Source organism: Polynucleobacter finlandensis, from assembly GCF_018881755.1.
Taxonomy (GTDB): domain Bacteria; phylum Pseudomonadota; class Gammaproteobacteria; order Burkholderiales; family Burkholderiaceae; genus Polynucleobacter; species Polynucleobacter finlandensis.
The window spans coordinates 54,762-160,539 of sequence record NZ_JACVPS010000005.1 but is presented as its reverse complement, the minus strand read 5'-3'; the positions used below and the strand labels follow the sequence as shown (position 1 = coordinate 160,539).

97 protein-coding genes (1 of these 97 running past the window's edge) are annotated in these 105,778 nt (G+C 45.8%); 72 read left to right on the top strand and 25 right to left on the bottom strand.

The genetic code is table 11. From position 1 onward, the window contains the following. From ICN49_RS05305 to ICN49_RS05265, 9 genes are all read left to right on the top strand, one after another. Window positions 1-949: HD-GYP domain-containing protein (locus ICN49_RS05305; RefSeq protein ID WP_216166495.1), on the top strand; the 949-nt coding region annotated here is incomplete at its 5' end. Window positions 950-1,297: 348 nt separating this feature from the next. Further along, complete coding sequence (locus ICN49_RS05300; protein ID WP_216166493.1) at window positions 1,298-2,164, top strand: hypothetical protein; 867 nt, start codon at window positions 1,298-1,300, stop codon at window positions 2,162-2,164. 47 nt (window positions 2,165-2,211) lie between these two features. Then, the gene (locus ICN49_RS05295; protein WP_216166491.1) at window positions 2,212-4,005 is read left to right on the top strand and encodes an amidohydrolase; all 1,794 of its coding nucleotides are present in this window, start codon (window positions 2,212-2,214) and stop codon (window positions 4,003-4,005) included. A 13-nt stretch (window positions 4,006-4,018) separates the two neighbouring features. Continuing rightward, window positions 4,019-4,753 carry a hypothetical protein gene (locus ICN49_RS05290; protein WP_216166489.1) on the top strand — a complete coding sequence of 245 codons (735 nt, stop codon included), beginning with the start codon at window positions 4,019-4,021 and terminating at the stop codon, window positions 4,751-4,753. 22 nt (window positions 4,754-4,775) lie between these two features. Continuing rightward, complete coding sequence (locus tag ICN49_RS05285; protein WP_216166487.1) at window positions 4,776-5,903, top strand: linear amide C-N hydrolase; 1,128 nt, start codon at window positions 4,776-4,778, stop codon at window positions 5,901-5,903. 178 nt (window positions 5,904-6,081) lie between these two features. Beyond that, a complete protein-coding gene (locus tag ICN49_RS05280) occupies window positions 6,082-6,879 on the top strand; it encodes a hypothetical protein (protein WP_216166485.1) in 798 nt (265 codons plus the stop codon). 857 nt (window positions 6,880-7,736) lie between these two features. Next, window positions 7,737-8,060, top strand: a complete 324-nt coding sequence (locus ICN49_RS05275) for an SH3-like domain-containing protein (RefSeq protein ID WP_112294594.1) — start codon at window positions 7,737-7,739, stop codon at window positions 8,058-8,060. An 11-nt stretch (window positions 8,061-8,071) separates the two neighbouring features. Next, window positions 8,072-8,758 carry a nitrile hydratase subunit alpha gene (nthA, locus tag ICN49_RS05270; protein WP_216166483.1) on the top strand — a complete coding sequence of 229 codons (687 nt, stop codon included), beginning with the start codon at window positions 8,072-8,074 and terminating at the stop codon, window positions 8,756-8,758. Further along, window positions 8,755-9,075 carry an SH3-like domain-containing protein gene (locus ICN49_RS05265; RefSeq protein ID WP_112294596.1) on the top strand — a complete coding sequence of 107 codons (321 nt, stop codon included), beginning with the start codon at window positions 8,755-8,757 and terminating at the stop codon, window positions 9,073-9,075. The genes nthA and ICN49_RS05265 overlap by 4 nt, the downstream gene beginning before the upstream one ends. A 21-nt stretch (window positions 9,076-9,096) precedes the next feature. On the opposite strand, the gene ICN49_RS05260 is transcribed toward ICN49_RS05265, so the two are convergent. Beyond that, window positions 9,097-10,023, bottom strand: coding sequence for a hypothetical protein (locus tag ICN49_RS05260; RefSeq protein ID WP_216166481.1), 927 nt, complete (start codon window positions 10,021-10,023; stop codon window positions 9,097-9,099). A gap of 416 nt (window positions 10,024-10,439) precedes the next feature. Here ICN49_RS05260 and ICN49_RS05255 point away from each other — a divergent pair, with 416 nt between their 5' ends. The 3 genes from ICN49_RS05255 (at window position 10,440) to ICN49_RS05245 (ending at window position 13,809) form a co-directional block, all read left to right on the top strand. Then, window positions 10,440-10,736: a hypothetical protein gene (locus tag ICN49_RS05255; protein ID WP_216166479.1), complete on the top strand. Its 297-nt coding sequence runs from the start codon at window positions 10,440-10,442 to the stop codon at window positions 10,734-10,736. Between the two features lie 235 nt (window positions 10,737-10,971). Beyond that, window positions 10,972-11,331, top strand: a complete 360-nt coding sequence (locus ICN49_RS05250) for a DMT family protein (RefSeq protein WP_216166477.1) — start codon at window positions 10,972-10,974, stop codon at window positions 11,329-11,331. Between the two features lie 357 nt (window positions 11,332-11,688). After that, on the top strand, window positions 11,689-13,809 hold the full coding sequence (locus tag ICN49_RS05245; RefSeq protein WP_216166474.1) for a GGDEF domain-containing phosphodiesterase: 2,121 nt from the start codon (window positions 11,689-11,691) through the stop codon (window positions 13,807-13,809). 142 nt (window positions 13,810-13,951) lie between these two features. Here the strand turns inward: ICN49_RS05245 and tal are convergent, their stop codons facing one another. Further along, window positions 13,952-14,917, bottom strand: coding sequence for a transaldolase (tal, locus tag ICN49_RS05240; RefSeq protein ID WP_216166472.1), 966 nt, complete (start codon window positions 14,915-14,917; stop codon window positions 13,952-13,954). Window positions 14,918-15,016: 99 nt separating this feature from the next. On the opposite strand from tal, the gene rpiA reads away from it, so the two are divergent. After that, a complete protein-coding gene (gene rpiA / locus ICN49_RS05235; protein WP_216166471.1) occupies window positions 15,017-15,703 on the top strand; it encodes a ribose-5-phosphate isomerase RpiA in 687 nt (228 codons plus the stop codon). 271 nt (window positions 15,704-15,974) lie between these two features. Here rpiA and ICN49_RS05230 read toward each other — a convergent pair whose 3' ends face one another. Together ICN49_RS05230 and argA are read right to left on the bottom strand one after the other, a co-directional pair. Beyond that, window positions 15,975-16,247 carry an oxidative damage protection protein gene (locus ICN49_RS05230; protein WP_216166469.1) on the bottom strand — a complete coding sequence of 91 codons (273 nt, stop codon included), beginning with the start codon at window positions 16,245-16,247 and terminating at the stop codon, window positions 15,975-15,977. A gap of 62 nt (window positions 16,248-16,309) precedes the next feature. Continuing rightward, window positions 16,310-17,677 (bottom strand): amino-acid N-acetyltransferase, encoded by a 1,368-nt coding sequence (gene argA, locus ICN49_RS05225; protein ID WP_216166467.1) that lies wholly within the window; start codon window positions 17,675-17,677, stop codon window positions 16,310-16,312. 17 nt (window positions 17,678-17,694) lie between these two features. Between argA and hrpA the strand changes: the two genes are divergently transcribed. The 13 genes from hrpA to ICN49_RS05160 all read left to right on the top strand — a co-directional run bounded on the left by hrpA (window position 17,695) and on the right by ICN49_RS05160 (window position 36,165). Further along, window positions 17,695-21,750 (top strand): ATP-dependent RNA helicase HrpA, encoded by a 4,056-nt coding sequence (hrpA, locus tag ICN49_RS05220; RefSeq protein ID WP_439650848.1) that lies wholly within the window; start codon window positions 17,695-17,697, stop codon window positions 21,748-21,750. A 45-nt stretch (window positions 21,751-21,795) separates the two neighbouring features. Then, a complete protein-coding gene (locus ICN49_RS05215; RefSeq protein ID WP_216166466.1) occupies window positions 21,796-22,833 on the top strand; it encodes a YVTN family beta-propeller repeat protein in 1,038 nt (345 codons plus the stop codon). Further along, on the top strand, window positions 22,834-23,577 hold the full coding sequence (locus ICN49_RS05210; RefSeq protein ID WP_216166464.1) for a polysaccharide deacetylase family protein: 744 nt from the start codon (window positions 22,834-22,836) through the stop codon (window positions 23,575-23,577). Window positions 23,578-23,599: 22 nt separating this feature from the next. Then, complete coding sequence (locus ICN49_RS05205; protein WP_216166462.1) at window positions 23,600-24,580, top strand: sterol desaturase family protein; 981 nt, start codon at window positions 23,600-23,602, stop codon at window positions 24,578-24,580. Window positions 24,581-24,607: 27 nt separating this feature from the next. Further along, window positions 24,608-25,477: an EI24 domain-containing protein gene (locus tag ICN49_RS05200; protein WP_216166460.1), complete on the top strand. Its 870-nt coding sequence runs from the start codon at window positions 24,608-24,610 to the stop codon at window positions 25,475-25,477. Next, window positions 25,470-26,324, top strand: coding sequence for a competence/damage-inducible protein A (locus ICN49_RS05195; protein WP_216166458.1), 855 nt, complete (start codon window positions 25,470-25,472; stop codon window positions 26,322-26,324). Before ICN49_RS05200 ends, ICN49_RS05195 begins: the two co-directional genes overlap by 8 nt. A gap of 206 nt (window positions 26,325-26,530) precedes the next feature. After that, complete coding sequence (glnA, locus tag ICN49_RS05190; protein ID WP_216166456.1) at window positions 26,531-27,949, top strand: type I glutamate--ammonia ligase; 1,419 nt, start codon at window positions 26,531-26,533, stop codon at window positions 27,947-27,949. A gap of 26 nt (window positions 27,950-27,975) precedes the next feature. Next, window positions 27,976-29,091 (top strand): nitrogen regulation protein NR(II), encoded by a 1,116-nt coding sequence (glnL, locus tag ICN49_RS05185; RefSeq protein WP_439650850.1) that lies wholly within the window; start codon window positions 27,976-27,978, stop codon window positions 29,089-29,091. A gap of 2 nt (window positions 29,092-29,093) precedes the next feature. Continuing rightward, entirely contained in the window at window positions 29,094-30,545 is a 1,452-nt protein-coding gene (gene ntrC / locus ICN49_RS05180; protein ID WP_216166453.1) for a nitrogen regulation protein NR(I), read from the top strand. After that, window positions 30,538-31,386, top strand: a complete 849-nt coding sequence (gene xth, locus ICN49_RS05175) for an exodeoxyribonuclease III (RefSeq protein ID WP_216166451.1) — start codon at window positions 30,538-30,540, stop codon at window positions 31,384-31,386. The genes ntrC and xth overlap by 8 nt, the downstream gene beginning before the upstream one ends. 275 nt (window positions 31,387-31,661) lie before the next feature. Continuing rightward, window positions 31,662-33,656 (top strand): TIGR03768 family metallophosphoesterase, encoded by a 1,995-nt coding sequence (locus ICN49_RS05170; protein WP_216166449.1) that lies wholly within the window; start codon window positions 31,662-31,664, stop codon window positions 33,654-33,656. Next, on the top strand, window positions 33,653-34,618 hold the full coding sequence (locus tag ICN49_RS05165; RefSeq protein ID WP_216166447.1) for a tyrosine-protein phosphatase: 966 nt from the start codon (window positions 33,653-33,655) through the stop codon (window positions 34,616-34,618). Before ICN49_RS05170 ends, ICN49_RS05165 begins: the two co-directional genes overlap by 4 nt. A gap of 224 nt (window positions 34,619-34,842) precedes the next feature. Further along, the gene (locus ICN49_RS05160) at window positions 34,843-36,165 is read left to right on the top strand and encodes an HD-GYP domain-containing protein (protein ID WP_216166446.1); all 1,323 of its coding nucleotides are present in this window, start codon (window positions 34,843-34,845) and stop codon (window positions 36,163-36,165) included. A 41-nt stretch (window positions 36,166-36,206) separates the two neighbouring features. Here ICN49_RS05160 and ICN49_RS05155 read toward each other — a convergent pair whose 3' ends face one another. The 4 genes from ICN49_RS05155 to ICN49_RS05140 are packed head-to-tail and all read right to left on the bottom strand — an operon-like array spanning window position 36,207 to window position 42,432. After that, window positions 36,207-38,303 carry a M3 family metallopeptidase gene (locus ICN49_RS05155; RefSeq protein WP_216166444.1) on the bottom strand — a complete coding sequence of 699 codons (2,097 nt, stop codon included), beginning with the start codon at window positions 38,301-38,303 and terminating at the stop codon, window positions 36,207-36,209. A 54-nt stretch (window positions 38,304-38,357) separates the two neighbouring features. Next, window positions 38,358-39,212 carry a bifunctional methylenetetrahydrofolate dehydrogenase/methenyltetrahydrofolate cyclohydrolase FolD gene (gene folD, locus ICN49_RS05150; protein WP_216166442.1) on the bottom strand — a complete coding sequence of 285 codons (855 nt, stop codon included), beginning with the start codon at window positions 39,210-39,212 and terminating at the stop codon, window positions 38,358-38,360. A gap of 16 nt (window positions 39,213-39,228) precedes the next feature. Then, window positions 39,229-39,876 (bottom strand): response regulator transcription factor, encoded by a 648-nt coding sequence (locus ICN49_RS05145; RefSeq protein ID WP_216166440.1) that lies wholly within the window; start codon window positions 39,874-39,876, stop codon window positions 39,229-39,231. 33 nt (window positions 39,877-39,909) lie between these two features. Continuing rightward, window positions 39,910-42,432 (bottom strand): PAS domain-containing sensor histidine kinase, encoded by a 2,523-nt coding sequence (locus ICN49_RS05140; protein ID WP_216166438.1) that lies wholly within the window; start codon window positions 42,430-42,432, stop codon window positions 39,910-39,912. A 193-nt stretch (window positions 42,433-42,625) separates the two neighbouring features. On the opposite strand from ICN49_RS05140, the gene aceE reads away from it, so the two are divergent. From aceE to ICN49_RS05050, 18 genes are all read left to right on the top strand, one after another. Next, window positions 42,626-45,322, top strand: a complete 2,697-nt coding sequence (aceE, locus tag ICN49_RS05135; protein WP_216166436.1) for a pyruvate dehydrogenase (acetyl-transferring), homodimeric type — start codon at window positions 42,626-42,628, stop codon at window positions 45,320-45,322. Window positions 45,323-45,335: 13 nt separating this feature from the next. Then, window positions 45,336-46,637 (top strand): dihydrolipoyllysine-residue acetyltransferase, encoded by a 1,302-nt coding sequence (aceF, locus tag ICN49_RS05130; protein WP_216166434.1) that lies wholly within the window; start codon window positions 45,336-45,338, stop codon window positions 46,635-46,637. 9 nt (window positions 46,638-46,646) lie between these two features. After that, a complete protein-coding gene (lpdA, locus tag ICN49_RS05125; RefSeq protein WP_216166432.1) occupies window positions 46,647-48,440 on the top strand; it encodes a dihydrolipoyl dehydrogenase in 1,794 nt (597 codons plus the stop codon). A 112-nt stretch (window positions 48,441-48,552) separates the two neighbouring features. Then, a complete protein-coding gene (locus tag ICN49_RS05120) occupies window positions 48,553-49,413 on the top strand; it encodes a helix-turn-helix domain-containing protein (protein WP_216166430.1) in 861 nt (286 codons plus the stop codon). A gap of 126 nt (window positions 49,414-49,539) precedes the next feature. Next, a complete protein-coding gene (locus tag ICN49_RS05115; RefSeq protein WP_216166428.1) occupies window positions 49,540-52,524 on the top strand; it encodes a xanthine dehydrogenase family protein molybdopterin-binding subunit in 2,985 nt (994 codons plus the stop codon). Further along, window positions 52,521-53,351, top strand: a complete 831-nt coding sequence (locus ICN49_RS05110; RefSeq protein ID WP_216166426.1) for an FAD binding domain-containing protein — start codon at window positions 52,521-52,523, stop codon at window positions 53,349-53,351. Before ICN49_RS05115 ends, ICN49_RS05110 begins: the two co-directional genes overlap by 4 nt. A 5-nt stretch (window positions 53,352-53,356) precedes the next feature. Beyond that, window positions 53,357-53,851: a (2Fe-2S)-binding protein gene (locus tag ICN49_RS05105; RefSeq protein WP_216166424.1), complete on the top strand. Its 495-nt coding sequence runs from the start codon at window positions 53,357-53,359 to the stop codon at window positions 53,849-53,851. Continuing rightward, complete coding sequence (locus tag ICN49_RS05100) at window positions 53,844-55,379, top strand: AMP-binding protein (RefSeq protein ID WP_216166422.1); 1,536 nt, start codon at window positions 53,844-53,846, stop codon at window positions 55,377-55,379. Before ICN49_RS05105 ends, ICN49_RS05100 begins: the two co-directional genes overlap by 8 nt. Before the next feature lie 19 nt (window positions 55,380-55,398). Further along, window positions 55,399-56,208 carry an enoyl-CoA hydratase/isomerase family protein gene (locus ICN49_RS05095; RefSeq protein WP_216166420.1) on the top strand — a complete coding sequence of 270 codons (810 nt, stop codon included), beginning with the start codon at window positions 55,399-55,401 and terminating at the stop codon, window positions 56,206-56,208. Between the two features lie 21 nt (window positions 56,209-56,229). Further along, on the top strand, window positions 56,230-57,411 hold the full coding sequence (locus ICN49_RS05090; RefSeq protein ID WP_216166418.1) for an ABC transporter substrate-binding protein: 1,182 nt from the start codon (window positions 56,230-56,232) through the stop codon (window positions 57,409-57,411). Window positions 57,412-57,496: 85 nt separating this feature from the next. Next, window positions 57,497-58,381 (top strand): branched-chain amino acid ABC transporter permease, encoded by an 885-nt coding sequence (locus ICN49_RS05085; protein WP_216166416.1) that lies wholly within the window; start codon window positions 57,497-57,499, stop codon window positions 58,379-58,381. Window positions 58,382-58,436: 55 nt separating this feature from the next. Continuing rightward, window positions 58,437-59,357, top strand: a complete 921-nt coding sequence (locus ICN49_RS05080) for a branched-chain amino acid ABC transporter permease (protein ID WP_369411505.1) — start codon at window positions 58,437-58,439, stop codon at window positions 59,355-59,357. Next, on the top strand, window positions 59,357-60,112 hold the full coding sequence (locus ICN49_RS05075; RefSeq protein WP_216166412.1) for an ABC transporter ATP-binding protein: 756 nt from the start codon (window positions 59,357-59,359) through the stop codon (window positions 60,110-60,112). Before ICN49_RS05080 ends, ICN49_RS05075 begins: the two co-directional genes overlap by 1 nt. Next, window positions 60,109-60,819 carry an ABC transporter ATP-binding protein gene (locus ICN49_RS05070; RefSeq protein ID WP_216166410.1) on the top strand — a complete coding sequence of 237 codons (711 nt, stop codon included), beginning with the start codon at window positions 60,109-60,111 and terminating at the stop codon, window positions 60,817-60,819. The genes ICN49_RS05075 and ICN49_RS05070 overlap by 4 nt, the downstream gene beginning before the upstream one ends. Before the next feature lie 18 nt (window positions 60,820-60,837). Continuing rightward, the gene (locus ICN49_RS05065; RefSeq protein ID WP_216166408.1) at window positions 60,838-61,824 is read left to right on the top strand and encodes a tripartite tricarboxylate transporter substrate binding protein; all 987 of its coding nucleotides are present in this window, start codon (window positions 60,838-60,840) and stop codon (window positions 61,822-61,824) included. A 31-nt stretch (window positions 61,825-61,855) separates the two neighbouring features. Further along, window positions 61,856-63,280, top strand: coding sequence for a UbiD family decarboxylase (locus ICN49_RS05060; protein WP_216166406.1), 1,425 nt, complete (start codon window positions 61,856-61,858; stop codon window positions 63,278-63,280). A gap of 9 nt (window positions 63,281-63,289) precedes the next feature. After that, complete coding sequence (locus ICN49_RS05055) at window positions 63,290-63,868, top strand: UbiX family flavin prenyltransferase (RefSeq protein ID WP_216166514.1); 579 nt, start codon at window positions 63,290-63,292, stop codon at window positions 63,866-63,868. Continuing rightward, window positions 63,865-64,143: a DUF4936 family protein gene (locus ICN49_RS05050; RefSeq protein ID WP_216166404.1), complete on the top strand. Its 279-nt coding sequence runs from the start codon at window positions 63,865-63,867 to the stop codon at window positions 64,141-64,143. Before ICN49_RS05055 ends, ICN49_RS05050 begins: the two co-directional genes overlap by 4 nt. A gap of 52 nt (window positions 64,144-64,195) precedes the next feature. Here the strand turns inward: ICN49_RS05050 and ICN49_RS05045 are convergent, their stop codons facing one another. Beyond that, window positions 64,196-64,729: a phasin family protein gene (locus ICN49_RS05045; RefSeq protein ID WP_216166402.1), complete on the bottom strand. Its 534-nt coding sequence runs from the start codon at window positions 64,727-64,729 to the stop codon at window positions 64,196-64,198. A 124-nt stretch (window positions 64,730-64,853) separates the two neighbouring features. Between ICN49_RS05045 and ICN49_RS05040 the strand changes: the two genes are divergently transcribed. Together ICN49_RS05040 and ICN49_RS05035 are read left to right on the top strand one after the other, a co-directional pair. Next, entirely contained in the window at window positions 64,854-65,741 is an 888-nt protein-coding gene (locus ICN49_RS05040; protein ID WP_216166400.1) for a DMT family transporter, read from the top strand. Between the two features lie 77 nt (window positions 65,742-65,818). After that, window positions 65,819-66,856: a serine hydrolase gene (locus tag ICN49_RS05035; protein ID WP_255535408.1), complete on the top strand. Its 1,038-nt coding sequence runs from the start codon at window positions 65,819-65,821 to the stop codon at window positions 66,854-66,856. 28 nt (window positions 66,857-66,884) lie between these two features. Here the strand turns inward: ICN49_RS05035 and ICN49_RS05030 are convergent, their stop codons facing one another. The 13 genes from ICN49_RS05030 to ICN49_RS04970 form a co-directional block, all read right to left on the bottom strand. Further along, the gene (locus tag ICN49_RS05030; RefSeq protein ID WP_216166398.1) at window positions 66,885-67,712 is read right to left on the bottom strand and encodes an IclR family transcriptional regulator; all 828 of its coding nucleotides are present in this window, start codon (window positions 67,710-67,712) and stop codon (window positions 66,885-66,887) included. A gap of 85 nt (window positions 67,713-67,797) precedes the next feature. Then, window positions 67,798-68,829: a quinone-dependent dihydroorotate dehydrogenase gene (locus ICN49_RS05025; RefSeq protein WP_216166397.1), complete on the bottom strand. Its 1,032-nt coding sequence runs from the start codon at window positions 68,827-68,829 to the stop codon at window positions 67,798-67,800. 9 nt (window positions 68,830-68,838) lie between these two features. Then, a complete protein-coding gene (locus ICN49_RS05020; RefSeq protein ID WP_216166395.1) occupies window positions 68,839-69,585 on the bottom strand; it encodes an arginyltransferase in 747 nt (248 codons plus the stop codon). Continuing rightward, the gene (aat, locus tag ICN49_RS05015; RefSeq protein WP_216166393.1) at window positions 69,582-70,319 is read right to left on the bottom strand and encodes a leucyl/phenylalanyl-tRNA--protein transferase; all 738 of its coding nucleotides are present in this window, start codon (window positions 70,317-70,319) and stop codon (window positions 69,582-69,584) included. Before aat ends, ICN49_RS05020 begins: the two co-directional genes overlap by 4 nt. Before the next feature lie 12 nt (window positions 70,320-70,331). Continuing rightward, window positions 70,332-70,892 carry an NUDIX hydrolase gene (locus ICN49_RS05010; RefSeq protein ID WP_216166391.1) on the bottom strand — a complete coding sequence of 187 codons (561 nt, stop codon included), beginning with the start codon at window positions 70,890-70,892 and terminating at the stop codon, window positions 70,332-70,334. Window positions 70,893-70,901: 9 nt separating this feature from the next. Then, entirely contained in the window at window positions 70,902-72,722 is a 1,821-nt protein-coding gene (locus ICN49_RS05005) for a chorismate-binding protein (protein WP_216166389.1), read from the bottom strand. A gap of 31 nt (window positions 72,723-72,753) precedes the next feature. After that, window positions 72,754-73,314, bottom strand: a complete 561-nt coding sequence (locus tag ICN49_RS05000; RefSeq protein WP_216166387.1) for a peptidylprolyl isomerase — start codon at window positions 73,312-73,314, stop codon at window positions 72,754-72,756. 21 nt (window positions 73,315-73,335) lie between these two features. Further along, window positions 73,336-73,959, bottom strand: coding sequence for a 2-hydroxychromene-2-carboxylate isomerase (locus ICN49_RS04995; protein WP_216166385.1), 624 nt, complete (start codon window positions 73,957-73,959; stop codon window positions 73,336-73,338). Then, the gene (locus tag ICN49_RS04990; protein ID WP_216166383.1) at window positions 73,956-75,269 is read right to left on the bottom strand and encodes a replication-associated recombination protein A; all 1,314 of its coding nucleotides are present in this window, start codon (window positions 75,267-75,269) and stop codon (window positions 73,956-73,958) included. The genes ICN49_RS04995 and ICN49_RS04990 overlap by 4 nt, the downstream gene beginning before the upstream one ends. Window positions 75,270-75,281: 12 nt before the next feature. Next, the gene (locus ICN49_RS04985) at window positions 75,282-75,761 is read right to left on the bottom strand and encodes a DUF3429 domain-containing protein (protein WP_369411504.1); all 480 of its coding nucleotides are present in this window, start codon (window positions 75,759-75,761) and stop codon (window positions 75,282-75,284) included. 32 nt (window positions 75,762-75,793) lie between these two features. Then, entirely contained in the window at window positions 75,794-76,648 is an 855-nt protein-coding gene (locus tag ICN49_RS04980) for a 3-hydroxybutyryl-CoA dehydrogenase (RefSeq protein ID WP_216166381.1), read from the bottom strand. A gap of 1 nt (window position 76,649) precedes the next feature. Then, window positions 76,650-77,378 (bottom strand): glutathione binding-like protein, encoded by a 729-nt coding sequence (locus ICN49_RS04975; protein ID WP_216166379.1) that lies wholly within the window; start codon window positions 77,376-77,378, stop codon window positions 76,650-76,652. 18 nt (window positions 77,379-77,396) lie between these two features. After that, complete coding sequence (locus ICN49_RS04970) at window positions 77,397-78,599, bottom strand: pyridoxal phosphate-dependent aminotransferase (protein ID WP_216166370.1); 1,203 nt, start codon at window positions 78,597-78,599, stop codon at window positions 77,397-77,399. Between the two features lie 67 nt (window positions 78,600-78,666). Between ICN49_RS04970 and yaaA the strand changes: the two genes are divergently transcribed. Further along, window positions 78,667-79,443, top strand: coding sequence for a peroxide stress protein YaaA (gene yaaA / locus ICN49_RS04965; protein ID WP_216166368.1), 777 nt, complete (start codon window positions 78,667-78,669; stop codon window positions 79,441-79,443). Window positions 79,444-79,445: 2 nt separating this feature from the next. Next, window positions 79,446-80,657, top strand: a complete 1,212-nt coding sequence (locus ICN49_RS04960) for a DUF2863 family protein (protein ID WP_216166366.1) — start codon at window positions 79,446-79,448, stop codon at window positions 80,655-80,657. Window positions 80,658-80,736: 79 nt separating this feature from the next. On the opposite strand, the gene ICN49_RS04955 is transcribed toward ICN49_RS04960, so the two are convergent. Next, complete coding sequence (locus tag ICN49_RS04955) at window positions 80,737-81,102, bottom strand: hypothetical protein (RefSeq protein WP_216166364.1); 366 nt, start codon at window positions 81,100-81,102, stop codon at window positions 80,737-80,739. 16 nt (window positions 81,103-81,118) lie between these two features. Beyond that, entirely contained in the window at window positions 81,119-82,108 is a 990-nt protein-coding gene (locus ICN49_RS04950; RefSeq protein ID WP_216166363.1) for a malate dehydrogenase, read from the bottom strand. A gap of 150 nt (window positions 82,109-82,258) precedes the next feature. Between ICN49_RS04950 and ICN49_RS04945 the strand changes: the two genes are divergently transcribed. The 24 genes from ICN49_RS04945 to ICN49_RS04830 all read left to right on the top strand — a co-directional run bounded on the left by ICN49_RS04945 (window position 82,259) and on the right by ICN49_RS04830 (window position 104,747). Continuing rightward, window positions 82,259-82,996, top strand: a complete 738-nt coding sequence (locus ICN49_RS04945) for a GntR family transcriptional regulator (protein WP_216166362.1) — start codon at window positions 82,259-82,261, stop codon at window positions 82,994-82,996. 133 nt (window positions 82,997-83,129) lie between these two features. Then, on the top strand, window positions 83,130-83,549 hold the full coding sequence (gene sdhC / locus ICN49_RS04940) for a succinate dehydrogenase, cytochrome b556 subunit (protein WP_216166361.1): 420 nt from the start codon (window positions 83,130-83,132) through the stop codon (window positions 83,547-83,549). 24 nt (window positions 83,550-83,573) lie between these two features. After that, entirely contained in the window at window positions 83,574-83,939 is a 366-nt protein-coding gene (gene sdhD, locus ICN49_RS04935; RefSeq protein WP_216166360.1) for a succinate dehydrogenase, hydrophobic membrane anchor protein, read from the top strand. A gap of 4 nt (window positions 83,940-83,943) precedes the next feature. Next, window positions 83,944-85,722: a succinate dehydrogenase flavoprotein subunit gene (sdhA, locus tag ICN49_RS04930; protein ID WP_216166359.1), complete on the top strand. Its 1,779-nt coding sequence runs from the start codon at window positions 83,944-83,946 to the stop codon at window positions 85,720-85,722. A gap of 17 nt (window positions 85,723-85,739) precedes the next feature. Next, window positions 85,740-86,444 (top strand): succinate dehydrogenase iron-sulfur subunit, encoded by a 705-nt coding sequence (locus tag ICN49_RS04925; RefSeq protein WP_216166358.1) that lies wholly within the window; start codon window positions 85,740-85,742, stop codon window positions 86,442-86,444. Continuing rightward, on the top strand, window positions 86,441-86,710 hold the full coding sequence (locus tag ICN49_RS04920) for an FAD assembly factor SdhE (protein ID WP_216166357.1): 270 nt from the start codon (window positions 86,441-86,443) through the stop codon (window positions 86,708-86,710). The genes ICN49_RS04925 and ICN49_RS04920 overlap by 4 nt, the downstream gene beginning before the upstream one ends. Window positions 86,711-86,793: 83 nt before the next feature. Further along, entirely contained in the window at window positions 86,794-88,107 is a 1,314-nt protein-coding gene (gene gltA, locus ICN49_RS04915) for a citrate synthase (RefSeq protein WP_216166356.1), read from the top strand. A gap of 17 nt (window positions 88,108-88,124) precedes the next feature. Continuing rightward, on the top strand, window positions 88,125-89,534 hold the full coding sequence (gene leuC, locus ICN49_RS04910; protein WP_216166355.1) for a 3-isopropylmalate dehydratase large subunit: 1,410 nt from the start codon (window positions 88,125-88,127) through the stop codon (window positions 89,532-89,534). Between the two features lie 12 nt (window positions 89,535-89,546). Continuing rightward, window positions 89,547-89,753 (top strand): hypothetical protein, encoded by a 207-nt coding sequence (locus ICN49_RS04905; protein ID WP_216166508.1) that lies wholly within the window; start codon window positions 89,547-89,549, stop codon window positions 89,751-89,753. A 29-nt stretch (window positions 89,754-89,782) separates the two neighbouring features. After that, window positions 89,783-90,430, top strand: a complete 648-nt coding sequence (gene leuD / locus ICN49_RS04900) for a 3-isopropylmalate dehydratase small subunit (RefSeq protein ID WP_216166354.1) — start codon at window positions 89,783-89,785, stop codon at window positions 90,428-90,430. A gap of 23 nt (window positions 90,431-90,453) precedes the next feature. Beyond that, entirely contained in the window at window positions 90,454-91,524 is a 1,071-nt protein-coding gene (leuB, locus tag ICN49_RS04895) for a 3-isopropylmalate dehydrogenase (RefSeq protein WP_216166353.1), read from the top strand. Between the two features lie 39 nt (window positions 91,525-91,563). Further along, window positions 91,564-92,721, top strand: coding sequence for an aspartate-semialdehyde dehydrogenase (gene asd / locus ICN49_RS04890; RefSeq protein WP_216166352.1), 1,158 nt, complete (start codon window positions 91,564-91,566; stop codon window positions 92,719-92,721). Continuing rightward, a complete protein-coding gene (locus ICN49_RS04885; RefSeq protein WP_216166351.1) occupies window positions 92,721-94,118 on the top strand; it encodes a FimV/HubP family polar landmark protein in 1,398 nt (465 codons plus the stop codon). The genes asd and ICN49_RS04885 overlap by 1 nt, the downstream gene beginning before the upstream one ends. 9 nt (window positions 94,119-94,127) lie before the next feature. Next, window positions 94,128-94,958 (top strand): tRNA pseudouridine(38-40) synthase TruA, encoded by an 831-nt coding sequence (truA, locus tag ICN49_RS04880; protein ID WP_216166350.1) that lies wholly within the window; start codon window positions 94,128-94,130, stop codon window positions 94,956-94,958. Between the two features lie 25 nt (window positions 94,959-94,983). Further along, window positions 94,984-95,658, top strand: coding sequence for a phosphoribosylanthranilate isomerase (locus ICN49_RS04875; RefSeq protein WP_216166348.1), 675 nt, complete (start codon window positions 94,984-94,986; stop codon window positions 95,656-95,658). A 33-nt stretch (window positions 95,659-95,691) separates the two neighbouring features. Beyond that, a complete protein-coding gene (trpB, locus tag ICN49_RS04870) occupies window positions 95,692-96,885 on the top strand; it encodes a tryptophan synthase subunit beta (protein ID WP_216166346.1) in 1,194 nt (397 codons plus the stop codon). Window positions 96,886-96,888: 3 nt separating this feature from the next. Then, window positions 96,889-97,686 (top strand): tryptophan synthase subunit alpha, encoded by a 798-nt coding sequence (gene trpA, locus ICN49_RS04865; RefSeq protein ID WP_216166344.1) that lies wholly within the window; start codon window positions 96,889-96,891, stop codon window positions 97,684-97,686. A gap of 5 nt (window positions 97,687-97,691) precedes the next feature. Beyond that, window positions 97,692-98,579, top strand: a complete 888-nt coding sequence (gene accD / locus ICN49_RS04860; RefSeq protein WP_216166342.1) for an acetyl-CoA carboxylase, carboxyltransferase subunit beta — start codon at window positions 97,692-97,694, stop codon at window positions 98,577-98,579. A 5-nt stretch (window positions 98,580-98,584) separates the two neighbouring features. Beyond that, window positions 98,585-99,910 (top strand): bifunctional tetrahydrofolate synthase/dihydrofolate synthase, encoded by a 1,326-nt coding sequence (gene folC, locus ICN49_RS04855; RefSeq protein WP_216861136.1) that lies wholly within the window; start codon window positions 98,585-98,587, stop codon window positions 99,908-99,910. A gap of 3 nt (window positions 99,911-99,913) precedes the next feature. After that, on the top strand, window positions 99,914-100,732 hold the full coding sequence (locus tag ICN49_RS04850; RefSeq protein WP_216166340.1) for an SPOR domain-containing protein: 819 nt from the start codon (window positions 99,914-99,916) through the stop codon (window positions 100,730-100,732). After that, window positions 100,732-101,298 carry a CvpA family protein gene (locus tag ICN49_RS04845; protein WP_216166338.1) on the top strand — a complete coding sequence of 189 codons (567 nt, stop codon included), beginning with the start codon at window positions 100,732-100,734 and terminating at the stop codon, window positions 101,296-101,298. The genes ICN49_RS04850 and ICN49_RS04845 overlap by 1 nt, the downstream gene beginning before the upstream one ends. Window positions 101,299-101,302: 4 nt before the next feature. Continuing rightward, window positions 101,303-102,841: an amidophosphoribosyltransferase gene (gene purF, locus ICN49_RS04840; protein ID WP_216166336.1), complete on the top strand. Its 1,539-nt coding sequence runs from the start codon at window positions 101,303-101,305 to the stop codon at window positions 102,839-102,841. 60 nt (window positions 102,842-102,901) lie between these two features. Continuing rightward, complete coding sequence (locus ICN49_RS04835) at window positions 102,902-104,110, top strand: O-succinylhomoserine sulfhydrylase (protein ID WP_216166335.1); 1,209 nt, start codon at window positions 102,902-102,904, stop codon at window positions 104,108-104,110. A gap of 13 nt (window positions 104,111-104,123) precedes the next feature. After that, entirely contained in the window at window positions 104,124-104,747 is a 624-nt protein-coding gene (locus ICN49_RS04830; RefSeq protein WP_216166332.1) for a class I SAM-dependent methyltransferase, read from the top strand. Between the two features lie 28 nt (window positions 104,748-104,775). Here ICN49_RS04830 and ICN49_RS04825 read toward each other — a convergent pair whose 3' ends face one another. Beyond that, window positions 104,776-105,778, bottom strand: partial view of an ABC transporter ATP-binding protein gene (locus ICN49_RS04825; RefSeq protein WP_216166330.1) — the 3' portion only. The gene runs 104 nt beyond the window's last position; 1,003 of the gene's 1,107 nt are visible here — the last part of the coding sequence; its start codon lies beyond the right edge, outside the window — the gene reads right to left on this strand; it ends in the stop codon at window positions 104,776-104,778.

Genomic DNA, 105,778 nt, shown 5'->3' with positions numbered 1-105,778 from the left:
GCGTGCTGCAGAGCTAGTTATTGCTAACGTAGAACTCAGTTTCCAAAATAAAGAAAAGGCAAAGCGGGTTGATGAGCTAGCCATTGCTAACGTTGAAAAAGCTGATCGTGCTGCAGAACTAATTATTGCTAATGATGAAAAAGCTGATCGTGCAGCAGAGCTAGTTATTGCTAACGTAGAACTAAGCTTCCAAAATAAAGAAAAGGCAAAGCGGGTTGATGAGCTAGCCATTGCTAACGTTGAAAAAGCTGATCGTGCAGCAGAACTGGAGGCCGCACTGTTGGGAAGGAAATCGGCCAATAAGAAAGTTTATCAAACTGAGTCGAAATTCTTGGCATGCCTTAATGCTCTTGCCATGGCTCGAGATAATGAAACGGGAAACCATATTCTTCGCACGCAGCACTACGTTAAAAAACTCGCATTGAGACTAAAAGAGATGGGAGGCTATAAAATAAAGTTGAGTGATGAAATGATTAAACTTTTATTTAAGGCTGCGCCATTACACGATATTGGAAAGGTGGGAATTCCCGATAGCATCCTACATAAGCCGGGACGATTAAATGATGAAGAGTGGCAGGTTATGAAGACGCACGCTACTATTGGCAGAGCTATTCTTGCTTCTGCTGAGCTCGAAACTCAAGGTGGCAGCGGGGTAATAACAGTAGCGATTCAGATTGCCGGCGACCATCACGAGAAATGGGATGGCTCTGGATACCCAAGTGGTTTAAAAGGCGAAGAAATATCGTTACCCGCACGCATCATGGCGCTTGCAGATGTTTATGATGCCTTGATGAGTAAGCGTATTTACAAGGCTGAATGGAGCCATGAGGATGTTGTGAGCGAAATAGCATCCCAGCGTGGCAAGCACTTTGACCCTCTAGTAGTGGACGCTTTTATGATGGAAAAGGCTGGATTTCTAGCTATCCATTCTAAATATACAGACGACTAACTGATTTAGGTCGTACTCTGCCTATTGAACATTACCAGAGTGATTGACTGCACCACCGTCCATCATTCCATGAAGAATAATTCCAACTGACGGCCATGCTTAGAGCTGGAAATCTGCTTTACATTCCATTCAATAACGAGCTATTTTAGGAATCCCAATGAAAGAAAGCGGGTATTTGACGCTAGCTAAATACCAGTTAACCGTTTGATGCTTCGGGGCCGACTTTGAGTACGCAACTATTTAGAACCATTGACTGCTAAGTTTTCGAGCTTTATACCCCCTGATATTAGGCATGGTTATAAAAAAGCCCCCATGGGAGACTCATTGGATTAAATAATGGGTATTCCAATGAAGATTTCTATTAAGGTCATGGCATTTCTATTGCTAGGCTCCAGCATTTCTAGTCTAGTTTTAGCTGATGAGGCTGTTGTTCCGAGGGTGCTCCCTTCAGTGGCTATTGAGCCAATTAAGCCAACGATCAATGCAGAGGATATTGCTAAAAAACTAGCAAATCCAATTGCCAATATGATCTCCGTACCACTTCAGTATCAATTCAGCCGTGGCATAGGCAAAAACCAAGGTGGCTCTGAGCAAACATTGCTATTTCAACCGGTAATTCCTTTTAATTTGGGCGGTGGCGATACTTTTGTTGTCCGTCCTATCGTGACTGGAGTGAGAGAAACTAGCATTCAAGGCCCCAATGGTCAGTCTGCATCAGGCTATGGGATTGCCGGTGTTACTGTGGAATCCTTTTATGCACCCAATACGAATTCATCTTGGATTTGGGGCATTGGTCCGTATGCCCAGTCTCCTTCAGGCAACAGCGGCCATTATGGCTCTCAGCAAACCGGTGCCGGTGTCACTGCGGTAGCCCTTAATCGTGATGGTCCTTGGACTTATGGCCTACTGGGATTTCAATCTTGGAGTGTAGGCGGCAACCCAACGTTTGGGACGCAAAATAATTTGTTTGGCGAACCTTTTATTGCATACACCACCAAATCTGCATTTACTTTTGTAAGTAATATGCAAGCGCAGTACAACTACGATTCACGTCGCACATCAAATCCGCTATATGTCGGTGTATCTAAAGTAGAAGTGATTGATGGAGTCCCAATTTCATTGGCTGCTGGCCCAATTTATTACCTCAGCAATACACCTGGAGGTCCATCGGGATGGGGCGGTCGGGCTACTGTCACCTTAGTAATTGCCAAGTAAGGGAATTTAACTCCTACTCTTCATTCAATATATAAAGGTATTTGGACATGACCACCATACTTAACCGGTTATTACTGGTTTCAGCTTCAGCTTTCTTTAGTGGGAACGTCTTAGCGACTGAATTTATCGACCCTCCTATTGTTGCTAAACCCACGATGATCACGGTCTATCTTGCTAAGAAGATTGTTACGATGGATCCAGCTTTGCCAGAAGCAAAAGCAGTAGCAGTTTCTGATGGAAAGATTATCTCTGTTGGCTCTTTAGCTGATTTAAAGCCATGGTTAGATCAATATCCTCACCAGATTAATCGCCAGTTTGAAAATAAAGTGTTGTATCCAGGGTTTATCGATCCCCATAACCATCCCATGTTGGCAGGATTGATTCAAACTGCTTTCCCCTTGACTTATTTGCCTTTACCAAGCCCATGGGGTAAAGCATTCCCAGGAGTGCCTAATCTCAAGGCGGCTATTGCTAAGTTGAAGGAATATTCAGCCTCTATTGCGGATCCCAATGAGTTATTGCTGGCATGGGGTTATGACATTCCCGCAATGAAACAAGTGCCCAACAAACAACTACTCGATGAGGTATCAACAACCAGACCGGTATTGGTTTGGGATGCTTCAGAACATACTATTTTTCTAAATTCTGCTGCACTCGCTAAATACTTAACTAATCCTGAGGAAGTAAAGAAAATACCGGGTGTTGAGATTAATCCTGATGGGTCTTTGACGGGTGCTTTTTTAAGCTCGCAAGCTACCCAATATGTCATTAAGCACACTGGTACGGATTTTATGAATCCAGAACGGCTCAATAAGGGCATGCTGTATGCCAATGACCAAGCACAACAGGGCGGCATTACCACCACCTCCGAAATGACTTTTGGGATTCTAGATATTGACTCCGAGAAGGTGATGATGAAAAAGTTCACCAGTTCAGACGTCACCTCCTTGCGTATTTCCCCTGTAGCTATGGCCGATAACTTTATTGGGAAATATGGAGATCAAGCCGTTGAGCAAGTGAAAGAATTGCAAAAACTCAATAACGATCGCCTGCTCTATAAAGGCGTGAAGTTTATGGGTGATGATGCTTATCTTTCACAAACGATGATGCTTGAAAACCCTGGATATACCGATGGACATCACGGAACTATTTTTTATCCAACGCCAGAAGCCTTCAAACAGGCGATGCAACCTTGGTGGAACGCTGGTTTTCAGATACACGTACATACCAACGGTAATGGCGGAAATAAAAATGTCTTAAATGCTTTGCAATTGTTGCAAGATGAAAAACCCCGTTTTGATCACCGTTTTACCTTTGAGCATTTTGGCGTGACATCTTCAATGATGATTCGCAAGGTCAAGGCCTTAGGCGCTGTCGCGAGCGTCAATCCAGCTTACTTTTATACCCGCGCTGGTATTCAGGCATCTTCCATTGGCACAGACCGAATTTCTTATGCAACCCGCGTAGGTGATTTGGTGCGAGAGGGGGTAATAGTAGGACTGCATTCTGATAATCCAGTAGCCCCACCATTGCCATTAACTGAGGTCTGGGCAGTCGTGAACCGTCAGAACCTCTATACCGGCAATAAAAAATGGGCGCCTGCTGAGGCTGTAACTGTGCAACAGGCTATGCGTATGGTAACGATCGATGCGGCCTATGTCATGGGGCTGGAGAACAAGATCGGCAGTATTGAGCCAGGAAAATATGCTGACTTCGTAGTGCTATCTGACGATCCGATGACAGTGCCTAAAGAGAAAATTAAAGATGTGCCAGTAATAGGAACAGTGATGGGCGGTAGATACATTCCGGTAACTGAAACCAATCATTCACGACCTTACTAATTTAATAGATCAAATGGCTCGAATTTCCAAAATACTCTGCTTCAGTTTGGCCTTACTCGGTCCGTTCTTGGCTCAAGCTGAAGAGTCCCTCTCCCCAATCCCTCAGGTCTTGCAAGAGTGGCGGTTTGATGTAACTCCTTACCTATGGTCTCCTGGCATTAATTCCTCATTATTTATTAATGGAGAATCCCGGGGTACGTCCAAGTTCTCTTCAAGCGATGTATTGAGTAATCTGAAATCAGGAGGCATGATTTCAGCAGAGGCGCATTACGGTCGCTGGGGGGTGATGGGAGATTTGGTTTCCGCAACCTTGCAAGAAACTGGCAATGTCAAAACTACTTTGCAACAGAACATTTTGACTGGGGCTGCTACTTACACCATCCTTAACAACAAAGATGCCTATGTAGATGGTTTATTAGGAGTTCGCAGTATTGCGGCCACGGCTACCATCACTGGTACTTCGGGCGGCTCCGGCTCTGTCTCTACGATCGATCCTATCGCCGGATTCAAAGGCCGTTATCGAATTGCCGATTCAACTTGGTATGTCCCTTTCTATGCGGATATTGGCGGCGGGGGCGGCAAAACCAATGTCACTTGGCAGACGATCTTGGGTGTTGGCAAAACCATTGAAAAGTGGGTCGATGTTTCGCTTTCGTATCGTTATTTGTATTACGACATGGAAGGTAGCGGCCTTTTGCAAAAGACTACCTTCAAAGGCCCACAGTTAGCCGCAACCTTTAACTTCTAATGAATTTAGCCAGAAAGAGTCTATGAAATCTCTAGCCAATTATCTTGTTGCCTCATCACTGCTATTTTCCTCTATTGGAAATACGATTGCCTGTACCGCAATCGTAGTAACCGATCTCAAAGGCAATGCCTACCATGCACGAACAATGGAGTTTAGTTTTCAACTGCCAAGCTCACTGACTTACTTTCCGGTCGGGACGCGAATTGAATCAGCAACCCCATCAGGCAATCAAGGACTCACCTTCAATACAAAATACGCCATTTTAGGTATGACCATTCCTGCAGTCACTACTGCTAAACAAGTATTGGTAATCGAAGGTGCTAATGATCAGGGGCTCAGTATTTCTGGGAATGAATTAAACAACTCCAGCGCGCCTCCTGTAGGTGCTAATCCATCAATTATCTTGTCAGGAGCGGATTTTGGAGCATGGATTTTAGGTAACTTTAAGACAGTTGCTGAAGTAAAGTCGGCCATGCAAGATGGCAAAGTTGAGTTTTGGCTGCCTAAGATCCCAATGGTAGACAACATGGTTTTGCCACTTCATTACGCCATTACCGATAAAGTTGGAAATGGTTTAGTCGTTGAATTTCAGAACGGCAAAAAACAAGTGTATGACAACCCAGTCAATGTATTAACTAACGGTCCTGAGTTCTCTTGGCATTTGACTAACTTGAATAACTATACCCAAAACAATATCAATCAAAATACAGGTCAGCTCGGTAAGCTAAAGCTGGCTACAGAAGATTCGGGTATTGCCTTATCAGCTCTGCCATCGTCCCAAACAGCGGCGGGTAGATTTGTAAAAGCAGCTTTTTATGCAAACTATGTCCGTAAAGCAAAGACACCAGACGAGGCAATCCTCACTTTGGGCCACATTATTAATAACTTTGATAGACCATATGACTTAACGGTTGATGGTCCTGGTGGAGTGGGGGATGGTCCAAGGACTAGTGGAAAGTCTACCGAAGTAACAGACTGGTCAGTGATGAATGACCTATCGAGAAACCTTCTGTATGTCAGAACCATTGAACAGCTCAATTGGACGGTGATTGATATGGCTAAGTTAAAAGATGTAGCAAAAATAAAAACTGTTTCAACCTATGCTGTGGGACGGGCTGGTGCTGAAGCATTTAATTTGTTCTATCAATAGAATTTTTAAGAACGATTATGGGTGGTAGATATATTCCGGTAACGGAATCGAATCATTCACGACCTAATGTAAAGCCAATCTATATCCAGTACTTCTAAAGCCATTAGAGCTCCACAATGTTACCTATTTCTAAATAGTTTTATTGGGATTGAGTTCATTTATCTAATAATTGAAAATTATGCATCCATTTTTAGAATCAAATTTAGAGTTAATTAAGTATGCTCCAGCTTTCTTTGCAGTTTCAATCTGCTTGTTTATGGGGTTGGGATGGCTTTTTGGGTCGTATCGAACGGGGAAACACGGAATAAAAAATATCGTTGTGAGAGACTCTTTGGCTGCTGCCATTTATGGTATGTCTGCCTTGGTGTTGAGTTTTACTTTTTCAAATGCATCAAATCATTACGATATCCGCAACGAAGCAGTTCGATCTCAGGCTAATGCAATTAAGGAAGTTTATCTATCCACAAGCTATTTACAGCCTGCCGATCAGAAGTCAATCACAAAATCTTTACGGGACTTGTTGGATTTAAGATTGTCCGCATATCAAGATAACAAAACTATCCATGAGGTTAACCTTGGCACCGAGAAAATATCTACACTGGTGAGGCAAATTAATGAGGATGTTGCAAAAGCTTCCTTAAGCGCACCTGTATCTAAAAAATATCTGGTTGGAGAAATTTTAGCACCGCAAATGCGTAATCTTGTAACAGTATTTGATGTCGGAGCAATTAAATTCAAATCTCATCCACCGCAGCTAGTAATTCATTTTCTATATCTTTTGCTGTGCATAGGCGGCGTGTTAAGTGGCTATACCATGGCGGTAAAAAATGAAACCGACTGGTTTATGGCTGTTATATACCTTTTGATGATGGGTATTGGCTTCCAGGTGATTTTGTCACTTGAAAATCCAACCTTATTAATGCCATACGTAGAATTTAATAAAGACCTATTGCATCTAAAAGAATCTTTATCCTAGATTTTATTGGGCCTGAAAAAATATTTAATTAATTCATAAGCCGTTTAAATGAAAAGATGCTGACTTGTCAATATGCGAATTGATCGACCCATCAGCGCAACATTTCGGACAGTTCACGACCCGTTTTAAGGCATCTATGATCTGGCGGTCAGTAAATTTTTAACGCTTCATGTAGAACTCCTCTTTATTCGAGAAAATTCTACCTCTTAGGCAAGTTAACCCGCGGGGAGATCACCGGATGAATCATCTTTGATTAATCGATGTAATTGATTCCCCCGCCCACATATTTAACTATAAAGTTGAAATATTAAGAAATCAGCGAACTTCATCACAATCTGACTGCCTTTTGTTGATTGCCATCATGAGTTTATTGTTGTCCATATATTGTCTACGGACTAGAAAGTAAAAAAGCCTTCGGAGCTATTAACTCTGAAGGCTTTTACTTATTTGGCTCCTCGACCTGGGCTCGAACCAGAGACCTACGGATTAACAGAGTATGTGAGACACGGTTTAACGCTGACGAGCTCAATCTAACACTTAATTAGGCGAGCAACATTTGCTATATATCTATCGGTTATTGTCTGCTATGAAACCCATATCAGCCACTCAAAACGGGACTTTTTGAGGCTTCTGACGGGCAGAGAACGGCCAACAGCAGTCCTTCGCCAATACTTAAATTCAAGTCCCAATAAGAGTGCAGGGGGGTAACCCTAGGTTTTGATGAAATAGCCTCTAAAGCATTTGACCTATATCAATGAGGTAGGTAATCTACTAGCAACAGACCTTCGAGCTGCCTTAGCGTCCTGCTAAGCCTGCCGCCTTAGATTTCGGATATAGTAAAACTTTTGGGGCGAAATATGAATGTTGAAGAATTAGGCTTAGATCTAGCCAAAGCTTCAAGCCCTGCTTTTTTGGTCAATGATTTAGTCAAAATCAAAAATAAAACTCCGGTTGGACACTACCGTACACCATTTTATGTACGTGGAAAAACGGGTCGTATTGAGCGTGTTTTAGATGAGTTCATCAATCCAGAAGAAGAAGCCTACGGCAAGAATGTAGGTAGCAAAGTTTGGCTTTATCGAGTTTCTTTTGCTCAACAAGAACTATGGCCAGAATATCAAGGTGCTTCGATAGATCAACTCCAGATTGAGATTTCTGAACATTGGCTTGAACCTGCTTAAGCGGAGAAAATATGACAGTTCCAGATCATCACGACCATGACCATAAGCACGATCACGATCATGACCACACCCATCCAGGTGTCACAAAAGACGAAGAGCCCTATGGCTACTATGCGACTCTTGAGCTAGCAGTACGTGAACTATTAATTGAAGCGGGGTTGATTACTGCTGATGAGCATCGTCGTCAGATTGAAATCTTAGATTCACGCTCTCCTGTACTTGGGGCCAAAATAGTTGCTCGTGCATGGACAGACCCCGAGTTTAAAAAACGCTTATTAGCGGATGGTTCTGCTGCATGTGAAGAACTGGGGATCACCATGTATGACGGCGCCCATCTCATTGTTCATGAAAATACTCCTCAAGTTCACAACATGGTGGTTTGTACGCTCTGTTCATGCTATCCACGTCCCGTGCTGGGCTTGCCACCAGACTGGTATAAGAACAAACAGTATCGAGCTCGAGCAGTCAAAGAGCCTCGTGCGGTCTTAAAAGAATTTGGCACTACCATCCCAGATCAAGTGAGTATCCATGTACACGATTCAAATGCAAACATGCGCTACTTAATTCTGCCTTTACGTCCAGCTGGAACTGAGCATTTGACTGAAGAAGAGTTAGCTAGTCTGGTAACCCGGGATGCGATGATTGGGGTTACTATTGTCAAATCATCATTAGTACAGACGAATAGGGGTCAAGCATGAGTTCAACAAAAGGCCTGATTTCACACTTACCAAATGATATCGGCGGGAAAGATGCTGACGCCATCAACATGGAAGAGCATCCGATGCTTCCTTGGGAAAAACGCTGTCATGCACTTTTGGACGTACTTGCTACCCATCAAATTGTTAACACTGAAGAAAAGCGTCGCGGCGTTGAGAATCTGGGATCTGAAATCATCGGTAATCTTACGTATTACGAGCGCTGGATTGTTTCAGCAGTCAATATATTATTTGAAAAGCGTATTTTGACCCCCGATCAAATTGCTAATAAAACTAAAGAGATTTCAGAGCGGAAGTAATGCAAATGAGAATGCTTATGCTTATTTAGGTGGAATATTCCATCTTTTGCGTAGCTCCTCTAATGGCTCGCGAGCATAATCAAAATAATTGATCCCAAGAACTAAATCAATATTGACCTCTTTACCTCTTTTTAGGGCGGTAGAAATGCGCTCGAGTCCATTAATTACTTCCATGTCATGTCCTAAGTGAGGAGCTCCAGCAACAATCGTTTTCAGTAAGCCACCTTGGAAAATACTAAGTACTCCCAAGAAATTCATTACTGCACTTTGTGATTCTGTAGCCATGGTGCTAAAAGCAGCTACTTCTATTTCTCCAATACCATCAGAATCATAATCTGCTAGAACATGAATCCAATCATGATGCGCTACCGCTTCATTGATACCACCAAGTACGCCAGGAAAAGTAAAGTTCTTTTTTTTGTAAAAATCCCAAAGACCTCTGCCTAAGCTACCAGCAGGGTATTGCTGCAGATTTTCATAGCGCGTGGCTATCTCATCTGATACTTCGAGAGTCATCATGGTTGCGCTCAGACCATACTTTTGATCTAGATCAGCAAAGTTAGGTGAGGTAAGATCTTTATCGTAAAAATAATTTGAGCGGTAGAAGTCTTGCTGGGCTTGAATGGTTAATTTCTTAGAAAGGTCTCGAACTAATGCTAGACCATTATTTTCAATGCCTAGTTTTTGAGCCCACAAATTAATAGCATTAGAAATTTCTGGTGAGATCGATGAACATAATAATTCAGTTGCGAGCATTAAATCGAGGACTTCATTGCGCTTTTGAGGTTCTGGCATTGCTAAAGAAAATTCCTCAATACTGAGGGGCTCCAGTGTATGGAAATCACAGTCATAGGACATGAGCTTATGAAAGATAGTCTTTAGGAATCGTGGTTGTATCTCATCGAACCAACCATTTTGGCGGCAGGTACTGACAACAGCTTGCGCCATCAGTGGCGCATCAGCAGGGGTTGTGTGCTTGAAGAACATATTTTCTATTTAACTTTGCTTGGTAAGTGAATAGGGTTTATCAAGATTTGCTTGCATCTCATGCGCTTATTCCCAAAGTATCAATAGATAAGTGCCAGAAAGTAAAGTGCATTATTGGAGGCATTCTAATTACTTTTATTTCTGGCACGGCTATTGCCCATCTATCAAGTGCCACTTCACTAGTGGCATACCCTCGGTATCGCAATTCTATCCATTCTAATTAGACTTATTTTTAATATAAGTAACTTAATAGTCTTATTTAGATCAAAAGGGGGTTAGAGTTTATCTAACAGAACTTCGAGCTGCCTTAGCGTCCTGCTAAGCCTATCGCCCCAGATTTCGGAGTTTCTACACTTCACTGCGAAAGAGAGTTCAAAATGGCTTATGGAATTATTCACTTTTATCCAAATGGGACTAAATCTCAATATGATGCTGAAATTGCAGTAGTTCATCCTCATGGTGGGGCAGGCCTTCCAGCGGGTCAGCTATATCATGCAGCTGGACCTTCCCCTGGTGGCTGGTCAGTAGTTGCTATTCATGACTCTAAAGAAACTTGGCAGAAATTTTTAGATGGTGTTTTATTACCCACAATCCAATCGCAAATTAAAGATGGGTTTAAATCTGAACCTCAGGCAACCTATTTCGAGGTTGACCACTTACAAGAATCCCAATAACTCATTTTGAAATAAGCAGACCACATAAAAAATGATTAGATGCCTGCAATAAGACCTGCTTCGGCAGGTTTTTTTGTTGTCTGGTCAATGACTGCTTTGGGTCGAGTAGAGTCTCCGAGGCTTAAGTAGAGCGATTGTCTGCTTCATAACTTAAAACAGTCTTAAGTGAAAATTGAATTTTACTAGCAGGGGGGGCTTAGCCAACCCGCTTTAAGGTTAACGGGTAGTATTGCGCATGGTTAATTTATCTAGCTTTTTTGGCCCACTTTCCTTTATCGGGCTTCTTGCGCTTTCCAATGTCTTTATGACCTTTGCGTGGTATGCCCACCTAAAGAATTTATCTTCAAAGCCTTGGTGGATGGCGGTATTCGCAAGCTGGGCAATTGCTTTGTTCGAATATGCTTTTCAGGTTCCAGCAAACCGTATTGGATTTCAATACTTCTCACTTGGGCAACTTAAGATTACTCAAGAAGTAATAACTTTGGCCGTGTTTGTGCCGTTCGCTATTTTTTATATGGATGAGCCGTTTAAGACTGATTACATTTGGGCTGGACTATGCCTATTGGGCGCTGTCTATTTTATGTTTAGAAGCTAAGGTATTTATAGGAGCTCTTTGATCTTCAGTCAAGAGGAGCTTAGGCCGCCAAAGAATGCTATATCTAGTTCTTTGCTAACTGACCATAGTCCCTTATGGGTCGGTAGTTGCCCAACGCTAGAAACTTACCCAAAGTCTCAAACCGGCCATGAGGAGTCTTTCGCTGGCGTCTAAAAAAATCCCAATAAGAGTACGGGGTGATAACCCTCGGTTTTCATTCAATAGCGCCTAAATCATTTGACCTATATCACTATGATGGGCATTCTACTGGCAACAGACCTTTGAGCTGACTTGGCATTCTGCCAAACCTACCGCCCCAGATTTCGAATATCGTTCTATCCTCGGGGGGGTCTTGCTTTGCCTATTACACTGTTTAATCTCAATTCTGAAGATACCCTCAAGCTTGCTCTTAGGGTGATTGATTCTGCTAGTGACATTATTCTCATTGCCGAAGCTGAGCCTATTGAAGAACCTGGACCCCGTATTGTTTATGTTAATAAGGCCTTTGTTAACGAAACGGGCTTTTCTGCATCAGAAGTGATTGGGAAAACCCCTCGAATTTTACAAGGGCCCAAGACGGATAAAGTCACGATCGGGCGAATTAGTGCTGCTTTGAAAAAGTGGCAACCCATTCGTGAAGAGGTACTTAATTACAAAAAGAATGGCGAAGAATTTTGGCAAGAACTGAATATTTTTCCTGTCACTGATCAAAGCGGGCGATATACCCATTGGGTTTCAATTCAACGCAATATCAGCGCACGCAAGACATCTGAAAAAATTCATTTAGAAACAAAATATTTTTTGGAGCAATCACAACAACGTTTAATACTGGCGACTGATGCTGGAGGTATCGGTATCTGGGATTGGAATATTCTGACTGGCGAAGTCAAGCACAATCAATGCTGGATAGAATTACTAGGGGAAGATCCAGGGCAGACCTATTTCTCTGTTGAGGATTTTAAAAACCGCATTCATCCTGAGGATTTAAGTGTAATTCTCGATCGCTTAAACGTATCGCTTGCTACGGGCAAGGAGTACCAGGCTAAGTACAAAATGGTACGAGGTGATGGTCGTGTAGTTTGGGTGGAAGATAAAGGGGCGATTGTAGAGCGATCTGAGTCGGGAGAACCGCTGCGAATGGTGAGCACCATTAAAGATATAAGTGAGCAAGTGGCCGCTCAAGAAAAGATACAAGAACTCATCTTTTTTGATTCCTTAACTAATCTCCCTAATCGCCAGTACATTCAAGACCGAATTCATCGGACCATTAGTGAATCGGCTCGCAATAAAACCTATTCTGGATTGATGTTTTTGGACCTGGATAACTTTAAAAATGTAAATGACACCTATGGTCATAATATTGGAGATGTGCTTCTTAAAGAATTTGGCGCCCGAATACAGAAGGCCATACGGCCTAAAGATATCGTTGCTCGCATTGGTGGGGATGAGTTTTTAATCCTGTTTGAAGAGATTGGCACTACTCTTGCAGATGCCAAAAAAATACTGGAAGAAGCGATTGAGCGTATTTTAGAGGGGTTCACTGAGCATCATGATCTGGGTGATGGGGTTTATGTTCAGGCTAAGGCAAGCATTGGCATCGTTATATTTGGCGATCAAGAGAGTCAATTTGATGATATTTTTAAGTATGCCGATTTAGCCATGTATGCAGCCAAGAGTGATCCACATCTCAGCCATCGCTTCTTTGATATTGGTTTAATGGAGCAATTTAAGCAAAAAAGTAATTATTTTGCTCGCTTAAAGAATGCCTGCGCATTAAAACAAATATCGACCGTGTATCAACCAGTAGTCGATCGCAACCAAGACGTAGTGGCCTATGAGGCTTTAGCGCGTTGGAACGATCCTGAATTCGGAATAGTCATGCCGGATGACTTTATTCCATTTGCCGAAAAAAATGGTTTGATTATTGAAGTAGGTAATACCATTATTGAAAATATTTTCAGCAATCAAGATCTTTGGAATTCCCCAGAAAATGATCAGCAGCCTGATGTCATGATCAACATTAGCGCCCATCAGTTGATGAACTTGGGTTTTGCTAAGAAATTTATTGCTAGTTGTGAGCAATTTCATATTCCAATGAATCGGATTCATCTTGAAATCACTGAGAGTATTAATATTGGGAATGTAGATGCAGCGATTGAAGTCATGTTGTTTCTTAATAAGCAAGGTGTGAAATTTGCTCTTGATGATTTTGGTACGGGCTTCTCTTCGCTGACCTATTTGCAAAAACTCCCTATTCAATATTTGAAGATTGATAAGTCCTTTGTTGCGGGCTTAGGCGTTAGCTCTGATGATGAAGCTATCGCTACTAATATCCTGATATTGGCTCGAGGGCTTGGGATAAAAGTGATTGCTGAAGGGGTCGAGACCCAAGCACAGTTTGAGTGGCTCCTCTCAAAAGGCTGCGATTATTTCCAGGGCTGGTATTTTGGTCACCCTGTTGATAGTCTTAAATTTTGATGATTTTCTGTGGATAGTAAATGTCCGTTGTGGGTCGGTAGCGGTCATTACGGAGACGATGCACACAAAAGATCATTGCTTTCGAAAGAAGATTCTGCATGCAGAGTGCTAGGCACTCAATAAGTACTAGCCTCAATCTCCATTATTTAGCGAGTAGTACTTCTAGCTTTTCTGTGTCGATGCAGAAATTACGGATGCCTTCAGCAAGCTTCTCTGTTGCCATGGCGTCATTATTCAGTTGCAGGCGAAAGTTTGATTCATCAAGCTTAAGCTCAGTAATATTTTCATCAGCCAAGGCCTTGGCAGCATTGCTGGGGTCAAGCTTTTGATTGACCGCTTTGTTGCTAGTCTGCAGTTCGGCAAGTAGCTCTGGGCTGATCGTGAGCAAGTCGCAACCAGCCAATTCCAGAATCTGGCTAGTGTTTCTAAAGCTGGCACCCATAATTTCAGTCTTGATGCCAAAGTGCTTGTAGTAATGAAAGATGCGCTTGACAGATGTCACGCCGGGATCATTGGCGCCACCGTGATCGACATCACTCCAGTTGCTCGCGAGTTTGGCTTTATACCAATCGGTAATGCGTCCGACAAATGGTGAAATCAGTTTTGCATTAGCGGCTCCACAAGCTGCAGCTTGAACTAAAGAGAAGAGCAAAGTCATATTGCAATGAATGCCTTCAGCCTCAAGCTCTTTTGCTGCAGCAATGCCTTCCCAGGTACCTGCTAATTTAATCAACACGCGTTTGCGATGAATTCCATGGGATTCATATAACTGAATCAGGTGCTTAGCTTTTGTAACGGTGGCTTTGGTATTAAATGACAGGCGAGCATCAACTTCTGTCGATACGCGGCCAGGGACAATCTTGAGAATCTCCAATCCAAAAGCGACCAAGATGTAATCCACCAGATCGGTAGGCTGCATGCCCGGATGGGCTTGCTTGACTGAGGCAACGAGGGCTTGATAGTTGCTCTGTTGGGCCGCTTTGAGGATGAGAGATGGGTTGGTAGTGGCGTCTTGCGGCTGAAATTCCTGCATACGCTCAAAATCACCCGTATCCGCTACTACGGTGGTCAAAGTCTTAAGTTGGCTCAGTGTTGAAGTGCTGGTCATAGGGAAACGGAACGCTCTTTATTAGGATTGCCTCTGAATATCATATGATAGATGGAATAATGCATTTGCTCCACAATCTACAAGGGTATTGGCTACATCATGAATCAGGATCAGTTAAAACAAATGGTGGGAGAGGCAGCTCGCGATGAGGTGCTTAAGCTCGCCCCCGGGCAAGTTCTGGGTGTTGGGACAGGCTCTACGGCCAACTGCTTTATTGATGCCTTAGCGCCCCACAAAGATCATTTTGCAGGCACGGTTTCTAGCTCTAACGCGACGACTGAACGTTTACTAAAGCATGGATTTAAGGTTCTCAATCCCAATGATGTCACTGGCTTACCTGCCTATGTAGATGGCGCAGATGAAATTGATCCAGCCGGCCACATGATTAAAGGTGGTGGCGGTGCCTTGACCCGCGAAAAGATCATCGCCTCCATGGCTAAGCAATTTATTTGTATTTGCGATTCCTCCAAGCAAGTACCTGTTTTGGGCAACTTTGCCTTGCCCGTTGAAATTATCCCTTTGGCTCAAGGTGTTGTTACCAGAGAGCTTGAAAAGTTGGGTGGCAAGGTTTCATTGAGATTGGTAAAAGGGGCGCAGGAGCCTTTTGTCACAGATAACAGTGGCTGGATTTTGGATGTTGCCGGCTTGAAGATTGCAGACCCGAAAAGCATGGAGTCTCAAATCAACCAGATTGCTGGCGTGATTACTGTTGGCTTGTTTGCTAAAGAGAAGGCCAACATTCTGCTGGTGAGTAATGCTGCCGGCGTTGCGCGGATCATCCTCTAATTAAAAAACCCGACGGGGGAATGAATCTCCCATCGGGTCTGTTTGCCATGATGATCATGGCGCAGACAATCGGAAGGTAATTTGTTCCGATGCCCATGAGTGCATAGATGCGCTCATTTAAAGTGGCTTTCGCCAATGCGAATCAACACTATAACTGTCAACCCACGATTCAATCCTATGCTTCCAAATTCCTGAAGTCAACACGTCTTGAAAATATATTTTCAGAATGTGTTGCAAGTGTTGCGCCAAATCAATTGTTGGGATGCAGCACTCAGTCTGCGGGCGGAACGTAACCTTGAGCAGTGTCAGCGCCACCTTCGAAGAAATGTTTTTCAACTTGCTTTAGTAGGTACTGGCGTGCACGTGGGTCAGCCATATTCAGGCGATTCTCATTGATCAACATCGTTTGCTGTTTGAGCCAAGCTGCCCAAGCTTCTTTGGAGACTTGATTCCAAATCTTTTTACCCAAATCACCTGGAAGTGGAGCGAAATCTAAACCTTCAGCCTCTTTATTGAGTTTGATGCATTGAACCATGCGTGCCATCTGTAATGCCTTTCTAAATACTAATTATCTATTGGTGAGGCTAATAAATTGTGAATGTGATCTTATAGGTCTTTGGTTAAGACCATGGATTTGCGATCCCAGTTGTAGATTTGCTTTCTTTCTTCAGGCAAATCATCAACGCTAGCTCTTTTGAATCCGCGCTTTAAGAACCAGTGCTCGGTTCTTGTGGTTAGAACAAACAAACGCTTGATGCCTTCTTGTTTGGCACGCATTTCGACGCGTTTTAATAAGCGCTCACCATCACCTGATCCCTGTACATCTGGATCAACGGCTAAGCAGGCAAGCTCCCCAACGCCGTTAGGGAATGGGAAGAGGGCGGCGCAACCGAACAATACGCGGTCATGCTCAATTACTGAAAAGCGTTGAATATCGCGCTCAATCACATCCTGTCCGCGAGCAGCCAAGATGCCTTCTTCTTCAAGAGGCATAGTGAGTTGCAAAATACCGCCGACATCATCTTGGTTGGCTTCACGTAAGTTCTCAATATCTGAAGACGCCAACATCATGCCAATACCATCGTGGGTAAATAATTCTTCCAATAAGGCGCCATCTTGATTGCATGGGAGGAAGTGAACACGGCTTACACCAGCACGAATCGCCCTGCCAGAGATGTTGAGTAAACTCTTCATACCCAAGTCGAGCTCTTGATGATGTTGGCCTACATATTCTTGAAGTTGTGGCATGGAAAGTTCGGTGATGTAATCACCTTCTTCATCTTTCAATCCAGCATGTGGGCTTAAGAAAATCAATTTATCGGCTTTTAGTGCGGCAGCGGTGGAAGCTGCAACATCTTCGAATGCCAAGTTAAATGCCTGTCCTGTTGGAGAAAATCCGAGCGGGGAAAGCAAGACGATCTTGTTGCTATCAAGAGATAACTTGATCGAGGTCGAATCTACTTTACGTACGAGGCCAGTATGAATGTAATCAATCCCTTCAACCACGCCTACTGGCATTGCCGTAATAAAGTTTCCCGAGATTACAGAGATGCGTGATCCTGCCATCGGGGTATTTGGTAAGCCACGACTAAATGCTGCTTCAATATCGAGACGCAATTCACCGGCAGCTTCTTTAACGCACTCAAGTGCAGCGGCGTCAGTAATTCGATAGGCATGTATGCTGCTCTTACCAAACTTGCTTTTAATCTTTCTGAGCATGAGTTGTTCTTCAATTTGGGGACGTATGCCGTGTACAAGGACAATTCTCATGCCCATTGCGTGGAGCATAGCGATATCTTCGATCAGGTTCTCAAGACCAATTTCTTGAACCAGTTCTCCAGCAAAGGCAATAACAAAGGTCTTTTCGCGAAAGCTATGAATGTACGGCGCAACGTCGCGTAGCCAGCCTACGAAAGGAAAGTTTGAGCTGGATTCTTCGCTGCTTTGAGCGGGGTTTGGTGCATTTGTTGGCATAGTGAGAAAATTATAGGGTGCAAGAGCCCATAAACCAACAAAAACCCCCAGAGAGTGCCAAGCCTGTGCCTGCTTCCAACACCTCGCGCAAGCTAGAGATCCGCTTTCCGGAAGAGTTGCCAGTCTCTGGACAGCGTCAAATCATCAAGGATGCCTTGCAGTCGCACCAGGTGGTGATTGTTTGCGGCGAGACGGGATCAGGTAAGACCACTCAGTTACCGAAGATCTGCCTGGATATGGGCAGAGGAACCATGAACGGTGGCAAGCTCATAGGTCATACCCAGCCACGTCGTATTGCAGCGACCGCTACCGCCAAGCGCATTGCCCAAGAGCTGGGAACACCTATGGGACAGGATGTGGGCTACCAAGTGCGCTTCTCCGATAAGACGGGCCCGAATGCCTCCATCAAATTAATGACTGACGGCATCTTGTTGGCCGAGACCCAGAGAGACCCTCAGTTGCGCGCCTATGACACGCTGATCATTGATGAGGCACACGAACGCAGTCTGAATATCGACTTTCTCTTGGGTTATCTCAGGCGTCTGCTGCCAAAGCGCCCCGATCTCAAGCTCATCATCACCTCAGCCACGATCGATGCACAGCGCTTTGCGGAGCACTTTACGATCAATGGCAAGATTGCGCCGGTCATTGAGGTCAGCGGCAGGTTATTCCCTGTTGAGCAGCGCTATGTGCCTTTAGAGCCTGATGTCAAACCTGACGGCAAAAAAGAATCCAAAGAAGCAAAAGAAATACCCGATGCAGTAGCTGAGGCGATTGCCAACGTATGGCGTGAGGGCGCTACCGGTGCTGGCGATGTACTGGTTTTCTTACCTGGTGAGCGAGAGATACGAGATTGCGCCGAAGTATTACGCAAAGACCATGTTCTGGCCCAACGCTTTCATCCGGAAGTCTTCAGTTTATTTGCACGCCAATCGATTGCTGAGCAGGAGAGGGTTTTTAGTCCTGGCAATGGTCGCCGCATTATTTTGACGACGAACGTAGCTGAGACCTCTTTAACTGTGCCGAATATTCGTTATGTGATTGATAGTGGCTTAGCTAGGGTCAAGCGTTACTCCTATCGCAATAAGGTTGAGCAACTGCAAGTTGAGCCGATATCGCAAGCTGCCGCCAATCAACGGGCGGGTCGTTGCGGACGTGTTTCAGATGGTATTTGTATACGTCTATATAGCGAGCTAGATTATCTTGCCCGACCTAAATTTACTGATCCAGAAATCTTACGCAGTTCATTAGCCGCAGTCTTGCTGCGCATGAGCGCATTGCACCTACCGAAGATTGCAGAGTTTCCCTTTATTGATAAACCATTGGGTAGAGCAATTGCAGATGGTGTTCAGCTATTAGATGAGTTGGGCGCCATTGAATATGATGAAGCGCAAGATGCCGATGGAAAAGACCTTAACAATAACTTCAGGCTTACTGCAATCGGTAAGCAGCTCGCTGATCTACCCTTAGATCCTCGAATTGGCAGAATATTGTTGGCAGCAAAAGATCAAAATGCATTGCGTGAAGTCACCATCATTGCATCAGCGCTTGCTACTCAGGATCCACGCGAAAGGCCACTTGAGCAAGCCGCAGCCGCTGACCAAGCGCATCTGCAGTTTGCCGATGAGCGTTCTGAGTTTCTCAGTTTTGTAAAACTCTGGGATTGGTATCAAGATGCCTTGCAACATAAACATAGCAATCGCCAATTAGAAACCCTCTGTAGAAGTAAATTCCTGTCACCGCGTCGCTTACGAGAGTGGCGCGACGTGTATGGTCAATTGCATACGATGTTGGGTGAGAAGGGTTGGAAAGAAAACGGCCTAGCCGCAACGTATGAACAAATTCACTTATCGCTACTAACCGGCTTGCTAGGTTATGTGGCCAAAAAAGAAGAAGACGAAAAATCACAAGAGCGCGGTAGTAAGACTGGCGGCTATATCGGCGCTAGAGGGATACGGCCATTTATTTGGCCTGGCTCAACCATTGGCAAGAAAGCGGGTGCGTGGATTTTGGCAGGTGAGCTGCAAGAGACCAATCGGATGTACGCTCGCACGATTGCCAAGATCGAACCGCAGTGGGTTGAGCGTGTAGCAGCGCATCGCCTCATTAAGTCCTTAAGCGACCCATTTTGGGATAACCGCCAAGGCGAAGTCATGGCCTTTGAACGGGGCACTTTGTATGGCTTGCCGATTTATCACGGTAGGCGAGTGCGCTATGAGCCCCATGACCCCGTGATGGCGCGCGAACTATTTATACGCCAAGCATTGGTTCAAGAAGAAATGTTTGGTCGGATGGATTCTCCAGGGCTTGAGCGTGAGACCGAGACCGATGCTAAGAAAAAATATCCAGACTGTTTTGGATTTTTTTGGCACAACCGCAGACTTATCAAAGACATTGAGGCTCTAGAGCATCGTTCACGTAGGCCTGACGTCTTGGTCGATGATGAATTGCTCTTTGCTTTTTATGACTCGCGCATACCAAACAGTGTTTCCAGTAGAGAAGGCATGAAGATCTGGTTGAAAAAGCCAGATTCAAGCGGTGAAAAACCTGATACTCAGCTGCGCCTAGCAAAAGCGGATTTGATGCGCCATGAAGCAGCGGGCATTACGGTGGATCGTTACCCCAAAAAGATGACGGTAGGCGGTACAGAGTTGGGGATGACCTACCACTTTGAGCCTGGCAGCCCCAAGGATGGTGTAACGCTGGTAGTGCCACTCACGCTGTTAAATCAGGTGGATGGCCGTCGCTGTGAATGGCTAGTACCTGGTATGTGTGAAGAAAAGACTTTGTTATTACTCAAGTCCTTGCCGCAGAAACTGCGGCGCCACTGCGTACCGTTGCCAGAGTATGCCAAGTCCTTTTTGGAGCGCATGCTCGAAGAAAAGCACTTTGGTGTGGGAGATTATTTAGATAGCTTGATTGCCGATATTCGCAAAGAAAAAGGTTTGGAGATCAAGCGCACAGACTTTAGGCCAGAAGCGTTGCCAGCCCATTCATCCATGAACTATCGCCTGATTGATGAGCATGGTCGTCAATTAGATGTGGAGCGTAACTTATCTCGTTTGCGCGCCGAATATGGTGAGACTGCTAGAAGCGCCTTTCAGGCGATTGCTCAAGAGGCTGCTCAGGTCGAGTTTGGCGTTGAGGCTAAGCCAGCAACAGTATTAGGAAAAGCATCCCCAGGAGACGCTGCTCGTAAAGTCGAGCAGGGTGGCTATAAGTCTTGGGAGTTTGGTGAGCTGCCAGAAACCTTGGAGATTCAAAAAGGAAATCGAACCTTATTTGGATATCCTGCGCTCGTAGACCGTATCGATGCATGTGACTTAGAAGTGTTTGATGACTTGGTAGAAGCCAGAAAGCAGCACTGGCAAGGATTGCGTCGCCTCTTCTCCATATCGAATAAAGAAACCCTGAAGGCTTTGCAAAAGCAATTACCAGGCATTCGTGAATTAGGTCTTTTATTTATAAATGTGGGGTCTGTCGATAACTTGATAGAGCAGATTCTGAATTTGGCGGTTGAGCGAGCCTTTTTAATGGACCCGTTACCAACTAGTGCAAGCCTGTTCGAGTCGCGCCTCCAAGAAGGTAAGCCGCGTTTAGCGTTGATTGCCCAGGAGATTTCTCGGCATGCCCTCAATGCATTGCAGGCATACGCAGACTTGCAGAAAAAACTCCCCCAAGCAAAGGCAGCTTCTGCTGCAGCCCATGCGGATATTCAGACGCAGATTCAAGGTTTGGTGTTCCCAAAATTTGTATCTGATATCCCCTACATGCAACTAGTGCATCTGCCGCGCTATTTAAAAGGGGTGGCGATGAGGATCGATAAGTTGCGCGCTAACCCAAGTCGTGATGCTCAGTGCCAAAAGGACTGGGAGTCCGTTCAGCGTCCTTGGCAAAAATTACTTCAAGGCAGCAAGGGTTCAGCCTCTTATGCCATGGTGGAAGATCAAGCCTTGCAAGACTTTCGCTGGCAGCTGGAAGAGCTCAGGGTGGCCCTATATGCACAGGAACTAAAAACCCCAACGCCAATGTCATTAAAGCGTCTCGAAAAGGTTCTAACGAGCTTACGTTAGGCCAAATCTGGGTTTTAGGTCCCCTTGGATTGCTTACAATAGGGTATGTATACATTTCATCAGAATCATCGCTTTCACAGTCTGGCAACCGGTATTTTCCTAGCCCTCATTGCCAGCGCCTCGCTGACCTTCGCTCAAACAATTCCAGCTTCAGCTCCAGCGCCCACTCCGGCCGAACCTAAACTCGCCATCGTGTTGAATTCAGCTGAGGCAAGTGTGAGCTTGATTGATATGTCGACCAGAAAAGTCATCAAGACAGTTCCAGTTGGCAAAGAACCGCATCACCTGATGCTCACCCCAGATCAGAAGACGCTTCTGATTGCCAATGCAGCGGGTAACGATGTTCAGTTAATGAATCCAGTCAATGGAGAATTGACTGGAAAAATCCCGGAGATTATTGATCCTTACCAAATCGGCTATTCACCAAACCATAAATGGTTTATTGCTAACGGCAATCGTTTAGATCGCGTTGATATTTATGCGGCTGATGGCGCCAATTTAAAACTTGCCAAAACGATTAAGTTGGCGAAGACACCAAGTCACATTGCCTATACATCCGATAGCAAGATTGCTTTCATCACATTACAAGACTCGAGCGAACTGGCTGCGATTGATTTAGCGACACAGACACTGCTTTGGAAAATGCCAACAGGTAACACACCTGCGGGCTTGTGGATGACGCCAGGTGATCAGTATTTATTGGTTGGCATTACTGGTGAAGATAATGTGCAAGTGATCGATTGGAAAAATCGCAAAGAAGTCAAACGCATCTTGAGTGGTAAAGGGGCGCATAACTTCCGTCCTTTAGGCGATAAGAAGCAAGTCTTCGTGAGTAATCGCATTGCTTCTACGATTAGCTTGATCAATATGCAGACTCTTGAAAAAGTAGGTGACATCACAGGCCTACCTTCTGGCCCAGACGATATGGAAATCACGCCCGATGGAAAAACAATGTGGGTGACATTTCGTTTTGCAAAAAAAGTGGGTGTGATTGATATTCCTTCCATGAAGCTCATTGCCACGATTCCTGTTGGAAAATCTCCTCATGGCGTTTTCTTCACACCGCGGGCTGCTTGGGAATAAATGTTGCGCCTTTTTGCCTTCTTCGTTTCGCTAGCTTGTTCTTTCTCAGTTCTGGCTCAGGGTGCTACTTGCAATAAGACTGTTTACCTTAGCTTTGATACGGGCAATATGTCAGTTGCGCAACTGGTATCTGATGTGCTCAATCGTCAACACGTTAAAGCCACCTTTTTTCTTGCCAATGAAAAAACCAGTCGTGGCGATTTTGCTTTAGACGATTCTTGGAAGTCATTCTGGCAAGATCGTTTGCGAGAAGGGCATCACTTTGGAAGTCATACCTATGATCATGTGTACTTTTTGAAAGATGCACCCAATAAGGATGTGTTTGAAAGGCCGCAATTTGGTCCCAAAGCTGGTGAAACGATTCTGTATAACGAAGCCAGTTTTTGTAGAGAGATTCGCAGGGTGGACGACCGCTTTAAGGAGTTGACGGGCTCATCGATTCAAAAAATTTGGCGTGCACCTGGGGGAAAGACTTCCCCACGTCTAATCAATATGGGTAATCAGTGTGGTTACCAGCATATTGGCTGGAACCATGCTGGATTTTTGGGGGATGAGCTTGATTCCAAAGTACACCCCAATTCAGTCTTATTAGAAAAGGCGAGCCGCAATCTTCAGGATGGCGACATCGCTATGGCACATCTAGGGATTTGGTCTAGAAAAGACCCTTGGGCCCCAGCAGTTCTCGAGCAATTGATTATCAATCTGAAGAATCGCGGTTTTTGTTTTGCTACCCTGCCAAAGTAAGGCAATTAGTCCACAATAAGCCATGGATTTGAGCTTCATCACCACGCCGATATCAGCAGGATATGCTGCCGTACAAGAGTACTTGTTCGACAATATCCTTGCCCCCATTTTATACCATTTCAACCTCATGGGTTGGGCGGAAGATGCGTTTGATGGATTAGATTGGTTTTTGTTTGGTTGCATCCAGATCTTGTTAATCATCGTAGTTCTAAGAGTCTGGGAGCGCATTGCACCAGCAGAAACCCAAGAGCGTTTCGCTACGGCTACAAAGGCCGACGTGATGTACACCTTATTTCATCGCCTTGGTATTTTTCATGGTCTGATATTCATTGCTTTATCAGGATTCTTTTTTGAGATGGACTCGATCTTGCACGACTTTCGCTTTGAGCGTCTCAATGTTGAATCTTGGTGGGAACCCATCACATCCATACCACTCATCAGCTTTTTAATTTATCTGATCTTGCTTGATCTGGTTGAGTATCTATACCACCGCGCTTCGCACACCTTTAACTGGTGGTGGAAACTCCATTCTTTGCACCACAGCCAGACTGTCATGACGGCATGGTCCGATAATCGTAACCACATCCTCGACGACGTTTTACGAGCAGTGGTATTTGCATTCTTTGCCTTGCTGTTTGGAGTGTCGCCAGGCCAATTCATCGCTTTAGTGGTGGTGAGTCAATTTATTCAAAGTTGGCAACATGCCAATATCAAAGTAAGCCTGGGTAGATTTCAGCATCTCTTAATATCCCCGATGTTTCATCGCATGCACCACGCTGTTGGCTATGGTCATGAAGTGATAGGTAAGCCCGGAGTCTTAGGTGGATGCAATTTTGGAATTCTGTTTCCTTGGTGGGATGTCTTATTTAAAACGGCCATCTTCCCCAAGGAGATCTATCCAACCGGAGTGAGAGACTTATCCGTTTCTAATAATCTTTTAATTCAGCAATGGCAATGCTTTGTGCTCTCGCTTCGAGAGATTAAAAAATCGCTGCGCAAGTAGTATCAATACTTGGCATATAGGAGTTTTATGGAAGATTTGCAGCAAGTGATCAAATCCTTTGGCTTAGCGCTTGTGGGTACGATGCATCCGCGCATGATGTGGTTGAGTTTGCGCCCCTTTCTGATTGTGTCAGTGTTATGGGGTTGCACGATCTGGCTCACTTGGACTCCCGCCCTAGAAATGCTCAGCACCTTTCTCACAACATCGATGTTTACCAGTTGGATTCAGGATGGCTTAATCTGGGCTGGCTTTGAAAATGCCAGAGCATGGATTGCCCCTTTATTTTTCGTGATGCTGCTAATTCCGCTCATCTGCATCAGCTTGTTAGTGCTCATCGCCTTTACAACCGTTCCTGCTATTGTGAAGACGGTTGCACGGCAATCGGCCTATAAGGATTTGGAATGCAAACGTGGCGGCGGTTTACTGGGAAGTCTTTTTTACACCTTGTGGTCCGCATTGATTTGTTTAGCGTTAGTCATGCTGACATTGCCGGTGTGGTGGATGCCACCCTTGGTGGCTGTGCTGCCGCCATTGCTCTGGGGCTGGTTAACCATGCGTTTAATGTCGTATGACGTATTGGCAAAACATGCCAGCGTTGAGGAGCGCGATCTTTTGCTTGAAAAATATCGCTGGTCTTTGCTGTCGATGGGAATCGTTTCTGGTTTGTTTGGTGCTGTGCCGACATTCTTCTGGGCAACATCTGCCCTAGCGCTCGTGTTATTTCCTGTGGTGAGTTTTATCGCTGTTTGGATCTACTCTTTGATCTTCGTCTTTGCCGCACTGTGGTTTAGCCATTTCTTATTGGCGGCGCTAAAAGAATTACGACGTGAGGAGTTGGATAAAGCGCTCACCGTCGAAACACGCGTTATTGAATCGGAGCTTCCTTATCATGGTTGATGCAGTTAAAACAGTTTCTATTGATGTTCCTGCAAGCGCAGCACGGCGCTTTGGTTTGATTGTGATTGGTGATGAGATCCTATCCGGTCGTCGCCAAGATAAGCACCTCAGTAAATTGATTGAGCTCTTAACGGAGAGAGGCTTAAGTCTTTCTTGGGCAAGATATGTGGCCGATGATCCCGAGCAAATTACCGCGATACTCAAAGATAGTTTTGCGAGTGGTGATGTGGTTTTTAGCACTGGTGGTATTGGTGCCACACCAGATGATCACACTCGTCAATGCGCTGCTTTAGCTTTAGGTACTAAAACAGAATTACATCCCACCGCTAGAGAGCTGATTGCGGGCCGGATTCAGTCGACGGCAGAGGGCGATCCCATTAAAGCGGACTTGAACACGCCAGAGAATCAACACCGCTTCAAAATGGGTGAATTTCCGCTCGGTAGCGACATCATCCCCAATCCTTATAACCAGATTCCAGGCTTTAGGATTAAAGAGCATCACTTTGTCCCAGGATTTCCAGTGATGGCGGCACCCATGATGGCCTGGTGTTTAGATACCTATTACAAAGATCTTTTTCATCAAGAAAACTGGGCTGAGCAGAGCTTTATCGTTCCCAAGGGGGTGGAGTCCACTTTAACCCCACTGATGGAGCGTATCGAGGCCAATTTCCCTGGGGTGAAGGTCTTTAGTCTGCCGTCTGTAGGTGACCCCTCAAAGGGCGGTGTGTTTGCAGAGCGGCATATCGAATTGGGCATTAAGGGCAACGCCAATCTACTGGATAGCGCTTGGAATGCCCTTCGAACGGGCACGCAAGAACTGGGTTATGAAATTCATGATCTTAGCTAGCGGTAGATAGCACTAAACTGGTGCATTAAGCCATTTTTCTGCCGTACAAGGGGTATTTGAGCACTTAAATAGTGCAATAATGAGACATCCCACTTGTTTGCTTCAGTAAATTACATACATCCATTAGGCATGTTTGATGCCTGGAATGAACAAGGGTGAATGCCTTAAGTTTTGAATTCCAAATTTAGTTAATAGAGGAGAGTTGCATGACAACCAAGACCGTCGCTGATGTGATGAAGTTAGTTAAAGAGAAAGAATGTACTTTCGTTGATTTCCGCTTTGTAGATACAAAGGGCAAAGAACAACACACAACAGTACCTATCTCCCATTTTGACGAAGACAAATTTGAGAGCGGTCATGCATTTGACGGTTCTTCTATCGCTGGTTGGAAGGGTATTGAAGCTTCTGATATGTTGTTGATGCCTGATCCAACAGCTTGCTACATTGACCCATTCTATGAAGAGTCAACATTGGTCATCACATGTGACGTGATCGAGCCATCCGATGGCAAAGGTTACGATCGTGACCCACGTTCTATCGCTAAACGTGCCGAAGCTTATTTGAAGAGCACCGGTCTAGGTGATGCAGCTTACTTTGGTCCAGAGCCAGAATTCTTTATTTTTGATGGCGTCCGTTGGGGTGCTGATATGCAAGGTTGCTTCGTGAAGATTGATTCCGAAGAAGCGCCATGGTCTTCTGCTGCAGAAATCGAAGGCGGTAACACAGGCCACCGTCCAGGTAAAAAAGGTGGTTATTTTCCAGTTGCTCCTGTAGATACATTCCACGACATGCGTTCTGAAATGTGTTTGATTCTTGAATCCCTGGGCATTCCTGTCGAAGTACATCACCATGAAGTTGCTGGTCAAGGCCAAAACGAATTGGGTACGAAGTTCAGCACATTGACACAGCGCGCTGACTGGACTATCTGGCAAAAGTACGTCATTCAAAACGTTGCTCATGCTTATGGCAAAACAGCAACCTTCATGCCTAAGCCAGTAGTTGGCGATAACGGTTCTGGTATGCACGTTCACCAATCCGTTTGGAAGAATGGCGAGAACTTGTTTGCCGGTAATGGTTATGCTGGTTTGTCAGAGTTTGCTCTCTACTACATCGGCGGCATTATCAAGCACGCTAAAGCATTGAACGCGATTACCAATCCAGGTACAAACTCATACAAGCGTTTGGTTCCAGGCTTTGAGGCGCCAGTGAAGTTGGCTTACTCTGCACGTAACCGTTCTGCTTCGATTCGTATTCCACACGTTTCCAGTCCTAAGGGTCGTCGTATTGAGACTCGTTTCCCTGATCCATTGGCTAACCCATACTTGGCATTCTCTGCCTTGTTGATGGCTGGCTTGGATGGTGTTCAGAACAAGATTCACCCAGGTGAAGCCGCTGACAAGAACTTGTATGACTTGCCACCAGAAGAAGATGCAAAGATCCCAACCGTTTGCGCAAGCTTGGAAGAGGCTTTGGAAGCTTTGAAGAAAGATCATGAGTTCTTAACTCGTGGTGGTGTATTTACTGAATCCATGATCGATGCGTATATCAATTTGAAGATGGAAGATGTCACACGTTTCCGTATGACTACTCATCCTATCGAATTTGATATGTACTACTCCCTGTAAGCGAAGGAGAGAACTTGAGCGCAGGACTGTTGCGCAATTCGTTCAAGGGAGCAGCTTCGGCTGCTCCTTTTTTTCCGACATTGCTTGATCAGATGCCTAATGCCATCTTGGTATTTGAGGCGGAGAACCAACAATTGGTTTATGTCAATCCGGCTGCTGAAGCAGCGCTGGATCTGTCGCGTAAATCACTTGAGGGGCAGTCCGTGCACGATTTGTTTGGGGATAACGCGCCTTTAAACTCCATGATTGAGGAAGTGCGGAGCGGTCAAGTCATAGCGCAACGTCAAGAAATGGTTTTGCATTCTATGCCGGGTAGCATTCATCACGAATCAACACCTGCGCACGTAGTCATCGCGATGTTTGACGATCCGGATCTGCTGATGATGGAATGGTTTCCGATCGATCAGCAACTTCGCAGTGAGCGTGACGAGCGTGTTACACAACAAGTGGAAGCAAATAAGGAACTCATGCGGAACTTAGCGCATGAAATCAAAAACCCTTTGGGTGGCATTCGTGGGGCGGCACAGCTTCTAGAGTTTGAACTCCCAGAAAAAGGCTTGAGGGAATATACCCAAGTCATCATTAAAGAATCCGATCGGCTACAAACATTAGTAGATCGTCTTCTGGCACCACACCGTAAAGCACACGTCATTGAAGCGTTTAACGTCCATGAGGCCTTAGAGCGCGTTCGTAGTTTGGTATTGGCGGAGTTCCCTAAAGGGCTTCGGATCATTCGCAACTACGACACGAGTCTTCCCGATCTCCTTGGGGATCGTGAGCAACTCATTCAGGCGGTACTCAATATTGCGCATAACGCAGCCCAAGCACTTTCAGATGAAATTGCCGCCGGGACTGCCCAGATAGAGTTAAAGACTCGGGTTGCCCGTTCAGTCACGATTGCTAAACAGCGTTATAAGTTGGCGATGGATTTACAGGTCATTGATAACGGGCCTGGCATTCCAGAAGATATTCGAGAGCGCATCTTTTTTCCTTTGGTTTCAGGAAGAGAAGGCGGCAGTGGACTTGGCCTTACCTTGGCACAAACTTTTGTTCAGCAGCATCAGGGCTCTATTTCTTGTGATAGCCGTCCTGGGCGTACAGATTTTCATATTCAGATTCCATATCGTAAGCGGGAGAAATAATCATGAAACCAATTTGGATCGTCGATGATGATCAGTCTATTCGTTGGGTGTTAGAGAAGGCTCTCACACGTGAAAATATTCCCCATAAGAGTTTTTCAAACCCAAATGATGTCCTCAATGCCCTTGAGAAAGAGTCACCTCAAGTATTGATCTCCGACATCCGGATGCCGCGCGGCAATGGCTTGGAGCTATTGCAGCACGTCAAACAGAGCCATCCACAATTGCCGGTCATCATCATGACCGCCTATTCAGATTTGGATTCTGCCGTATCCTCTTTTCAAGGCGGCGCTTTTGAATACCTCACTAAACCATTTGATTTAGAAAAGGCGATTGAACTGATTCATCGTGCTATTGAACAAAGTGATCGTAATCAATCTGGCACTAAAGATTTAAGTGCTTTTGTTCAAGACGCTAGCGAAATCATTGGTCAGGCTCCAGCGATGCAAGAAGTGTTTCGCGCCATTGGCCGCTTAGCGCAGTCACATGCCACTGTATTGATTACCGGCGAATCTGGTACTGGTAAAGAGTTAGTCGGTTTGGCGCTCCACAAGCATAGCCCGCGTGCTAGAGGCCCATTTGTGTCGCTTAGCACAGCAGCCGTTCCAAAAGATCTATTGGAATCTGAATTGTTTGGTCACGAACGTGGTGCATTTCCAGGGGCACAAACGCTGCGTCGTGGACGCTTTGAGCAGGCTGATGGAGGCACCTTATTCCTAGATGAAATCGGTGATTTGCCATTTGACTTGCAGACTCGCTTATTGCGAGCCCTAACGGATGGCCATTTCTATCGAGTTGGCGGTCAAGACCCCATTAAGGTGAATGTCAGAATCATTGCGTCCACCCATCAAAATTTAGAGTCACGCGTTGCTGCTGGATTCTTCAGAGAAGATTTATTGCACCGTCTCAATCTGATTCGTTTGCGCATGCCGCCATTACGTGAGCGTGCCGAAGATATTCCCTTACTCGCTCGTCACTTTATGCTCAGCTGTGCCAAATCTCTGGGTGTTGAACCTAAGAAGCTTTCTGATGAGGTTCTGAAAGATATCGGACAGATGTCTTTCCCTGGTAACGTGCGTCAATTAGAGAACCTGTGCCATTGGCTTACAGTGATGACGCCTTCCAATGTAATTGGTGTCAGCGATCTGCCGGGTGATTTCTTGGCCGAGGTCAATGATCAACCGATGACTCCTCAGGGAGACGCTTCTCAAGCGGGAGTAGCTGTGTCACGAGGTGGAGCGGTGGATTGGGAGGCTGGCTTAAGTCGACTCGCTGCCAAGATGTTGCAAGACGGTGACAAGAATGTCTATGACGCTCTGTGCGCTAAATTTGAAAAAGCGGTTTTGCAAGCCGCTTTAGAAGTGACGCGTGGCAGAAGAGTTGAAGCAGCACAACGTCTTGGTATTGGCCGCAATACGATTACTCGTAAATTGCAAGAATTGGGTATAGATGACTGATTCAGTCCGGATAGCGGCGTGGAATGTGAACTCTTTAAAAGTTCGCTTGCCACACGTTCTCCGTTGGTTGAGTGATCAAGAAAAGGCTAAGAAACCGATTGATGCTTTGTGCTTGCAAGAACTCAAGCTCACCGATGATAAGTATCCCCACAAGGAACTAGAAGAGGCTGGCTATCTGAGTCTTGCTGCTGGCCAAAAGACATACAATGGCGTCGCCATTATTGTGAGGCGTGCTGCCTTAGCGCCTATTGCAACCGATCTAGAGACCACTTTTCTAAAACCTATTAGAAATATTCCTGATCATGCTGATGAGCAGCAGCGCATCTTAGCTGCCACAGTGTGTTTCAAGGAAACGCAACCGATAAGATTGGTATCTGCGTATTTTCCAAACGGACAGTCACCTGAAAGCGAGAAGTTTGCTTACAAACTCAACTGGCTAAACGCGTTACAGTCTTGGCTAACAAAAGAACTACAGCAGAATCAGCGTTTAGTGCTCTTAGGTGATTTCAATATCGCCCCGCAAGATGCTGATGTGCATGACCCTAAAGCGTGGGAAGGGCAGAATCTTGTTTCGCCACAAGAGAGAACAGCTTTTCAGGATTTGCTGAAACTAGGATTTGAAGACTCCTTCCGGATGTTCGAGCAAGCCCCTAAAGCGTTTAGCTGGTGGGATTACCGGATGATGGGTTTCAGACGTAATGCAGGGATGAGGATCGACCACATCCTGCTGAGCGAAGCACTCAAAGAAAAATGCAGTGCCAGTATCATTGACAAAGAGCCACGTACCTGGGAACAGCCTTCTGATCACGCCCCAGTGATTGCAGAAATCAAAAAGACCTAAGCTAATGAGGAGTGGTTTTCAGCCACTGCTACCATCCCCGTTTGGTCCTATGGCCTCCATTGGGCCGAACGTAGCTATTCACGCGCTCTTGTGCGCTAGCTAACCACGATTCCACAACATCAAAAATGAATCGACCTCCATATATCCACAAGTGATTTGATTTAGATCAAGCCTAAGGAAAATTGGAGGAATAGGATTTGTATATAGGTGCGAACAATATTCAAGATTACATCGTTGTTTATAAGCAAAGCTAATACAAAACACATAAGGGCATCATGAAAGTTCAATTGGATGCGCCTCAAGAAGGCAAGCCCCAAGAGGGGATAGCGCATCATTTTTCACGTCGCCTATTCATGCAGTACTCCATCGGAAGTGTTGTGATGTCTTACTCCGGATGGTGTTTGGGTGAGAAAAATGAGACATTTACTACCTACAAAATTGATAGCGAGGTCAAAACAACAGTAGAGCGCATGCTTTCTTTTTCAATTCCAGAGTTAGTCAAATCTCCAGCCTCGGGCAAAGGACTTGCCCCTACTGAATTGCATTGTGTAAGCCAATATAAAAAATATCAATATGGCAACTATGCCTATGGCCCTGGTCTGCCAATCGAGCGACGCTTTGACTTAATGCCGGTGGGCTACAAAACTACAGGTATCGAGAGACTACATCGCTTGAGTTCATTCTTTACGATCAGCGATATACATTTAACAGACAAGCAGGCAGGCAATCAATTGATTGCAATTCAACAATTGGATGCTGAATTTGGCGCACCCATGACCTCAATCTATTCGCCGACGATGTTAACTACTACCCAGGTTCTTGATGCCTCGATTCAAACTGCAAATGCGCTGCATTCAACTCACGCATTTGATTTTGGGTTGTCCTTGGGGGATACCTGTAACTCTACCCAATATAACGAGACTCGGTGGTATCTGGATATTTTGGATGGCAAAGTCATTTACCCCAATACCAGTGGGGATGCCACTCAAGATACCATCTCGTATCAGCGGCCTTTTAAGTCTGCTGGGTTATTGCCCGAAATTCCTTGGTACCAAGTTAATGGCAATCACGATCTTTTTATGATCGGGAGCGTATCTGTTGATGCGGATCCAAGCCTAAGGCTTAGAGACTCCTATGTAAGTGATCAGATCTGGGCTATAGATGACGTGCTCAAGCCTATAAAAGATTTTCCATTTTTCCCATGTCTTTTTGATACTACAGTGAGCTTAAAGTCGCCAGTCTATTACATGGGTACGATCAACGGTGCATCTGAATCTGGAGAAATCATTGATGCTGGACCAGTCAGTACTTTTTTAAAGCAGCCCACCATTTCTTCAAACCTGAATCGCCGCTCGCTTACAAAGAAAGAGTGGATTGCTGAATTTTTTAACACGAGTTCTTTACCTCGCGGCCATGGATTTCATTTAGTAGATCCCAATTATGAAAAGGAGGAGTCTGGATTTTCTTGCTACAGTTTTTTGCCAAAAGCCGATATACCGTTACGAATGATTGTTTTGGATAATGTTCAGGATCCCAAAGATGGCAGTCATGATATTCATGGGCACGGTTATTTAAGCGCCACCCGGGTTAAATGGTTACGCTCACAATTAAATCTTGCAAAGAAAAGACATGAGCTGGTGATCATTGCATCGCACGTTCCACTTGCAGTAGCACCCATTGGAAGTGAGATGGAGTGGTGGGAGTCAACCCGTGACCCTCATGCAAAGTTAAAAAATGCTATCGCTCTTGCTGAATTGGTTTCTGAAATTCAGGCCAATGGCCAGGTTTTATGTTGGCTAGCGGGTCACCGCCATGTCAATACGGTCAAGGCATTCAAGGCGCCTCTAGGTGCTCCCGCAGAGCATGGATTTTGGCAAATAGAAACCAGTTCTTTGCACGACTTCCCACAACAGTTTCGTACACTACAGGTCTATCTTAATAGGGATTACAGCATCTCTATTGTGACTGTGAATGTTGATCCTGCAGTACGTGAGGGAACGCCTGCTGAAAGTGGAAGGCGTATGGCAATTGCAGCTCAGCAAATCTTACAAAATGATATGCGACCAAATACGCCTAATGTAGAGCGTGCATTCGGAGTTATACCTGTTAGCTCAATGGATCCAACGCGGCCGCAGAATGGAGCGTCTGATGCATCCATTCGATATGGAGATATTGGGGGAGTGCCATATTCAGCCTCTTACAACGCTGAATTATTCAAGCCCTTGAGCCCCACCATGGTTAAGGTACTTAAAAATCGATTTCCTACATGAACAACTTCATCATTTCAACACCTAGGACTCGAGACGTTTTTAGACGTCACTTTGCAAAATATGTATTTGTCCTTGCTAGCTGTTGCATGGGACCGCTTGCTCTGGCGCAAGCACCCTCAACAATCTTGGCTCCGGGGCAAAGTCTAGGGATCTTTCTGGATATTGGCCCTGTGCCTAATCTGCGCGATCTTGGCGGGTATGTAACTAGCGGTGGGGATGTTGTAGCGAGGGGAAAAGTCTATCGCTCCAATGAGTTCTACACTATGGATTCGGTAAATTTAATTAAACTCCAGGCGCTCAAATTAAAGACTGATTACGACTTACGCACACCAGCTGAGATTAGCGCGCAGCCCGATAAGATTCCCCCAGAGATGAAGTATGTTCGACTTAACGTCATGGCGGATGAGGACTTAATCGTAACCCCCGATCAAATAGGTGAGCTTTTCCAAAACCCCAAATTAGCTAGTCAAAAATTAGGTGGAGCAAAAGGGGTTGAGGCTAGTTTTGTTAGGCTTTACCGGGATTTTGTCTCGCTTCCGAGTGCACAACAGTCGTATCGAATTCTCTTTCTATCATTGTCGGATGCTGCTAATTTGCCTGGAGTCTTTCACTGTACAAATGGTAAGGATAGGACGGGGTGGGGGGCTGCAGCCTTGTTAACCTTCCTTGGTGTGCCTAAAGATGAGGTGTTAGCTGATTACTTACGTAGTAACAACTATTTATTACCAATGCACCAAAAAGAGATCGATGCATTTATTGCGGGGGGTGGCGATCCAGGCATTCCATCAGCGCTCTTTGGCGTGAAGCAAAAGTACTTAGAAGCCTCTTTTGATGAAATGTATAGCCGGTACGGAACAGTTGAGCGATATTTCTCAGAGGGCTTAAAAATCAACTCTACCCAGCAAAAGCATCTTCGTGAGATGTATCTAATACACAGTCTTAAAGTTCTTGCGCATTTTTAGGATTAAAGGTCTGATGACCGCTTAGGGTCGAGAAGCGCCCAATTAACTGATTTGACCCAAATGGCTCCAATCGGCCATTAAGCGACTTCTGCAGGGTTTAAGTATTTATAGTAGCTTTCTGTCATTGGTTCAAAAGCACAACATTGGTGCATACATCTGCTTGACTTATAGGATTTGAGTCCGTAAGTTAATGATTATGCTTATGCAAAGTTATACATAAAGCCATGCAAACACTGAGCCTTTACTTCCATTTCTTTTTTGCTTTTGCGGCATTTTTAGTAATGTTTGGCGCTAAAAAAGCAAGTCAATTAGATAAAGTAAACCACAATCCTGTTTACTGGTTAATTGGCATTAGCATGATGTGTATCGGGTTTATTTTATTTGGACTAACTCCTTATTACCCGGATTTATTCGTCACAATAAGTACTGTCACTTTTATTTTCTCGAACATTGCAATTGCTTTATTGCTACATTCTTGGAGAGGGCGGCTTAGCAAAGTTAGCCTGTATGTTTTTTGGATTTCATACATCATCTCTCTTTTGCTCTACGAAGCATTTCGTAAAGACTTTGATTTAAATGCCCGCATATATTTTGTCAGTAGCGTCCTTGCCATAATATGCCTTTGGTCCTTAATAGAGATCATTAAATATACCTATAAGCATAATTTTCGGTCGCTCAACCTGTTTGCTTTGAGCTTCATTTTCGGCATTCAGACCTGTGCATATTTGTATAGAATTTATATTTCGATTGAGGTTTCGACAGGCCCTATTGTTATTGGAGCTTTGTATCAGGAGCCTTTGTATGGGGCAATAACTCGATTATTGGCTGTCGGCCTTTGTTTAATTGTTTATATTCTGATTGCAAATATTTTTCTAGAGCGTTTATGGATATACGAGCAAATTAATTCCAAAACTGCAGAAAGCACAATGCTTCAAAGTCTAAATGCTCTTGCCATGGCTCGTGACAACGAAACAGGTAACCATCTTGTCCGCACCCAAAACTATGTCAAAAAACTCGCCTTAAGATTAAGGGGAATGGGGCATTACACAAATGAACTAAGCGATGAGGCCATTGAGATTTTATTTAAGGCCGCACCACTTCATGATATTGGTAAGGTGGGTATTCCCGATAATATCTTGCATAAGCTGGGTCACTTAAATGATGAAGAGTGGCAAGTAATGCAGTCTCATGCCGCTATTGGTGAGGCGGTTCTATCATCTCCCGATATTGAAGTTGGTGGTGATCAGGGTCTATTGAAAAAGGCCATTCAAATAGCTGGCGGACATCATGAAAAATGGGATGGAACAGGGTATCCACGGGGATTAAAAGGGGAGGAAATTCCACTACCTGCACGCATTATGGCGATTGCCGATGTTTACGATGCCTTAGTAAGTGAACGGGTTTATAAGTCTGGGTGGAGTCATGAAGATGCCGTTAAAGAGATCGTATCAAAGAAGGGCATCCATTTTGATCCGTTGGTTGTAGATGCTCTTATCGCAGAACAGTCCAATTTCCAAGAAATAGCCAATAAATATCGAGACAACTAGACGTCCGCTTTGGGTCGTTAGCCGCCTCTTATATTCAATGATTAAGCTAAGCCACCATGACGCAATAGCGCATCAATACTAGGTTCGCGCCCCCGAAATGCCTTGAATGATTCAGCAGCAGGGCGGCTACCACCAACTTCTAGAATTTCTTGGCGATAGCGTTTGCCAGTTTGCTGGTCTAGTACGCTACCGTTCAGTTTCGCTGCTTCTTCAAATGCTGAATAAGCATCAGCTGAAAGTACTTCAGCCCATTTATAACTGTAGTAGCCCGCCGCATAGCCACCAGCAAAGATATGGCTAAAGGAATTAATCCAACGAGAGATTTCTGGTTGGGGAATGATATTAAATTCTGTAGCGGTGTTTCTAGAGAGTTCGAGCACAGCTTCACCTTTTGCCATAGTGACATCAAAAGTGGAGTGCAATCGCCAATCCGTTAATGACATCACAATTTGACGTAGTGTGCCTAAGCCATTTTGGAAGTTCTTCGCTGCCAACATTTTGTCAAACAAGGCCTTAGGCAAAGGCTTACCAGTTTCTGCATGAGCCGTCATTTTTTCTAAGACTTCCCATTCCCAGCAGAAGTTTTCCATGAATTGACTTGGTAATTCAACGGCATCCCATTCGACCCCATTGATGCCAGAGACTCCTAAGGCGCCAACTTGAGTTAAGAGGTGATGGAGGCCATGACCACTTTCGTGAAAGAGGGTGATGACATCATCATGTGTAATAGTAGGCTGACGTAATTGCCCATCTACTTTAACTGGTGGGGCAAAGTTACAAACCAAGTAAGCCACCGGAATCTGAATCTCACCATTGGCAAGCTCTCGTCTACCTCTCGCATCGTCCATCCAAGCGCCGCCACGTTTGCCGGGTCGTGCATAGGGATCCAAGTAAAAATAGGCAACAATTTGCCCATCCTCATTACTGACTGAGAAGGACTGGACATCAGCATGCCAAGTTGGTAAATCAGCTTGATGAATCTTGACCCCAAAGAGTGTCTGAATGACTCCAAACAAACCTTCTAGCACTTTAGGCAATGGAAAGTATTGCTTGAGTTCATTTTCAGAAAAAGAGTAACGCGCTTGCTTGAGTTTTTCTGAGTAATACGGAATATCCCAAGGCTGCAGTTCAGTATTTGCAAAAGCTTGCAATTCATCCCAATCCTGTTGGGCAAACGGTTTAGATTTCTTGGCGATATCACCCAAGAACTGATCCACTTCAGAAACAGTATTGGCCATCTTTGGCGCTATGCTCAGTGCAGCGTAGTTTGCAAAGCCCAGCATGCGGGCTTCTTCATCGCGCAGTCGCAGTTGTGCCAACATATTCTCGGTGTTATCCCACTCTAACTTGCCATTGGTAAATTGGGGGGCTAATTCAGAGGCGCGGGTCACGTAGGCCTGGTACATCAATTGACGTAAGGCACGATTTTCTGAGTACTGCATTACGGGATAGTAAGAAGGGAAGTGCAAAGTAAATGCCCAGCCCTCTAGATTCGTCTGCTTAGCGGTATCTGCTGCAGCGGCAATCGCATCCTCTGGTAATCCCGCTAGCTCTGCCTCATCTGTGATGAGATGAACAAAGCCATCAGTAGCATCTAAGACATGATCGGAAAATGCTTTACCAAGAATGGCTTGCTCATCTTGGATTTGGGCGAAGCGGGGTTTCTGTGCATCAGTAAGCTCGGCACCGCCCAAACGAAAATCGCGCAAGGCGTTTTCGATGACTTTTTTCTGTGCCATGCCAAGCTTGGAAAATTCAGAACTACTTTGAATCACTTTAAATTTTTCGTAGAGCGCTAAGTTCTGGCTCAAACTGGAAAAGAATGCTGTGACCTGCGGCAGCATCTCGCCATAGGCAGCTCGTAACTCCGGTGTATCCGCCACACTATTTAAATGGGAGATGACGCTCCATGATCTACCTAAGGATTCAGTGGCATCCTCCAGCGGTTCAGCTAAGGCATCCCAAGTGCAAGGGGTATTGGCATCAGTGGCTTTATCAACAGCTGCTTCTGCTGCTTTCAATAAATAGGAAATTGCCGAATCAATATGCTCAGGCTTTACTTCGGCATAAGCAGGAATGCCGCGGCCAAATGTAATCAGTGGATTTTGAAGCGGGTGGGATGGAGTAAAAATAGTCATCCCTCTAGCTTACTGTAATGCAGCCAATCTTGCTAAATGACCCTTAGCGCTGAGCTACTTTTTTGCTGCTTTTTCAGCTGCCTCGAGGGTGTTCATGAGGAGCATGGTGATGGTCATCGGACCGACGCCACCAGGAACTGGCGTAATCCAACCGGCGATATATTTAGCTGTATCAAAATCCACATCGCCACATAGCTTCCCATCAGGCAGGCGATTGATGCCCACATCAATGACAACCGCGCCAGTTTTGATCATGTCGCCACTAATCATCCTGGGTTTACCGGTAGCGACTACCAAAATATCTGCATCTTTAGTGTGGTGCGCTAAGTCACGGGTTTTGCTATTGCAAATGGTAACTGTTGCACCAGCCTGCAATAACAACATCGCCATGGGTTTACCAACAATATTGGAAGCGCCAACAATCACCGCGCGAGCACCACGTATTGGGTAATCAATGCTTTCAAGCATCTTCATGCAGCCGTAAGGGGTGCATGGTTTGAATTCTGGATGGCCAACCATCAAGGCACCAGCATTGGCAACGTGAAAACCATCAACATCTTTTTCAGGGGCAATGGCTTCGAGTACGCGCTCAGAGGCAATATGTTCTGGCAGTGGCAACTGGACCAAGATGCCATGAATAGCGGGATCAGCATTCAGCGTTGCAATGCGAGCAAGCAATTCTTCTTCGCCTAACTCGACTGCATAGCGTTCTAAAACAGAATGAAAGCCAACATCTTCACAGGCCTTTACTTTGTTGCGAACATATACCTGACTAGCGGGATTATCGCCAACCACAATGACGGCAAGACCAGGTCTGACGCCTTTTGCGGTAACAATAGCTCCGCGAGCCGCAATCTCTGCTCGAAGTTTCTTAGAGAGGAGGTTACCGTCAAGGAGTTGCGCAGGCATAACTGTAGACAAGTAATCAGTTAGGTTGAGGATCTGATAGCGCTAAGCGGAGCAAGTCAGCGACCGTATTGACATTCAGCTTCTCCATGATGTTGGCGCGATGCGCTTCAACCGTTTTAATGGAGATACCGAGATCATCGGCGATTTGTTTGTTTAAGCGTCCAGCAACAATTCTTTCAAGGACCTGGCGCTCACGTCCAGTGAGCTTGCTTAATAGACTTTGGGTAATCTTGCGTTGACTTGCTTGTGAATAATCGATACGGGCTTTTGCAAGCATGCGATCCACTAAGCCACACAAGTCATTTTCTTTAAATGGCTTTTCAATAAAATCTACTGCACCACGTTTCATGGTAGATACCGCCATAGAGACATCGCCATGACCAGTAATGAATGCAACTGGCATTGGTACATGTTCACTGAGCAAACGCTCTTGAAGCTCTAGGCCGGACATTCCTGGCATACGCACATCCAAAATTGCGCAGGAGATGGTGGACTTATCAGTACTTTGTAATGATTGGAGGAAGCGTTCCGCACTAGCGTGACAGCGAACGACATAGCCATTGCTCTCTAACAGCCATGTAAGGGAATCTCTCACAGCTTCATCGTCATCTACGACGTAGACTACTTCGGCTTGGTTTGGTTTTGTCGCTGTGCTGATATTCATATGGGATCTCGCGCGTAAGCCTTAAAACGGTAGTTAAACAGCTGCCTTGGAATCGGGTGATTCTAGGGGTATCAATATTGTAAAGGTGCAGCCAACCAACTTGGTATGTTCTGGATCCATGTGATTTTTGGCCCAAAGCCGACCATGGTGGGATTCAATGATTGAGCGGCAAATATTCAGGCCCATTCCCATGCCATCAGCCTTGGTGCTGAAAAAGGGCTCAAACATCCGCTGGGTGACGGATTCCGCAATCCCAGCGCCAGCATCGGTTACCTGGATCCGGAGCATGGCTGGGAAGGTGCTGGTTTCTAGATCGGCCGATATTTTGACCGGCGGGGCCGACCACCGGGAGGATAGGGGGTAAACATCGCGCAGGCTATCTAAAGAGTTTTTGAGGAGGTTGACCAAGACTTGCAGAATCAAGACAGGATCAAGGTCTACGTTGGGAAGATTTTCGTCCACATGGGAGGTGATATTTAAGCGATGTCGGTGGGCTTCAATTTCTACTAGACCAACTGCATCATTAATGATGTCGCCAATAGAGCATGATTTACGAACAGGCTCACTGCGTTTTACAAAGCCCCGAATGCGTTGAATGATAGTACCCGCACGAACTGCTTGCTCTGCTGCTTTTTCAAGTGCTGGCAATATTTCTTTACTAATTTCAGGATCAGCTTGCGCCTTCAGACGTTTAGCAACACCCATGCAGTAATTAGAGATTGCTGAAAGGGGTTGATTTAATTCATGCGCGAGTGATGAGGCCATCTCACCCATCGTTGTCAAACGACTCGTGAATTGCATGCGCTCTTCTTGCTGACGACTAAGATCATCAGACGCTTTACGAAGTGTGATATCGGTTGCAATTAAGAGTTGTGCTAAATGGCCATCCACCCAAGGAATGAAGCGACGCCGAACCTCATACCACTTGATGCCGTTTTCCGTAAGCTGGACATCTTCCGACTCTGACTCTTGATAGAGCGATGAGGGCGGAATTCCAGGATTGCCATCTTGTAACTCTTCCGCAATCATCTGCATGGTGCTATGCGCTATTTCGCCGCCGGCTAAATCGAGATGCCCTATTGGATTATCGCCAAAGCGTTCACGGTAGAAGCGATTGGCAAATAGTAGCTCACCAGTTTCAATCGAGATCACAGAAACAGAGGCATCAAGTCCTTCCAGCACGGTAACAAAACGTTCTTGAGAAGCAGCCAATTCTTCACGAATCTTCCTAGGCTCAGAGATATCAATTAAGGACGTCACCCATCCGGTTTGACTGCCTTTTTCATTAATGAGCGGCGCAATGAAGGTCCGCGTCTGAATTTGTGATCCATCACGACGCAAGACTCCTCCCTCTATTCCACCCTTCATGCTTGAAGCGGTCTTGAGGTCTAGAGCGCGATTCATTTTATCGGTCAACTCATCTTTTCTGCCTTCAGGCCAGAAGGGGAAAGGGGGCTTAAGCCCAATCAGCTCTTTTGCTGACCAACCCGTCATCTCGCAAAAAGCACGATTCACGTAGGTAATTCTTTTTTCCATATCGTGGGCTCGTATACCTACTGGAGTCGAATTCTCCATCGCGCTTCGAAAGTTGGTTTCAGTACGAAGATTGGCTTCTGCTTCTTGGCGCACTTGCATTTGTTTTAGAACTGACCACAAACTCCAAATCACAAATGCGCTTAAACCTAGTACAACCCCAATCAGCATTCTGAATGTGAGGTTTGTTGGTGGCGGGAAAGTATCAATACGCAACACGAGATTGGGGCTCAATACGCCGATATCCAAGCTAGTTTGATTGCTAAATGAACGCTTGGGGGTATCTCGATCCGAAGAAATCGCCAACATCTTCTCGTTATCAGTTAGTAGTGTGAAGCGATATTGACTTTTGAGTTCGCCAGGGATGACATCTAGTACACCTTGCGCTGTATAGAGTGCGGCCAGTACCCCAGTAATCTCACCACCATTTCTCGTTGGCACCACCTGCCAGAAAACAGTTCTTCTTTCTTTTGCTAATGGTTCGTCACTAGCAAGATTGAGTGTGATGAATTGACTGAATGCAGGGCGATTAGCCAGCTTACTTAATTCGATTGTTTTTCTAAGTGCCTCATGGATGAGCGGGCCACCCTCAGTTTTTTGATACCAATCGGGTTGACCGCCTGATTGTGGCATCGCCCATTGGCGCGCATTATTCTCATTGAGCCAGATGATTTGTGAAATTTCATGATTTCCGAGTACTAAATTTTCAGCTTGATCTAGTGCGCTTGCACGTAACTTTGCCTGATCCGTACTGGCAGCTAAATCTCTACCAATGGAAATGAGCAACTCGGTGTTATTCAAAAAGCGCAGTTGAATACGCTGCTTTGCAAATGAGAGCTCTCTAAATAAAGAGGATTCTTGTTGGGTTTTTTCCTGCAGTTGGAGTGTCCCCAAAATAACTCCCATCACCGCCGTAAAGATCACAATTGCTAGCAGTGGGGTGTAAACAAGCCTAAACCCCCGTATTTTGCGGAGCCATTTGCTTGGGCTGAGTAGCCAGATCGAAAAACGCTTGAATTTCATGGAATTTCGCTATTTTGCCCTATTAGAGCTAAATTTCTATGTTTTTCAATGATTTAGATGCATTGCAATAAATTACCACATTATGAGAAATACTATCATTATGTGAAAAATTCCTTGTTTACACCCATATACCTTTTTAGAATGTTGCCTATACAGTGAACGGTTAAAACAGTATTCCACATGGAGGCAGGTTATGGCAGCGGTTCCAGAACAAATTTTAGGTAAGACAAGCGCTCAGGATGCTGATCCTGCTGAGACTCAAGAATGGTTACAAGCCCTTGATGGCGTTATCAAGGCTGAAGGACCAGAAAGAGCAGCCTATTTAATAGATCAACAAATTTCTCATGCTCGCGTGAATGGTGTCAATCAGCCATTTCATGCTGAGACGCCTTATATCAATACCATCCCTGTAGAGCAGCAAGCGCGCTTACCAGGTGATCAAAACGTTGAGCATCGGATTCGCTCTTACACTCGTTGGAACGCAATGGCCATGGTCTTGCGTGCCAATAAAGATACCAACGTCGGTGGCCACATTTCTTCTTTCCAGTCTGCAGCAACTTTGTATGACGTTGGCTTTAACCATTTCTGGCATGCACCATCGCCTGAACATGGTGGCGATCTGATATTTGTTCAAGGACACTCCGCTCCAGGTGTATACGCTCGTGCGTACATGTTGGGACGCTTGGCCGAAGAGCAGTTGAATAATTTCCGTCAAGAAGTTGGCGGCAAGGGAATCTCCAGTTATCCGCACCCATGGTTGATGCCAGATTTTTGGCAGTTCCCAACCGTATCAATGGGCTTGGGCCCCATCATGGCAATTTATCAAGCCCGTTTCATGCGCTACATGCAAGACCGCGGCTTTATCAAAGCAGAAGGTCGCAAAGTATGGGCCTTCTTGGGTGACGGCGAAACAGATGAGCCTGAATCATTGGGCGCCATTGGTATGGCTGGCCGTGAAAAACTCGATAACCTCATATTTGTTATTAACTGCAACTTGCAACGCTTAGATGGTCCTGTACGCGGCAACGGAAAAATCATTCAAGAGCTTGAAGGTGAGTTCCGTGGCGCTGGTTGGAATGTGATCAAAGTAGTTTGGGGTGGTCAGTGGGATGCTTTGTTTGCTCGTGACAAGAAGGGCATTTTGATGCAGCGCCTTGGCGAAATCGTTGATGGTCAATACCAAACAATGAAGGCTAAGAACGGCGCTTATGTTCGTGAGATCGTATTTAATACTCCAGAACTGAAAGCATTGGTAAATGACTGGAGTGATGACGAGATTTGGGCGCTCAACCGTGGTGGTCATGATCCCCATAAAGTCTATGCCGCTTTCCACTCAGCCGTAAACCATCAAGATCAGCCTACTGTTATTTTGGCTCACACTATTAAAGGTTACGGTATGGGTGGTTCTGGTGAGGCGATGAATATTGCTCACCAAGCCAAAAAAATGAATGCCGATGACGTACGTCGCTTCCGCGATCGTTTCGAAATCCCCGTAAAAGATGATCAGTTAGAAGAAATGCCATTAGTGAAATTTGCTGATGGCAGCACTGAGCTTGATTACATGAAGGCACGCCGTCAAGAGTTGGGCGGTTATTTACCGCAGCGTCGCACCAAGGCTGAGAGTCTGCCGGTTCCTGCTTTGGAAGTGTTTGCCCCAATGCTAGAGGCAACCACAGATGGGCGTGAGATTTCTACGACGATGGCATTTGTGCGTATGCTCAATACCATCTTGCGTGACAAAGTCCTAGGTAAGAGAGTCGTTCCGATTGTGCCAGATGAATCCCGCACCTTTGGTATGGAAGGCATGTTCCGCCAACTGGGCATTTGGAATCAACTCGGTCAGCTTTACACCCCAGAAGATCATGATCAACTGATGTTCTATAAAGAGGATAAGCACGGTCAAATTCTGCAAGAGGGCATTAATGAAGCTGGTGGTATGTGCGATTGGATCGCTGCAGCTACTGCTTACTCTACGCATGGCGTTCCCATGTTGCCTTTCTATATCTTCTACTCCATGTTCGGATTTCAACGCATCGGCGATTTAGCATGGGCTGCTGGCGATATGCGTAGTCGTGGTTTCTTGCTTGGCGGTACTGCAGGTAGAACCACTCTGAACGGTGAAGGCTTGCAGCATGAAGACGGCCATAGCCAAGTATGGAGCGCTGCCGTTCCAAACTGCATCAGCTATGACCCAACCTTCTCGTTTGAAGTAGCGGTAGTCATTCAGGACGGCATGCGTCGCATGCTAGAAGTTCAAGAAGACGTTTATTACTACATCACCTTGATGAATGAGAACTATGCCCATCCAGCCATGCCGAAGGGTGCTGAACAGGACATTATTAAAGGGATGTACAAGTTGACATCAGTAGGGGATGCCAATGCCAAACTGCGTGTTCAATTGCTCGGTTCTGGAACGATCTTCCGTGAAGTCATTGAAGCAGCACAGATGTTGCATCAAGATTGGGGCGTTGCCTCTGATCTGTGGGGCTGCCCAAGCTTTACAGAGCTAGGTCGTGATTGGACTGCCGTTCATCGCAGCAATCTTCTCAATCCTGCTGCAGCACCTGTCTTGTCGCATGTAGAAAAATGCTTGAAGGACACAACAGGTCCTGTGATTGCCGCCACTGACTATGTTCGTTTGTTTGCAGAACAAATTCGTCCAGCTATTCAGCACATGGGTCGTCGTTATGAAGTTCTAGGAACGGATGGTTTTGGTCGCTCTGATACTCGCGAGAAATTGCGCGACTTCTTTGAAGTAGATCGTCGCTGGGTGGTGTTGACTGCCTTGAGATCTTTAGCTGACGCTGGACAGTTTGATCGTCAAAAGCTAGCTGAAGCCATCAAGAAATACGGCATCGATACAACTAAACCTAACCCAATGACGGTTTAATAAGAGACTGAACATGAGCCAAATAATAGAAATTAAAGTCCCCGATATTGGGGATTACAAAGATGTGCCTGTGATCGAAGTCTTGGTTAAGGTTGGTGATAGCGTTGAAAAAGAACAGTCAATCGTTGTGTTGGAGTCTGACAAAGCGACGATGGATGTGCCTTCGAGTCACTCCGGTGTGGTTAAAGAAGTAAAGGTCAAGATTGGTGATTCACTTTCCGAAGGTTCGGTAGTGATCATGCTGGAAGAGGGCGCTTCATCTACTGCTGCTGCTCCTGCGGCAGCCCCAGCTCCAGTAGCCGCTGCCGTGCCTCAAGCCAAAGCCCCTACTGTAGAGCCTCCGATTAAATTGGCTCCACCTCCACCACCAGTAAGCAATACACCTCCTCCAGTAGATGACAACGTTAGTCATGCAAGTCCATCCGTACGCAAGTTTGCGCGCGAACTTGGTGTGACAGTTTCTCAAGTCAAGGGAACTGGTCCAAAAGGCCGTATTACTCAAGATGACGTTCAGGCATATGTAAAGGCTGCAATGAGTGGTGGCGGTAATGCTGGCGCTGCATCTGGTGGAAGCTTAGGCGGCTTGAATTTAATTCCTTGGCCAAAAGTGGATTTTGCTAAGTTTGGTGAGATCGAGCGTCAACCACTCAATCGGATTAAGAAACTGACTGCTGCCAATTTGGGTCGCAACTGGGTCATGATTCCGGCGGTGACGTATCACGAAGATGCAGATATTACTGATTTAGAAGCTTTCCGTGTTCTCACCAATAAAGAGAATGAGAAGAGGGGTGTCAAGATCACAATGTTGGCGTTCATCATGAAGGCCGCCGTTGCAGCACTGAAAAAATATCCTGAGTTCAATAGCTCGCTCGATGGCGATGACTTGGTGATCAAGAAATATTTTAATATTGGCTTTGCTGCCGACACGCCAACTGGTTTGGTTGTTCCGGTCATTAAGGATGTCGACAAAAAAGGCATCTTTGAAATTGTCAAAGAAACTTCTGACTTAGCTGCGCTGGCACGTGAAGGCAAACTTAAGCCCGATCAAATGCAAGGTGCAAGCTTCACCATTTCTTCATTGGGTGGCATTGGTGGTACTTACTTCTCGCCGATCGTGAATGCTCCAGAGGTAGCCATCTTAGGCGTTAGCAAAGCTGCTATGAAGCCGGTTTGGGATGGCAAGCAATTCGTGCCACGCTTGATCTGCCCATTGTCGTTAACTGCTGATCACCGTGTGATTGATGGTGCGCTTGCTACTCGCTTTAATGTCCATGTTGCGCAACTCTTGTCCGACTTCCGTCGTGCAATTCTGTAAGGGGGATCTATGTCAAAACAGATGATCCTTGTACCAGATATTGGTGATTACGCAGATGTGCCTGTGATTGAGGTGCTGATTAAAGTTGGCGATGTCATTGAAAAGGAGCAGCCTTTATTGGTTCTTGAATCTGATAAAGCCACCATGGAAGTTCCTGCTGATGCCGCTGGAACAGTGACTGCTATTTCTGTAAAGATCGGTGACAAGGTTGCCAAAGGCAGCGTTATTGCCGAGATTGAAGTGAGTGGCGCAGCTGCAGCTCCAAAGCCTGCCGCTTCTGCGGTTCCGACTCCAGCTCCAGTTGCAGTAGCTGCACTTGCTCCTGCGCCGCTTCCCACTCCAGTCGCCGGTCAATACAGCGGTAAGGTAGATCACGAATGCGAGATGTTAGTTCTAGGTGCTGGCCCTGGTGGTTATAGCGCAGCCTTTCGCAGCGCTGACTTGGGTATGAACACTGTATTGGTGGAACGCTATGCCACTTTGGGCGGTGTTTGCTTAAACGTTGGCTGTATTCCATCCAAAGCCTTGTTGCACACCACATCTGTCATGGACGAGGTCAAGACAATGGCCAAGCATGGCATCACCTTTGGCGCACCCAAAATTGAAATCGATCAACTGCGTGGCTACAAAGAATCTGTCATTGCCAAGTTAACTGGTGGCTTAGCTGGTATGGCTAAGGCTCGCAAGGTCAAAGTCGTGCGTGGCCTAGGACATTTTTTAGATGCTAACCACGTTGAAGTTCAACTGACTAGTGGTGATGGACAAGATCTCACGGGTTCCAAAGAAGTGATTCGTTTTCAGAAGGCGATTATTGCCGCCGGCAGTCAGCCCGTGAAATTGCCATTCTTGCCAGAAGATCCGCGGATTGTGGATAGCACTGGCGCTCTGAAGTTAACGAGTATTCCAAAGCGCATGCTGGTCATTGGCGGCGGCATTATTGGTTTAGAGATGGCTACCGTTTACAGTACGCTTGGCTCACGCATTGATATAGCCGAGATGTTAGATGGTCTCATGGCCGGCGCAGATCGTGACCTGGAAAAGGTCTGGGAAAAATTCAATGCCGGACGTTTTGAAAAAGTGATGCTCAAGACTCGTGCGTCTAAAGCTGAAGTCAAGCCTGATGGTATTCAGGTGAGCTTTGAGGGCGAGAATGCTCCAACTGAACCACAGACCTACGATTTAGTATTAGTAGCGGTAGGGCGCACGCCTAACGGTAAGAAGATCGATGCAGCGGCTGCAGGCGTGCAAGTAGACGAGCGTGGATTTATTCCAGTAGATAAACAGATGCGGACCAACGTTCCCAATATCTTTGCGATTGGCGATCTTGTTGGTCAACCGATGTTGGCTCACAAAGCGGTTCATGAAGGACACGTCGCAGCAGAAGCAGCCGCTGGTCAAAAGTCTTATTTTGACGCCAAGCAAATTCCTTCTGTTGCTTACACTGACCCAGAGGTAGCTTGGGCTGGTTTAACTGAAGAGCAATGTAAGGCACAAGGGATTGCCTATGAAAAAGGTCTGTTCCCATGGGCTGCTAGTGGACGTGCTATCGCTAATGGACGTGATGAAGGTTTCACCAAACTCCTGTTTGATGCCAGCACACATCGCATTATTGGCGGCGGCATCGTAGGCACTCATGCGGGCGATCTGATTGGCGAGGTTTGCTTGGCAATTGAAATGGGTGCAGATGCAGTGGATATCGGTAAAACGATTCATCCGCATCCAACGCTCGGCGAGTCAGTAGGTCTTGCAGCTGAAGCAGCGCATGGCCACTGTACTGATTTACCACCAGTCAAGAAAAGATAGGTCTCCATTTTATTTTCACCGTATTAAAGCCCTGAGAAACCAGGGCTTTTTCTTTTGCAGTGCAATAAAAATTATCAAGTTCAGTTCGTCAGTGTGTGAGATGATTTACAGAATGTCTAAAGTAATTCGACTCCTTCATGGCGAATTTGGTAGAGTGGCACTCCTTGAAATGGATGCCCCCTTGGTTACTCATGCCCATCACCATTGCCACATCTTATGCAAGGTAGCGGGGCCAGATATCGCGTTTCAGGTGAGGGGGCAACGGTGCCCGTTAACAGATAACAATGCCGTACTTATTAACGCCTGGGAAGAGCACTCTTATCTTCATATGCCAGTTAATGGGAAAAATCCGATTTTGCTAGCGTTATATCTTGAGCCAAAGTGGCTCGCCTCTTTTAGTAAAAAATTCTTGGCAAGCAGCCACCCACGTTTCTTTATAAATAATCTTTCTGGTCTTGGCTCTCATCAAAAGCAGGCTCTAGAAAAAATTTCAATGGAACTTTGGTGGGCCGATCAGATTACTCATGATTATCTTGAGTCTATGTTGTTGGAGTTGGCCTTAAGTTTTATGGTGAATACTGATGTTTTAACTCAGGGTGATTTGCGAAACTCTCAGAATAATTTGGCTTTTATGGATCCAAGAATCCGTAAGGCAATCCATATCATGCGCACCTCACCTCAGGGGTTGAGTGATATCTCAACAGTTGCCCAAAGCGTAGACCTTTCCCGCTCTCATTTTTTTGAGCTTTTCCGTCGATGTACTGGACTTTCTCCAATTGTTTTCGCGAATGTTCTGAAGATGGAGTTTGCTTTTGATGCTTTAGCCAATAAAGATGATAATTTAATTCACATCGGCGATGAGCTCGGATTTTCAGCCCAAAGTCATTTCACTCGATTCTTTAAACAGCATCAAGGAGTTACCCCTAGCCTCTATCGTCAGCAGGTAGAAAAAGCCCCAAAGCTAGACTCCTAGGGTTTTCCTCATACACAAAATCGGACTCCAAGGTAAGTCACTGGACTTTGAGGTAAGCGTTAGTAACAAACGATCATTAAGCTTCTTTCAGTCTTAGCTATTAAATATCTTTCTGAAAAGAGCGCATTGAATTCAAGTACAAACTATTTAGGTAAACCCTGTGAGCGAGTTGAAGATTCTGCGCTTTTGACAGGGGGCGGCCGTTATTTAGACGATCTCCCTTTACCTATTGGTACTCTTTATGCGGCTGTGGTTCGCTCTCCAATTGCCCATGGAAAAATCATCTCTGTAGATGTTTCTGCTGCATTAAAAGTTAATGGCGTGCGAACGATTCTGACAATTGATGATGTTCAGGCTTGGTCAAATCCGTTAGTAGTGGCCGTCAAAACACCAATTCGTCAGTGGGTATTGGCAAGTGAGTTTGTGCGCTATGTGGGTGAGCCAATAGCGGTTGTGGTTGCCGAATCTAGAGCGCTAGCTGAAGATGGGGTAGAAAAGGTATTGGTAAATATTGAACCACTGCCTGCAGTTGTCGATGTTGATATTGCAATAGAAGATGATGCGATCATCCTTCATAAGGATATAGGCACTAATTGTGTCTCAGATCGCTCCTTTCAATACGGTGATCCTGATGCTGCATTTGAGCATGCAGCGAGTATCGTTGATATCGATATTCGCTACCCTCGTAATTCTTGTACTCCAATGGAGACTGGCGGGGTAATTGCAGTGTGGCGTGGCGCTGACTCCTCATATGAGGTGACATCGAATTTTATGGGCCCTTTTTCACTGCATGTCGTAATGGCTGCGGCGTTGAAAATCCCCGGAACAAAACTTCGTCATCACGTTCCGCCAGATTCTGGGGGAAGTTTTGGGGTAAAACAATCAGTTTTGCCTTACATCATTATGTGTTGTTTGGCATCGCGTAAAGCGGGTGCGCCGGTGAAGTTTATTGAGGATCGTTTAGAGCATCTCCAGGCCGCTACTTCGGCGACATCACGACACACGTATTTGCGCGCTGCAGTAGACGTGTCTGGAAAAATATTAGCATTAGATTACGATCAAATCGAGGATTGTGGCGCTTACTTAAGGGCCCCTGAACCTGCAACCCTGTATAGAATGCACGGTTGCGTAACTGGCCCATATCAAATTGAAAATTTGAAAATTCGTAACCGTGTAGTGTTGATCAATAAAACACCAACTGGTTTAGTCCGAGGATTTGGTGGTCCCCAAGTTTATTACGCACTCGAGCGACTGATTCATAAAATTGCAAAGCAATATGGCAAGACTCATCAACAAATAGCAGCGCTTAATTATGTTCAAAAGAATCAATTTCCATATCGTGCTGCAGCGGGGGCATTATTGGATTCTGGCGATTACCAGCAGGCTTTGGCTACTTTAGAGGCATCGCCTGAATTTAGAAAGATGTTGGATCGTCGGGACCAGGCTCAGAAGGAAGGGCGTTACTACGGCATTGGTATAGCCTCCATCGTGGAGCCATCTGTTTCTAATATGGGCTACATTACAACCGTCCTTACTCCAGAGCAGAGGGCTAAGGCGGGGCCGAAAAATGGCGCAATTACTTCGGCAACGGTAAGCATCGATCCATCTGGTCATATTTCAGCAAATATTGCGTCCGCTCCAGCTGGGCAAGGGCATCAAACGGTTATCAGTCAATTATTGGCAGATATTTTTGGCCTGTCTCCGTCGCACATTCAGGTGAATGTCGATTTTGATACAGCAAAAGATGCTTGGTCGATTGCCGCTGGAAATTATTCTAGCCGCTTTGCTGGTGCAGTAGCTGGAACTGTATTTCTGGCCGCAGAAAAATTAAAAGTACGCATTGCTGCTTATGCGGCCCATGTCCTTAAAGTGCAGCCGGAGGATTTGATCTTTGCTAATGGTCGAATTGCAGTCGCAGGCCAAGAAGATGAAGGCATTCCTTTTTCCAGGATGTGTGGAAACTTCCATTGGGCGCCTGCATTAGTTCAAAAGGCGCTTGGCCCGGATACCTGTTTAGCGCTCCATGAAACGCAATTTTGGAGTACGGATGTGTTGGAGGCGCCGGATGAGAATGATCGCATTAATACTTCGGCTGCATATGGTTTTGCCTTAGATGCTTGCGGTATCGAGATTGATCCGGATACCTGTTCGGCTAAGATTGATCAATATGTGACCATCCACGATGCTGGGAGAATTCTCAATCCCGCACTTGCTGATGGTCAGGTCTATGGCGCTTACGCGCAAGCTGTAGGAGCTGCACTATTTGAAGAGTTTGTCTATAGCAGTGATGGAAATTTCCTGTCTGGAACTTTCGCAGATTATCGTTTGCCAACTGCAAGCGATGTTGGCGTACCCAAAATTTATCACCAAGAATCTCCCAGTCCCTTCACTCCATTAGGGTCTAAGGGTATTGGCGAGGGTAATAGTATGAGTACCCCTGTGTGTATAGCAAATGCAATTGCTGACGCTTTAGATCAGGAAAATATCGTGTTGCCTGCAACGCCCAGCAGAATTCATGCTCTTCTAGTTAAGAAGGGGGTCATTCAGCAAGAAAAAGCATTCAATAAGACGTCATCCATGACCCCAAATAGCGATTACCCCTTGAAGGCTAGAGGGGAGGTTAGATTAATGCTTCCCCCTGAAGAAATTTTTGCTGTGTTGCTTAATTCGGCGCGCCTAAAAAATGTCATTCCGGGCTGCGAATCAATCGATGAAGCCCCTCTTTCTAATGGGATACGATTTGACTGCATTGCGGTCGTGCGAATTGGGGTGGCAAAAGCAAGATTTGAGGCAAGAGTGGATTTGACCAACATTCAAAACCCGCGCAGCTTTTCTTTGGGCGGAGAGGGTCGAGGTCCTTTGGGAATGGCTCTTGGTATGGGGCAGGTCACCCTTAGAAAAGAGGGCGACATCACAATATTAGAGTATGACTATCAGGCTCAGGTTTCTGGTAAGTTGGCTGCAATTGGCAGTCGATTGCTAGAGGGGGCGATTCGTTTGGTATTAGATCAATTATTTAGGGCTCTGGCAAAAGAGGCTGGTGCGAAACCTGATGGTTGGTTGTTAACCCTCATCAATCGTATACGCGCAATTCTGGGGGCAAAGAAATGAAGTCTGCCCCATTTCAAATGCATCAGGTCAGCACAAAAGATGAAATTCTAGAGTTATTAGATAGATATGGTGACGATGCGCGAATTATTGCTGGCGGTCAAACCTTGGTGCCGGTATTGGCAATGAGAGTAGCTAGCCCAGATCATTTAATTGATATCAATCAGGTTGCTAGTTTGAAACGTTTTGGTATCTCAGGCAGATCTCTTGAAGTTGGCGCTTGCGTTAGACAGTCTGAATTGGAGGGTTGGGATGAGCTTACCCGGGCGCAGCCCTTGTTGGCAATGATGCTCCCTTGGATTGCGCATACTCCAATTCGTAATCGCGGAACTGTCTGCGGTTCAATCGCTCACGCAGACCCAAGTGCTGAGTTGGTCCTAGGGCTTGCAGTGTTGGATGGCTCGGTTACTTTGGTTAGTAAAAAGAGAAGACGTATCGTTAAAGCAAAAGATTTTTTCTTGGGAGCGCTTCAAACTGACCGACAAACGAATGAATTCATCGAGGCAGTCCATTTTCCCATTTCAGGAGCAGCAACTGGCTATGGCTTTGCCGAGTTTGGTTATCGGCATGGAGATTTTGCAGTAGTTGCTGTAGCTGTTATCAAGGATGGGGATAGTTGGACCATTGGCTTTGGCGGAATAGATGACACTGCTCGGGTCCATAAAATTAATGCTGAGTCGTTTGATCAAGTGAATCAGTTCCTCGATGAATTGGCTTCAGAAACAGAGGTGAGGGAGGATCCCACCGCAACTTCGGGTTTGCGTCGGCACCTCATGCGAACTCTTGGCAAGCGTGCTTGTAAACAAGCCATGGAATTCAAAAGAGGTTAAATGCGATGAAGAATAAATTGGTGAGATTAACTTTAAATGGTATTGAGCGTGAAGTCTATTGCGAGTCACGCACCACATTATTAGATTTTATTCGTCATGATCTAGGTGCAACAGGCACGCATGCAGGTTGCGAGCATGGTGTATGTGGTGCTTGCACGGTTGAGGTCAATGGTGAAATTATTCGCTCTTGCCTGATGTTTGCGTGTCAGGCCGATGGCGCCATTATAAAAACGGTAGAAGGTTTTTCAAAGTCCGGCGAAATGTCTGATTTGCAAATTGCCTTTAAAAAGCATCATGCACTACAGTGTGGTTTTTGCACGTCTGGATTTTTGATTTCCGCCGAAGACTTGCTTAGGAAGAGCCCAATGCCTACTGATTTAGAGGTTCGGGAGGGTTTATCTGGAAATCTATGTCGTTGTACTGGGTACGTTGGAATTATTGAGGCGGTTTTAGAAGTTGCATCAACTAGAACGCAGGCAAAAGGAGATAAGCATGCTTGATTTAGGTCGAACCTTTTTGCAGGCAGTTGAGCGTGAGCCAGGAAGGCTGGCAATTGTAGACGGAGACAAGCAATATTCATATGCTGAGTGGGCACCTCATATTGGAGCGATACAACACTTCTTTTATGAACAGGGCTTAGTGCGCGGAGATCGCATCCTGACTATTTTGCAGAACCGCTATGAGGCAGCGACAATTCACTGGGCATGCCAAATGGCGGGTATTGCGATCGTCCCGCTGAACTGGAGATCCAAGCCTGAAGAAATTGACTTTTGCGCTCAAAATACTGATGTAAAGTTGGCTTTTGTAGAAGGGGTCTCTCTAAAAAATTACCAAGACTCAGAGACGGGACGATTGATACCGGTTATTTTATGTGCTGATGCAGAGCCCTTAAAGGATCAGTTTTATTTTGAGCAGTTAGTTGATGCAGGTGTTGACCCATTAGCAAACGGTCTGGTTGAGGATGTATCCGTAATACTTTTTACTTCGGGAACAACTGGCAAGCCAAAAGGTGTCCCTAGAAAGCAGCGCGCTGAAAGGGCGGCGGGTATAGCTCATGTTGCTCAAAATCAATACGCAATGGGCGAAGTAACGCTTGGGGTGATGCCGCTTTATCACACCATGGGCGTTCGAACCTTATTGTCTCTTTGTATTGTCAATGGTACTTATGTGGCTGTGCCCCGCTGGGATGTGGATAAGGCGATTGATGCTATTGAGCTTCAAAAGGTTACGCATTTGTACTTGGTTCCTACCCTCTACCACGATATGTTGCAGTCAAAAAACTTTACCTCAAAAAGAGTTGCCTCTGTGAAGAAGCTCGGATTTGCCGGCGCTCCAATGCACGACGCACTTTTACTGAGATTGAGCGAGGCTTTTGCACCAGATTTATTTGTGAATCATTATGGATCCAGTGAAATATATACGTACACAATTAATCAAGATGCCGTAGCAAAACCTGGTTCAGCTGGTAAGGCAGGCTTGAACGCTCGCATTAGGGTTGTTAAATTAGATCAAGGTTCAGAACAAACTCAGCCAACGCAATTGGCAGCATTCAAAGAAGAAGGTCAAATCATTTGTGATTTATCTGGTGATGAGGCTTTCGAGGGATATTGGAAGCGACCTGATGCGGATCAAAAATCGATACGTCACGGTTGGTTTTTCACTGGTGATACTGGCTACTATGACGATGCAGGCGACCTGTTTGTGACTGGTCGAGTAGATGACATGATCATCTCTGGTGGGGAAAATATTTCTCCAGTTGAAATTGAATCCATTCTATCTTTACATCCCTCTGTTGGAGAGGTGGCTGTTGCTGGATTAAAGGATGACCGGTTGGGGCAAAAGGTCGTTGCTTTTATTAGAGCCTCTGGCTTAGTAGATTCCCAGGCATTAGATGAATATTGTCGAGGATCAGACTTAATTAACTTTAAGCGCCCTCGGGAATATGTATTTGTAAAAGAAATCCCCAAGTCCCCTGTGGGCAAGGTATTGCGACGGTTGTTAGTTGCTGGCGAATATGAAAGAGCTTAATTTTCACTTGAAAGACAATATGACTACAAATTTACGACACCCCTTTAGTGCTATTTTGGATAACTTAGATGGTTTTTATGTTGATATAAATGAATCTCAACAAAGGGCCGACATTGTCTTAAAGCGGCCACCATTTAATGTGATCCAAATGCCACAGCGAGATCAATTAAGGGCTACATTTGAAGCGCTCGATGCAGATGACCGTGTTCGCATTATCGTATTGCGCGCTGAGGGCGAGCATTTTTCTAGCGGTGGAGATATCAAAGGGTTTCTTGAGGCCAGCCCAGAGCATGTTTCTAAATTAGCATGGAATATTGCCGCTCCAACTCGTTGCACCAAACCTGTTATTGCAGCAAATCATGGTTATTGTTTTGGTGTCGGCTTTGAGATTTCTCTGGCATGTGATTTTCGTATTGCAGCGGAATCAACCCTATACGCACTACCTGAGCAAAAATTAGGACAGATTCCTGGTTCTGGTGGTTCCGCACGATTACAAAAGATGGTTGGTATCACGAGAACGAAAGACATCGTCATGCGCTCTAGGCGCATTAAAGGGCAGCAAGCATTTGAGTGGGGTGTAGCTACAGAATGTGTTCCAGACTCTGAACTTGCTGATGTTGTTTCTAGGTTGGTAGATGAGTTGCGAGCATTTTCTCCAATAGCTCAAAGAACAGCCAAAAAGATGCTTAATGAGACTGAGGATTGTTTGTTAACTACTGCAATTGAAGTTGAGGGACATTGTTATAGCCGTTTGCGTAATTCAGAAGATTTCAAAGAAGGGGTAGAGGCTTTCCATGGAAAACGTCAACCCAATTTTGTTGGCCGTTAATTTTTATAGGAGACGTAAATAATGAAAAAGCAATTTCAAACAAAAAAAATCGCAATTGCAGTAGCGTTGAGTCTTGGCGCTTCGTTTGTTTCTGCACAACCGAGCCCAATTAAGATTGGCGTTGTTACGCCCCTATCAGGCACTTATACGCCGATTGGTGAGCAGGTAAAAATGGGGTTAGATTTAGCCGCAAAAGAGATCAATGCTGCTGGCGGTATTGGTGGTCGAAAAATTGATTTGATTTATGAGGATGAAGAAGCAAATCCAGCTGTTGCAACTCAAAAGGCGGAAAAACTTTTTCAAGTTGAAAAAGTTGATTTCTTAACTGGGACTGTAAATTCAGGATCCACTTTGGCGGTAGGTCAACTTGCCGAACGCAACAATAAGCTGATTGCAACTACGGTGTCTTTTGCAGACTCGATAACAGCAGATAAATGTTCGCCAAACGTATTTCGTGTTAATGCACGGGCTGGAATGCAATCAGCAGCCTTGGCGGCATGGGTTGATAAAGAGATTCCCAAGGCGAATATTTTCTTTATTGGACCAGATTATGAAATGGGTAGAAGTACAGTTTCTGCCTTTAAAAAGGCGTCTACTGAGAAGGGTGCCAAGGATGTTGGTGAAGTTTTTGCTCCATTAGATAACAAGGATTATTCCCCTTACTTCGGTCAGGTTAGAGCTGCAAAACCAAATGTAATTTATACCTCGGTTGCTGGCAATGATACGGTAAGGTTATTTTCACAAATGGATGAATATGGCGTTAACAAAGGCGTCACTATTGTTGGTGCATCTGGTACGGTTACATCTCAAAATATGGGAGCCATTGGTAAATCTGCAAATGGATTTGTGACAGGTGTTGGCTACTCACCAAAATTAGACAATCCAGCCAATAAAAAGTTTGTTGCAGATTTCCAAAAAGCTTATAGCAAGCTTCCTGATCTATACGGCGCAGATTCCTACGGACTCCTATATTTCTACAAAGCAGCTGTTGAGAAGGCTAAATCTACTGAGACAGATAAAGTTCGGGCAGCAATGAACGATTTAAGCTGGCAAACACCGCAGGGAATGAAAAAGATGCGCGCAGGTGATCATCAGGCTATGCAAGATATGTTTGCGGTTCGCGTAGAGAATGGTGAGTTCAATATTGTTGGTAAAGTGCCCTCAGATCTGGCTATTGGCCCTGATACTTGCACTCGTTTTTGATGGGTAATCAATTCCCTACATCTTCTTATTTGAGGGTGTAGGGGGTTTTACTGTCACTGATATTAAATATGGGATTGGTTTTTCAATGCTAGAAAGCTTGCAGTATATTTACGCGCCTCAGATAATCAACGGGCTCTCCATTGGAGTTGCTGTAATCCTAATGGCTTTAGGTTTAACTATCATCTTTGGTTTGCTGGATGTAATTAACATGTCGCATGGTGAGTTTTATGCTGCTGGAGCTTTCTTTAGCGTAACTCTGGTTGCAATGGGTGTTTCATTTTGGGTATGCCTATTATTGGTTCCATTGCTTTTGGTGCCAATTGGTTTTGCGATGGAAAGGCTTTTGATTCAGAAAGTTTTTCACTATAAGGATCGCCATATTCTTACCCTGTTATTGACGTTCGGTATCGCCATGGTTTTGGAGGATAGTTACAAGATCATCTGGGGGGCAAATCCTATCAAACCTAGTGCGCCGATCTCTGGCGCTAGCGAAATATTAGGAGTGATGTTTCCGAATTACCGCTTATTTTTAATGGGATTTGGCGCATTACTTATTTTGTCGGTTTGGGTGTTGATATACAAAACTCAGTTGGGTGCGATTGTTAGGGCTGCAGCATATGACAAGGACATGAGTTCTTCTTTGGGTATACCAGTTATGCGGGTTTATGCATTGACTTTTGCTTTTGGTGTAGCTTTGGCGGGCTTAGCAGGTGTTTTACTTGCTCCGATTTACTCTGTTTTTCCTACTATGGGTCGCGACTTTATTCTGATGGCGTTTAGCGTTGTCATAGTAGGGGGGCTTGGGAGCATTAAGGGTGCGGTGATTGCTGGGATTTTATTGACACAACTCCAATCTATATCTTCTTTATATATTTCACCGGTATGGTCCGATCCTTTGGTGTTTGCCGTGATGGTTCTGGTATTAATGTTCAAACCCACTGGCTTGTATGGGGGCATGAAGAATGCTTAATCCGCGATCCAGAGCAATTCGTTTTATAGAGCTGCTGTTGCTAACTTCTGCTGTTGTGTTGTTTATTGTTGGGGCGATCCTTGGTGATACCTTTTTTCTAAGATTGGCTACAGAGGCATTGATTTTTGGTGGCCTTGCTATGTCTGTTGATCTATTGTTAGGAATTGTTGGTCTACTATCGCTTGGCCAGGCACTATATTTTGGTTTTGGAGCCTACTTGTCTGCCGTGGTTCTAAAGGAGATTTCTCCATCTTTTCTTCTGGCAATTGGAATTGTTGCATTAGCTTCTCTTGTGTTGGGTTGGGTTGCTAGTTTTATTGCCCTAAGATCAAAGGGCGTCTACTTCGCTTTAATTACTTTTGGGCTGGCACAAGTAGCCGCGAAGGTTGTCTACAACACACGTAGCCTTGGCGCATCTGACGGCATGATGGGAGTACCAATTTTGCAAATCTGGACTCCTTTTGGGTCTCTCGATGCTGGTCAACCCGGGACATTTTTTGTCATTACATTTTTAACTATTGGCGGCTTATACGCTCTTTTAAAGTATTTCCTCACCACACCAATGGGATCACTTTGGCATGCGATCAGATCAAACGAAGATCGCCTGCCATACATAGGTTATAAATCTAAAGGACCTAAACAAGTTGCTTTTGTATTGGCCGCTGTTGTGGCCTCAGTCTCAGGCGCCCTCTATCCTATGTTAAGGGGCTTTGTATCACCAGAATTAATGTTCTTTAGCGTTTCTGGAAATGCGGTGGTGACAGTTGTTCTCGGTGGCGTTGGCACGTTGATAGGACCAATATTGGGCAGTGTGCTTTTGACATCATTTAAATCAATTATTGGAACCTGGACCGTCCATCATCATATCGTTATTGGAATTATCTTTGTTGTTATTGTGGTATCTGCCCCGAAGGGTTTGGCTGGTTTGTTCGTTAGGCGCTTTAGCAAAATCCGCTCTCCAGAAGGGGGTGAATGATGGATAAGATTGAATTCATTCTTAAGGCTAGCAATTTATGTAAACGCTTTGGTGGGCTCTCAGCCGTTGATAATGTTAGTTTTGAAGTAAAGAGTTCAGGGGTAACTTCCATCATCGGCCCGAATGGAGCCGGTAAGAGTACGCTGTTCAATTTATTGAGTGGCAGTTTTATGCCGGATTCTGGGACGGTATTAATTGGTGAGTGTGATATCACCAGCATGAACCCCGAAGCGCGGTTATCAGTAGGAATGGCTCGGTCATTTCAAATAACCAATCTCTTTTTTGATCTCTCTGTTATTGATAACCTACGAATCGCAAGTCAGGCCCTTGAACCCCATTCCCGCCTGTTTCTACCTTTAAGCAAGAGTGTGATAGCACTTGAAAGGGCTGATGAGCTGTTGGAAGAATTTGGGCTAGTCGAAGCTAGAAATCAACTTGCAGGAGCTCTATCTCATGGCCAACAGAGACGTTTAGAGATTGCGGTAACTCTAGCAACGCGACCAAAACTTTTACTATTAGATGAGCCCACTCAGGGGATGTCTCAAGCAGATACCCAGGAAACTGCTGAGCTTATTAAGCGGTTGGGCTTAAATATTACTGTCTTATTGATTGAGCATGATGTTGACTTAGTGATGGATTTATCTGGTACGGTAATTGTGATGGCGCAAGGGCGGAAATTGGCAGAGGGTGACCCAAATCAAGTCCGCTCTAATCCTCTTGTGCAAACGGCGTATTTTGGGGAGGAGTTGGCATGATTTTGGAAATGAATGATGTTCATGTCAATCTTGGACTCTCCCAAGTATTACAGGGAGTAAATTTATCCATACGCCCTGGTGAGACAGTTGGATTATTCGGTAGAAATGGTGTCGGCAAGACAACAATTGTTAAAACTATCGCTGGCTGGCACAAACCCTCGAAAGGAAAAATTCTTTTTTGTGGTGAGTCAATAAATAATTTAGCCCCAAATCAAATTACGCGACTTGGTCTAGGCTTGGTCCCTGAGGATCGTCGCATATTCCCAGGCTTAAGCGTTGAGGGTAATCTCAAGCTTGGATTGATGCAGGTTCCTCCATCCGAACGTAAATCTGCAGAGAAACGTATACAAATGGTTCTCGATAGATTCCCACGCTTACGTGAGAGAAGAGCTCAAGCTGGAACCACTTTATCTGGCGGTGAGCAGCAAATGTTGGCTATGGGTCGAGTTTTGGTTGGTAACCCAAGGCTATTATTAATTGATGAGCCAACTGAAGGTCTGGCACCAATGGTTGTGGTTGAAATATTTCGCTTAATGGAGGAGTTAAAGTCTCAAGGAATTGCCATTCTATTGATTGAGCAGAATATACATAAGGCAATTCATTTATGTGACAGACATCTGGTAGTCGAGCGCGGAAGGATAGTGCTAGAAGGCAATTCGAAGGAACTAGAAGAGCGCAAAGAATTAATTAGGCGCGTTAGTGTTTGAAATTTATTGGAGATGTTGATGTCCCTTAAAAAATTTGGTATTTTTCTCGTAATTACAATCAGTATTTATGGGTCTATCGGGCAACCTATATTTGCGCAAACTGCTTCAACTTACCCTGACAAGCCGATAACGATTGTTGTCCCTTACCCGCCGGGAGGATTTAACGATACCTTGGGGCGGATCGTCGGAAAGAAGTTAAGTGATGCCTGGGGTGTGACAGTTCTTGTAGAAAATAAGCCAGGCGCAGGAACTACTATTGGCACTAATTTTGTAGCGCGATCCGCTCCAGATGGTTACACAATATTGGTTGCTCAGTTTCCATTTGCCGCCAATCCATTCATCTATAAGTCATTACCTTACGATAGCAACAAGGCTTTTTTACCAATTGTACTTGCGGGTAGGGCGCCAATGGTTTTGGTTGTCAATGAAAATTCTAAAATTAAAACATTGTCAGATTTACTAACCGCTGCGAAGAAAAGCCCCGGGAAGATTGATTACGGCTCCTCTGGATCTGGATCATCTGAACATTTGGCGATGGCATTATTTGAAAATATGGCTAACGTCAGCCTAAACCAAGTGCCTTATAAAGGTAGCACTCCCTTGCTAACTGATTTGGCCGGTGGTCAAGTTGAAGTAGCTTTTGATGTTTTTCCGATGGTTCGCCCATTCATTCAATCCGGAAAAATTAGGCCAGTGGCTATTGCCACAGATTCAAGATCCCCACTATTGCCCCAGGTTCCAACCGTTGCTGAAGCTGGTTTAAAGGGCTACGAAGTTTCTTCATGGCATGGGTTTATGGTTCCAGCTGGAACACCGTCAGCAATAGTTGATAAATTAAATAAGCAAATTAATGTAATCTTGTTACAAGACGATATTAAAAAAACATTTAATGATCAGGGAGTTGTTCCAGATGGTGGAACAGCTGGACAATTTGAGGTATTCATCCGAAAGCAAATGGAAGTTTGGAAAAAAGTAGTATCACAAGCAGGTATAGCTCCAGAATGAAATTTGTAGTTAACTCTAAAGGCGGTCTTTGATGAAAAAGTTCTCCCAACTTCGCCCATGGTTAGCGCATTTAGCTTCCACCAATCGTTTAGTCGCCACAAAAAAGAATATATTTCTTAAGCATGAATTAGCGGCAATTGCTAAAAAACTTGACGGAAAAAGTGGAGTTTTTTTTCCAGATCCGGGCGGCCATTCCATTCCAGTGGTTTCGGGCTTTATGTCTTCACGTTCTTGGATTGCTGAGGCTATGGGCGTCGAAGAGGGTGCATTACTTCATTCATTTCGGTTGGCTGCTGATAATCCACTGCCTTGCAAGCTAGTTGACGATGCCCCCTGTCAAGAAGTTGTGCATAGAGACTTTGATATTCGAACTTTATTGCCCGTCCCCACCCATAGCGAGCATGATAGCGGCCCTTATATTACTGCCGGTTTAGTGATAGCAAGAAATCCTAAGACTGGAATTCAAAACGTATCGATCAATCGGATCCAAGTAAATTCAAAAGACCGAATGGCTGTATTGATTTTGCCTAGACACCTCCATGCATTTCAACAGGCTGCAGAAGAGTTAAATCAGTCTTTGCCTGTGGCAGTAGTTATCGGTGTAGATCCTCTTACTCTGCTTGCATCACAGGCGATAGCGCCAATTGATTCGGATGAACTTGAAATTGCCGGCGCTTTGCATGGAGAGCCTTTGGAGGTTATTTCGTGCTTAACTAATGATGTCAGGGTTCCTGCAAACTCTGAAATTGTGATTGAGGGTCATATTCCGCCAAACGTTCGAGAGCTAGAAGGGCCATTTGGGGAGTATCCAAAATACTATAGTTCTCAGGAGAAAAGGCAGGTTATTGTAGTGGATGCAGTTACGCACAGAAAAAATCCCATCTTCCATACAATCGTTCCAGCAGAATTAGAGCATTTACTGCTTGGTTCCATCCCTAGGGAAGCGACTATTTTGTCTTATCTCCGTAGAAGTTTTCCTGGCGTCTTAGATGTGCACCTCTCCTTGGGTGGCGTTGGTCGTTACCATCTCTATGTTCAAATTAAGAAGACACATGAGGGTCTCCCCAAAAATGTGATTGCTGGCGCATTCAGTTCACACTATGATGTGAAGCATGTTGTGGTGGTCGATGAGGATGTTGATGTTCATGTTCCATCTCAAGTTGAATGGGCAATCGCCACTCGTTTTCAAGCTAAGCGTGGATTGGTTGTCATTCATGATGCGCAAGGATCTGTATTAGATCCCTCAACCACCGTTGGTCTACCTATAGATGTGGACGGGGTCATACCATCTCACTACCAAGGCATGAGCTCAAAGCTTGGATTCGATGCAACCAAGCCCTTGGTTTATGAGGGTCATGTCTTCACAAAAGTGAAGATACCTGGCGAGGATGAGGTTGATTTAGAAGCGGTTCTTGATAATCAATTCCCTATATCTTCGTATTTAAAATCAAATTAATTTAGGATCATTTTGAAAAAACGCTTAATTGTTGCCATTACTGGAGCATCTGGAACAATCTACGGCATACGCATACTAGAGGCATTAAAAAATCTAGGTATTGAATCTCATCTTGTGATGAGTGATTCGGCAAAGTTGACGATGTCTGCAGAAACAGATTACAAGCCATCTCAAATTGAAGAGTTGGCTGATGTAGTGCATTCTGCAAAAAATGTTGGGGCTTCTATAGCTTCGGGATCATTTAAGAGTATGGGAATGGTTATTGCTCCATGCTCGATTCGAACTTTGTCAGAGATTGCCAGCGGGGTTACAAGTAGCTTGGTTTCTAGGGCCGCAGATGTAGTTTTGAAAGAGCGTCGTCGTTTGGTATTGCTGGTAAGAGAGACGCCGCTGCATGCAGGCCATTTACGCTCCATGATTCAGGTTACAGAGTGCGGTGCTATTGTGATGCCGCCCGTCCCAGCTTTTTATGCTAAGCCACAATCACTCAATGATATGGTGAATCATACGGTTGGAAGATGTTTAGATCTTTTTGATTTGGACAGTAAATTAGTCGCTCGCTGGAGCGGTATGGAAGGTGGCAAATGACCTTATATGTGTATTTTAAGTTTATTGTTGCCGAGTATCCAAGAGCGCTGGAAATCATTAGGGCTATGCAAGATAAGTTATTGGGTGAGTATGCAGGTTTGAGATGTAATTTATTGAAAAGGCCCAATGCTGACGATGAGGGTAGGGAGACTTGGATGGAAACATACGAACTTATCACATCAGAGCAAGTTGGATTTCTTAACCGTCTTTCAGAATTGGCGCTTGAGTTGAAGTTGCCTCAGCCTAGGCGGAATGAGATATTTATCTCTCTCTAATGAAAAAGCCTCGATTGTTCGAGGCTTTTTCATCTATAACCTCTAAACCAGATTACTTTTTCTTAGTAGCCTTCATGACTGTGTCGGTGGCATTCGTCAGGTTGCTTTGCGCAACTTCAACAGCATGCTTCACAGCTTTTTGGCTAGTTTCAAATACGTTGCTTGCTGAGGCAATGGCTTGCTTCATTGCTTGAACAGCAGCATCAGAGCCAACTGGGGCATTCTTAGTCCAGTCTTCAACCAATGCGTTAATTTTCCTCTGACCCGCTTGAAATTCTTTTTCTGCTGACTTCGTAAAGCTCGCTTGCGTTTCATGGGCCAACTCGTAGAGATGACGGCTATACGCCATGATCTTCTCTGCCATAGGCTGAACAGTTTCAGCTTGATGGGCGAGAAGCTGCTGAATATCTTTTATTTCCAAAGCTTTTTTTGCATTGTTCATGCTGTCACCAAGACTTTGCTTGGCGATGTGCATATTGAGCTCTATTAATTTTTCAATACTTTGGAGCGCTTGATTTGTGAGTCCGCTCAAGGTTTCTAGATTTGCTTTTTGTGCTGCTGCAATCTGTTCTGGTGTTAAGTTCATTTCCATCCCTTTCAATTGGACTCACTTGTTTCCCACTATGAGGCTTTGCTTTTTGAATATCCACTTTAAAACAGCCTAAAATAAGATCTTATATAAAAAATCTAATATATTCAATAAGTTGCTTATGAAATTTAAACTCGAAACCTTCATTGGTCCAATATTTGTCCTCATTTGGAGCACTGGTTTCGTGATTGCACGAATGGCGATGCCTTATGTGGAGCCAGCCACCTTCCTTTTTTGGCGTTTTGCAGGGGTTTTGATGGCCATGGCAGCGCTTAGCCTTGTATGGAGAATTACCTGGCCAAGTCGGTCACAGATGCGCCATATTGCGGTTGCTGGCCTCTTATTGCAGTTTGGTTATTTGCTCGGAGTTTGGTTTGCCGTTCGGTTGGGGATGACTGCAGGGTTGGTTGCCATCATCGTGGGTCTTCAACCGATCGTTACCGCTTGGTTTGCCGCATGGGTTTCAGAAAAAGTCTCTCCAAAACAATGGATAGGATTGGGCTTTGGTTTTGCTGGTGTGGCATTGGTCGTTTTAGAGAAGATTAGCTTTAACCATATCCCAGTTTTAAGCTACGTCTTGGCGTTTGCTGCATTGCTATCCATTACCTTTGGAACGCTATATCAGAAGAAGTACTGCCCAGTGTTTGACCTACGTGCAGGCTCATCCATTCAGTTTGGGGTGTCAGCCGTTCTCTGTTTTGCTTGTATGTATTTCTTTGAATCCGGTGTGATGGTGTGGAATGCTTCAGTGATTGGGGCATTGCTTTGGGCGATTTTTCCTTTATCCGTTGGATCGATCAGTTTGCTGTTCATGATGATTCGCAAAGGTGCCGCTACCAAGGTGACAAGTCTGCTGTATCTCACGCCACCAACCACTGCGCTGATGGCTTGGCTTTTGTTCGATGAGCCATTTAATCTGATGATGGCTGCTGGCCTAGCTTTGACGATGACTGGCGTAGTGCTGGTCAACGCTCGTCAATCGAATACCGTGGCAACAATTGCCGAATAGTGGTCACTAAGGGGTTGAATTCGTCAAAGTGGGGCGAATAATTCCGACTTAACGCGCGAAAGTATTTATCATTCCGTATGTCGAAAGTTTTGGAAGGTTGTTTGGGGATGCATTTGAATCGATTTTGGCTCTTTATCTTCACTTGTCTGTGGATGACAAGTACTGCTATTTATGCTCAACCAGCATCTAAAGACAAGGCAACTAAGCCTGTAAAAGCGACTACTAAGGTAGTTGTTAAGGCGCCTAAAAAACCGAAAACTGTTCGCATCACCGTAACCCGCCCAGAAACTCCCGTGGTTGAAGCTAGACCCTCATTTGCTACTGCCTTAGGTTTGCGTGGCCAGCATGATGAATTGAGTTTGAAATCTAGCGTTGCCATTGTGATGAATCAAGATACCAAAGAAGTCTATTTTGAGAAAAATCCTTCAGTTAGCTTGCCCATTGCATCCATCACTAAGTTGATGACAGCGATGGTGGTATTGGATTCTAAATTACCGCTTGATGAGACTTTGATCATTAACGCGGATGACGTGCATATCTACAGAACATCTCGCCTTGCTGGTGGCACTGAACTCACTCGCGAAGAGGCCTTGCATCTGGCTTTAATGTCCTCTGAAAACCGTGCTGCGTATACCTTGGGAAGAAATTACCCTGGTGGCATTTCAGCATTTGTAGAGGCGATGAATCACAAGGCCAAAGAGCTCAATATGGACCACTCACACTTTGCAGACCCCACCGGGCTGATGAGTGAAAACGTCGCCAGTGCTGAGGATCTAACGCGCATGCTTGGCGCCGCCTATCAGTACAAAACCATTCGTGAGTTTTCAACCTGGCCAGACTTAACTATGGTGATTGGTAAGCGCCCACAAAAATTCTTAAACACCAATCGTTTGGTGCGATCAGGTGATATGAATATCGGTTTGCAAAAAACCGGCTTTATCAATGCTGCCGGTAAATGTTTGGTGATGCAGGCAAGAGTCAACAACACACCATTGTTGCTGGTGTTCTTGGATTCTGTTGGCACGCAATCACGCTTTGCAGATGCGGTCAGAGTGCGTGATTGGTATGAGCGCATGCCTTCAGGTGAACCTCGGCCAATACGTCGATTGATGTAAAACACATTCCGATGCCCAGCATTGGCATTTAGTCTTTAGTGCTGCCGGGTTCGCTCGATTTGGGTTTAAAGCCCATGCCTTTAGAAATTTGCACGGCGGTATCTTGTAGTGCGCGTAACCAGTCCGCATGAATGCGATCGGTTGGCGCGCTCAGCGAGAGACCTGCGACCAATTTTCCGGTGTCATCCAAAATGCCAGCAGCCAGACAACTCACACCAAGTTCCAACTCTTCATTGTCTTTAGCATTGCCTAATTGTCGAACTTGATTGAGTTCAACTTCTAGCTTAGATAAATCGGTGATGCTATTTCTGGTGTGCCCAGATAAACCTGTACGGGTTACATAAGCACGAACTTGGCTAGCATCGTCACTGGCTAAAAAGAGTTTACCAACCGAGGTGAGATGCAAGGGTGCACGTCCACCAATTGCTCTCACTACCTGCATGCCCGAACGCTCGCTATAAGCACGATCAACATACACAATCTCATCGCCTTGGCGAACAGAAAGATTGACGGTTTCACCTGTCAGTTTATGCAGTGCCCGCATTGGTGCTTGAGCTGCTTCGCGAACGGAGAGTCTGGCTTTGACCAAGTTACCCAGTTCTAGTAGGCGTAAGCCCAGTCGATAAGTCCCGCCATCGCCACGCTCCACCATGCGGCAGGCAACCATATCATTCAAAATTCGGTGGGCTGTGGAGGGGTGTAGACCTGTTTGCTCGGCCAATACCTTCAGACTGGCAGATTCTTCATGTTCAGCAAGGGCATCTAGCAAATTCATCATGCGCTCAACTACCTGAATAGCTGTTTTGCCAGCTTCTCCAGGTACTTTTTGAGCTCTTTGGACTTTGCTTGTATTCATAACTGCAATTGTAGCGATTCTGCCGAGGATTGCATATTATGAAATCCCATTTTGGGGCATGAAGCCCTAGTAAGCCTAAAGGGCTTTATTTGCGCAGGGCGCTAACACACTCAGAAACGAGGTCTGGACCTCTGTAGATCAGACCGCTATAGATCTGTACCAAGCTAGCCCCAGCAGAAACCTTCTCTTGTGCGTCTTGTCCAGAGAGGATCCCGCCAACACCAATAATCGGTAAATCATTGCCAAGACGCGCTTTTAAAGTCTTAATCACCTCGGTCGAGGCGGCTCTGACGGGGGCGCCAGATAATCCACCCGCCTCGTTGCCGTGTTCTAAGTTAGCGACTGCAGTGCGAGAGACCGTGGTGTTAGTAGCAATGATGGCATCAAGACCAAACTCCAACAGGAGGTCAGCAATTAAATTGATATCTGCTACGTCCAGATCTGGAGCAATTTTTAAGAAGAGGGGCTTGCGCACACCAAAACGATCACTCAGTTCTTCCCTTGCAACATCAAGACTGCCCAGTAATGAGCGGAGCATTTCTTCGCCCTGCAAGGCGCGGAGATTCTGGGTATTTGGTGATGAAATGTTCACGGTAATGTAAGAGGCGATTTCATATACAGCTTTCATCGCCAAGACATAGTCACTTGCAGCATCTTCAATAGGGGTGCTGGCATTCTTACCAATGTTCAAGCCTACTACCCCAGCATTTTGCCAATAGCGAGAGCGGCGAACCCGTGCGACGCAAGCATCCACACCATCATTATTAAAGCCCATACGATTGATGAGCGCTTGTGCCTCGGGCAGGCGGAACATTCTGGGTTTGGGATTGCCTGGTTGCGGCCTAGGTGTCACGGTACCAATTTCCAGAAAACCAAAACCCAGTGCACCTAGGGCATCAATATGTTTGCCATCTTTATCTAGTCCAGCAGCAAGACCAATGGGATTGGGAAAAGTAATGCCGCAGATCGTACGAGGATCTGGTGCTGGTTGCGTAACAAAGCGTTCAAGTAGGCCCCAGCGATAGGCGCGATCCATATTGCTTAATGTCAGGTTATGCGCACGCTCTGGGTCTAGACAAAAAAGCCAAGGGCGCAAAAAGGAATAACTGTCGATCATGGGTAGATATTATGGCTCAGCGATGACTTGCCAGTGATCATTGATCAATCCTTCGATGGGTTGATACTTGGATTTGTAAGACATCTTTTCACTATCTTCAATGTAGTAGCCAAGATAGACATAGGGCAGCTTGAGGTCTATGGCTTGCTGTATCTGCCAAAGAATGCTGTAGCTGCCGTAACTTGCCCCACTGGTTTCGGTATCGAAGAAGGTGTAAACCGAGGAAATACCTTGTTCCAGGATGTCGATCATGCTGACCATCCGAAGTCGGCCCGGATGCTGATCATTGGCGCCATCTCTAAATTCCACAATTCTGGAGTTCACGCGACTTTGCAATAAAAACTGCATGTACTGATCTTGATCTTCTTGATCCATCTCGCCACCAGAATGCCGACTATTTTGATAGCGCTGATAGAGTTGGTAATGCTCTTCCTGATAGCCGAGCTTTAAAACGTGCGCCTCTAGGTTGCTGTGTTTTTTGAATGCGCGACGTTGGCTACGAGTGGGATTAAATTGATTGACCAAGACTCTGGTGGCAATGCAAGCTCGGCATTCATCACAATATGGGCGATAGGTATACAAGCCACTACGACGAAATCCTGCATTGACGAGTTCGCCGTAAATATCAGCATGAATTAAGTGTGAGGGCGTAGCAACTTGGGAGCGCGCTGTTTTACCTGGTAAATAACTACAAGGGTAGGGTGCAGTGGCATAAAACTGCAATGCGGTGAGAGGGAGTTCTTTGAGTTGCGTCATAGCCAATGATTCAGAATATCTTTTCCAAAATCCCAAGTTATGTCTATATTAGTTTGATTTAATGAAATCTGCATTTGGCGCAAAAATGCTTCCCTGGAAATCGGTGCAGCCCCCAGAGAACTCAGGTGTTGGGTCTCTTGTTGACAATCGATCATCGCTACTTGATGCTGCTGGCACCACGCACACAGAGCAGCCAATGCTAGCTTAGAGGCATCGGTTTGGCGGCTAAACATCGATTCACCAAACACCATCCCACCAAAGGAAACGCAGTACAGACCGCCGATGAGTTGGTTTTGCTCTATTACTGCAATGCTATGTGCATGACCTTGTTCATGCAGCTGTGTATAAGCCTCCATGATTTCATGGGTGATCCATGTGCCATCTTGTTCTTTGCGTTTACTGGTAGCGCAAGCCCGCACCACAGCCCCAAAGTCGCTATCCACCACAATCTGTGAATGCGAATCGTTGCAAAAATGGCGTATGGATTTTTTTAAAGAGTCACTGCACTTAAAGTTCTGCGGCATTAAAACCATCCTTGGGTCTGGTGACCACCACAGTACAGGTTGATTATCTGAGTACCAAGGAAAAATACCCAATTGATAAGCTGCTGATAATTGTCCGGGATAAATTTTTTCACTCACGGCGATTAAGCCCGGGACGCTAGGGTCTGGATCTTCTTCATAAAAGGGGTTGGGGAAGGCGTCATCTAAACCTAGCCAACGTATTTGAGCCATAGCCTTAGAAACTTAAATCTTCTCGCCGCGCAAGACATCGCGACTACGCACATTGAGCTCGATTGAACCCTCAAATAGACCGGCAGCACGATCTGCAAAAAACCATTCCAGCGTTTGTTTCACCGTCGGAAAGGCAATCTCAGCCCAAGGGATATCTTTTTCATCAAAGAGTGCTACCTCGAGACTTTCTTCACCAGCCAAAAAATGGGGAGTTGACATGGCGGCGAGATAAAAAAGGTGAACTTGTTCAGCATGCGGCACATTCAGTAGTGAATACAAAGGCCCAATCTCTACGAGAGCGCCAGCTTCTTCAAGGGTTTCTCTCACAGCGCCAGCGCTAGTGCTTTCACCAAGCTCCATAAATCCGGCTGGGAGCGTCCAATAGCCAAGTCTAGGCTCAATGGCGCGACGACAGAGTAATACTTGATTTCCGTAAACGGGGATGCTGCCGACGACGTTGCGAGGATTTTGATAATGAATACTGCCGCAAGCGTCACACACATGACGTTCACGAGTATCGTCAGCTGGAACTCGGATCGTAATGGGTGCTGCGCAATTGGAGCAGAACTTCATGAATACTTTCTAAAAATAAGCTGAGATAGGACCACGCAAAGCATTACTTAGCATAATCTCTTTTGCATTTATTACATCATCAATAGTCAGGTTGGCTTCACGGATATTCCATTGAGGATTAGCAAGCATGCTGGCACGCATCACTCCTGGCAGAACGCCCGCAGATAAGGGTGGCGTTAGCCATTCGTCAGAATTATCAAGCTTGATAAAAATGCTAGATCTGCCACCTTCCGTTACGAAGCCCTGCTCATTGGTGAAGAGCGCGTCAAAGCCACCCTTAGCCACTGCCGCCTGCCAAGCATCGTCATACATCTTCCTGTGAGTACTTTTATGGCGTAAGAGCGCATTGCCGGGATGCAAAATGGCATCTGCTGGATTTTCTAAGAGATCCTTCGCCCAAAAGATTTTGACTTTAGCTGGTAGGGGGTGAAGCAATCCCAATGTGCAAGATAATTTTCCGCTGACTTCGAGATCAAGCCGTAAGCGACATGCTTCATCCGAGTCGACTGTCATGCAAGTTGCAGCAATCAGCTCCTTAGCGTCAGATTCCTGAAAGGGAATTCCGAGCGATGCGGCGGAGCTGCTAAGGCGATTTAGATGTGAGTCGAGCAACTGAGGCGCGCCATTTTTAATGAGAATGGTTTCAAATAAACCAACGCCGCTGGGTAGATCAGTTAAGAATGAAGATTTGATATGACATTCCTGCCATTCTTGCTTGGGTATCGAATCAATCGTAATGCCTGCGCCAACGCCAAGAGAGAGGGTGGATGTGAGTGTATCGGGATCTTGTTGGATTTCAATAGTCCGAATAGGAACACTCAAGGCAAAATCACCATTGGGATCAAGCCAACCTAATGCTCCACAGTAATAGCCGCGATCTTCTGGCTCTAAATCCTGAATAATTTGCATGCTGCGTTTCTTAGGCGCACCCGTTACTGAGCCACAAGGAAAGACGGCCTGCAAAATATCGGACAAGCTGGTTTCTGGCTTCAGTTCGGCCTGAACGGTTGAGGTCATTTGCAAAACATCGCCATGTCTGGCAACTTCAAAGAGTTTTGGAGTGTTGACTGATCCAGGAATGGCGAGACGACCTAGATCATTGCGTAGCAAATCGACAATCATTAAGTTTTCTGCGCGATTTTTTGGGTCATCCGATAGCTGATTCGCTGAACTATCTAAAGCACTGGCAGTACCTTTCATTGGCATCGCTGTAATCAGATTGCCTTGGCGTTGAATAAACAGTTCAGGTGATTGCGAAAGAATAAATTGCGGGTTGTTTTCAATCAGCGCGCCAAAGCGACCGGGCTGACGTTTGCGTAGCAGAGAATACAGAGCCAGTGGTGAACCATAGGATTTTCCCTGGATGCGATAGGTGTGATTGATCTGATAGGTATCGCCGCAACGGATATATTCTTGAATACGCTCAATGTCAGTAGCAAAGCGTTCTTCAGTAAGAGATTCATGAACATCCGATACGCCAGCAATACGATCTGCTGGATCGAGTGCCACTAAGCGACTTGTGATCAGATCATCCACTTGCTCTTTTGAAAGCGCTTGATAAGTGTTAAAAGACCATGCCTGAATGAGGGGGTGTTTTGAAGCTCTCGATGGTAAGTGGTGAATGAGATTCCCAAGTTCGTATGCAAAGGCTGCTACTACAAACTCTCCACGACTCAAGGAGCTAGAGATTTCTGTGAGGCAATGATTAATATCTTGCCAAGACTGTTCGTCAGTATTGCTTGGGTAAATGCACCAAGAGTGAGACGCATCTTCATAAAGGCGACTCGAGGGTTTGCTTGAGCTACTTTGCGAATCATCTAGCAAAATCATTGCTAACCCTCGGTTACCTAGAGTTGATTCATTATTTGAGAATAGTCGCCGACTCGATGATGACAGTTTTACTTGGTACATCAGACATGCGACCCGCGACTATGGTCGGTACTTTGCGAATGGCATCAATAGTTTGTGAGCCAGAAATCACCTTACCGAATACTGTGTAGCCATTGCCCATTGCGTTCGGGTAATCAAGGCCTTGATTATCTTTTACGTTAATAAAAAATTGGGCTGTTGCAGAGTCAGGATCAGAGGTGCGAGCCATGGCAATGGTATAGATCTGGTTCTTCAAACCATTTTGAGCTTCTGAAGCCACCGGTGCATTGGTTGGCTTTTGATTCATATCCGGAGTAAAGCCCCCACCTTGAATCATGAATCCATCAATGACGCGATGAAAAATAGTGCCGTTATAAAAACCGCTTTTGACATAGTTCAGAAAATTAGCGCTTGTCTTAGGTGCTTTTTCAGAATCAAGCTCAACGACAAAGTTACCCATATTGGTCTTGAATTCCACTTTAGGGCCAGCTAAAGCCAGGGCGCTCAGGGAGCAGCCAATAGTGAGCAACAGGGCTGCGATTATTTTATTCATGGTTGTCCTAATAGTGGGTGGTTAAAAGCCGTTGGGCATGTGTTTAGCATTTTGATAGGCTAATTCATCAAACATCTTTGGGTGCTTCAGAAAATCTAAAGTCCAATCTATTGTATCGACACCCCAGAAGCATTGCCCGTTGACAACCAAACTCGGAACGCCAAAGGCGCCGTCACTCTGAGCCTGATTGGTATTAAGGATGAGTTTTTCTTTAACCTCTAGAGATGAAGGGATTGCGGTATCTGCTGATACGCCTAAATAGAGACAAAATTCTGACCAGGCCAAATTGGGATCTTTGCCTTCAACCCAAACAAATGTAAAGGCGCGCTCAACTGTTTTCCAATCGGCATTAATCTGCACTAGTAAGCGTTGTGCAGCAACAGTTGAAAATGGATGGTGTGCAGGAAACTTGAATGGCAACGCTAATTTACTAGCCAGCCAAATGCAGTATTGATAGGTGTGAGGCCTTTTGGCAGCGATTTCGCCTGGCCCATGATTATTCGTGGAGCGTAATAGTCCGCCCAACAGAATGGGAACTGGCACGATATCTAAATATTGATCTAAACGTTGGCGTTGCATGACGTAAAAGTAAGAAAAAGGAGAGATGATGTCGTAATAAAAGACGGCTTTTAGTTTGGAACTCATTTCTTCTTGGCCTCTAGATCTAGTTTTCTTAAGAAAGCCATCTTCTCTGCGATCTGGGTTTCTAGTCCACGCTCAACCGGCTGATACCAATGTGGCTCACTCATACCTTCAGGCAGGTAGCTTTCTCCGGCCGCATAGCCATGCGCTTCATCATGGGCATAGCGATATTCTTTTCCATGCCCCATCTCTTTCATCAGCTTAGTCGGTGCATTGCGCAAATGATTGGGAACAGGCTTGCTTTGATCATTTGCAACATATGCGCGGGCGGCATTGAAGGCCATATAACTGGCATTGCTCTTCGATGCGACCGCTAAATAGATTACCGCCTGCCCAAGTGCTAGCTCACCCTCTGGGGAGCCTAGTCGCTCATAGGTTTGAGCTGCATCATTTGCCAATTGAATCGCTCTGGGATCGGCCAGGCCAATATCTTCCCAAGCCATGCGAATAATGCGTCGGGCTAAATAACGTGGGTCAGCACCGCCATCGAGCATTCTGCAAAACCAATACAGGGCTGCATCGGCATTGGAGCCCCGCACGGATTTATGAAGCGCAGAAATCTGATCGTAAAACTGATCACCGCCTTTATCAAAACGTCTTGCATGAACCGTTAACGCATTGTCAATGAATGCCTGATCAATCTTGGTGATTGAGGCGCCTATACCGGAAAGCGCATTGCTTATTTGTTCAACCAAGTTCAACAGGCGACGAGCATCACCATCCGCATTGGTAATAAGGCTATCGATTGCAGCAGCATCAAACTCAATCGTGGGCATGGCATGCTGATGTGCTCTGTCAAAGAGCTGCCGTAATTCTGTAGAACTCAGAGACTTCAGTACGTATACCTGTGCGCGTGATAGCAGGGCTGAGTTAACTTCAAATGAAGGGTTTTCAGTAGTAGCACCGATAAAGGTAAAGAGACCAGATTCCACATGCGGTAGCAAAGCATCTTGTTGGCTCTTATTGAAGCGGTGGATCTCATCCACGAACAAAATTGTTTGGCGGCCATATTGCGCCATGTTTTGCTGGGCTTGCTCAATCGATTCACGAATCTCTTTCACGCCAGCCAAGACCGCTGAGATGGCAATGAAATCACGATCAAAAGCTTTGGCGGACAAACGGGCTAGCGTTGTTTTGCCAACGCCTGGAGGCCCCCACAAAATCATAGAGTGGGGCTGGCCTGAACCAAAGGCTAAGTTGAGTGGTTTGCCAGATGCCAATAAATGGGTCTGACCAATCACTTCTTCAATCGTTTTTGGACGCAAAGCCTCCGCTAGAGGTGGCGGTGGTGTGCTATCAAACAGACTGGACATTACCGAGCTGAATTACGCCTGTATAAAGAGAATAACGATGGCCGCCCAAATCAAGCAAGTCACAGCAACGGTGGTCAGATGCTTGCGCATGGCCATAAACGCCTGTCGTGCTTCATCGCTCTCAAAATAGTACGAGTAGGTGTTTTGATCGATATTGCGTTGGATGACTAAGGTCGCTGCAAGAATTAGTAAACCCACAGGGATATAAATATGCAAGGCAACCCAAGAAACCAGCGCTGGAATAACACCCCAGATCCATGCATTTCGATCTACCCAACGATCGCCACTCAAAGGTTTGCCTAGAGTGTGTAAATTTGCCCCCCAATGGATTGCACCCATAAATGATGTGATGATGGCGCCATAGCCAGCCAAAGACTCTGCGCTCAGATAGTTCACAGGAGTTGGCGCCAGCTGGACCATGAGGGCTAATGCGACAAATGGAATTAGTCCGGCATAGGCTAATTTACGTATGAGTGGTGATAAAGGGTTCACAAAAAGTTTCTAGGTAAGGGTTAGTTGAAGGATTATTTATTGTAGGTATAAACGCCGCGACCAGTCTTGCGGCCTAAGTATCCGGCGGCAACCATTTCACGAAGTAGCGGACAAGGGCGATATTTAGAATCGCTGAAGTTTTCGAAATACACTTCCATTACTGCTAGGCATGTATCTAGGCCAATTAAATCTGCCAGTGCTAGGGGACCGATTGGTTGATTGCAGCCCAACTTCATGCCTGCATCGATATCCTCAGGACTAGCTAAGCCTTCATATAAAACAAAGAATGCCTCATTAATCATTGGCAGCAGAATACGGTTAACGACAAACCCTGGGGAGTTCTTAACGGTAATAGGTTCCTTGCCAACGCGTTTGGCCATTTCAATAATGGCAGCATGAGTGGCATCACTGGTTTGCAAACCGCGTATCACTTCAACCAAAGCCATCAAGGGAGGTGGGTTGAAGAAATGCATACCAATAAAACGTGCAGGATTTGAATCGAGTGCTGCAAGCTTGGTAATCGAAAGTGATGAGGTGTTTGTGGCAATGATTGTGTCTTTATCAACAATCTCATCGACCTGCTTCAAAATCTTTTCTTTAATAGCTTGGTTTTCTGTCGCAGCTTCAATCACTAAGCCCAGGCCTTTGAAGTCGGCATAAGAGGTGCTGCCTTTAATCTTTTTGAGCGCCGCTTCTTTGGCTTCAGGCGTTAAGGTTTCTTTTTTGACGAGGCGATCGAGACTTTTGCTAATTTGCGATAAGCCGCGCTCAACCGCTGCATCGTTAATATCGACCATCACGACATTTAGACCAGCAACTGCACATACTTGTGCAATGCCATTACCCATAGTTCCTGCGCCAATTACGCCAACAGACTGAATGCTCACGTTATTTCCTTTTTTGATACTGGGTTGAACCAAATAATTGCTCTCTTGCTTTATCGTCATGCAAGGGCTTGCGTAATGCAGTTAATACTTCAACGCCACGCTTGACAGCAGGGCGCTCTCCAACTTTTTCAAACCAACGCTTAAAGTGCGGATATTCATTGATATCGATTCCTTGATTTTTCCAATTTCTGGTCCAGGGAAAGATCGCCATATCCGCTATGGAATATTCTTTTCCTGCCACATAAGCATTATCTTTTAATTGAGTATCCAGCACTCCATACAAACGCTTTGCTTCATTGGTGTAACGGTTGACTGCGTATTCGATTTTCTCAGGGGCGTAGAGCCTGAAATGGTGGTTTTGCCCAAGCATGGGGCCCAATCCCCCCATTTGGAACATGAGCCACTGAAGGACTTCATATTTTGCCCGGGTTGTTTTGGGAAGAAACTTCCCAGTTTTACCTGCCAAATAGAGCAAGATGGCGCCAGACTCAAAGACGCTGATGGGTTTGCCATCTGGACCCTTTGGATCGACTATCGCTGGAATCTTGTTATTGGGGCTGATCTCTAGAAACTCGGTTTTGAACTGGTCTCCAGCGCCAATATCCACCGGATGCGCAATCCAGTCGCGACCAAGTTTATAACCACATTCTTCCAACATGATGTGTACTTTGTGGCCATTGGGTGTTGGCCAGCTATATACATCGATTACATCTTTTTTGATCTTATTCATGGCCATCAGATTGTCTTTCTAAAGTTTCTCTAAACGCTGTAATGCATCAGTGAGGGTTTGCTCTTTTTTAGCAAAGCAAAAACGAACCACACCAGATTCAACCGGCGTTTCATAAAAGGCGGAAACGGGAATGGCGGCAACTCCAATCTCAGTGGTGAGCCAAGTGCAAAAATCAGCCTCGTTCAATTTACTTTGTGGTGATGCAATCTTGCTGTAGTCAACGCATTGGAAATACGTACCAGGTGTGGGTAGCAATTTAAAGCCAGTTTTCTCTAAGCCTGCTTTAAAAAAATCGCGTTTAACTTGATAAAACTTGGGAAGATTAAGGTAGTGCTGTGGTTGCTCCAAATACTTGGCCAGTCCGTATTGCATTGGCGTATTGACTGTGAAGACATTGAACTGATGTACCTTACGAAACTCTTTCATAAGCTCTACTGGTGCAGCTACATAGCCAACTTTCCAACCGGTAACGTGATAAGTCTTGCCAAAGCTCGATATTAGGAAGCTCCTGTTGACAAGCTCTGGGTGCCTGGCAATGCTCTCGTGCAGTGCACCGTCGTACACCATGTGTTCGTACACTTCATCACTCAGAATCAAGGCATTGGTATGTTTGACTAGTGCTGCAAGCTTATCCAAATCAGACCGCTGCCAAACCATTCCCGTAGGATTGTGTGGTGTGTTGATCATGATCAGGCGGGTTTTGGAGTTGATTACTTTTTCTAACTGATCCCAGGGAATTTCATATGAGCTAACTTGATTCTGTTCATCACGAATAGCCTTCAATGAAACTGCAATCACTTTTCCGCCGGCCAAATCAATTGAGGGTCTATAAGAATCATAAGCAGGCTCAATGATGACCACTTCGTCACCAGGTGAGACGCAAGACATGACGGCAGTCAAAATGCCTTGAGTACCGCCCGCGGTAATAGTAATTTCTGAATCAGCATCATATTCATGCCCATACAAGCGCTGAATCTTGTCGCGTATGCCATTTCGCAATTCTGGAATGCCTATCATTGGCGGATATTGATTACGATCGTCCAGCATCGCTTGGTTTACTTGCGCAAGTAAATCTCGATCACATGAGAAATCAGGGAAACCTTGTCCTAAATTAATCGCCTTGTGCTTGGCCGCTAATGCTGACATCACTGTAAAAACAGTAGTACCTACCTTTGGTAGTCGACTTGGGAAAATAGGGCTCAGGGAGGACATTTGAGTCATTAATCGGGTTTAGGGCAATAAGCCTGAGGAATCGCTAGAATGGTGGGATACATTACTAAATTGTGCCATGCTGATCGTACTTTCTCCTGCTAAATCTCTCGACTACAAAACCCCTGTCAAGGTGAAGTCCACTACCTTGCCGGATTTCACCTCAGAATCAGCCAAATTAATTGCCGAGCTCAAGAAGTTGTCTCCTCAAGCGGTGGCAAAGCTGATGGGATTATCAGATCAGCTGGCTGCCTTGAATGTGGGCCGTTATCGCGACTGGTCCAAGAAATTCACAGAAGAGAATAGCAAGCCCGCCATATTTGCCTTCGATGGTGATGTGTATGACGGCTTTGATGTGAAGACCCTCAATCCCAAGGCTTTGGACTTTGCGCAGGACCATATGCGGATTTTGTCTGGTCTCTATGGCGCTCTACGGCCTTTAGATCTGATGCAAGCCTATCGCCTAGAGATGGGCACCAGCTTTAAAAATCCCAAAGGAAAAGATTTATATGCCTTTTGGGGAGATGCGGTAACTAAGTCTTTGCAAAAGATTTTAGATAAGCAAAAACGTGCCGTATTGCTCAATCTCGCTTCTGAGGAGTACTTCAAGGTTTTGCAGCCTAAGGATCTAGATTGCGAAGTGATTTCTCCGGTGTTTCATGATGCTAAGGATGGCAAGTACAAAATCATCTCTTTTTACGCAAAGCGTGCCCGTGGCTTGATGGCCCGCTATGTTGTCGAGAATCGCATTACTGATCCAGCGGACTTAAAAGGCTTTAATCTGGATGGGTATAAATATTTCGCAGCAGATTCAACACCCAGTAAACCCGTTTTTCGTCGTGCGGAGAAAAAATAGTTATGGCCGTTCATCGCACTAAGTCATCGCAGCGCAGCTCTCCTGAGGTTGAACGTTTAGTTGCCGATGCCATTTCACTCGCTGCCTCAGGCAGTCAGATTGAGGACCGTTTCTGGGAGGGGCGCTTAAACACGCGACTCATGCGCTTACTCAAAAGCCAAAATCAGAATGTGATCGATGCGGCACTAGATCAGACTTTTCGAATCAATACCGTTGCCTTTGAGGTGTTGGCAGATATTGCCGAAACCTTAGCTGAATCTTTAACGCTCGAAATTGAAGATCAACAGTGGGATGTGCTCTTGTTGGCGATGCCAATCGTTGCGCACACGCGCTATCAGATTCCGTCTGGCCCATTGCCGGTGAGTGTGATTGAATCAACTGCAGCAGCCTTGCAGGCCTCGATCGTGTCAACAGATACCCGCTTAGCCATTATTCCTTGGCTCTATAGTATTGATCAAATGCCTCATTCCCATTGTCAGACGCGTTTACTGACTGAATCTTTGGCCAACGCTGCTGTTAGCGGCGGGGAAGTGAAGCTAGAGTTGCGCGATATGTCTGAAACGATTGCAGTCTTGGCTGATCCCCGTTTCGTGATTGCCGTTGTGGCTGCGCCAAGTGGTACGCCACTATTTCGTTGGCAGGCAGAGCCCCCAACAAGACAAGAGCGTGGCGTGAGTTTGATTGGCTGGCAAACCGCAATGCAGGAGCCTATGGGCTCCTTGCTACCGGGCTGTGAATTTGAGCTTCTATTGCCTGAAGCGTATTTCACGAATTGTCGTCTGGCAGACAAGCATGTACGTCCATTGAGTATTCGTGCAGCCGTCAATTATCTAGAAACTACCTTGGGTATCTTGCCTGCTGGTCTATCTTGTGTGGTTGGTGCATTTGGCGAAGAGCAAGCGGATGAATATCGGATTTCTTTCAGTATGAAAGGTTCACCCGAAATTGTTTACGGTGTGATTTGGCCGTTATATGACCGGGAGAGCGTTGCTAACGATGCACTCAATGACGTATCGGACGATGAGAGCCCCATCAAAAGAATTTGCGATGCTTTACATGAGGCTGGTGTGGAAGATGTATTCCGACACGCTATGTTGTTTGATCCCGAGTTGTGTGATGACTGTGGCGCACCATTGTTTCCTGACCGCTCTGGCGAAGCAGTACACGCCGAGATGCCAGATGATGCGCCCACACAGCAACCGCTATTTCATTAATGCGATAACAACCCATTAGCGCCATCAGAAAATAAAAAAGCCGAGAAGTTCTCGGCTTTTCTACAAAGTAAGACTGTATTTACTGCTGAACAAAAGGCTCAGTACCTGCAAACAGGTGGGGTAATTTGCCCGTCTTCATTTCGGCCGTTTGGCAGAAATCGGCAAGGCGTGTACCTGTCTTGATATTGAAAAGCATTGCCTTGTTTCCAAGCACTACAAGATCATGACCAGTTGTCGTGTTCTTGTAACGCAAGCTACCAGGCAGGGAGTTTTCACGACTCATTTCAATGGTCTTAGATTCCCAAGTGAGCTGAATTTTTTCAGCTGTACCTGAGGTCTTGAACTGACGACTTTCTTGACAGCTCCAACTAGTGACTTCCTCGGCAGCGTGAACACTACCAAGACCTGCCAAGATCAGACCAATACTGATGAGTGTACGTTTCATTATCAAGTAGCCTTCTTTATGAGAGTAAATGTTTAACGCCTTCTTGCTCTTCCAAAAGTTCATTGAGAGTGTGGTTCATGCGTTCACGTGAGAACTCATCAATTTCCAAACCTTCAACCATTTTGTATTCGCCGTTTTCGCAAACTACTGGATAGCCATAAATGACTTCAGCCGGAATCCCGTATTCGCCTTTAGAAGGAATACCCATAGTGACCCATTTGCCGTTGGTGCCAAGCACCCAATCATGCACGTGATCGATAGCAGCATTAGCCGCGGAAGCAGCAGAAGAAAGTCCGCGCGCTTCGATGATGGCCGCGCCACGCTTACCAACGGTAGGGATGAAAGTATCTTTATTCCAAGCGGCATCATTGATGCTGTCTTTTACAGACTTGCCATCGATAGTGGCAAAGCGATAGTCAGGGTACATCGTTGGGCTGTGGTTACCCCAAACAACCAACTTTTCAATATCAGCAACAGGCTTGTTCAACTTGCTAGCCAATTGTGAGAGTGCGCGATTGTGATCGAGGCGCAACATTGCTGTGAAGTTCTTGGCCGGCAAATCTGGAGCAGATTTCATAGCGATGTAAGCATTGGTATTGGCTGGGTTACCAACGACCAATACTTTGACAGTGCGTTTAGCAACGGCATTCAATGCTTTACCTTGTGCTGTAAAGATTTGTGCGTTAGCCGAAAGCAAATCTTTGCGCTCCATGCCTGGGCCACGTGGGCGTGCGCCAACTAGTAGGGCAACATCAATGTCTTTAAATGCTGTCATTGGATCTGAATGTGCGCTCATGCCAGCTAACAGCGGAAATGCACAGTCGTCCAATTCCATCATTACGCCAGCCAAGGCTTTCTGAGCTTTTTCATCTGGAATCTCTAATAACTGAAGAATCACGGGCTGATCTTTGCCCAAGAGGTCGCCATTGGCGATGCGGAATAGTAGGGAATATCCGATTTGACCGGCTGCACCGGTTACGGCGACACGCATTGGGGCTTTTGCCATTACTAATAACTCCAGATTGAGGTTAATTAATGAAAACTTTTCTATTATCCATTCAAGTGGGTGGATTTTCCATTTACACTGTGAATCCTGTCTTATATAAGACATGTGAATACCTTGATTTTAGCCACTTGAACTAGCTCTGGAGTTAATTTGTCGATTCCTTCTTTGCCGTCAGCCTCATTTAGCCCTCTATATCAACAGATTAAGGCGATGATTTTGGCTAGTTTGCAAGCTGCAGAGTGGCTTCCTGGCTCTTCCATCCCCAGTGAAATGGAGCTAGCAGCCCGATATTTAGTCAGTCAAGGCACGGTTCGCAAGGCCATTGATGAGTTAGCAGCCGAAAACCTCTTGGTGCGTAGACAAGGTAAAGGCACTTATGTAGCCACCCACCAAGGTGATGACTGGCAATACCGTTTTTTGCGACTAGAGCGAGAGTCAGGCGAAAAATTTCATCTGGTAAATCGTTTTTTGGCTTGCACTCAACAGAAATCCACAACATCCATAGCGCACTTGCTTAAATTAAAGGCAGGTGACCCTGTCATCCGTATTGAGCGTATTCAGAGTTTTAACGGCAAACCGATTGTTTTTGAAGAGATTTGGCTCTCGGCTTCCCGATTTAAGGGTTTGACCCTAGAAAAACTGAATGCCTGGTCAGGACCGATGTATGCGTTTTACGAAAGTCTCTATGGCACCCATATGGTCAGGGCAGAAGAACACATTAAGGCCATCAATGCTGATCAAGAGTTGGCGAACTATTTAGAGCTCCCACTTGGTCATGCGCTGCTCTTGGTGGATCGTGTTGCGTTTACCTACGGGAATAAACCAGTAGAAATTCGGCACGCAAGGTACGACACTTCACAACAGCACTATGTGAATAAATTGAATTGATCTATATCGGTAAAAACCAGTATTTAGACCCTTATAAAGCCAAAAAATCCACACTAGCCCTAAGGTTTCCAATAGAATATGTTGCGATACAACAAAGTAGCAAAGAACCTCCAACTAACGATTGAGATGACACATGGTTGATGCAAATCAGGAAGTAAAGAGTGCCAAACCGGTTTACCGAAATATTGGCCTCGCCCAGTTAGTAAAGTACCGCCTCCCTTGGGCTGGCAAAGTTTCCATCCTTCATCGCATTAGTGGTGCAGTTTTATTTCTGATGCTGCCGTTCATTCTCTATATCTTCGATCAGAGTCTTGCTTCTGAGTTGAGCTATCAAAATTTCCAAGCTATCACTGGCAACGTTTTAGTCAAAATCATTTGTCTCGGCTTGATTTGGTGTTTCTTGCACCATTTCTGCGCAGGCATTCGTTATCTCTTGCTCGATTTAGAAATCGGCGTAGAGAAGCATGAAGCGAATCGTTCGGCAATTGTTGTTTTCTGCATTGGCGTAGCCCTGACCGCAGTGGTTGGCCTCAAATTATTCGGCTTGTACTAAGCGCTCATTCATTAAGGAAATTTCATGCCTATTTATCAAATTGGACCAAAGCGCTTAGTTGTAGGTGCTCATTACGGCCTTAAAGAATGGATCATCCAACGCATTACTGCGATTGTGATGGTGGTGTTCACAGTTGTTTTATTGGTCGACTATTGCATTACGGGCAGCGCTACCTATGAAGGTTGGGCGGGCTTATTTAGCAACCAATTCATGAAGCTGTTAACGCTGGTGACATTCATTAGCTTGTTCTATCACGCTTGGATCGGCATTCGTGACATCTGGATGGATTACATCAAGCCAGTCAGCATTCGTTTAACACTTCAAGTATTCAGTGTTTTGTATCTTGTAGCGTGTGCGGCATACGCCGTACAAATTTTGTGGAAAGTGTAATTAGATGACCGCGATTAAAAAAGCATTGCCACGCCGCCGTTTTGATGCGGTGATTGTTGGCGCAGGTGGTTCAGGAATGCGCGCTTCTTTGCAATTAGCAGAAGCCGGCTTGAACGTTGCGGTATTAACAAAAGTTTTCCCAACACGTTCACACACAGTTGCAGCGCAGGGCGGTATTGGTGCCTCTTTAGGCAATATGAGCGAAGACAATTGGCACTATCACTTCTATGACACTATCAAAGGCTCTGATTGGTTAGGTGACCAAGACGTCATTGAGTTCATGTGTCGTGAAGCTCCAAAAGTGGTTTACGAGTTAGAGCACTTTGGTATGCCTTTTGACCGTAACCCAGATGGCACTATTTATCAGCGCCCATTTGGTGGTCACACAGCAAATTATGGCGAGAAACCAGTTCAGCGTGCTTGTGCTGCAGCTGACCGAACCGGTCATGCCATGTTGCACACTTTGTATCAGCGCAACGTACGCGCTAAAACCAATTTCTTTGTTGAGTGGTTAGCACTTGACATCATCCGCGATGATGCTGGCGACGTAGTCGGCGTGACAGCGCTGGAGATGGAAACAGGACAGCTCTACATTCTAGAGGCCAAAGTGGTGATGTTGGCAACAGGTGGTGCAGGGCGTATTTGGGATGCTTCAACCAATGCCTTTATTAATACTGGTGACGGTATGGGTCTGGCAGCACGTGCTGGCATTCCATTGGAAGACATGGAGTTCTGGCAATTCCACCCAACTGGCGTAGCTGGTGCGGGTGTATTGCTCACAGAAGGCTGTCGCGGTGAGGGCGGTATTTTGCGTAATAAAGATGGTGAACGTTTCATGGAACGTTATGCACCAACTTATAAAGACTTAGCCCCACGTGATTTCGTATCCCGTTGTATGGATCAAGAGATTAAAGAGGGTCGCGGTTGCGGTCCTAACGGCGACTATGTGGTTTTGGATTTGACCCACATCGGTGCCGAGACCATCATGAAACGTTTGCCATCTGTCTATGAGATTGGTATTAACTTTGCAAACGTTGATGTGACTAAAGAGCCAATTCCGGTTGTGCCAACCATTCACTACCAAATGGGCGGCATTCCTACCAATATCAATGGTCAAGTAGTTATCCCTGCCAATGGTATTCATAACGAAGTGATTAATGGCTTGTACGCTATTGGCGAGTGCTCTTGTGTATCCGTCCACGGTGCCAACCGTTTGGGTACCAATTCATTACTCGACCTCTTGGTATTTGGTCGTGCAGCTGGCAATCATATTGTTGGCATGAATTTGAAGGATAAAGAATTCAAGCCATTACCTGCTAATGCTGGTGAGCAGACTCTTGAGCGCGTTGCTCAATTGGATAACTCCACTTCAGGTGAATACGCACAAGACGTTGCAAATGACATTCGCAAGACGATGCAAAAATACGCTGGTGTATTCCGCAATCAGGAATTGATGGATGAGGGCGTTCGTCAGATGGCTAAGCTCACTGAGCGCGCTAAACATTTGTGGGTCAAAGATAAATCGCAGATCTTCAATACAGCTCGTATTGAAGCTTTGGAAGTTGCCAACCTTGTTGAGACTGCTAATGCAACCATGGTTTCTGCGGCAGCTCGCAAAGAAAGTCGTGGCGCCCACTCACATGATGACCACCAGCATCGCGATGATGACAATTGGATGAAGCATACGCTTTGGTATAGCGAGGCGAATCGCTTGGCTTATAAGCCAGTTCAATTGAAACCATTGACGGTTGAGTCCTTCCCTCCTAAAGACCGCACTTTCTAAGCGAAGAGAAATTAAAAATGAGTGATATTCGTATATTTGAAATTTACCGTTACGACCCAGATGTCGATGCAGCACCACGCATGGAACGCTATGAGTTAGAACTCACTGGTGAGCGGATGTTATTGGATGCCTTGATTTCTTTGAAAAAGCAAGACGAGTCCATTACCTATCGCCGCTCATGCCGCGAAGGTGTCTGCGGTTCTGATGCGATGAACATTAACGGCAAAAACGGTTTGGCTTGTTTAACCAATATGTTGACCTTGCCTAAAGTAATTACTTTGCGCCCATTGCCTGGCTTGCCAGTCGTGCGTGATTTGATCGTCGACATGACATTATTCTTCAAGCAATATTTGTCCATCAAGCCATACTTGGTCAATGACAACCCACCTCCAGAAAAAGAGCGTCTTCAGAGCCCTGAAGAGCGTGAAGAGTTAAATGGTTTGTATGAGTGCATCTTGTGTGCATCATGCTCAACTTCATGCCCATCATTCTGGTGGAACCCTGACAAGTTTGTTGGCCCAGCTGGTTTACTCCAGGCCTATCGCTTTATTGCGGATAGTCGCGATGAAGAAACAGCACAGCGTTTAGATAATTTGGAAGACCCATATCGCCTGTTCCGTTGCCATACCATCATGAACTGCGTTGACGTCTGTCCTAAGCATTTGAACCCTACCAAAGCAATTGGCAAGATCAAGGAATTGATGGTACGTAGGGCAGTATGACCCTAAGCAATGCAGAGTTATATCGTTTAAAGAGTGATGCCCGCAGAGGCTTGCTTGAGAATGATTTAATTCTGCGGCGTTTTTTTGATCGCTATGGTGATCAATTGAATGCAGAAGACGGCAAAGTGCTTGGCCAACTTTTAGCGCTTGAAGACAATGATTTAATGGATTTGTTGATTGGGCGCAAAGATACAGTTGCGGCGCTTAAAGAGTCTGCTGACACAGAGGCTTTTAAATGCTTGATGTTGAAGTTGAAGGAAAAGTAAATCAACATTTTGGTGCACACGCATCAAGGTGGCATGAATAATAGGTGTATTACTTATATTTTTGAAAGAGTAGAGGATCGAAAATGATTGAATCAGACATCAAGGCTAAATTGTCGTTCTCAGACGGCACACCAGATATTGATCTGCCTATTTATAAAGGCACGGTTGGTCCAGATGTTATTGACATTCGTAAACTCTACGGTCAAACCGGCAAGTTCACTTATGACTCCGGTTTTTTGTCTACAGCCTCATGCAATAGCAAGATCACCTATATCGATGGCGATAAGGGCGAGTTGCTCTATCGCGGCTATCCGATTGAAGATTTAGCGAATAACTGTGACTTCTTGGAAGTTTGTTACTTGTTATTGAACGGCGAGTTACCAAACGCTGCTCAGAAACAAGGCTTTGAAGAATTGGTGATGCACCACACCATGGTTCACGAACAAATGCAATTCTTCTTGCGTGGTTTCCGTCGCGATGCACACCCAATGTCTGTATTGACAGGTTTGGTTGGCGCCATGGCCGCTTTCTACCATGACGAAATTGACTATACCGATGAAAAAGCGCGCGAAGTAGCTCAGATTCGTTTAATCGCCAAGATGCCAACATTGGTGGCAATGGCCTATAAATATTCAGTAGGACAACCGTTTATCTATCCAGATAACTCTTTGTCATACACGGCTAACTTCATGCGCATGATGTTTGCTACTCCCTGTGAAGAGTACAAAGTTAATCCAGTGTTGGTACGGGCTTTAGATCGCATCTTTACTTTGCATGCTGATCACGAACAAAACGCTTCTACTTCAACCGTTCGTTTATGTGGCTCTTCGGGTACAAATCCATTTGCGGCTATTTCCGCTGGTATCGCTTGCCTCTGGGGTCCAGCTCACGGTGGCGCAAATGAAGCTTGCTTGCAGATGTTGAATGATATTCAGGCTAATGGCGGCGTTGATAAGATTCATGAATTCATTGCACAAGTAAAAGATAAGAATTCAAGCGTTCGCTTGATGGGCTTTGGCCATCGTGTCTACAAGAACTTTGATCCACGTGCCAAATTGATGCGTGAGACTTGCTATGAAGTATTGGAAGAACTCGGTCTACAAGATGATCCATTATTTAAGTTGGCAATGACTCTTGAAAAGATTGCTTTGGAAGATGAGTATTTCGTCAGCCGTAAACTTTATCCAAACGTTGACTTCTACTCAGGTATTGTTCAGCGCGCATTAGGTATCCCAACAGAAATGTTTACCTGTATTTTTGCCTTGGCAAGAACTGTAGGTTGGATTGCTCAGTGGGAAGAGATGATTACTGATCCTGAATACAAGATTGGACGTCCTCGTCAGCTGTATGTTGGTGAGACTTCACGCAAAGTTCCCAACATTTCTGTGCGTAAATAAGGCAAATAAAGAACTCTATGTCCCGTACTCTTTACGACAAATTGTGGGATGACCACGTTGTTTACTCAGAAGATGATGGCACAGCGACGATCTATATTGATCGTCAGTTGTTGCATGAAGTCACTAGCCCTCAAGCTTTTGAAGGTCTGAATCTCGCTGGGCGTCCGGTATGGCGCATCTCTGCCAATCTAGCAGTTTCTGATCACAACGTCCCTACAACGGATCGTTCTGAAGGGATCACTGACCCGATTTCCAAGCTTCAAGTAGATACCCTGGATCAAAACTGTGATGCTTTCGGTATCACGCAATACAAAATGAATGATGTGCGTCAAGGCATCGTTCACGTGATTGGACCAGAGCAGGGCGCTACATTGCCAGGTATGACTGTAGTCTGTGGCGATTCACATACCAGCACACATGGTGCATTTGGCGCACTAGCATTTGGTATTGGCACTTCAGAGGTGGAGCACGTATTAGCGACTCAAACTTTGCTCATGAAAAAGAGCAAAAATATGCTGGTTCGCGTTGACGGCCGTTTGCAACCTGGTAGTACTGCTAAAGATATTGTTCTCGCAGTGATCGGGAAGATTGGCACTGCTGGCGGTACTGGTTTCACCATTGAATTTGCGGGTGAAGCCATTCGTAGCTTGTCGATGGAAGGTCGTATGACTGTCTGCAATATGGCGATTGAAGCAGGTGCGCGCGCCGGACTAGTTGCTGTAGATGAAACTACCATTGAATACATTCAAGGCCGTCCTTACGCACCTAAAGGCGAAGCGCTGAGACACGCTATGCAATATTGGCGCACTCTGCATTCTGACGCTGATGCGAAGTTTGATGCCGTTGTAGAGTTACGCGCAGAAGAGATTGCACCCCAAGTAACCTGGGGCACTTCACCAGAAATGGTTCTCGATATCAGCGACCGTGTACCGGATCCTGAAAAAGAGCGTGATGCCAATAAGCGAACCGCCATGGAGCGTGCTTTGGAGTACATGAATCTCGTACCCAATACACCGATCAGCCATATTGCTGTTGATAAAGTATTTATCGGCTCTTGCACCAATAGTCGCATTGAAGATATGCGCGCTGCAGCTAAGGTTGTTGATCGCCTAGGTAAAAAAGTTTCTCCGCATGTGAAATTGGCAATTGTGGTGCCGGGCTCAGGTTTGGTCAAAGCCCAAGCAGAACGAGAAGGCTTGGATCGCGTATTTAAGGCTGCTGGTTTTGAATGGCGTGAACCGGGTTGCTCTATGTGTCTGGCAATGAATGCCGATCGTCTTGAGCCGGGTGAGCGTTGCGCTTCCACTTCTAATCGTAATTTTGAAGGTCGACAGGGCAATGGTGGTAGAACGCATTTGGTTAGCCCTGCGATGGCTGCTGCTGCAGCGATTGAAGGACACTTCGTTGACATTCGTAAGATTTCTTAAGAAAGCACAGTGATGAATTTATCTTCGCTTACCGTGATTAAAAAACTCCTGATAGTTGCTGTAGCTGGAATCATTCTCTCGGCCTGCTCCAACATGATGGAGGGTCTTGGCAAAGATATGCAGACCATGGGTAATTCAATGGGTGGTTCCAATACATCGCAAACCAACAATCAATCCCAAACAAAAGGGAAAGATGTTGTGGTGACGCCTGTTAAGTAAGCCAAGAAAAAATTCAGCAAAAGATCATCATGGAAAAATTTACGGTATACAAAGGATTGGTTGCTCCCTTAAATCGGGAGAACGTTGATACTGACGCGATCATTCCTAAACAGTTTCTAAAGTCCATCAAAAAGACTGGCTTTGGCCAAAATTTATTTGATGAGTGGCGTTATCTTGACCATGGTGAACCGGGCCAAGATTGCAGCAATCGACCCATTAATCCCGATTTTGTTTTGAACCAAGCGCGTTATAAAGGCGCCAGCATCTTGTTGGGCCGCAAGAATTTTGGTTGTGGCAGCTCTCGTGAACATGCACCTTGGGCCTTAGACCAATACGGTTTTAGAGCAGTGATTGCCCCCAGTTTTGCAGATATTTTTTATAATAACTGCTTTAAAAATGGTCTTTTACCGATTGTTTTGACTGAATTGCAGGTTGACCACCTGTTTAACGAAACCCTGGCTTTTAGCGGCTATCAGCTCACTATTGACCTTGCAGCCCAGCAAGTCATCGCTCCTGACGGCGCAGCCTACAGTTTTGAAGTGGCTCCTTTTAGAAAGTTCTGCCTACTCAACGGCTTGGACGATATTGGCTTAACCCTGCAACATGCAGATAAAATCAAGGCTTATGAAGCTGAGCGCATCCTCAAAATGCCTTGGCTTGCGACACAACTGCCGTAGTTTTATAGAGTTAAAGGCCTTTCATGAAAATTGCAGTCCTCCCGGGCGATGGTATCGGCCCGGAAATCGTTGCTGAAGCCGTTAAGGTATTAAACGCGCTCGGCCCTAAATTTGATCTTGAATCAGCCCCCGTTGGTGGCGCTGCTTATGATATTTCTGGCCATCCATTGCCACCAGCCACTTTAGAGTTGGCAAAAAAAGCGGATGCAATTTTATTTGGCGCCGTTGGCGACTGGAAGTACGACACCTTAGCGCGTGAGCTTCGCCCAGAACAGGCGATCTTAGGTTTGCGTAAGCACTTAGAGTTATTTGCTAATTTCCGTCCAGCGATTTGCTATGACGAACTTACTGCAGCCTCGAGCCTGAAAGCAGAGATTGTTGGCGGCTTAGATATTTTGATTATTCGCGAACTCAATGGCGATATTTACTTTGGTCAGCCACGCGGTATTCGGACTTCAGAGTTGCCTTTGTTTAAAGGTGCTCGCGAAGGCTACGACATGATGCATTACAGCGAGCCGGAAGTTGAGCGTATTGGTCGTGTTGCCTTTGAAGCAGCGCGCAAGCGTGGTAAAAAAGTTTGTAGTGTTGATAAAGCCAACGTTTTGGAAACATCCCAACTCTGGCGTGAAGTCATGATTCGGGTTGCCAAGGATTATCCGGATGTAGAGTTATCCCATATGTACGTGGATAACGCTGCGATGCAACTGGTGAAGGCTCCCAAGGCATTTGACGTTGTTGTGACTGGCAACCTCTTTGGCGACATTCTTTCTGATGAGGCCGCAATGTTGACGGGTTCTATTGGTATGCTGCCTTCAGCGTCTTTAGATAAAAATAACAAGGGCCTGTATGAGCCGAGTCATGGTTCTGCTCCGGATATTGCTGGCAAAGGTATTGCTAATCCTTTGGCAACGATCCTGTCTGCTGCCATGATGCTGCGCTACTCCTTGGGCATGCCTGAGCAAGCCGATCGTATTGAAGCGGCAGTACAAAAAGTATTGTCACAAGGCTTGCGTACGGCCGATATTTATACCGAAGGCACGAAAAAAGTCTCTACTGTGGAAATGGGTAACGCTGTTGTGGCGGCGCTCGCTTAATCTATTCAACCGAATTCCATTTATTAAATAGCAATCATCATGGCAAATACAAATATTCCCTTAGTAGGCTTAGTTGGCTGGCGCGGTATGGTCGGCAGTGTTCTCATGGAAAGAATGTTGGCTGAAAAAGATTTCGATCTGATTGAGCCGGTATTTTTTAGCACTAGCCAAGCGGGCGGCGCCGTGCCTCTGCTGAATGGCCAAAAAGTGACTAAGAATGAAAACACCCTGCAAGATGCCAATGACATCAAGGCACTTGCACGCTGCGACATCATTTTGACTTGCCAAGGCGGCGACTATACCAATGATGTGTTCCCGAAACTGCGTGCAGCGGGCTGGACTGGTCATTGGATCGATGCCGCTAGTGCATTGCGCATGAAAGATGATGCTGTTTTGGTTTTAGACCCAGTCAATCGCCCTGTAATCGACAAGGCATTAGCTGCTGGCGGTAAGAACTGGATTGGTAGCAACTGTACCGTGAGCTTAATGATGATGGCGATGGGCGGCTTAGTCAAAGCTGACATGGTTGAGTGGATTAGCGCCATGACTTACCAGGCTGCATCTGGTGCTGGTGCACAGAACATGCGTGAATTACTTTTGCAGATGGGTGCTTTGCGCGATAGCGTCGCAACCGAGTTAGCTGACCCTTCTTCATGGATCTTGGATATTGATCGCAAAGTGACCGCAACTTTGCGTTCGGCAGATTTTCCGAAGAAAAACTTCCGCAATACCGCTTTAGCAGGTAGCTTGATTCCTTGGATTGATGTTCCTGTTGAGAATGGGCAAACCAAAGAAGAGTGGAAGGGCGGCGCTGAATTTAATAAGATTCTTGGTCGTCCAGCCTTCCGCACGCCTGGCAGTATTCCAGTGGATGGTTTATGTGTGCGTGTTGGCGCTATGCGTTGTCACTCACAGGGCCTCACCGTTAAGTTGAAGAAAGATATCCCCATTCAGGAAATCGAAGCCATTTTAGCCAATGACAATCAATGGGTAAAAGTGGTTCCAAACGATCGTGAGACTACTGAGCGCGATTTATCGCCTGCAGCCGTAAGTGGTACTTTGACTGTGCCGATTGGTCGTTTGCACAAGTTGGCAATGGGCCCAGAGTATCTAGGCGCTTTCACAGTTGGCGATCAGTTGTTATGGGGCGCCGCTGAGCCACTACGTCGCATGTTGCGTATTTTGCTCGAGGCTTAATGTTTCGATTACTCCAACTGGGTTTTACAAAAGCGCTTTGCTTAGTTTTACTAAGTTGGTCTTGTGCAACTGCTGCACTGACATTGGGTCCGCCGCAACTATTATCCCGACCAGGCGAGCCGCTTCGGGTTGAAATTCCGATTCGTCTAGCCCCAGAGGATCAAAGCGTTCTCAATAGTCTGAATGTGGCCATACCTAATAAGGCTGCGTATTCTCGTCTAGGTATCTCCAGCAAGATTTTGGATTTAAATCCTCAAGCGATGGTCTATCGGAATAAACAAGAACGCTTGATGGTATTGGTAGAGACGGTTGATGCAGTTCCAATGACAGATGATCCGTTCTTGGATCTTTTGCTGAATTTGAACTGGTCATCTGGCAGCATCAGTAAAACATTCACCTTGTTATTGGGGGATGTACAAAAAATTACTGTTAAGCCAGGTCAAACGCTTTCAGAGATCGCCGCACAAATCACGCCGCAGTTGGATGGTGCTACCTTGGATCAAACGATTGTGGCTCTGTTTAAAGCCAATCCAGATGCTTTTGCTAGTGGCAGTATTAACCGACTTGCTGCCGGTGCTGAATTAAGCAAACCCAGTCAAGCCTTATTGCGCTCCATTAGCCCGGCTGAGGCAAATCATTTTGTCGCAGATGCCTATGCGCAGTTAAACGCTGATCAGACAGCCAAGACAGGGGGCTTAGAGCTTGCTAAAGGTAAGACTGTAAATCAAGAAAGCGCTCCAGCGGATCGTCTCAAGATTGGCTCAAGTACTGAAGGTAATGCTGAGCAGCGCCGCTATACCGAGGAGTTGGTTGCTCAGGAAAAACAGCTTGAGCAGACACGTGCACGTGTAGCGGAATTAGAAAAGCGTATTGCTGATCTTCAAGGGCTATTGCAAAAAACACAACAGCAAAAACCTGCGGAGCCCAACTTTGGTTTAGGTAACTTTGCACCAGCAGCTGTTGCTATTGCATTGATCGCTTTCACGGGGCTATTGCTCTGGTTCTTGGCTCGCAATGCACGCCGCTCAGAGCTGCAAGATTATTCAAAACCCATTCATGTGCATACTAAGGCTACAGAGGCACCGGCTATTGCAATGCCCGAGAGAGCAAAGGCCTTGTTTGCTGGAATTGATTTAGATCTAGCAAAGCCTCTTGCTGTAACAACCCCCATTCCCAACGCTTTATCAACTCCTGGTAGTGCGAATATTTCAGACAGTGCGTTGGCAGATACTTTGCGTGTGAAGTTAAATCTGGCGCGTGCTTACATCACGATTGAAGATTTTGCTGCTGCTAAGAAGTCACTGGCTGAAGTATTAGCTTTGAGTAACGCTGTTGATCCTGCGATGACGATTGAAGCTCAGAGTTTGCTGTCTGAGCTTCAGCACCGCAGCCACTAAGGCCTGGCCATGCGCATCGCCCTTGGCCTGCAATACGACGGTAGCTCCTATTCTGGTTGGCAGTCACAACTCAGCCTTAATACTGTTCAAGATAAATTAGAGGCCGCTATTACCCGATTTGTCGGCGATAACTCTACGGACGAACTCGTTCGAGTCATCACTGCGGGCAGAACCGATACGGGAGTCCACGCGTTGGGCCAAGTGGTGCATTTTGATGTCAATGTAGAGCGTGAAGACTGGTCATGGGTAAGGGGGATTAATTCTTTTTTGCCAGACTCAATTGTGGTGAACTGGGCTAAACCAGTCTCGGAAGAATTCAGTGCACGTTTTTCTGCCTACGAGCGTACTTATATTTATGCAATGCACGCTGGACCATGTCGATCACCGATGGCTGCTGCGCGTGCTGGTTATTTGATGATGCCCGCTGATAAATGGTTTGATGTTCCTGCGATGGAAGCAGCTGCGCAATGTCTGATTGGCGAGCATGACTTTTCATCTTTCAGATCCTCTGAGTGTCAGGCTAAGAGCCCGATCAAAACCCTGTATTCAATTGAGATCATTTCAGCTCAGCCTTGGTTGTATTTCAAGATACGTGGCAATGCTTTTTTGCACCATATGGTCAGAAATCTCGTTGGCACTTTTCTGATGATTGCTACAGGTAAGCAGTCGTCAGAGTGGATGTCTGAGGTGTTGGCTGCTAAAGATAGAAGGGTTGCTGCGCCGACATTTGCCCCGGATGGTCTGTACTTAGCCAAAATTGCCTATCCAGATGAATTTGCTATTCCTGAGCCCTGGCTAGAAAATTCTTGGTTACCACCGATTCTTCTGAAAGACTATTAAAGAGGCTTAGCCTTATCATCACCTTATGGGCTTATTGACATACTCTCCGGGTCGAACTCGGGTCAAAATTTGTGGTTTAAAGACCCCGGCTGACATTGATGCTGCTGTTGCTGCAGGGGTTGATGCCGTCGGTTTTGTGTTCTATCCACCAAGCCCTAGGGCCGTAACGCCGAATATTGCCGCCCAGTTAATCTCACGCCTACCCACAGGAGTCGATGCGGTTGGCTTGCTTGTAAACGCCTCAGAAGCCGAATTTGAGGCAATTAAGGCCATTGCACCGATCACTCTCTGGCAGTTTCACGGCGATGAAAGCCCCCAAGATTGCGCCAGATTAGCGGATAGCCAACCCTGGATGAAAGCAGCAAGAGTAGGATCAGGCTTCGCTTTTGACGAATTTTCCCTACAATATGGGCAAGCAAACGCCTTTTTGCTAGATGCCCTGGTTGAGGGTTACGGCGGTGGGGGCGTTCCTTTTGATTGGCAAGGAATTCCACAGACATGGGTAAGCGCAAACGCGCATCGGGTCGTTTTGAGTGGTGGATTGAACACGCACAACGTGGGCGAGGCGATTGCACGCCTACATCCTTGCGCGGTTGACGTCTCTAGTGGCGTTGAAAGCAGCAGGGGCGTTAAAGACCCTACGTTGATGACTGAATTCATCAAAGCTGTTCGAGCAGCAGATGCGCAGTCAACACCCTAATCAATTTGCTGTAACTAAATCACAAAGGTAGCTATGTACGACAAGCCAGATGCAAGAGGACACTTCGGTCCCTATGGTGGTGTGTTTGTATCCGAAACACTCATGTACGCCTTGGATGAGCTCAAAGAAGCTTATGCTAAATATCAACATGATCCAGAGTTCATGGAAGAGTTTCACTATGAGCTAAAACACTTTGTTGGTCGTCCATCACCGGTTTATCACGCCAAGCGCTGGAGTGAGATGTTGGGTGGCGCACAAATTTATCTTAAGCGTGAAGACTTAAACCATACTGGCGCGCACAAAATTAACAACGTGATTGGCCAAGCGATGTTGGCTAAGCGCATGGGTAAGCCACGCATTATTGCAGAAACAGGAGCAGGGCAGCATGGTGTTGCTACTGCGACGATCTGCGCGCGTTTTGGTTTGGATTGCACGGTATACCAAGGCTCAGTCGATGTGGCCCGTCAGGCGCAAAATGTCTATCGCATGAAGTTGCTCGGCGCCAAAGTTGTACCGGTTGAGTCTGGTACTAAAACCTTAAAAGACGCACTCAATGAAGCGATGCGCGATTGGGTTACCAACGTGGACAATACCTTCTACATTATTGGTACTGTTGCAGGGCCTCATCCTTACCCGATGATGGTGCGTGATTTTCAAAGTGTCATCGGTGAAGAGTGCAAAGTCCAGATGCCTGAGATGACAGGTCGTCAACCAGATTATGTGCTGGCTTGTGTTGGTGGAGGATCCAATGCGATGGGCATTTTTTATCCTTATATTGATTTCCCTGAGGTCAAACTGATTGGTGTAGAAGCTGCCGGCCATGGACTTAATAGTGGTTTGCATTCTGCAGCTCTCTGTGTTGGCAAGCCTGGCGTACTACATGGCAATCGCACCTATTTGCTGCAAGACGAGAACGGTCAAATCTCTGAAACCCATTCTGTTTCTGCAGGCATGGACTATCCCGGTGTTGGTCCTGAGCACGCATGGTTAAAAGACTCTGGTCGTGCGGACTACGTGGCTATTACTGACGAAGAAGCACTCAAGGCATTCCATGATTGCTGTCAGATTGAAGGCATTATTCCTGCGCTGGAGTCTGCGCATGCAATTGCCTACGCCTGCAAGATGGCGCCAACCCTCGGAAAAGATAAAACGATTCTGGTGAACCTCTCAGGTCGCGGTGATAAAGATATGCATACGGTTGCGCAAGCAACGGGTTCAGAAGGTTAAGTGATGTCAAAAATTACCGCACTCTTTAAAGAATTAAAAGCATCCGGCAAAAAAGGACTCATTCCTTTTATTACTGCAGGCGATCCTGATCCAAACATCACCGTGGAGTTAATGCATGCCTTAGTGCGTGGCGGTGCCAATGTGATTGAGTTAGGCGTGCCGTTTTCTGATCCGATGGCTGATGGTCCTGTGATTCAGCGATCTTCTGAAAGAGCTTTAGCAAAAGGTGTGACTTTACATAGCTGCTTAGAGATGGTGAAAGCATTTCGCAAAACTGATGCAGCTACACCAGTTGTATTGATGGGCTATGCAAACCCTGTTGAGCAAATGGGTGCCGAACGCTTTGCGACTGAGGCTAAAGATGCAGGCGTTGACGGGGTGTTGATAGTCGACTATCCACCAGAAGAGTGTGTCGATTTTGCTGCGCGCATGCGTATTGCCGGAGTCGACCCGATTTTCTTGTTGGCACCGACATCATCACTAGAACGAATTAAAGAGGCTGCCAAAATAGCTTCTGGTTATATCTATTATGTGTCTATGCGCGGCGTAACCGGCGCCTCCCACCTCAATACTCAAGATGTGGCCAGTATTATTCCGAAAATTCGGGAGTCTACTGAGATTCCGATTGCTGTAGGTTTTGGCATCAATGATGCTGCTAGCGCCAAGGCAGTATCGAACACAGCTGATGCTGTGGTGATTGGTAGCCGAATTATCCGGATTTTAGAAGATTCACCCCCAGGCCAGGCAGTACAATCACTTGAAACCTTTATACGTGAAATTCGCGTCGCCTTGGATAGCTAAAAGACATGAGCTGGATCGATAAATTACTCCCACCACAAATTCAACACACTGACCCTGCGAATCGCAAGTCAGTGCCTGAAGGTTTATGGGTCAAGTGCCCCAGCTGTGAAACCGTTCTGTACAGCACTGATATCGAGGCTAATTTATCGGTTTGCCCTAAATGCAGCCATCACATGCGGATTGGTGCGCGTCAGCGTTTAGATGGCTTGCTAGATCCAAAAGGCCGTTATGAGATTGGCGCAGATATCTATCCAATCGATCCACTGAAATTCAAAGACTCTAAAAAATATCCGGATCGCTTGAAGGAAGCTAATGATGCTTCTGGCGAGTCAGAGGCTTTAGTGGTTCTTGGCGGCAAGATTGAATCCATCCCCGTAGTTGCCGCATGTTTTGAGTTTCAATACATGGGCGGTTCAATGGGTTCAGTTGTTGGTGAGCGATTTGTGCGTGGCGTTCAAGAAGCCATTGATAAGAAATGCGCCTTTATTTGCGTCACTGCAACTGGTGGTGCGCGCATGCAAGAAAGTTTGCTGTCTTTATTCCAGATGGCTAAAACCAATTCGATGTTGACCTTATTATCCAAAAAAGGTTTGCCATACATCAGTGTTCTGACCGACCCAACGATGGGCGGTATCTCGGCAAGCTTTGCCTTCATGGGTGACGTAGTAATGGCCGAGCCTAAAGCCTTGATTGGTTTTGCTGGTCCCCGCGTGATTGAGCAAACCGTCCGAGAAAAATTACCGGAAGGTTTTCAGCGTTCTGAGTTCTTGATGCAAAAAGGCGGAATTGACATGATTGTTGATCGTCGCCAGATGCGCGCGGAAATCGCCCGCTTGCTTGCCTTGCTGCAAAAATTACCAGAGCCGTCTGTGGCAGGTAGCGTAGCTGTTTAACGCACTTGAGCACTGCCCACCAAGCCCCAATCCTTTTTTCCAGCCTTGAGGCTTGGCTTAGTCACCTAGAAACTGCCCATCCTGTTGGCATCGACATGGGTCTTGAGCGCATTAGCCGGGTTAAGGCGGCGCTAGGACTTCAATTTGATTGCCCTGTCATCACTGTTGCGGGCACGAATGGCAAAGGCTCTACCTGTGCTTATTTAGAAAGTATTTTGATTTCATCTGGCTATCGTGTCGGATGTCACATGTCACCCCACCTCTTGAAATTTAATGAGCGCGCGAAGCTCAATGGAGAAGAGGTCAGCGACGCCCTCTTGTTAGAGCATTTCACTGCCGTAGAAAATGCCCGTGTGAGCTTGGTAGATGCACCGACATTAACTTATTTTGAATTCACGACTCTAGCCATCATGCATCTTTTTGCTAAGGCGCAGTTAGATGCAGTGGTATTGGAAGTGGGCATGGGTGGTCGCTTAGACGCCGTCAATATTGTGGATGCTGACTGCGCCATTGTTACCAGCATTGATGTTGATCATGCTGATTTCTTGGGTGGTACGCGTGAAGCGATTGCTCTAGAAAAAGCTGGCATATTTCGGCCTGGGCAAATTGCCATCTGTGGTGATCCAGTGCCACCCCAAACCTTGATCGACTATGCTGAAAAATTAGGCTGCGATCTTTGGTTGCAAGGTCGAGACTATAACTTTCAGGGTGATAAACAGCAGTGGGGCTGGGCAGGGCGCAAAAAGCGTTTTAGTGGTCTCGGTTACCCTGCTTTAAGAGGCGCAAATCAAATACTCAATGCTTCGGCGGTGATTGCTGCCTTGATGGCACTCCATCAGCGTTTACCAGTCAGCGCACAGGACATCCGCAATGGCTTTGCCATGGTTGAGCTGCCAGGGCGCTTCCAAGTACTCCCAGGTCAACCTACGGTTGTCCTCGATGTTGCTCATAACCCTCATGCAGCCTCTACTTTGGCTCAAAGCCTTGAACGGATGGGTTACCACCCCTATACCTACGCCGTTTTTGGGGCAATGGCAGATAAAGATATTGAGGGCGTAATCAAGCCCTTGTTAAATATTGTGGACTTCTGGTTTTGCACTGATTTGCCTACTCCCCGAGCAGCCAGCGCACATGATCTGGCTACCAAGCTCCAAAACCTTGGTGTAGCGGTCAAAAACGGCGATGATGGCGGCATTGAGACCTTTTTAGATCCTGCTGCAGCGTATCAAAAAGCCCTGTCTAAAGCGGGTGAGGGTGATAGAATTGTGACCTTCGGATCTTTCTATACAGTTGCTGGCGTAATGGCATATAGAACCAACCAGGCGCATTGATTAATGATTCGTTTACCGAAGCTTTTTAAGCGGAAACCGCAGTCTGATGACCTTGACAGAGGCTCAGTAGGGGCAAGACGCACCACTAAAAAATTTACCCCACGTGCACTGCAGCGCTCATTTGAGACTCAGGAAGAAGCGCTTACCGAAGATCCAGAGCAACAACGCGCCAGACATCGTCTTATCGGTGCAGCGGTATTGGTCCTCGTAGCCGTCGTTGGACTCCCCAGAATTCTTGATAACAAGCCCAAAGCAGTGAGTAATGATATTGCCGTCAATATTGTTACTAGCCTGCCTAATCCAGTGGCAAACACACCAGCTCCAGAAGTAAAGACTGTAGAGAAGACTGAGGCCAAGATCTCACCAGACCCAGCCCCCAAAGAGAAGGATCCGCTCCCAGTTAAAGTTGCCTCTACTCCAGTAAGCGCGCCAGTAACTGAAACCAAGACAGTGCCTGCACCAACACCTACAGTAAACAAATCTCCCGCCTTAGGATTGGCTGCTGGCGAAGAGGTGGTTGTATCCACCACAAAGCCTAAAGCCGATACCCCAGCTAAACCTGCCGCGGCCTCGACTGGGTCTGGTAAGTTTATTTTGCAGATTGGGGCATTTGCTTCGGAAGATCGAGTCAATGGTTGGGTTTCAAAGCTAAAAGCCCAAAAGATTCCAAATGTTGTTACAACTAAAAAGGGTGCTGACGGCGTAACCTTATTTCTACTCCGTGCCGGCCCATTCCCCGACAAAGACTCTGCTGATACCGCAGAGAAAAAGGTAAAGGCGATGGGCTTAACGCCCCGCCTAGTTGAGGTAGGTTCACCTTAATGGATCACCTGTCCACCCTTAACTTAACTACGGTGGATTACTTCACCCTAGTTGTGCTCCTGGTTTCTGCATTGGTCGGAATTTCTCGTGGCTTATTTAAAGAAGTCTTGGCTTTGGCTTCATGGTTTATTGCCTCTTGGGTTGCTTACCATTACACCAACTATCTTTCGACCGAATGGTTATCCACTTTTCACATGGATGAACTCTTAAGCCTTGGAGTGAGTTTTTTAATTCTGTTTGTGTTGACTTTGATTGCCTGCGGTCTTTTAGGCGGGGTAGTACAAAAGATTTTGCTTTCTGCAGGATTGAGTTTGACCGATCGTTTTTTAGGTTTGGTCTTTGGCGTGTTACGTGGCGGCTTGATTATTGTTATCTTGGCAACCTTAGCCGCTTTAACCCCAATACCTCAGAGCGTTGCTTGGCAAAAAGCGATTACACGTCCTGCAGTTGATATGGCTACAGGTTTAATTAAGAGTTGGCTGCCGCCTGATTGGGCAAAGCAATTGGGTGATGCAATGCCAAAAATTTCACCCACAGTTACACCTTCAATAAAAATAGGGATTTAGGTCTATGTGCGGCGTCATTGGAACAGTTTCCCATTCCCCAGTAAATCAGCTTCTCTATGATGCCTTGTTGCTCTTGCAACATCGCGGACAGGATGCTGCCGGTATTGCCACGATGCATGGCAACTCTTTCACGATGCATAAGGCCAATGGCTTGGTTCGAGATGTCTTTAGAACACGCAACATGCGCAGTCTGCATGGCAACGCAGGTATCGGGCAGGTTCGTTATCCAACCGCAGGTTCCGCCAGTAGTGAAGAAGAAGCTCAACCTTTTTATGTCAGCGCACCTTACGGCATTATTTTGGCGCACAACGGTAATCTCACCAACGCGCCGAGCTTGCGTGTTGAGATGGCGTACCGCGATCGTCGTCATATCAATACCAATTCTGATACTGAAGTATTGCTCAACGTTTTGGCCGATGAACTTCAAAAAGAAACTAATAGTGCGGCATTAGATGAAAGTGCGATGTTTAACGCTGTTACAGGCGTTACCAAGCGTGTGAAAGGCTCTTACGCAGTGGTGTCACTGATCGCCGGCTATGGTTTGCTGGCATTCCGTGATCCATTCGGCATTCGTCCTTTATGTATTGGACGGATAGACACCTCCAAGGGTCCTGAATGGATGGTGGCTTCCGAATCCGTAGCGCTTGAAGGTCTTGGCTTTACCTTTGTTCGTGACGTTAATCCTGGCGAAGCAATTTACATCGACCTGGATGGTAATTTCTCATCACGTCAATGCGCAACAGATGCCGTTCTTACCCCATGTATTTTTGAATATGTATACATGGCTCGTCCAGATTCAACGATTGATGGTGTCAACGTTTACAACGTACGGATGCGCATGGGCGATTACCTTGCCGAGAAGATTCGTAAAGAAACCATTCCCGGCGAAATCGATGTCGTTATGCCGATTCCAGATTCAAGCCGTCCTGCTGCAATGCAAGTGGCTAAGCGTTTAGGGGTTGACTACCGCGAAGGCTTCTTTAAGAATCGTTATATTGGTCGCACCTTCATCATGCCTGGCCAAGCTGTACGCAGAAAATCAGTCCGTCAAAAATTGAACGCCATGCATGTCGAATTTAAAGACAAGACGGTCTTGATTGTCGATGATTCGATTGTTCGCGGCACAACCTCTTTTGAGATTGTGCAAATGGCTCGTGAGTCAGGCGCTAAGAAAGTGATCTTTGCATCAGCTGCGCCACCAGTGCGCTTTCCGAACGTATATGGCATTGATATGCCAACCCGTAGCGAGCTAGTGGCTTATGGGCGTACAGATGAAGAGATCAACAAAATGATCGGCGCAGACCAGCTGATCTATCAAAGTGTTGAAGATATGAAACGGGCTGTGAGTGATATCAACCCCAATATTAAACACTTTGAAGCCTCATGCTTTGACGGTAATTACATCACTGGTGATATTAATGAGTCCTATTTGGATGCTTTAGAAGCGGCTCGTAATACTACTGAGGCACAAGCAGATCGCCAACGTGACTCCAGTGACTTTGCTCGCTCTCAGCTCCACTTGCATTTGGCTACCGAAGACTAAAAAGCGACAGCGGATGCGTCTCACAGAGGCAAATCTGCAATTCGGTGTCAAAATAGCCTTATGACTAGTAAAACTAAACGCCAAAAACCTGACTTTTCTAAGCTTGCGCTCGAAACCTTAGCAGTTCGCGCCGGTACACGCCGTACTGCCGAGTATCAAGAGCACTCAGAGGCGATGTTTCTGACATCTAGCTTCTGCTTTGATAGCGCTGAACTCGCTGCTGATGGTTTTGCTCATGCCGACAAAGGCTTTATCTATTCCCGCTTTACCAATCCAACGGTCAGCATGTTTCAAGATCGATTGGCCGCTTTAGAGGGTGGTGAGGCATGTATTGCGACTTCATCTGGCATGGCTGCTATTTTGACTCTAGCAATGGCCCATTTGCAGGCTGGCGATCATGTGATTTGCTCGCGCTCGGTTTTTGGTGCAACGATTCAGTTATTTAGCAGCATCATGGGTAAATTTGGTGTGACAACAACGTATGTCGATTTGGCTGATGCTAAATCATGGCAGGCTGCCGTTCAACCCAATACAAAACTCTTTTATCTAGAGACGCCTTCAAACCCCTTAACTGAGATTGCTGACATTAAAGCGATTTCTAAAATTGCTAAGAAGGCTAAAGCACTTTTCGCAGTGGATAATTGTTTCTGCACGCCTGCCTTGCAAAAACCACTGGCTCTTGGCGCAGATGTTGTGATTCACTCTGCAACTAAATACTTAGACGGTCAGGGTAGGGTTGTTGGTGGCGCAATCGTCGGCAGTAATGACTTTGTCATGGGCAAAGTGTTCCCGTACGTTCGTACTGCTGGCCCAACGCTTTCTGCTTTTAATGCCTGGGTATTCTTAAAAGGTCTTGAGACTCTCGAGTTGCGCATGAAGCAACAAAGCCAGAATGCTTTGGACTTAGCGCTCTGGCTAGAAAAACAGCCTGGCGTAGAACGTGTTTACCATCCAGGATTAAAGTCACACCCGCAACATGTCTTGGCTAAACGCCAGCAAAAGGCGGGTGGCGCCATTTTGTCTTTCACCTTAAAGGGTGGCAAGAAGGCTGCATTCAAACTGATCAATCAAACCAAGCTTTGCTCTATTACTGCAAACCTTGGCGATACTCGTACGACCATTACACACCCAGCAACCACGACGCACTGCCGTGTAACGCCTGAAGCTCGTAAAGCTGCCGGCATTACGGATGGCCTAGTACGTATTGCGGTGGGTCTTGAGAATGTGATCGACCTGAAGAATGATCTTGTCGGTGGCTTGAAGAAGTAATTCAAGTTCCCATATGAGCTTTTCTGATCAAACCAAGTTTTGGAACGAACGTTTTAATAAAGAAGAATTCATCTTCGGTAAAGAGCCGAATGAATATCTCGTCAAACAAGCCAAACAATGTCTAAAACCAGGTAATGCAGTCTTATGTATTGCTGATGGCGAAGGGCGTAATGGTGTTTGGTTGGCTAAACAGGGCATGCAAGTCGATGCTTTTGATGTCTCTGATATTGCATTGGCCAAAGCCAAGCAATTTGCCAAAGATAATTCCGTAGAATTAAGTCATACACTTTGCGATACAGATGGGTGGAACTGGCAAGCAAATTCTTACGATGCCATTATCGCCATCTTTATCCAATTTGCTGATCCAGCAATGCGCGAGCGCATCTTCAAACAAGTGTATTTAGCATTAAAGCCCGGTGGTATTTTTATTCTTCAAGGCTACACCCCAAAGCAGTTGGAATACAAAACTGGTGGTCCATCTGCGCTCGAGCATCTCTATACCGAAGAGGGTATACGTCAACTAGCGAGTGAACTCAATATTTTGGATCTCACTTCTTATGAGCAAGAATTGTCTGAAGGTGCTAGACATAGCGGCATGTCTGCTTTGCTCGGGCTAGTTGCTCAAAAGCCAAGCTGAATCAAACACAAACCCGTTCAATCAAAGATTAGTTGCGAAAGTGGCGAGGATCGTTGATGGGGCGCAGTGGCATGATGTGAATCTTGCTTTCATCCAACTCAAGATACGTTGATCTACCAATATCAAGCGATAGGCGCTTTACTTCTGCCGCTGAAGCTTCCCAAGTAATACGGTGATCACTGTCTTTGATACGCAATTGGATAACCGCAATCTGTCCCAGTGCGCTGATGTTTTCAACGTCGGCTGGAATTCTGGTATTGCTGGAATCTTGGTGAAGACTCAGACCCTCGGGAGGAATAACCCAAGCGACTGGTGTACCAGGTGGGATCTTGCCTTTATCAATCACATTAAATTGCTTGTTGCACCCATCCCAGGTGAGGTTGCCTGCGTTAAAGACGCCTTCAAACATATTGTTGATGCCAACCAATTCTGCAACTCGAGAGTTTCGTGGTTTTTGAAAGAGTACATGTGGCGATGCCGTTTGCAGACTAATGCCTGCATCAATCACGGTGATGCGATCGGCTAGTAAGTTTGCCTCGCGTAAATCGTGGGTCACTAGAAGAATGGGGATATTCAGATCCTTGCGAAGCTCGGCTAGAGTTTTATAAAGACTTTGACGCGTTGGCGCATCGACTGCTGAAAAAGGCTCATCTAAGAGCAGGATCTTTGGTTGTCTAGCAAGCGCCCTTGCCAAGGCAACACGCTGTTGTTGTCCGCCAGACAGTTGATTAGGCATTCTGGCCACCAAGTCAGCAATACCCATCCGCTCTAACCACTTCAGCGCTATGGATTTTTGTTGTGGACTGTTTAACCCAGAATTTTGCAGTGGAATACAAACATTCTCTAAAGCAGTTAAATGAGGAAAGAGGGCGTACTGTTGAAACAGAAATCCGCAAGAACGCTTTGCAGGCGATAAGGCAACACTCACTCCGCGCAACTCATCACCCTCAAACCAAAGCTCATCGTCACATTCAATACGTCCAGCGCTAGGATTGCGCAAGCCAGCAATGGTTCGCAGAACGCTGGTTTTA

Bases quoted from the DNA above. Each gene is read 5' to 3' on its own strand.
- ICN49_RS04830 (WP_216166332.1), top strand. From the start codon at position 104,124: ATGAGCTTTTCTGATCAAACCAAGTTTTGGAACGAACGTTTTAATAAA.
- ICN49_RS04835 (WP_216166335.1), top strand. From the start codon at position 102,902: ATGACTAGTAAAACTAAACGCCAAAAACCTGACTTTTCTAAGCTTGCG.
- ICN49_RS05030 (WP_216166398.1), bottom strand. From the start codon at position 67,712: ATGAATACAAGCAAAGTCCAAAGAGCTCAAAAAGTACCTGGAGAAGCT.
- ICN49_RS05280 (WP_216166485.1), top strand. From the start codon at position 6,082: ATGCATCCATTTTTAGAATCAAATTTAGAGTTAATTAAGTATGCTCCA.
- nthA (WP_216166483.1), top strand. From the start codon at position 8,072: ATGACAGTTCCAGATCATCACGACCATGACCATAAGCACGATCACGAT.
- leuB (WP_216166353.1), top strand. From the start codon at position 90,454: ATGAAAATTGCAGTCCTCCCGGGCGATGGTATCGGCCCGGAAATCGTT.
- accD (WP_216166342.1), top strand. From the start codon at position 97,692: ATGAGCTGGATCGATAAATTACTCCCACCACAAATTCAACACACTGAC.
- purF (WP_216166336.1), top strand. From the start codon at position 101,303: ATGTGCGGCGTCATTGGAACAGTTTCCCATTCCCCAGTAAATCAGCTT.
- aat (WP_216166393.1), bottom strand. From the start codon at position 70,319: ATGGCTCAAATACGTTGGCTAGGTTTAGATGACGCCTTCCCCAACCCC.
- ICN49_RS04920 (WP_216166357.1), top strand. From the start codon at position 86,441: ATGACCCTAAGCAATGCAGAGTTATATCGTTTAAAGAGTGATGCCCGC.
- sdhA (WP_216166359.1), top strand. From the start codon at position 83,944: ATGACCGCGATTAAAAAAGCATTGCCACGCCGCCGTTTTGATGCGGTG.
- ICN49_RS05025 (WP_216166397.1), bottom strand. From the start codon at position 68,829: ATGATCGACAGTTATTCCTTTTTGCGCCCTTGGCTTTTTTGTCTAGAC.
- trpB (WP_216166346.1), top strand. From the start codon at position 95,692: ATGTACGACAAGCCAGATGCAAGAGGACACTTCGGTCCCTATGGTGGT.
- ICN49_RS05045 (WP_216166402.1), bottom strand. From the start codon at position 64,729: ATGAACTTAACACCAGAACAGATTGCAGCAGCACAAAAAGCAAATCTA.
- ICN49_RS05285 (WP_216166487.1), top strand. From the start codon at position 4,776: ATGAAATCTCTAGCCAATTATCTTGTTGCCTCATCACTGCTATTTTCC.
- ICN49_RS04990 (WP_216166383.1), bottom strand. From the start codon at position 75,269: ATGTCCAGTCTGTTTGATAGCACACCACCGCCACCTCTAGCGGAGGCT.
- ICN49_RS05040 (WP_216166400.1), top strand. From the start codon at position 64,854: ATGAAATTTAAACTCGAAACCTTCATTGGTCCAATATTTGTCCTCATT.
- ICN49_RS05265 (WP_112294596.1), top strand. From the start codon at position 8,755: ATGAGTTCAACAAAAGGCCTGATTTCACACTTACCAAATGATATCGGC.
- asd (WP_216166352.1), top strand. From the start codon at position 91,564: ATGGCAAATACAAATATTCCCTTAGTAGGCTTAGTTGGCTGGCGCGGT.
- ICN49_RS05010 (WP_216166391.1), bottom strand. From the start codon at position 70,892: ATGAAGTTCTGCTCCAATTGCGCAGCACCCATTACGATCCGAGTTCCA.
- glnA (WP_216166456.1), top strand. From the start codon at position 26,531: ATGACAACCAAGACCGTCGCTGATGTGATGAAGTTAGTTAAAGAGAAA.
- aceE (WP_216166436.1), top strand. From the start codon at position 42,626: ATGGCAGCGGTTCCAGAACAAATTTTAGGTAAGACAAGCGCTCAGGAT.
- ICN49_RS05210 (WP_216166464.1), top strand. From the start codon at position 22,834: ATGTTGCGCCTTTTTGCCTTCTTCGTTTCGCTAGCTTGTTCTTTCTCA.
- ICN49_RS04925 (WP_216166358.1), top strand. From the start codon at position 85,740: ATGAGTGATATTCGTATATTTGAAATTTACCGTTACGACCCAGATGTC.
- ICN49_RS04905 (WP_216166508.1), top strand. From the start codon at position 89,547: ATGAATTTATCTTCGCTTACCGTGATTAAAAAACTCCTGATAGTTGCT.
- ICN49_RS05110 (WP_216166426.1), top strand. From the start codon at position 52,521: ATGAAGTCTGCCCCATTTCAAATGCATCAGGTCAGCACAAAAGATGAA.
- ICN49_RS05085 (WP_216166416.1), top strand. From the start codon at position 57,497: ATGCTAGAAAGCTTGCAGTATATTTACGCGCCTCAGATAATCAACGGG.
- yaaA (WP_216166368.1), top strand. From the start codon at position 78,667: ATGCTGATCGTACTTTCTCCTGCTAAATCTCTCGACTACAAAACCCCT.
- ICN49_RS04970 (WP_216166370.1), bottom strand. From the start codon at position 78,599: ATGACTCAAATGTCCTCCCTGAGCCCTATTTTCCCAAGTCGACTACCA.
- xth (WP_216166451.1), top strand. From the start codon at position 30,538: ATGACTGATTCAGTCCGGATAGCGGCGTGGAATGTGAACTCTTTAAAA.
- tal (WP_216166472.1), bottom strand. From the start codon at position 14,917: ATGACCAGCACTTCAACACTGAGCCAACTTAAGACTTTGACCACCGTA.
- ICN49_RS04960 (WP_216166366.1), top strand. From the start codon at position 79,446: ATGGCCGTTCATCGCACTAAGTCATCGCAGCGCAGCTCTCCTGAGGTT.
- ICN49_RS05050 (WP_216166404.1), top strand. From the start codon at position 63,865: ATGACCTTATATGTGTATTTTAAGTTTATTGTTGCCGAGTATCCAAGA.
- ICN49_RS05005 (WP_216166389.1), bottom strand. From the start codon at position 72,722: ATGATTTTGCTAGATGATTCGCAAAGTAGCTCAAGCAAACCCTCGAGT.
- ICN49_RS05165 (WP_216166447.1), top strand. From the start codon at position 33,653: ATGAACAACTTCATCATTTCAACACCTAGGACTCGAGACGTTTTTAGA.
- ICN49_RS05075 (WP_216166412.1), top strand. From the start codon at position 59,357: ATGGATAAGATTGAATTCATTCTTAAGGCTAGCAATTTATGTAAACGC.
- ICN49_RS05020 (WP_216166395.1), bottom strand. From the start codon at position 69,585: ATGACGCAACTCAAAGAACTCCCTCTCACCGCATTGCAGTTTTATGCC.
- leuC (WP_216166355.1), top strand. From the start codon at position 88,125: ATGTCCCGTACTCTTTACGACAAATTGTGGGATGACCACGTTGTTTAC.
- ICN49_RS05170 (WP_216166449.1), top strand. From the start codon at position 31,662: ATGAAAGTTCAATTGGATGCGCCTCAAGAAGGCAAGCCCCAAGAGGGG.
- ICN49_RS05065 (WP_216166408.1), top strand. From the start codon at position 60,838: ATGTCCCTTAAAAAATTTGGTATTTTTCTCGTAATTACAATCAGTATT.
- ICN49_RS05145 (WP_216166440.1), bottom strand. From the start codon at position 39,876: ATGAATATCAGCACAGCGACAAAACCAAACCAAGCCGAAGTAGTCTAC.
- ICN49_RS05035 (WP_255535408.1), top strand. From the start codon at position 65,819: ATGTCGAAAGTTTTGGAAGGTTGTTTGGGGATGCATTTGAATCGATTT.
- ICN49_RS05215 (WP_216166466.1), top strand. From the start codon at position 21,796: ATGTATACATTTCATCAGAATCATCGCTTTCACAGTCTGGCAACCGGT.
- ICN49_RS05100 (WP_216166422.1), top strand. From the start codon at position 53,844: ATGCTTGATTTAGGTCGAACCTTTTTGCAGGCAGTTGAGCGTGAGCCA.
- ICN49_RS04950 (WP_216166363.1), bottom strand. From the start codon at position 82,108: ATGGCAAAAGCCCCAATGCGTGTCGCCGTAACCGGTGCAGCCGGTCAA.
- rpiA (WP_216166471.1), top strand. From the start codon at position 15,017: ATGAATCAGGATCAGTTAAAACAAATGGTGGGAGAGGCAGCTCGCGAT.
- lpdA (WP_216166432.1), top strand. From the start codon at position 46,647: ATGTCAAAACAGATGATCCTTGTACCAGATATTGGTGATTACGCAGAT.
- ICN49_RS05000 (WP_216166387.1), bottom strand. From the start codon at position 73,314: ATGAATAAAATAATCGCAGCCCTGTTGCTCACTATTGGCTGCTCCCTG.
- ICN49_RS05155 (WP_216166444.1), bottom strand. From the start codon at position 38,303: ATGACTATTTTTACTCCATCCCACCCGCTTCAAAATCCACTGATTACA.
- ICN49_RS05295 (WP_216166491.1), top strand. From the start codon at position 2,212: ATGACCACCATACTTAACCGGTTATTACTGGTTTCAGCTTCAGCTTTC.
- argA (WP_216166467.1), bottom strand. From the start codon at position 17,677: ATGCCAACAAATGCACCAAACCCCGCTCAAAGCAGCGAAGAATCCAGC.
- ICN49_RS04885 (WP_216166351.1), top strand. From the start codon at position 92,721: ATGTTTCGATTACTCCAACTGGGTTTTACAAAAGCGCTTTGCTTAGTT.
- ICN49_RS05230 (WP_216166469.1), bottom strand. From the start codon at position 16,247: ATGGCACGCATGGTTCAATGCATCAAACTCAATAAAGAGGCTGAAGGT.
- aceF (WP_216166434.1), top strand. From the start codon at position 45,336: ATGAGCCAAATAATAGAAATTAAAGTCCCCGATATTGGGGATTACAAA.
- ICN49_RS04850 (WP_216166340.1), top strand. From the start codon at position 99,914: ATGATTCGTTTACCGAAGCTTTTTAAGCGGAAACCGCAGTCTGATGAC.
- ICN49_RS05275 (WP_112294594.1), top strand. From the start codon at position 7,737: ATGAATGTTGAAGAATTAGGCTTAGATCTAGCCAAAGCTTCAAGCCCT.
- ICN49_RS05070 (WP_216166410.1), top strand. From the start codon at position 60,109: ATGATTTTGGAAATGAATGATGTTCATGTCAATCTTGGACTCTCCCAA.
- ICN49_RS05120 (WP_216166430.1), top strand. From the start codon at position 48,553: ATGTCTAAAGTAATTCGACTCCTTCATGGCGAATTTGGTAGAGTGGCA.
- ICN49_RS05300 (WP_216166493.1), top strand. From the start codon at position 1,298: ATGAAGATTTCTATTAAGGTCATGGCATTTCTATTGCTAGGCTCCAGC.
- trpA (WP_216166344.1), top strand. From the start codon at position 96,889: ATGTCAAAAATTACCGCACTCTTTAAAGAATTAAAAGCATCCGGCAAA.
- truA (WP_216166350.1), top strand. From the start codon at position 94,128: ATGCGCATCGCCCTTGGCCTGCAATACGACGGTAGCTCCTATTCTGGT.
- ICN49_RS04845 (WP_216166338.1), top strand. From the start codon at position 100,732: ATGGATCACCTGTCCACCCTTAACTTAACTACGGTGGATTACTTCACC.
- ICN49_RS04975 (WP_216166379.1), bottom strand. From the start codon at position 77,378: ATGAATAAGATCAAAAAAGATGTAATCGATGTATATAGCTGGCCAACA.
- ICN49_RS05160 (WP_216166446.1), top strand. From the start codon at position 34,843: ATGCAAACACTGAGCCTTTACTTCCATTTCTTTTTTGCTTTTGCGGCA.
- ICN49_RS05290 (WP_216166489.1), top strand. From the start codon at position 4,019: ATGGCTCGAATTTCCAAAATACTCTGCTTCAGTTTGGCCTTACTCGGT.
- ICN49_RS05060 (WP_216166406.1), top strand. From the start codon at position 61,856: ATGAAAAAGTTCTCCCAACTTCGCCCATGGTTAGCGCATTTAGCTTCC.
- ICN49_RS05255 (WP_216166479.1), top strand. From the start codon at position 10,440: ATGGCTTATGGAATTATTCACTTTTATCCAAATGGGACTAAATCTCAA.
- sdhD (WP_216166360.1), top strand. From the start codon at position 83,574: ATGCCTATTTATCAAATTGGACCAAAGCGCTTAGTTGTAGGTGCTCAT.
- ICN49_RS05195 (WP_216166458.1), top strand. From the start codon at position 25,470: ATGGTTGATGCAGTTAAAACAGTTTCTATTGATGTTCCTGCAAGCGCA.
- ICN49_RS04955 (WP_216166364.1), bottom strand. From the start codon at position 81,102: ATGAAACGTACACTCATCAGTATTGGTCTGATCTTGGCAGGTCTTGGT.
- ntrC (WP_216166453.1), top strand. From the start codon at position 29,094: ATGAAACCAATTTGGATCGTCGATGATGATCAGTCTATTCGTTGGGTG.
- ICN49_RS05205 (WP_216166462.1), top strand. From the start codon at position 23,600: ATGGATTTGAGCTTCATCACCACGCCGATATCAGCAGGATATGCTGCC.
- ICN49_RS05200 (WP_216166460.1), top strand. From the start codon at position 24,608: ATGGAAGATTTGCAGCAAGTGATCAAATCCTTTGGCTTAGCGCTTGTG.
- ICN49_RS04995 (WP_216166385.1), bottom strand. From the start codon at position 73,959: ATGAGTTCCAAACTAAAAGCCGTCTTTTATTACGACATCATCTCTCCT.
- ICN49_RS05260 (WP_216166481.1), bottom strand. From the start codon at position 10,023: ATGGCGCAAGCTGTTGTCAGTACCTGCCGCCAAAATGGTTGGTTCGAT.
- gltA (WP_216166356.1), top strand. From the start codon at position 86,794: ATGATTGAATCAGACATCAAGGCTAAATTGTCGTTCTCAGACGGCACA.
- ICN49_RS05090 (WP_216166418.1), top strand. From the start codon at position 56,230: ATGAAAAAGCAATTTCAAACAAAAAAAATCGCAATTGCAGTAGCGTTG.
- ICN49_RS05095 (WP_216166420.1), top strand. From the start codon at position 55,399: ATGACTACAAATTTACGACACCCCTTTAGTGCTATTTTGGATAACTTA.
- leuD (WP_216166354.1), top strand. From the start codon at position 89,783: ATGGAAAAATTTACGGTATACAAAGGATTGGTTGCTCCCTTAAATCGG.
- ICN49_RS04875 (WP_216166348.1), top strand. From the start codon at position 94,984: ATGGGCTTATTGACATACTCTCCGGGTCGAACTCGGGTCAAAATTTGT.
- sdhC (WP_216166361.1), top strand. From the start codon at position 83,130: ATGGTTGATGCAAATCAGGAAGTAAAGAGTGCCAAACCGGTTTACCGA.
- ICN49_RS05105 (WP_216166424.1), top strand. From the start codon at position 53,357: ATGAAGAATAAATTGGTGAGATTAACTTTAAATGGTATTGAGCGTGAA.
- folD (WP_216166442.1), bottom strand. From the start codon at position 39,212: ATGCCTGCGCAACTCCTTGACGGTAACCTCCTCTCTAAGAAACTTCGA.
- ICN49_RS05250 (WP_216166477.1), top strand. From the start codon at position 10,972: ATGGTTAATTTATCTAGCTTTTTTGGCCCACTTTCCTTTATCGGGCTT.
- ICN49_RS05140 (WP_216166438.1), bottom strand. From the start codon at position 42,432: ATGAAATTCAAGCGTTTTTCGATCTGGCTACTCAGCCCAAGCAAATGG.